This window comes from Novosphingobium sp. ES2-1, from assembly GCF_015169775.1.
GTDB lineage: Bacteria > Pseudomonadota > Alphaproteobacteria > Sphingomonadales > Sphingomonadaceae > Novosphingobium > Novosphingobium subterraneum.
The window spans coordinates 281,037-396,379 of the sequence record NZ_CP063445.1 but is presented as its reverse complement, the minus strand read 5'-3'; the positions used below and the strand labels follow the sequence as shown (position 1 = coordinate 396,379).

At 63.7% G+C, this 115,343-nt stretch carries 98 protein-coding genes and 2 tRNA genes (2 of these 100 cut by a window edge); 43 read left to right on the top strand and 57 right to left on the bottom strand.

The window, feature by feature from the left end; translation table 11 throughout:
* Positions 1-377, top strand: partial view of a protein-disulfide reductase DsbD gene (locus tag IM701_RS01840; protein WP_193828310.1) — the 3' portion only. 1,660 nt of this gene lie to the left of the window's left edge; 377 of the gene's 2,037 nt are visible here — the last part of the coding sequence; its start codon lies beyond the left edge, outside the window; its stop codon occupies positions 375-377.
* A 23-nt stretch (positions 378-400) separates the two neighbouring features.
* On the opposite strand, the gene IM701_RS01835 is transcribed toward IM701_RS01840, so the two are convergent.
* The 4 genes from IM701_RS01835 to IM701_RS01820 all read right to left on the bottom strand — a co-directional run bounded on the left by IM701_RS01835 (position 401) and on the right by IM701_RS01820 (position 6,967).
* Positions 401-1,174 (bottom strand): SDR family NAD(P)-dependent oxidoreductase, encoded by a 774-nt coding sequence (locus IM701_RS01835; RefSeq protein WP_193827609.1) that lies wholly within the window; start codon positions 1,172-1,174, stop codon positions 401-403.
* A 73-nt stretch (positions 1,175-1,247) separates the two neighbouring features.
* A complete protein-coding gene (locus IM701_RS01830) occupies positions 1,248-2,648 on the bottom strand; it encodes an efflux transporter outer membrane subunit (RefSeq protein ID WP_193827608.1) in 1,401 nt (466 codons plus the stop codon).
* Positions 2,645-5,782 (bottom strand): efflux RND transporter permease subunit, encoded by a 3,138-nt coding sequence (locus IM701_RS01825; protein WP_193827607.1) that lies wholly within the window; start codon positions 5,780-5,782, stop codon positions 2,645-2,647. The genes IM701_RS01830 and IM701_RS01825 overlap by 4 nt, the downstream gene beginning before the upstream one ends.
* A gap of 6 nt (positions 5,783-5,788) precedes the next feature.
* Entirely contained in the window at positions 5,789-6,967 is a 1,179-nt protein-coding gene (locus IM701_RS01820; protein ID WP_230487760.1) for an efflux RND transporter periplasmic adaptor subunit, read from the bottom strand.
* A 357-nt stretch (positions 6,968-7,324) separates the two neighbouring features.
* Between IM701_RS01820 and IM701_RS01815 the strand changes: the two genes are divergently transcribed.
* From IM701_RS01815 to IM701_RS01790, 6 genes are all read left to right on the top strand, one after another.
* Positions 7,325-7,600: an HU family DNA-binding protein gene (locus IM701_RS01815; protein WP_039336287.1), complete on the top strand. Its 276-nt coding sequence runs from the start codon at positions 7,325-7,327 to the stop codon at positions 7,598-7,600.
* Between the two features lie 557 nt (positions 7,601-8,157).
* Positions 8,158-8,685, top strand: a complete 528-nt coding sequence (locus IM701_RS01810; RefSeq protein ID WP_039336289.1) for a DUF4402 domain-containing protein — start codon at positions 8,158-8,160, stop codon at positions 8,683-8,685.
* 81 nt (positions 8,686-8,766) lie between these two features.
* Positions 8,767-9,201, top strand: coding sequence for a hypothetical protein (locus tag IM701_RS01805; RefSeq protein WP_193827605.1), 435 nt, complete (start codon positions 8,767-8,769; stop codon positions 9,199-9,201).
* Positions 9,202-9,214: 13 nt separating this feature from the next.
* On the top strand, positions 9,215-10,120 hold the full coding sequence (locus IM701_RS01800) for a molecular chaperone (RefSeq protein ID WP_193827604.1): 906 nt from the start codon (positions 9,215-9,217) through the stop codon (positions 10,118-10,120).
* A gap of 1 nt (position 10,121) precedes the next feature.
* Positions 10,122-12,863 (top strand): hypothetical protein, encoded by a 2,742-nt coding sequence (locus tag IM701_RS01795; protein WP_193827603.1) that lies wholly within the window; start codon positions 10,122-10,124, stop codon positions 12,861-12,863.
* Positions 12,863-13,855, top strand: coding sequence for a DUF4402 domain-containing protein (locus IM701_RS01790; RefSeq protein ID WP_193827602.1), 993 nt, complete (start codon positions 12,863-12,865; stop codon positions 13,853-13,855). The genes IM701_RS01795 and IM701_RS01790 overlap by 1 nt, the downstream gene beginning before the upstream one ends.
* A gap of 21 nt (positions 13,856-13,876) precedes the next feature.
* Here the strand turns inward: IM701_RS01790 and IM701_RS01785 are convergent, their stop codons facing one another.
* From IM701_RS01785 to IM701_RS01770, 4 genes are all read right to left on the bottom strand, one after another.
* Positions 13,877-14,713 carry an SDR family oxidoreductase gene (locus tag IM701_RS01785; protein WP_193827601.1) on the bottom strand — a complete coding sequence of 279 codons (837 nt, stop codon included), beginning with the start codon at positions 14,711-14,713 and terminating at the stop codon, positions 13,877-13,879.
* 11 nt (positions 14,714-14,724) lie between these two features.
* Complete coding sequence (locus IM701_RS01780; protein WP_039336478.1) at positions 14,725-16,194, bottom strand: aldehyde dehydrogenase; 1,470 nt, start codon at positions 16,192-16,194, stop codon at positions 14,725-14,727.
* A gap of 14 nt (positions 16,195-16,208) precedes the next feature.
* Positions 16,209-16,610, bottom strand: coding sequence for a nuclear transport factor 2 family protein (locus tag IM701_RS01775; protein ID WP_193827600.1), 402 nt, complete (start codon positions 16,608-16,610; stop codon positions 16,209-16,211).
* Positions 16,611-16,740: 130 nt separating this feature from the next.
* On the bottom strand, positions 16,741-19,083 hold the full coding sequence (locus tag IM701_RS01770; protein ID WP_193827599.1) for a TonB-dependent receptor: 2,343 nt from the start codon (positions 19,081-19,083) through the stop codon (positions 16,741-16,743).
* A gap of 174 nt (positions 19,084-19,257) precedes the next feature.
* Between IM701_RS01770 and IM701_RS01765 the strand changes: the two genes are divergently transcribed.
* A complete protein-coding gene (locus IM701_RS01765) occupies positions 19,258-19,740 on the top strand; it encodes a MarR family winged helix-turn-helix transcriptional regulator (protein ID WP_169745737.1) in 483 nt (160 codons plus the stop codon).
* A 16-nt stretch (positions 19,741-19,756) separates the two neighbouring features.
* Here IM701_RS01765 and IM701_RS01760 read toward each other — a convergent pair whose 3' ends face one another.
* Positions 19,757-20,476, bottom strand: coding sequence for a nuclear transport factor 2 family protein (locus IM701_RS01760; protein ID WP_039336472.1), 720 nt, complete (start codon positions 20,474-20,476; stop codon positions 19,757-19,759).
* A gap of 160 nt (positions 20,477-20,636) precedes the next feature.
* On the opposite strand from IM701_RS01760, the gene IM701_RS01755 reads away from it, so the two are divergent.
* Complete coding sequence (locus IM701_RS01755) at positions 20,637-21,500, top strand: dienelactone hydrolase family protein (protein ID WP_039336470.1); 864 nt, start codon at positions 20,637-20,639, stop codon at positions 21,498-21,500.
* A gap of 8 nt (positions 21,501-21,508) precedes the next feature.
* On the opposite strand, the gene IM701_RS01750 is transcribed toward IM701_RS01755, so the two are convergent.
* The 4 genes from IM701_RS01750 to IM701_RS01735 all read right to left on the bottom strand — a co-directional run bounded on the left by IM701_RS01750 (position 21,509) and on the right by IM701_RS01735 (position 26,751).
* Positions 21,509-24,394 (bottom strand): CHAT domain-containing tetratricopeptide repeat protein, encoded by a 2,886-nt coding sequence (locus tag IM701_RS01750; RefSeq protein ID WP_193827598.1) that lies wholly within the window; start codon positions 24,392-24,394, stop codon positions 21,509-21,511.
* A 365-nt stretch (positions 24,395-24,759) separates the two neighbouring features.
* The gene (locus IM701_RS01745; RefSeq protein ID WP_193827597.1) at positions 24,760-25,032 is read right to left on the bottom strand and encodes a hypothetical protein; all 273 of its coding nucleotides are present in this window, start codon (positions 25,030-25,032) and stop codon (positions 24,760-24,762) included.
* Positions 25,033-25,084: 52 nt separating this feature from the next.
* Complete coding sequence (locus IM701_RS01740; protein ID WP_370584358.1) at positions 25,085-26,494, bottom strand: DUF6538 domain-containing protein; 1,410 nt, start codon at positions 26,492-26,494, stop codon at positions 25,085-25,087.
* A 170-nt stretch (positions 26,495-26,664) separates the two neighbouring features.
* Positions 26,665-26,751: transfer RNA gene (locus IM701_RS01735), tRNA-Leu, on the bottom strand.
* A gap of 222 nt (positions 26,752-26,973) precedes the next feature.
* Here IM701_RS01735 and IM701_RS01730 point away from each other — a divergent pair.
* Positions 26,974-27,939 carry a complex I NDUFA9 subunit family protein gene (locus IM701_RS01730; RefSeq protein WP_193828309.1) on the top strand — a complete coding sequence of 322 codons (966 nt, stop codon included), beginning with the start codon at positions 26,974-26,976 and terminating at the stop codon, positions 27,937-27,939.
* Here IM701_RS01730 and IM701_RS01725 read toward each other — a convergent pair whose 3' ends face one another.
* Both IM701_RS01725 and IM701_RS01720 read right to left on the bottom strand, forming a co-directional pair.
* Positions 27,940-28,641: a YkgJ family cysteine cluster protein gene (locus tag IM701_RS01725; RefSeq protein WP_193827595.1), complete on the bottom strand. Its 702-nt coding sequence runs from the start codon at positions 28,639-28,641 to the stop codon at positions 27,940-27,942.
* Positions 28,642-28,863: 222 nt separating this feature from the next.
* Positions 28,864-31,194, bottom strand: coding sequence for a TonB-dependent receptor (locus IM701_RS01720; protein ID WP_193827594.1), 2,331 nt, complete (start codon positions 31,192-31,194; stop codon positions 28,864-28,866).
* Between the two features lie 164 nt (positions 31,195-31,358).
* Here IM701_RS01720 and IM701_RS01715 point away from each other — a divergent pair, with 164 nt between their 5' ends.
* Entirely contained in the window at positions 31,359-31,976 is a 618-nt protein-coding gene (locus IM701_RS01715; protein WP_062347544.1) for a TetR/AcrR family transcriptional regulator, read from the top strand.
* A 69-nt stretch (positions 31,977-32,045) separates the two neighbouring features.
* Here the strand turns inward: IM701_RS01715 and IM701_RS01710 are convergent, their stop codons facing one another.
* Both IM701_RS01710 and IM701_RS01705 read right to left on the bottom strand, forming a co-directional pair.
* On the bottom strand, positions 32,046-33,419 hold the full coding sequence (locus IM701_RS01710; protein ID WP_230487758.1) for an alginate export family protein: 1,374 nt from the start codon (positions 33,417-33,419) through the stop codon (positions 32,046-32,048).
* 168 nt (positions 33,420-33,587) lie between these two features.
* On the bottom strand, positions 33,588-35,000 hold the full coding sequence (locus IM701_RS01705) for a sulfatase (protein ID WP_193827593.1): 1,413 nt from the start codon (positions 34,998-35,000) through the stop codon (positions 33,588-33,590).
* Positions 35,001-35,696: 696 nt separating this feature from the next.
* Between IM701_RS01705 and IM701_RS01700 the strand changes: the two genes are divergently transcribed.
* From IM701_RS01700 to IM701_RS01665, 8 genes are all read left to right on the top strand, one after another.
* The gene (locus IM701_RS01700) at positions 35,697-38,105 is read left to right on the top strand and encodes a TonB-dependent receptor (RefSeq protein ID WP_193827592.1); all 2,409 of its coding nucleotides are present in this window, start codon (positions 35,697-35,699) and stop codon (positions 38,103-38,105) included.
* 10 nt (positions 38,106-38,115) lie between these two features.
* Positions 38,116-39,477 (top strand): MFS transporter, encoded by a 1,362-nt coding sequence (locus IM701_RS01695; protein WP_092960293.1) that lies wholly within the window; start codon positions 38,116-38,118, stop codon positions 39,475-39,477.
* Between the two features lie 36 nt (positions 39,478-39,513).
* Positions 39,514-40,473 (top strand): TauD/TfdA family dioxygenase, encoded by a 960-nt coding sequence (locus IM701_RS01690; protein WP_230487757.1) that lies wholly within the window; start codon positions 39,514-39,516, stop codon positions 40,471-40,473.
* Between the two features lie 282 nt (positions 40,474-40,755).
* Positions 40,756-42,447: a tyrosine-type recombinase/integrase gene (locus tag IM701_RS01685; RefSeq protein WP_193827591.1), complete on the top strand. Its 1,692-nt coding sequence runs from the start codon at positions 40,756-40,758 to the stop codon at positions 42,445-42,447.
* Positions 42,448-42,590: 143 nt separating this feature from the next.
* A complete protein-coding gene (locus tag IM701_RS01680) occupies positions 42,591-44,411 on the top strand; it encodes a class I SAM-dependent DNA methyltransferase (protein WP_193827590.1) in 1,821 nt (606 codons plus the stop codon).
* Positions 44,408-45,481: a restriction endonuclease subunit S gene (locus IM701_RS01675; RefSeq protein ID WP_193827589.1), complete on the top strand. Its 1,074-nt coding sequence runs from the start codon at positions 44,408-44,410 to the stop codon at positions 45,479-45,481. Before IM701_RS01680 ends, IM701_RS01675 begins: the two co-directional genes overlap by 4 nt.
* Positions 45,478-47,229 (top strand): DEAD/DEAH box helicase family protein, encoded by a 1,752-nt coding sequence (locus IM701_RS01670; RefSeq protein ID WP_230487756.1) that lies wholly within the window; start codon positions 45,478-45,480, stop codon positions 47,227-47,229. Before IM701_RS01675 ends, IM701_RS01670 begins: the two co-directional genes overlap by 4 nt.
* A gap of 283 nt (positions 47,230-47,512) precedes the next feature.
* The gene (locus IM701_RS01665; RefSeq protein WP_193827588.1) at positions 47,513-48,355 is read left to right on the top strand and encodes a hypothetical protein; all 843 of its coding nucleotides are present in this window, start codon (positions 47,513-47,515) and stop codon (positions 48,353-48,355) included.
* Between the two features lie 43 nt (positions 48,356-48,398).
* Here the strand turns inward: IM701_RS01665 and IM701_RS01660 are convergent, their stop codons facing one another.
* The 5 genes from IM701_RS01660 to IM701_RS01640 all read right to left on the bottom strand — a co-directional run bounded on the left by IM701_RS01660 (position 48,399) and on the right by IM701_RS01640 (position 52,330).
* Positions 48,399-48,686 (bottom strand): hypothetical protein, encoded by a 288-nt coding sequence (locus IM701_RS01660; RefSeq protein WP_193827587.1) that lies wholly within the window; start codon positions 48,684-48,686, stop codon positions 48,399-48,401.
* A 1,255-nt stretch (positions 48,687-49,941) separates the two neighbouring features.
* A tRNA-Lys gene (locus IM701_RS01655) sits at positions 49,942-50,017 on the bottom strand.
* A gap of 38 nt (positions 50,018-50,055) precedes the next feature.
* Positions 50,056-50,544 carry a 2-amino-4-hydroxy-6-hydroxymethyldihydropteridine diphosphokinase gene (folK, locus tag IM701_RS01650; RefSeq protein WP_230487755.1) on the bottom strand — a complete coding sequence of 163 codons (489 nt, stop codon included), beginning with the start codon at positions 50,542-50,544 and terminating at the stop codon, positions 50,056-50,058.
* Positions 50,545-50,561: 17 nt separating this feature from the next.
* Positions 50,562-51,410, bottom strand: a complete 849-nt coding sequence (gene aguB / locus IM701_RS01645; protein ID WP_193827586.1) for an N-carbamoylputrescine amidase — start codon at positions 51,408-51,410, stop codon at positions 50,562-50,564.
* A 62-nt stretch (positions 51,411-51,472) separates the two neighbouring features.
* Positions 51,473-52,330: a class I SAM-dependent methyltransferase gene (locus IM701_RS01640; RefSeq protein ID WP_062347532.1), complete on the bottom strand. Its 858-nt coding sequence runs from the start codon at positions 52,328-52,330 to the stop codon at positions 51,473-51,475.
* Between the two features lie 77 nt (positions 52,331-52,407).
* Here IM701_RS01640 and msrA point away from each other — a divergent pair, with 77 nt between their 5' ends.
* Positions 52,408-52,944, top strand: coding sequence for a peptide-methionine (S)-S-oxide reductase MsrA (msrA, locus tag IM701_RS01635; RefSeq protein WP_193827585.1), 537 nt, complete (start codon positions 52,408-52,410; stop codon positions 52,942-52,944).
* A gap of 93 nt (positions 52,945-53,037) precedes the next feature.
* Here msrA and dapE read toward each other — a convergent pair whose 3' ends face one another.
* The 7 genes from dapE to rpmH all read right to left on the bottom strand — a co-directional run bounded on the left by dapE (position 53,038) and on the right by rpmH (position 58,536).
* Positions 53,038-54,165, bottom strand: a complete 1,128-nt coding sequence (gene dapE / locus IM701_RS01630; RefSeq protein ID WP_193827584.1) for a succinyl-diaminopimelate desuccinylase — start codon at positions 54,163-54,165, stop codon at positions 53,038-53,040.
* The gene (locus IM701_RS01625) at positions 54,165-54,839 is read right to left on the bottom strand and encodes a glutathione S-transferase family protein (RefSeq protein WP_039336514.1); all 675 of its coding nucleotides are present in this window, start codon (positions 54,837-54,839) and stop codon (positions 54,165-54,167) included. Before IM701_RS01625 ends, dapE begins: the two co-directional genes overlap by 1 nt.
* Before the next feature lie 428 nt (positions 54,840-55,267).
* Entirely contained in the window at positions 55,268-55,921 is a 654-nt protein-coding gene (gene yihA, locus IM701_RS01620) for a ribosome biogenesis GTP-binding protein YihA/YsxC (RefSeq protein WP_062347524.1), read from the bottom strand.
* Positions 55,918-57,708, bottom strand: a complete 1,791-nt coding sequence (yidC, locus tag IM701_RS01615; RefSeq protein WP_193827583.1) for a membrane protein insertase YidC — start codon at positions 57,706-57,708, stop codon at positions 55,918-55,920. Before yidC ends, yihA begins: the two co-directional genes overlap by 4 nt.
* Before the next feature lie 48 nt (positions 57,709-57,756).
* Entirely contained in the window at positions 57,757-57,966 is a 210-nt protein-coding gene (gene yidD / locus IM701_RS01610) for a membrane protein insertion efficiency factor YidD (RefSeq protein WP_084278662.1), read from the bottom strand.
* Positions 57,963-58,364: a ribonuclease P protein component gene (gene rnpA / locus IM701_RS01605; protein ID WP_039336438.1), complete on the bottom strand. Its 402-nt coding sequence runs from the start codon at positions 58,362-58,364 to the stop codon at positions 57,963-57,965. The genes yidD and rnpA overlap by 4 nt, the downstream gene beginning before the upstream one ends.
* A gap of 37 nt (positions 58,365-58,401) precedes the next feature.
* The gene (rpmH, locus tag IM701_RS01600; RefSeq protein ID WP_039336437.1) at positions 58,402-58,536 is read right to left on the bottom strand and encodes a 50S ribosomal protein L34; all 135 of its coding nucleotides are present in this window, start codon (positions 58,534-58,536) and stop codon (positions 58,402-58,404) included.
* A gap of 169 nt (positions 58,537-58,705) precedes the next feature.
* Here rpmH and IM701_RS01595 point away from each other — a divergent pair, with 169 nt between their 5' ends.
* On the top strand, positions 58,706-60,028 hold the full coding sequence (locus IM701_RS01595; RefSeq protein WP_052242581.1) for a sensor histidine kinase: 1,323 nt from the start codon (positions 58,706-58,708) through the stop codon (positions 60,026-60,028).
* Positions 60,029-60,049: 21 nt separating this feature from the next.
* Here the strand turns inward: IM701_RS01595 and IM701_RS01590 are convergent, their stop codons facing one another.
* From IM701_RS01590 to IM701_RS01580, 3 genes are all read right to left on the bottom strand, one after another.
* Positions 60,050-62,368, bottom strand: coding sequence for a CDC48 family AAA ATPase (locus tag IM701_RS01590; protein WP_193827582.1), 2,319 nt, complete (start codon positions 62,366-62,368; stop codon positions 60,050-60,052).
* 394 nt (positions 62,369-62,762) lie between these two features.
* The gene (locus tag IM701_RS01585) at positions 62,763-63,242 is read right to left on the bottom strand and encodes a COG3650 family protein (RefSeq protein WP_052242580.1); all 480 of its coding nucleotides are present in this window, start codon (positions 63,240-63,242) and stop codon (positions 62,763-62,765) included.
* A gap of 50 nt (positions 63,243-63,292) precedes the next feature.
* Entirely contained in the window at positions 63,293-64,072 is a 780-nt protein-coding gene (locus tag IM701_RS01580) for a universal stress protein (protein WP_193827581.1), read from the bottom strand.
* Between the two features lie 146 nt (positions 64,073-64,218).
* Here IM701_RS01580 and IM701_RS01575 point away from each other — a divergent pair, with 146 nt between their 5' ends.
* From IM701_RS01575 to IM701_RS01565, 3 genes are read left to right on the top strand one after another with little or no spacing between them, the layout of a single operon-like run.
* Positions 64,219-64,863, top strand: a complete 645-nt coding sequence (locus IM701_RS01575; RefSeq protein ID WP_039336509.1) for an HAD-IA family hydrolase — start codon at positions 64,219-64,221, stop codon at positions 64,861-64,863.
* A gap of 25 nt (positions 64,864-64,888) precedes the next feature.
* Positions 64,889-65,425 carry an adenine phosphoribosyltransferase gene (locus IM701_RS01570; RefSeq protein WP_039336433.1) on the top strand — a complete coding sequence of 179 codons (537 nt, stop codon included), beginning with the start codon at positions 64,889-64,891 and terminating at the stop codon, positions 65,423-65,425.
* 6 nt (positions 65,426-65,431) lie between these two features.
* The gene (locus IM701_RS01565; protein WP_082734769.1) at positions 65,432-66,103 is read left to right on the top strand and encodes a phytanoyl-CoA dioxygenase family protein; all 672 of its coding nucleotides are present in this window, start codon (positions 65,432-65,434) and stop codon (positions 66,101-66,103) included.
* A 25-nt stretch (positions 66,104-66,128) separates the two neighbouring features.
* On the opposite strand, the gene IM701_RS01560 is transcribed toward IM701_RS01565, so the two are convergent.
* The 3 genes from IM701_RS01560 to IM701_RS01550 all read right to left on the bottom strand — a co-directional run bounded on the left by IM701_RS01560 (position 66,129) and on the right by IM701_RS01550 (position 70,082).
* Positions 66,129-68,249, bottom strand: coding sequence for an acetate--CoA ligase family protein (locus tag IM701_RS01560; protein ID WP_193827580.1), 2,121 nt, complete (start codon positions 68,247-68,249; stop codon positions 66,129-66,131).
* A gap of 64 nt (positions 68,250-68,313) precedes the next feature.
* Positions 68,314-69,258 carry a fumarylacetoacetate hydrolase family protein gene (locus tag IM701_RS01555; protein ID WP_193827579.1) on the bottom strand — a complete coding sequence of 315 codons (945 nt, stop codon included), beginning with the start codon at positions 69,256-69,258 and terminating at the stop codon, positions 68,314-68,316.
* Positions 69,259-69,398: 140 nt separating this feature from the next.
* The gene (locus tag IM701_RS01550; protein ID WP_193827578.1) at positions 69,399-70,082 is read right to left on the bottom strand and encodes a spermidine synthase; all 684 of its coding nucleotides are present in this window, start codon (positions 70,080-70,082) and stop codon (positions 69,399-69,401) included.
* 76 nt (positions 70,083-70,158) lie between these two features.
* On the opposite strand from IM701_RS01550, the gene IM701_RS01545 reads away from it, so the two are divergent.
* The 5 genes from IM701_RS01545 to IM701_RS01525 all read left to right on the top strand — a co-directional run bounded on the left by IM701_RS01545 (position 70,159) and on the right by IM701_RS01525 (position 75,329).
* Entirely contained in the window at positions 70,159-71,196 is a 1,038-nt protein-coding gene (locus IM701_RS01545; RefSeq protein WP_193827577.1) for a hypothetical protein, read from the top strand.
* A 30-nt stretch (positions 71,197-71,226) separates the two neighbouring features.
* Complete coding sequence (locus tag IM701_RS01540) at positions 71,227-71,787, top strand: fasciclin domain-containing protein (RefSeq protein WP_193827576.1); 561 nt, start codon at positions 71,227-71,229, stop codon at positions 71,785-71,787.
* A 158-nt stretch (positions 71,788-71,945) separates the two neighbouring features.
* Positions 71,946-73,496, top strand: a complete 1,551-nt coding sequence (locus IM701_RS01535; protein WP_193827575.1) for an acyl-CoA synthetase — start codon at positions 71,946-71,948, stop codon at positions 73,494-73,496.
* A 14-nt stretch (positions 73,497-73,510) separates the two neighbouring features.
* Positions 73,511-74,803 (top strand): cytochrome P450, encoded by a 1,293-nt coding sequence (locus IM701_RS01530; protein ID WP_039336420.1) that lies wholly within the window; start codon positions 73,511-73,513, stop codon positions 74,801-74,803.
* Between the two features lie 40 nt (positions 74,804-74,843).
* Positions 74,844-75,329: an NUDIX domain-containing protein gene (locus tag IM701_RS01525; protein WP_052242579.1), complete on the top strand. Its 486-nt coding sequence runs from the start codon at positions 74,844-74,846 to the stop codon at positions 75,327-75,329.
* Here IM701_RS01525 and dinB read toward each other — a convergent pair.
* On the bottom strand, positions 75,308-76,444 hold the full coding sequence (gene dinB / locus IM701_RS01520) for a DNA polymerase IV (RefSeq protein WP_193827574.1): 1,137 nt from the start codon (positions 76,442-76,444) through the stop codon (positions 75,308-75,310). The two genes, IM701_RS01525 and dinB, sit on opposite strands and share 22 nt — an antisense overlap.
* A gap of 86 nt (positions 76,445-76,530) precedes the next feature.
* Between dinB and IM701_RS01515 the strand changes: the two genes are divergently transcribed.
* The gene (locus IM701_RS01515; RefSeq protein ID WP_039336505.1) at positions 76,531-77,799 is read left to right on the top strand and encodes a multidrug effflux MFS transporter; all 1,269 of its coding nucleotides are present in this window, start codon (positions 76,531-76,533) and stop codon (positions 77,797-77,799) included.
* A gap of 78 nt (positions 77,800-77,877) precedes the next feature.
* On the opposite strand, the gene IM701_RS01510 is transcribed toward IM701_RS01515, so the two are convergent.
* The 3 genes from IM701_RS01510 to apaG form a co-directional block, all read right to left on the bottom strand.
* Positions 77,878-79,878 (bottom strand): bifunctional diguanylate cyclase/phosphodiesterase, encoded by a 2,001-nt coding sequence (locus IM701_RS01510; protein ID WP_193827573.1) that lies wholly within the window; start codon positions 79,876-79,878, stop codon positions 77,878-77,880.
* A gap of 90 nt (positions 79,879-79,968) precedes the next feature.
* Complete coding sequence (locus IM701_RS01505; RefSeq protein ID WP_039336417.1) at positions 79,969-80,766, bottom strand: LysR family transcriptional regulator; 798 nt, start codon at positions 80,764-80,766, stop codon at positions 79,969-79,971.
* A 12-nt stretch (positions 80,767-80,778) separates the two neighbouring features.
* Positions 80,779-81,177, bottom strand: coding sequence for a Co2+/Mg2+ efflux protein ApaG (gene apaG / locus IM701_RS01500; RefSeq protein WP_039336501.1), 399 nt, complete (start codon positions 81,175-81,177; stop codon positions 80,779-80,781).
* 112 nt (positions 81,178-81,289) lie between these two features.
* Here apaG and IM701_RS01495 point away from each other — a divergent pair, with 112 nt between their 5' ends.
* Genes IM701_RS01495 through IM701_RS01480 form a run of 4 tightly spaced genes read left to right on the top strand, consistent with a single transcriptional unit; the run spans position 81,290 to position 84,765 of the window.
* The gene (locus IM701_RS01495) at positions 81,290-81,901 is read left to right on the top strand and encodes a DNA repair protein RecO (RefSeq protein ID WP_193827572.1); all 612 of its coding nucleotides are present in this window, start codon (positions 81,290-81,292) and stop codon (positions 81,899-81,901) included.
* A gap of 34 nt (positions 81,902-81,935) precedes the next feature.
* Entirely contained in the window at positions 81,936-82,994 is a 1,059-nt protein-coding gene (leuB, locus tag IM701_RS01490) for a 3-isopropylmalate dehydrogenase (protein WP_039336413.1), read from the top strand.
* A 12-nt stretch (positions 82,995-83,006) separates the two neighbouring features.
* Positions 83,007-84,131, top strand: a complete 1,125-nt coding sequence (locus IM701_RS01485) for a glycosyltransferase family 2 protein (protein ID WP_193827571.1) — start codon at positions 83,007-83,009, stop codon at positions 84,129-84,131.
* Position 84,132: 1 nt separating this feature from the next.
* Complete coding sequence (locus IM701_RS01480; RefSeq protein ID WP_193827570.1) at positions 84,133-84,765, top strand: DUF2238 domain-containing protein; 633 nt, start codon at positions 84,133-84,135, stop codon at positions 84,763-84,765.
* Here IM701_RS01480 and IM701_RS01475 read toward each other — a convergent pair.
* Positions 84,749-86,071 carry a phospholipid carrier-dependent glycosyltransferase gene (locus tag IM701_RS01475; RefSeq protein ID WP_062347491.1) on the bottom strand — a complete coding sequence of 441 codons (1,323 nt, stop codon included), beginning with the start codon at positions 86,069-86,071 and terminating at the stop codon, positions 84,749-84,751. The two genes, IM701_RS01480 and IM701_RS01475, sit on opposite strands and share 17 nt — an antisense overlap.
* Before the next feature lie 83 nt (positions 86,072-86,154).
* Here IM701_RS01475 and IM701_RS01470 point away from each other — a divergent pair, with 83 nt between their 5' ends.
* Both IM701_RS01470 and IM701_RS01465 read left to right on the top strand, forming a co-directional pair.
* Positions 86,155-87,363: a PLP-dependent aspartate aminotransferase family protein gene (locus IM701_RS01470; RefSeq protein ID WP_039336406.1), complete on the top strand. Its 1,209-nt coding sequence runs from the start codon at positions 86,155-86,157 to the stop codon at positions 87,361-87,363.
* A 93-nt stretch (positions 87,364-87,456) separates the two neighbouring features.
* Positions 87,457-88,794: a PAS domain S-box protein gene (locus tag IM701_RS01465; protein ID WP_039336499.1), complete on the top strand. Its 1,338-nt coding sequence runs from the start codon at positions 87,457-87,459 to the stop codon at positions 88,792-88,794.
* Positions 88,795-88,797: 3 nt separating this feature from the next.
* On the opposite strand, the gene IM701_RS01460 is transcribed toward IM701_RS01465, so the two are convergent.
* From IM701_RS01460 to IM701_RS01445, 4 genes are all read right to left on the bottom strand, one after another.
* Positions 88,798-89,079 (bottom strand): hypothetical protein, encoded by a 282-nt coding sequence (locus tag IM701_RS01460; protein ID WP_039336404.1) that lies wholly within the window; start codon positions 89,077-89,079, stop codon positions 88,798-88,800.
* A 74-nt stretch (positions 89,080-89,153) separates the two neighbouring features.
* On the bottom strand, positions 89,154-89,405 hold the full coding sequence (locus tag IM701_RS01455) for an accessory factor UbiK family protein (RefSeq protein WP_039336498.1): 252 nt from the start codon (positions 89,403-89,405) through the stop codon (positions 89,154-89,156).
* Between the two features lie 75 nt (positions 89,406-89,480).
* Complete coding sequence (locus IM701_RS01450; RefSeq protein WP_039336402.1) at positions 89,481-90,035, bottom strand: TspO/MBR family protein; 555 nt, start codon at positions 90,033-90,035, stop codon at positions 89,481-89,483.
* A gap of 123 nt (positions 90,036-90,158) precedes the next feature.
* The gene (locus IM701_RS01445; protein WP_193827569.1) at positions 90,159-90,953 is read right to left on the bottom strand and encodes a TlyA family RNA methyltransferase; all 795 of its coding nucleotides are present in this window, start codon (positions 90,951-90,953) and stop codon (positions 90,159-90,161) included.
* On the opposite strand from IM701_RS01445, the gene IM701_RS01440 reads away from it, so the two are divergent.
* Together IM701_RS01440 and IM701_RS01435 are read left to right on the top strand one after the other, a co-directional pair.
* Positions 90,952-91,506 carry a hypothetical protein gene (locus IM701_RS01440; protein ID WP_193827568.1) on the top strand — a complete coding sequence of 185 codons (555 nt, stop codon included), beginning with the start codon at positions 90,952-90,954 and terminating at the stop codon, positions 91,504-91,506. The two genes, IM701_RS01445 and IM701_RS01440, sit on opposite strands and share 2 nt — an antisense overlap.
* Before the next feature lie 459 nt (positions 91,507-91,965).
* The gene (locus tag IM701_RS01435; RefSeq protein WP_193827567.1) at positions 91,966-93,066 is read left to right on the top strand and encodes a branched-chain amino acid aminotransferase; all 1,101 of its coding nucleotides are present in this window, start codon (positions 91,966-91,968) and stop codon (positions 93,064-93,066) included.
* 72 nt (positions 93,067-93,138) lie between these two features.
* Here IM701_RS01435 and IM701_RS01430 read toward each other — a convergent pair whose 3' ends face one another.
* Complete coding sequence (locus IM701_RS01430; protein WP_193827566.1) at positions 93,139-94,593, bottom strand: OprO/OprP family phosphate-selective porin; 1,455 nt, start codon at positions 94,591-94,593, stop codon at positions 93,139-93,141.
* Between the two features lie 187 nt (positions 94,594-94,780).
* Between IM701_RS01430 and IM701_RS01425 the strand changes: the two genes are divergently transcribed.
* Entirely contained in the window at positions 94,781-95,689 is a 909-nt protein-coding gene (locus IM701_RS01425) for an SDR family NAD(P)-dependent oxidoreductase (protein WP_193827565.1), read from the top strand.
* 134 nt (positions 95,690-95,823) lie between these two features.
* Here IM701_RS01425 and IM701_RS01420 read toward each other — a convergent pair whose 3' ends face one another.
* Genes IM701_RS01420 through argH form a run of 4 tightly spaced genes read right to left on the bottom strand, consistent with a single transcriptional unit; the run spans position 95,824 to position 99,512 of the window.
* Positions 95,824-96,597: a bifunctional precorrin-2 dehydrogenase/sirohydrochlorin ferrochelatase gene (locus IM701_RS01420; RefSeq protein WP_193827564.1), complete on the bottom strand. Its 774-nt coding sequence runs from the start codon at positions 96,595-96,597 to the stop codon at positions 95,824-95,826.
* 15 nt (positions 96,598-96,612) lie between these two features.
* The gene (lysA, locus tag IM701_RS01415) at positions 96,613-97,872 is read right to left on the bottom strand and encodes a diaminopimelate decarboxylase (RefSeq protein ID WP_193827563.1); all 1,260 of its coding nucleotides are present in this window, start codon (positions 97,870-97,872) and stop codon (positions 96,613-96,615) included.
* Positions 97,873-97,881: 9 nt separating this feature from the next.
* Entirely contained in the window at positions 97,882-98,133 is a 252-nt protein-coding gene (locus tag IM701_RS01410; RefSeq protein ID WP_039336391.1) for a hypothetical protein, read from the bottom strand.
* Positions 98,130-99,512 carry an argininosuccinate lyase gene (gene argH, locus IM701_RS01405; RefSeq protein WP_193828304.1) on the bottom strand — a complete coding sequence of 461 codons (1,383 nt, stop codon included), beginning with the start codon at positions 99,510-99,512 and terminating at the stop codon, positions 98,130-98,132. Before argH ends, IM701_RS01410 begins: the two co-directional genes overlap by 4 nt.
* Positions 99,513-99,537: 25 nt before the next feature.
* Between argH and IM701_RS01400 the strand changes: the two genes are divergently transcribed.
* The 4 genes from IM701_RS01400 (at position 99,538) to IM701_RS01385 (ending at position 104,390) form a co-directional block, all read left to right on the top strand.
* Positions 99,538-100,122, top strand: coding sequence for a TlpA disulfide reductase family protein (locus IM701_RS01400; RefSeq protein ID WP_193828303.1), 585 nt, complete (start codon positions 99,538-99,540; stop codon positions 100,120-100,122).
* Positions 100,123-100,284: 162 nt separating this feature from the next.
* Entirely contained in the window at positions 100,285-101,424 is a 1,140-nt protein-coding gene (locus tag IM701_RS01395) for a phosphoserine transaminase (protein WP_193827562.1), read from the top strand.
* 174 nt (positions 101,425-101,598) lie between these two features.
* Positions 101,599-103,185: a phosphoglycerate dehydrogenase gene (serA, locus tag IM701_RS01390; protein WP_039336384.1), complete on the top strand. Its 1,587-nt coding sequence runs from the start codon at positions 101,599-101,601 to the stop codon at positions 103,183-103,185.
* An 86-nt stretch (positions 103,186-103,271) separates the two neighbouring features.
* Positions 103,272-104,390, top strand: coding sequence for an ATP phosphoribosyltransferase regulatory subunit (locus IM701_RS01385; protein WP_193827561.1), 1,119 nt, complete (start codon positions 103,272-103,274; stop codon positions 104,388-104,390).
* A 722-nt stretch (positions 104,391-105,112) separates the two neighbouring features.
* On the opposite strand, the gene IM701_RS01380 is transcribed toward IM701_RS01385, so the two are convergent.
* From IM701_RS01380 to IM701_RS01345, 8 genes are all read right to left on the bottom strand, one after another.
* The gene (locus IM701_RS01380) at positions 105,113-106,057 is read right to left on the bottom strand and encodes an alpha/beta hydrolase (protein WP_193827560.1); all 945 of its coding nucleotides are present in this window, start codon (positions 106,055-106,057) and stop codon (positions 105,113-105,115) included.
* Positions 106,058-106,141: 84 nt separating this feature from the next.
* Positions 106,142-108,286 carry a TonB-dependent receptor gene (locus IM701_RS01375; protein ID WP_193827559.1) on the bottom strand — a complete coding sequence of 715 codons (2,145 nt, stop codon included), beginning with the start codon at positions 108,284-108,286 and terminating at the stop codon, positions 106,142-106,144.
* Between the two features lie 137 nt (positions 108,287-108,423).
* Positions 108,424-109,227: a class I mannose-6-phosphate isomerase gene (locus tag IM701_RS01370; protein ID WP_193827558.1), complete on the bottom strand. Its 804-nt coding sequence runs from the start codon at positions 109,225-109,227 to the stop codon at positions 108,424-108,426.
* A complete protein-coding gene (locus IM701_RS01365) occupies positions 109,224-110,264 on the bottom strand; it encodes a mannose-1-phosphate guanylyltransferase (RefSeq protein ID WP_193827557.1) in 1,041 nt (346 codons plus the stop codon). The genes IM701_RS01370 and IM701_RS01365 overlap by 4 nt, the downstream gene beginning before the upstream one ends.
* 44 nt (positions 110,265-110,308) lie before the next feature.
* Positions 110,309-111,556: a glycoside hydrolase family 130 protein gene (locus tag IM701_RS01360; protein ID WP_230487753.1), complete on the bottom strand. Its 1,248-nt coding sequence runs from the start codon at positions 111,554-111,556 to the stop codon at positions 110,309-110,311.
* A 31-nt stretch (positions 111,557-111,587) separates the two neighbouring features.
* Positions 111,588-113,948: a glycosyltransferase family 4 protein gene (locus IM701_RS01355; protein WP_193827555.1), complete on the bottom strand. Its 2,361-nt coding sequence runs from the start codon at positions 113,946-113,948 to the stop codon at positions 111,588-111,590.
* Positions 113,949-114,149: 201 nt separating this feature from the next.
* Positions 114,150-114,899: a TonB family protein gene (locus IM701_RS01350; RefSeq protein ID WP_230487752.1), complete on the bottom strand. Its 750-nt coding sequence runs from the start codon at positions 114,897-114,899 to the stop codon at positions 114,150-114,152.
* An 88-nt stretch (positions 114,900-114,987) separates the two neighbouring features.
* Positions 114,988-115,343: the 3' portion of a thioesterase family protein gene (locus IM701_RS01345; protein ID WP_193827554.1), read on the bottom strand. 40 nt of this gene lie beyond the right edge of the window; only the last 356 of its 396 coding nucleotides appear in the window; its start codon lies off the right edge, out of view; it ends in the stop codon at positions 114,988-114,990.

The window sequence follows — 115,343 nt, the reverse complement described above, 5'->3', positions numbered from 1 at the left end:
TTCCACCACCGGCACCCGTGGCAGGCGTCGAGGAAGACCTGCTCGGTTCACGGCCGTTTTCCGAGGCTGCCCTCGCCGATGCACGCCGCAACAACCTGCCGGTTTTCCTCTATTTCACCGCCGATTGGTGCCTGTCCTGCAAGGTCAACGAGAAGGTTGCGATACAGACCGACATGACCGATGCGGCCTTCCGCATGCGTGGCGTGGTGGTGATGCGCGCAGACTGGACGCGGCGGGATCCGGCAATCACGCGCTTCCTTGCAAAGCACGGCGCGGCGGGCGTGCCCCTGTATCTGTGGTATCCCAATGGGGGCGGAGAGCCGCAACAGCTGCCGCAAGTCCTCACCAAGGACCTGCTGGTCAGCCTTGTTGGCTGAGGCCGGCGGCCAGCGCCTGAGCATCAGAGCGACTGGCCGTCGTCAACCGAAATGAACGTGCCGGTGACCTGCCGCGAGGCGTCGGAAGCAAAGAACAGCATCATGTCGTCCAGCGCCGAAATGTCGGTCAGCCGCTTCCTCGGCCAGGATGCGATCTGTGCCTTGCCGCCTTCGCTATCGAACCATTCGCCATCGATCTCGGTGCGGATGTAGCCGGGCTGGATCACGTTGACGTTGATTCCCAGCCGTGCCCATTCGCGGGCAAGTTGGCGGCCAAGGTGCTGCACGGCGAGCTTCGTGGCCGCATAGGCGCTGTCGCCCTGCGCGGTCATCTGCGCGGTGATTGATCCGGTCAGGATGATGCGCCCCTTTTCGGACTGCTTCGATCCGGCCGCGATCATCCTTCGCGCCCCTTCGCGTGCTGTCAGGTAGACGCCATTGAAGTTGGTATCGACGACCCGGCGCATCGCGTCGGCAGGCAGGTCGATCGAGCGTCCCGCTTCGACGATGCCGGCGTTGGCGACAACGACATCGGGAACTCCGACACTGGCTTCGGCCGCATCGAAGGCCGCGATGATCGAGGCTTCCTCGGTCACGTCAAGAGCAACGGCCAGCGCCTTGCCGCCTTGGCCGTTGATCTCGTCGGCAAGAGCAGCCACGCGCTCAACCCTGCGCGCGCCGATGACCACCGACGCGCCGGCGGCTGCGTAAAGACGGGCAAAGCGTGCGCCGAGGCCCGATGACGCCCCGGTAATCAGCGCAACGCGGCCTGCGAGCGAATAACGTGGGGCTTCCATGGTTCTCTCCCGATGTGGCTCGAACCATTTAAGCGCGTGGTTAAAACTGGCAACCCGCTTTTCGCAGGGGCAGTCACTTCCTTGTGACTTCCACCAGTCCCCCACCCAGCGCGCGGTAAAGTTCCACCATGTTCGCCGCCTTGGTCAGCCGCGCCGATATCAGCGACTGGCGAGCGCTGTAGAGCGTCCGCTGGGCGTCAAGCGGTTCGAGGTAATTGGCGACACCAGCGTCATAGCGCGACTGGCTGATGCGATAGGCAGTCGCCGCATTGGCCTCAAGCGACGACTGGGCACGGATGCTCTCGTCAATCGTCCCGCGCCGGGCCAAGGCGTCGGCCACTTCGCGAAACGCGGTCTGGATGGTGCGTTCGTAGGTTGCAAGGGCTGCATCGCGCGAGGCCTTTGCCGCAGCAAGGTTATTGGCCGTAGCGCCCCCATCGAAGATGCGCTGCCGCAGCGAGCCGTTTACCGTCTTCTGAAATTCTCCGCTGTTGAAGATGTTGGTGAGCCCGGCACTGGCAAAGCCGAACAAGCCCGTCAGCGAGAGGGTCGGGAAGAAGGCAGCGCGGGCTGCGCCTATGTCCGCATAAGTGGCCTTGAGATCATGCTCGGCCGCAAGCACGTCGGGGCGGCGCAGCAGGACTTCCGATGAAAGCCCGACCGGCAAGGCATCGCGTATTTGATCGCCCGCCCCCAGGGTTGTCGGCAGAAGGTCATCGGTGAGCGGCTTGCCCACGATAAGGTCGAGCGCATTGCGCGCTTGGGCAAGGCTGGTGCGAAAGTCTGCTACGGCCGCCTCAGCGCTGTTTAGCGCGGTCGTCGCCGTGGCGACTTCGAGCCTGGTGCCGATGCCGTTTGCTTCACGCCGCACGTTCACGTCGAGCGTGCTGCGCCGGGAAGCGACGGTTTCCTCGGCAATGCGCAAGGCGTCGGCTGTCGCAGCGTAGGACAGCCATGCGCTCGCCGCCTCGGCGACCAGTGCGATCTGCGTCGCCTTGCGGCCTTCCTCGGTGGCGAGATAGGTCTCGAGCGAGCTGCGGCTCTGATTGCGCAAGCGTCCCCACAAGTCGATCTCGTAGGCGCTCGTCCCGGCTTGGACGAGGAAATTGTCAGTTACCCGGCCCGCTGTTCCCTGCACCGCCGATAGCGTGCCAGTGGCGTTGACAATAGGGAACAGTGCCGCACGATCCACGCGATAGAGCGCCCTCGCCCGTTCGACGTTGGCCAGAGTGGCACGCAGGTTCCGGTTCTCGGCAAGAGCCGTGGCGATGACCTGCTGCAGGCGGGGATCTACGAAGAATTCCCGCCAGCCCAGCGCGTCGGCGGCAGTCTCGGTTCCGGCCAATGCCGGATAGACCCCGCCTTGGGGCAAGGACTGCGGCACCGGCGGCGTGGGCTGCACATATCTCGGCGCGAAATTGCATGCGCCCAGCGCCAGCGCAGGCAGGGCCGCGAATGCGATCTGCCGCTTCATGCCGTTTCTCCTGCAGCAAGAGGCGGCCGCTTGTTCTTGCGACGGTCTACCCAGCCCTTCACCACGACGAAGAACACCGGCACCAGGAAGATCGCCAGCACTGTTGCCGAGATCATCCCGCCCATCACGCCAGTGCCGATCGCCTGCCGCCCGTTGGCGCCCGCACCATCTGCGAACGCCAGCGGAATGACGCCGGCGATGAAGGCCACGCTGGTCATGATGATCGGGCGCAGCCGCAGGCGCGCGCCTTCAAGCGCGGCGTCGATCGCGCTTGCCCCGCGCGCCATGGCGAACTCGGCAAACTCCACGATGAGGATCGCGTTCTTGGCGGACAGGCCGATCGTCGTCAGAAGTGCCACCTGGAAGTAGATGTCGTTGTCGAACCCGCGCAGCGTGACCGCCAGCACCGCGCCGACAATCCCGAGCGGGATCACCAGCAGAACCGCTACCGGCACCGACCAACTTTCGTACAACGCGGCAAGACACAGGAAGATGAAGAAGATCGAAGCTGCATAGAGCAGGCCCGACTGGCTAGATGCCGCGCGCTCCTGATAGGACAGGCCGCTCCATGCGGGTGTGAAGTTTCCTTCGAGCTTGCCGACGTTCTCTTCCATGATCGTCATCGCATCGCCCGAGCTCACGCCCGGCGCCCCGCTTCCCTGAAGCTGTTGCGCGGCGATGCCGTTGAAGCGGTCCAGGCGCACCGGTCCTTGCGTCCACCGGGTCGATGCAAAGGCCGAGAATGGCGCCATCTCGCCGTTGGCACTGCGCACGAACCACTGGCCAAGATCTGCCGGCTTGGCGCGATAGGGCGCATCGCCCTGCACGTAGACACGCTTGACCCTGCCGCGATCGACGAAGTCGTTCACGTAGAGGCCGCCCCAGGCGATCGACAGCGTCGAATTGGCGCTGGCAGGCGCGATCTGGAAGGCAGTGAGCGCATCGTCGTCGATGTCCACCTTCAGTTGCGGCGTGTCTTCCAGACCGCTAAACCGGACTTGCGCCATGCGCGAGTCCTCGCCAGCCAGCTTGGTCAGCTGTCGGCGTGCAGCGGTAAGCGCTTCGCGGCCCGCGCCGGACGCATCCTGCAACCACATTTCAAAGCCCGACGAGCTGCCCAGCCCGCGGATCGGTGGTGGATTGAGTATGAAGATCTGCGCTTCGCGCGATGAACGGAAATGGGCGTTCAGGCGTTCGGCTATGGCCGATGCGGACCGGTCCGCACCCTTCCGCTCGGACCAATCCTTGAGCAGGATGAAACCTTGCCCCGCATTCTGCGCCGATCCCGACTGCCCACGCCCCATCACGACAAAGACTGCCTTGATGTTGTCGGCCTCGCTCTTGCGAATGTAATCCGATATGCCCGTTGCGACTGCGCGGGTCTGTTCCGTGGTCGAACCCACCGGCAATTGGTAGCTGATCGAGATATTGCCCTGATCCTCGTCGGGCAGGAAGCTGGTTGGCAGCTGCACATAGAGCGCGACCATGGCGATGGTGATGCCGAGGAAGGCGATCATCCAGGCGCGGGGGCGCCCCACGATCCGGGCCAACCGATTGCGATAACGCTCTTCAAGACCGGAATAACCCGAATTGAACGCGCGGAAGAACCGGCCTTTGGGCTTTTCATGATCTGCCACGGGCTTCAGCAGCGTGGCGCACAGTGCAGGCGTGAACACCAGCGCGACGAGCACCGAAAGCGTCATGGCTGAAACGATCGTGACGGAGAACTGACGGTAGATGGCGCCGGTCGACCCCCCGAAGAACGCCATGGGCACGAAGACAGCCGTGAGGACCAGCGTGATCCCGATCAGCGCCGAGGTGATCTCCTCCATCGACTTGACGGTGGCCTCGAGCGGACCAAGCTTCTCCTCGTGCATCACGCGTTCGACATTCTCGACCACAACGATGGCGTCATCCACCAGCAGGCCGATGGCAAGAACTACGCCGAACATCGTCAACGTGTTGATAGTATAGCCAAACAGGAAGAGCACGCCGAAGGTGCCCAGCAGAACGACCGGAACGGCAATCGCCGGGATCAGCGTGGCGCGCCAGTTCTGCAGGAACACGAACATCACCACCACGACCAGCGCGATGGCTTCGAAGAGGGACCAGACCACTTCCTCGATCGAAAGCTTCACGAAGATCGAGCTGTCACGCGGATAGGCAACGGCATAGCCTTCGGGCAGATCGGCGGAGAGTTCCTCAACCTTGGCCTTGACCAGATCGGCCGTGCGGGTGGCATTGGCGCCCGAGGCAAGGCTGATCGACAGGCCGGTGGCCGGCATGCCGTTGAACCGGCTAAGCGCACCGTAGCTTTCCTCGCCCAGTTCCACCCGGGCGACGTCCTTGAGCTTGACCACCGAGCCATCGACATTGGTCTTCACGACCACGTTCCTGAACTGGTCAGGCGTCTCAAGGCGCGAGCGTGCAGTGACCGTGGCGTTGAGCCGCTGGCCTTCGGGCGCAGGATTGGCGCCGATCTCGCCCGCTGCAACTTGCGTGTTCTGGGCCTGCAACGCAGCCGTCACGTCCGAGGGCATCAGTTGCACCGCCGCCAGCCGCAAGGGATCAAGCCAGACCCGCATGGCAAAGGATCCGCCGAAGATGTTGGTGCTGCCAACGCCCTCCACGCGCGAGATCGGATCCTGAAAGTGCGTGGTCAGGTAGTCGGAGATGTCGGAGTTCGTCGCGCGGCCCGTCTTGTCGTAGATCGACACGACCATGAGCTGATCGGACTGCGCCTTGTTGACGTTGACGCCCTGCTGCTGGACCACGGCCGGCAGGCGGCTGACCGCACGCGAGATCGCGTTCTGGACCTGAACCTGCGCGGTATCGGGATCAGTACCCTTGTCGAACGTGACTGTGATGCTGGCAGACCCGTTCGACGAGGTCGAGCTGAAGTAGAGCATCCCGTCGAGGCCCTTGAGCTGCTGCTCGAGCACCTGGGTGACCGAGTTCTCGACCGTCGAAGCATCGGCGCCGCCATAAGTCGCGTTGATCGAGACCGTCGGCGGCGCGATATCGGGATATTGCTCCACGCCCATGGTGCGCAGCGCCAGCAGGCCGGCCGCCATGATGACGATGGCCAGTACCCACGCGAAGATCGGTCGGTATGCGAAGAAACGGGAAATCATCCGCGATCAGTTCCCGCCGCTTGCGCCAGAGCCCGCTGCCCCCTCGGGCTTCGACTTCGAACCCGCCGGAACCACCTTGACCTTCTGTCCCTCGCGCGCATTGATCAGCCCCTCGACGACTACCCTGTCGCCTGGCTTCAGTCCTGATGTGACGAGCCAGTTCTGTCCCACCGGATTGTCGGCGACCACGTCGCGCTTTTCGAGTTCGTCCTTGGCATTCGCGACAAGCACACTGGCCCGCCCACGCGGATCGCGACTGACGGCGGCCTGGGGCACGAGTATGCCGTTCGGCACCGTTCCCTGACCGACGCGGGCCCGGACGAACAGGCCGGGCAGCAGATCGCCTCTGGGATTGGGCACGACCGCGCGCACGGTGATTGTACCGGTTTCGGGATCGACGTCGATGTCGGCGGGATTGAGCTTGCCCGCAACCGGATAGGTGCTGCCGTCGGGCAGGATCACGGTCACGGGGGCCGCGCCGGCAACGAGCTTGCCGCTTTCGATCGCGCGACGCAGCGCGATGAAGTCTGCCCCCGACTGCTTGATGTTGACGTACATCGGATCGAGCCGCTGCACTTTGGCCATGGGCGCAGCCTGGGCGTTCGTCACCAGAGCCCCCTTCGTCACCATCGAAATGCCGATGCGTCCGCTGATCGGCGAGGTGACGCGGGTGAAGCCAAGATTGACCTGTGCCGACGAAAGCGCTGCCCGCGCCTGCCCCACTGCCGCGCGTGACTGATTGTAGGCTGCGCGTGCGTCTGCTGCTTCCTGCTTGCTTACGCCGCCCTGTTGGGCAAGCAATGCAAAGCGTTCGGCCTTGAGGCGGTTGGCCTCGACGGTAGCCTGCGCAGCCGCAAGCGACGCCGAGGCCTGAGCCTGGCTAGCGGCGTAGAGCCGGGAATCGATCTGGTAGAGCGGCTGGCCGGCCCGCACGAACGAGCCTTCCTGGAATAGCCGAGCGGTAACGAGCCCCGCCACCTGCGGTCGCACTTCGGCAATCTCCGATGCTTCCGTACGCCCGGATAGTTCGGTCGTGAGTTCGACCGGCTCGGCTCTTGCCACCATGACGCCGACGACCGGCGTTGGCTTTTCCTTCTGGGCATCGGCGGAGCCGCAAGCCGAGAGTGCCAGCGCCGAGGCAACAACGGTAGGCAGGGCAAATACAAAGCGATTGGTCGACGACAAGGACAGTCTCTCTCGAAATCTCGATCGTTCCATCGCACCGGCCACAGCAAAATTGCGAATCGCGCCCTGCGCGGCGCCATCCGTGCTGCAAGTGCGAGATGCGTTTCCGACCAGTGTCTAGCAGATTGCCGCCTTGGCGCACGTCCCTTGATGGGCAAGCGCAAAAGCTGCGACACAAAGTTACAACTGGCCTTGGACCTCCTCGAAATCTCCGATTCGTCGCAGTGCAAGTCCAAAATCGCCGCAAAATCACTGGTAGCGCGCGAAATTCGGTGGAAAGACGGCCGCAGGCCATGGCTTTCGCGGTTCTGCTTGCGTTAGCCGTGCCGTCCCTTTCCAGCAGAGGACATCAGGACAATGAACAACAGCGACCTCGCAGATACCATCGCAGCAAGCCACGGCCTTTCGAAGGCAGACGCCCGCAAGGTCGTCGACGGCGTGTTTGCCGCGATCGCCGACGCAGCCGCGAAGGGCGAGGAAGTCTCGCTGAACGGCTTCGGCAAGTTCAAGGTCAAGAACACCCCGGCCCGCGAAGGCCGCAACCCCTCGACCGGCGCCACCATCCAGATCGCAGCTTCCAACAAGCTGACCTTCTCGGCTGCCAAGGCCGTCAAGGACAAGCTGAACGGCTGATCCGTTCTGGACCGGCGCCCGCACTTGTGGGCGCCGGGTCCACATCATACGGTGCGCCAATCCCGCAGCACCGTGCCGGTCATCCGGCAATTTCGCCAGGATCCCGTCCAGACGGTTGAACCGGAATCCCCTTCCAGAACTGAACCCGATCCGCCCGCCCGCGCATCGATCGGTCACGCCTTCACCGGGGCCAGACATACCTGCCGTAAATTATCGAGCGCCCTTCGCGGCCGAGATGTGGGTATTAATAACTTTAGTTAACGGCTCGAGAGCGCAGCCCCCTTCCTCTAACATTAAATGATGTTAAATTTGCCCCGAATTCTCGACAGAAACGGGCATATATACATGAATATAAACGATATTTCACTATGAGCATGGTAAACGGCTGTTGACAATGACTGCGCCCCAAGCGGGCGGAAATTAACCATTACTTAGGCCCCTCTACCTAGGAAACGCCCTTGTCCGGCCAGTTCGCCGGCAAAGGTTTGTGCGACATCCGGCACGATCCTTCTCGGGACAACTCCGGTGGCTCCGGAGTGTTGGATAGGGGAATTGAGATGAAGAAGTTGCTTGCCAGCGCGGCAATTGCCGCCGGGCTTCTGGCCGGAGGATCCGCCTTCGCCCAGACTGCCGCAAATACCAGCAGTGCTACTGCGTCGGGGTCGGTCACCATTGTCCGACCGCTGACGATCACCAAGAACAGCGACCTTGCCTTTGGCCGCATCGTGCGTCCGCGCACCGGCGGAACCGGTACGGTCACGCTGGCAAACACCGGCAACTCCGTTGTCGCCGCCAGCGGTGCCGTCGCACTTGCCAGCACCACCAGCCGCGCACAGTTCACTGTCGATGGCGAGGGAGGCCAATCGGTCACCACCTCGATCCCGGCGACGGTCACCCTGACCAGCGGGACCAACACCATCCCGGTAACGTTGCTGCCCGACTTCGGCAGCACGGTGACCCTCTCTGGCGCCCTGGCAGCCGCAGGATCCGCCACGCTCAACGTCGGCGGATCGTTCAGCCTGCCTGACACACAGGCTTCGGGCGCCTACACCGGCAACTTCACGGTGACTGTCACCTATCAGTGATGGAACTTCGGGGAGCGTTGCCGCATCTGCGCGGCACCTCCCCGAGGCAGACGGCAACCGTCGGCGAGAGGGGGACAAGCCATGGACGCAGGATCGAAGGTTCGCATCGGGCAAATCGCCGGAGCGCTTTTCGCCGCTTGCGCGACCATGGCCTCGCCGGCGGTTGCCCACGCTGCACCAGCACCCGCATCGGCAGAAGCAACCGTGGTCATCCTCGAGCCGGTTGGCGCAGGGTTCTCGTTCGACATCCTGAGCGATGCCGTTTCCGCTGTGTTCCTCAATGGCGATGCGGGAGATTCGGTCTCGGTGCTGATGTCACCGCGCAAGCCAGGCAAGAAGGGCATGCCCCGTGACGCCAGCGGCGTCCTGGTCATGGCAAGCGGCGTCTACCGCATTGACCTGCTGCAACCGGCCGCGTCGGACGCACGCCTGCGCGGCGCAATGCGCGGCAGTGTTTCTAAGCGCGGCACTGTTCCAGGCGACAGCTCCATCCTGTTCCTCGCACAATTCAACTGAAGGTCATCGAGCCATGAAGCGCAACCTCGTGATGATGCCAGGCCTCCTGACCTTGCTGGCGCCTGCAATGGTGGCTGCCCAGCAGGCACCGCTCCCGATCGCCGCGCCCAAGGCGCAAGACGCCCAGGTAACCGTCCCGGTCCAGGCAGCCGCAGCCAATATCAACATTACGCCACGCCGCGTGATCTTCGATTCCACCAAGCGTACCGAAGCGGTCTACGTGTTCAACCAAGGCACCACGCCGGTGACGGTTGATGTGGCGCTGGTCGACAACGCCATGCTGCCCTCTGGCGAGATCGTGCCGGTGAGCCGCCTTGCAGAGCGTGGTGCCGAAGGTCTTGGCGCGAAAGTGCGCTCCGCCAAACCCTTCGTGCTTGCCGCACCCAGCCGCCTGATCCTGCCACCGGGCCAAGGCAAGACGGTTCGTGTTCGCGCCACCCTGGCCGACACCGCCACGACCGCGGAGTATCGCACGCACCTGACCGTCACCACGGTGCCCCCCGCCGATACGGGGCTGACTGCCGAACAGGCTGCTGTCGCCGAAAAGGGCGAGCTGGTTCTTCGCATTCAGTCCGTCTTCGGCATCTCGATCCCGCTGATCGTGCGGGGCGGCACGCCCGATGCAACCGGCGGAATTGGCGCAATAACGCCTTCCGCCACGCGCGATGGCCCTGCGCTTGCAGTAACCCTGCAGCGCAAGGGCACGACTTCGCTTTACGGCAATCTCGAACTGCGCACGGCCAAGGAAGTGGTCGGCGTGGCGCGGGGTATTGCCGTCTACCCGGAAGCTGATGAACGCCAGGCCCTCGTGCCTTTGCTCCGCCCGCTGAAACGAGGCGAAGTGATAACCGCCACATACAGCGCCGACGACGGCAAGAAGCCGGTCGAGATCGCCAGCGGAAGCTACACCGCCCCCTGACATGACTGCGACGCTGGCCATTCTGGCCCTGGCCGCTGCCAACAGCAGCGCGCCAGCGGGACCGGCTGCGCCCGTGCAGGCCCCCGATCCGGTGGTCGGGGCGTCTGCGTTCGGCACGACGCAGGCTGCAAACGAAGACCTCCTGCTGTTTTCCGTGCAGCTTGACGGCACCACCATCAGCGAGGCGCTGACGGCGTACGGCGACCCCACAGACCCGCTGCTGCCGCTCGGTGAACTCACCCGTCTGCTTGAACTTCCGCTCGATATCGACGTTACAAATGGCGTTGCATCGGGCCGCATCGGCGAAAGCCAGCGTCCCATCACTATCGATCTGCGGTCAGGTCAGGCCCTTATTGGCGGCAAGGTTGTCGCGCTGATTCCGCCCGACAGCTTGATCTCCGAAACCGATATCTACCTGCGGGCCTCGCTGGTGGCCAAGTTGCTGCCGCTGAAGATCACGTCGATTGCCGACGAGATGATCCTCACCCTCGAAGCCACGGAAAAGCTGCCCTTGCAGGCCCAGCGCGAACGCCTTGCCCGCATGGCAGGGCTTGCCGGGCAGCCGGAATCGCAGGACGATGCCATGCGCGTCGCAACGCCCTACCGCTGGATCGGTCCCCCCGCTTTCGATTTCACGACCGAGCTTGGCTACAACAGCGAAGGCATCAACGGCGGTGGCCGCTCTGTCACGCGCTTTGAAGGCCGTGTGGCGGGCGATCTGCTGAAAGCAGGCTTCAACGCCTGGATCGCCACCGACGACCACGGCGACCCGGTTTCGGCCCGCCTTGCCTTCACGCGCCGGTCCGAGGACGGACGACTGCTCGGCTCGCTCGGCGGCACGTCTGCCGCGCTGGGCGACGTCTTCACGCCCCCCCAGGTCGTCGGCGCACGCAGTCTTGGCGGGGCCGGTTTCACGTTCTCATCGTCGCGCATCGATGAGGCCAGCGTGTTCCAGCGCATCAACCTGCGCGGAGAACTGCCGCTGGGATATGATGCCGAGCTCTACGTCAACGATATCCTGCGATCCGCCCAGCGCGGTGCGGGCGTGCAGGGACGCTATGAATTCAACGACATCCCGCTGGTGCGCGGCCGAAACGCCCTGCGCGTCGTGCTCTATGGCCCGCGCGGAGAACGCATCGAACGCACCCGCGTGATCAACGTGGGAGGCGGTCAGCTTGCGGCGGGCAAGACGACGGTTGATCTCGGCATCGTTTCGCAGGACCGGACCGTGATCGACCTGTCTGATGCCAACCTCAGCGGCTTTGCCAAGGGCAAGGGCGATCTGCGCGCCACTTTCAACATCGCCCACGGCATAAGCGAACACCTGACTGTCGCGGCCGGTCTTTCGCGCTTCACCGACTTCGGCGGCACTTCACACGTCATCGGTTCGATTGGCGCGCGCCATTCGCTGCTCGGTCTTGCCGTGCAGACCGACCTTGCCAGCGACTTCGCAGGCGGGCGGGCGATGTCTCTGGGCCTTGCCGGACGCATCGCCGGCGTAAGCTTCCTTGGCCGCCATGTCGAATACGGCGGGGGCTTTGCCGATGAGGCCAACACCGCTTTCGATCCGTCGCGCCCGATGCGCCGCTACAGCGAAGTCGTCTTCGACCTGGCGGTACCGCTGCCCGGCTCGCTTGGCCTGCCGGTCTCTGGGCGGTTCGACCGTGCCGAGTTCGTCGACGGCAGCCAGACCCTCTCGGCCCGGGCACGCACCACCGCGAGCGTGGGGCAGACCCTGTTCGCCATAGGCGCCGACTACAGCCACCGCACGCAGGGCAATTTCGCCGACACCCGCATCAACGCCAATCTCGGTGCGATGCGGCTGATCGACTACAAGTGGCAACTGCGCGCCACTGCCGATTTCGGGATCAAGCCAGGCACCCGGCTGGAAACGCTGGGTTTTGCCGCGGACCGGGCAATTAGCGATCGGTACAGTTTGCGCCTTGGTGCGACACGCAATTTTTCCGGGCATGATACGGCCCTGCAGGCAGGGCTGACCGCGCGCTTGCCGATGGCGACCGCGACGCTGGGCGGCGACTGGTCCACCAGCCAGAACCGCTGGCGCGTGGGCGTACAGCTCAACTTCGGGATAGCACGCGACCCGCTCAAAGGCCGCTATCGCGTGACGCCGCCGGGCCCGGCCAACGGGGCCAGCGCAGCGCTCCTGGCTTTCATCGACGCCAATGCCAACGGCCGGCGCGATGAGGGTGAGGAAGCAGTGCCCGGCGTGGTCGTGCAGGGTGGCGGACTGAAGGCCGTGACGGATGGACAGGGCCGGGCGTTCGTGACTGGCCTCGGCGATGGCAACATGACTTCACTGCGCACCGACATCTCGGGGACCGACACCGTATTTGTTTCTCCTCCGCCACAGAACATCACGTTTGCTGCGCGTTCAGGGGGAATTGCGCGGATCGACTATCCGCTTGTGCCGACGTCCGAGTTGGTCACCCGCATCCGCTTCCGTGGCCGGGACGGGGCATTGAATGGCCTTTCGGCGGTGAAAGTGCGGCTTGTTTCGCCCAAGGGCGATGCCGCATCCGGCATGACCGAATTCGATGGCACGGTCGTGTTCGACGGGGTGAAGCCAGGCAAGTACGCAATCGAGATCGACGCTGACCAGGCTGCCCGCCTCGGCATGCGGCTGAAGGAACCGATATTTGCGACAGTGGGAGCGGATGGGAGTGTCGTTGACGTCAACGGTGAAGTCGCCTTCAGCGAACACGTGCAAATGGTGAAACGCTGATGACCCGCTTGTTGCTGACCACGCTCTGCACCCTGTTGTTGCAACTCGTGCCGATTCCAGTGGCGCATGCCCAGACCTACACGGTCGATGCGATCACCGACGCCAACTTCGGCGACGTCGTCTCCGCAGCCTCCGGGCAGACGGTGTTCCGGTCAAACGCTTCGTCCGGATCGGTCACGGTTGCCTCCGGTTCGGGGGTGCGGCTGTCGAACACGGCAGCAAACGCCGAAGTGACGATTTCGTGCAGCAACACTTTTGCCTGCAATGCGACGAATGTCCAGGTGACGCTGGCACTGGCCGGATCCCCCACAGGACGCGTCGGATACATTACCGCAATCAGCGTTGCGAATGGCACTGCAACGGTAAGCTCCGCTTACAGTGCGGGGAACTATGTCGTGATCAATCTGGCACCCATTCCTCGCAGATCTTCACGCACGTTCCTGATCGGCTTCGACCTTCCCGTCGACGGCAACGAGTCTGCCAATTCGACAGGGACCGCGACAAGTTCCTACCTGATCACCGCACAGCGCGCGACGGGCGGCGGATCGGATTCGCTTGTCGGCAACATCCTGGCCAAGGTCATCCGCCCTGTCAGCATTGCCAAGACGCAGGACCTGCAGTTCGGCGCGGTCACACGTCCAACGAGCGGTTCCGGCGCGGTCACGCTGACGCCCGATGGGGTCGTCTCGGTCAGCGGAACCAATGTCCGCCGCTTCCCTGCGCCAGCGGCGACAGCAGCCCAGTTCACCGTAAGCGGCGAGGGCGGTCAGGCGGTCACCGTATCGGTGCCGACCACGATGACGCTATCGGGTAGCGGTGGCTCGGTCACGGCTACACTGACCAATGTCGGGGGTGGCCCGCAGGTGCTGAGCGGCTCAACCGGTTCGGCCGGTACGGTGAATGTCAGTGTCGGTGGCTCCGTGCCCCTCAGTGGCTCCTCGGCGCTCGGCACGCTGACAGGGACCGTTACGGTGATGGTGCAGTACAACTGACGTGGCGAGCAACCACGCTCCTCACAGAACGAAGTGGTCTCCGGCCGCCCGGACAGTCACTTCGGCAATCGAGACGCCCCAAGGCTGGTCGATTGCATGGATCACGGCATCGGCGATGTGTTCCGGTGCAAGGCTGGCAAAGTCCATCGCCTCGGGATCGAGCCGTTCGGGTGGGAACGTCCCCGCCGCCATCTCGCCGACCATCTCCATGAAATCGGGCATGTTGTGTGCAACGATGCCGATACCGGCGGCCTGATTGACCACCGTGCCGGAGAGGCCGGTCGTCGGCACGCCGGTTGGCTTGATCGTGGTGACCTTGATCTTCCCGCGGCTTTCAACCCGCAGCGATTCAGACAGGAAATTCACTGCTGATTTCGATGCACCATAGACCGCCGCGCCGATCACCGGGAAATTGCCATAGATGGACGAGATGTTGACGATCTGTCCCCGCCCCGCCGCAATCATCTGATCATAGGCCGCGACCATGCCGTTCAGAACACCCTTGATGTTGATGTCGATGCAGCGTTCCCACGCAGGATAGGCCGCCTCATGGTCCGAGAAAAACGCCAAGGGCATGATCCCGGCGTTGTTGATCATCACGTCCACCCTGCCGAACGCATCGAGCGCCGCGGCTACCAGCGCCTTGACCTGCCCCAGATCGCGAACGTCGACAGCAACGGCCTGCGCCTTGCCGCCTGCTGCATTGATGGAATCGGCCACCCCTTGCGCTGCAGCAAGGTCGATATCGCCCAGCGTCACGCGGGCGCCCAGCGCGGCCGCCTTCTTCGCGACCAGGCTGCCAAATCCGCCACCGGCGCCCGTAATGACGATCGACTTGCCCGCAATGTGTCCGCTCATGCCCGTGTCCTTCAAAGTGCCGACGGCATTGCGTCGATCAGGATCGTCTTCATCTCGAGATAGGGGAACAGCCCCTCCGGCCCGCCTTCGCGGCCAATGCCCGATTGCTTGAACCCGCCAAAGGGCAGGCCGAAATCCATGCGCAAGCCGTTCTGCCCGAAGCCGCCGGTGCGGACGCGCCGGGCTATGCGGTAGGCTGCGTCGGCATCTGTCGTCAGCACCGAACCGTTAAGGCCATAGGCGCTGGCATTGGCGGTGCGGATCGCATCTTCCTCGTCTTCCACCGGGATCAGGCTGAGGACCGGACCGAAGATCTCCTCCTGCGCGATGCGGCTTTCGTTCTTCACGTTGGCAAACAGGGTCGGTTCGATGAAATACCCCCGGTTGAGGTGTGCCGGACGCCCGCCGCCGGTGACCAGATCGGCCGTCTGCCTGCCCTCCTCGACATACATCTCGATGCGCTCGAGCTGGCGTTTCATCGCCACCGGACCGAGCTGGGTTTCGGGGTCATCTGAATGACCGATGCGGACCTGCTTCATCTCCGCCGCGATGGCTTCGGCCAGTTCGTCGTGCCGGTGGCGCGGTACGATCACCCGGCTGAGCATTGCGCAGACCTGCCCGCTCATCATCGTGATCGTGCCGGTCAGCATCTTGGCTGCCTCATCAATAGGGAAATCGTCGCGCACGATGGCTGCGGACTTGCCACCCAGTTCCAGCGTGCACCGCGCCATGCGCGCGCCGCAGACACTGGCGATGCGCTTGCCTGCAACGGTGCTGCCGGTGAAGCTCACCTTGTCGACGCCCTCGTTGCAGACGAGATGGTCGCTCGCCTCACGGTGCCCGGTAACAAGGTTCACCACGCCCGCAGGAATGCCTGCCGCCTCTGCCGCCTCGGCAATGATGTAGGCCTCGAGCGGCGTTTCCGGCGATGGCTTCATGATCACCGTGCAACCGGTCAACAGCGCATAGGCGACCTTGTTGGCCATGATCCCGAACGGGCCGTTCCACGGCGCAATGGCCGCAACGACGCCGACCGGCTCGTAGGCGATCAGCGCTGTGTCCGCTGCCATGCTCGGGCGGCGCTCGACGAATTCGAACTGTTCGGCAAACCCGGCGATCTGGCTCAATGCCATGACGCTGCCGCCATGCATTGGCCCGGCAAACGAGGCCAGCCCGCCCATCTGGGCTGTCCAGGCTCTGGCCAGTTCGGGCACGCGCGTTTCGAGGTGGGCCACCATCCGCCGGAACATAGCGATGCGCTCGGCAGGCGGCGTGGTTGGCCAAGGCCCGTGATCGAATGCCATGCGCGCTGCGGCCACGGCAGCATCCATGTCGGCCTCGTCGGCCTCCGCCACGCGCCCCACCACTTGCTCGGTGTTGGGCGAGACCAGTTCGATCATGCGTCCGGAGTGGGCGGGCACCCACCGACCGCCGATGAAGAGCTTGTCGGGATGGGCGACGTTCACGCCTTCTGGTGTCATGGCTTGGTGTCCTCTCACGCCTGCGCCAGCGCGCATTCAACGCGCTCGATCAGGCCGTCCTTGATCGTATAGAATATGAACTGCCGCATTTCCTGCACTTCGCCCACCGCGATCGGGAAGAAGCCGTGCATCCCGCGCGCGTCGAGCGCTTCACGGGAAAGGTCCTTCACCGCTTCCACCCGAATGACAGCATCGATGGCGGTCAGGGTATCGGAACAGGCAAAGTTCAGAACGGTCACGCTTTCCTTCACATGATGGTGCAGGAATGCGTAAAAATCCTTGAGCGCCTGGCGCGAACGGATCTCGACTCCAAAGAACGTCATCAGCGGCGGATCGACATAGAAATCGGCAACCGCGTCATAGTCCTTCGCGTTGAACGCGGCGACATAGCGATCATAGGCTTCGCGCGTCAGCACGGTGGCTCTCCCACTAGCGGCCGGATTCGGCTCGCATGGAAAAGCTAACATTTGATATGGTTCACGCCAAGCTCTAAAGAATGGGGCGGCCATCGCTGACCGCCCCATTCCCTAGCGTACTCTGAAATGATCAGAAGCGCTTCTGCACAGTGACTGCCCATTCACGCGGACGACCCACCTGGCTGTAGGCCGTACCGGTGAAGGCATAGACCGATGCGAAGCGGAACGGCGTGTAGTACTCGTTGAAGACGTTCTGCACTTCGAACGAGATCGACAGGTCCTCGGCCTCGTTCCGCCAGGTCAGGCGGGCGTTGCCGATGTCATAGGCGTTGAAGAACTCAATCGGCTGGCCAGCAGCGATGCGGCCGGCGCTGGTCTTGCCCGTGTGCGCAAAGTCAAAGCGCGGGGTGATCGAACCTGCACTGCCGAGATCGGCGCGATACTGGATGCCGAAGCTGTACTTCCAGTTCGGTGTCACGATCGGGTCGGTCAGCAGGATCGCGTTTCCAACGCGTGGATCGATGTTCTTGTAGTTGCCGGTCAGGTGGCTGAGCGAGGCATCGATATCCAGACCCTCAATCGGCGAGGCCTGCATTTCGAGCTCGAAGCCCTTGATGCGGCCGTTACCCGCATTCTGGCGCGCACCGCACGGCGCGTTCGAGCCCAGCGACGCACAGGAGATCAGCGGCAGCTGGATATCGTTGTAGTCGTTGATGAACCCGGCGATGTTGATGCGCAGGCGGCGATCGAACAGATCGGTCTTGAGGCCTGCTTCATATGCGGTGACCGTTTCGGGATCGAAGCTGCCGTTGAGCGCCTGCGCGGCGTCAAACGGACGCGCGGTCACGCCGCCGCCCTTGAAGCCCGTTCCGACTGTCACGTAGGCGAGCACTTCCGGGCTGAAGCGATAGTCAGCCGAAAGGCGCCAGTCGACCTTGTCGCCCGAGTAGACGGCCTTCACGCCGTCGAGTGCGCCCAGGTAGATCGACTTGGTGACGCCGTCGAAGTTCTTGCGGACGAAGGTGTAGTCCTTGCTTTCCTTCGTGTAGCGCAGACCGCCAGTCAGCGTCAGGCCATCCATCGGGCGGGCGATGATCGTGCCGAACACGGCCTTGCTATCGGCGTTAACCGGGTCGTTGCCGAGGAACTGGAAGTTCAGGCCCGGCGCGATGTAGCGAATGTCCTGGCGGGTGAAGTAGACCGAGCGCTGGTCGGAATAGAACCCGCCGACGGTCAGGTCGATCATGTCACCAAGCTTGGCGTTGACGCGCAGTTCCTCGCTGAAGAACCAGAACTTCAGGTCGTTGTAGCCCTGACCCGCAATCGCAAGGTCGGGGGTGAAGTCGTCGTCGGTGCCCCACTTCTGGCGGTAGTTGCGGTAGGCGGTGATCGACTGAATGTTGATCGAATCGCTCAGGCCCACGGTCATGTTGGCCGAGAAGCCATAGCCATCGAACTTCAGGCGGTTGGGCATCTCGTAGCCTTGGCTGACGAAGCCGCCCGGCGGGGCGTAGAAGTTCGCGTAAGTGCAGAAGCGGCCGCAGGCATAGGCGTTGGTGATGCGCGCCGGGTTGATCAGCGAGATCACTTCTGCCGCGTTGGTGCGCTCTTCATGCGTATAGTCGCCGATGATGACGAGGTCGAAATTATCGCCCGGATTATACCGCACCGATCCGCGAAGACCGGCGTAGCCCTTCTCGCCGAGCTTATCGATCACACAGTCCTGGCCCGATCCGGGGCGCGCGCTGATACCCTGCGGGTTGCCGGGATTGGCGCAGCCATAGTCGATCTGGTCGACGTAGCCATTCTGGCGCTTGTACACGCCCGAGATGCGGGCATAGAGGTCCTGCGCGAGGATGAAGTTCGCGCTGCCACGGATGTCGACGCGGTTGCGGCTGCCGTAGACCGCCTCGACCATGCCTGAATTCTCGTCGGTCGGTTTCTTGGAGAACAGTTTGATCGCGCCGCCGATTGCGTTACGGCCGGTCAACGTGCCCTGGGGGCCGCGCAGGACTTCCACGCGCTCAAGGTCAAGCAGGTCGAAAATGCCGCCGGTCAGCGTGGCGTAATACACATCATCGACATACATGCCGACGCCCGGTTCGTAGGCGGGGTTGAAGTCGAACTGGCCGATGCCGCGGATCGAAGCGCCCAGCGACGAGCCATAGGCGCCGCCCATCGCATTCAGCGTGACGTTCGGGGCCTGTTGCGCGATCTGCGACAGGTCGGTCTGGTTGCGCGAGGCCAGCAAGGTCGCATCGACGGCAGTGATCGAAAGCGGCGTATCCTGCAAGCGCTGTTCGCGGAACTGCGCGGTCACGACGATCTCGCGCGCCGATTCCGGCGTGCTTTCCTCAGCCTGCGCCTGAGCATCCTGCGCCATGGCCGGCGCGGCAAGACCGAGCATGAGCGCGGCCAGGCTACCTGCGGCTAGCAGGCGCACATGTGACGTGGTACGATGGGCTTGAGCCATATCCCCTCTCCTGTATGGTCCTCTTCGGAACCGGTTGCTGTTTGTTAGTAAGACATACTAATTACCGCTTTGCAAGCCTAACATTTGCGCATGTTCAAGAGGGTGCAAAGTGATGCAGATCGGGCACACTTCAGCCCTTGCCGAAGGACGGGAACCCGGCAATAGATGCGCCTGATGGACACGCCACCAACCACGGCACAAGCAGACCAGAACATCGCCCTGATCGAGGGTGAGGTTGCGCTGCTGGTCGACCTGCTCAAGCTGGGCACCTTTATCGGCACGCCGATGCGCGAAGGGGTCGCCGATCCGCTTGGCCTTACCACCACCGACCTGCGCATTGTCCTGGCCCTGGGTGGCGAAGGCGAACTGGCCGGCCATGACCTGTCCGAAATCATGGGCGTCCCGCCCATGAACGTCAGCCGCGCGATCGCCGCGCTCATGCAGCGCGGCCTTGTGGAACCCGGGTCCAATCGCCGCAATCGCCGCCGCAAGCCGGTTCGGCTGACCACTGCGGGGCAAGAACTGTTCGCACAGACCATTCCAGCCTTGGCCCACGTCGGCGCAGACCTGTTCAAGGGCGTTCCGGCGCGTGACCGCGAAGCCTTCCGCCGCGTCGCCGCAGCCGTACTCGCTCGCATCGGCCGCTGGGGCGGTTAACCCGCCCCGACGCCCCTTACGGCCACTTTTTTTGCATCCTGGTGAAATCCCCCACGGCAAAGGCCTTGGCCAGCACCGGATGGGCAAAGCTCATCGCCACTTCCTGCCGATGCGGCCAGGTCTGGCGTACGTCGGTATCGGGTAGCAGGCGGTCCGGCCCGATCGGGTTCTCGGGGAAGCACACCGCGGCAGGCTGCAGGTGCGCCACGGTCTTTGACCAGCCAGTCTCGTAATCGGCCTGCCACTGCATCATGTAGTCGAGGCGCTTGATCTTCCAGACGCCGTCTTCCTTGACGTAGTCGTTTTCGTAGATCCCGCTTTCCCAGAACTGCTGCGGCATGCCCTCGGGCTTGTCCCCCAGGATGTCATCGTGCCAGCCGCCTGCAAGAATGCCCCGGAACCGTCCCTTGGCGCTCTGACCGTCGTCGGAAATCGTGATCACGTCCTGCAGCTGGAAGTGGTCGAGCAGCAGCCCATGGACCGGGCCGCGCCGCCCTCCGGTGAACAGGTTCTGGAACCACGTTCCATAAAGCCGCATCACCCCTTCGTAGCCGACGTATTCGCCCGACAGGAACACGACCGCGCCGTCCTTCGCGAACAACCCGGCCACTTCTTCCGGCCGGTTGTAGTCGATGTAGTAGCCGTAGGCCCACTGCAGGCGACGGATCGCGTTGAGATCCTCAAGCTCGGTCACGCGCGCTTCGAGCGCGGCAAGGCGGGCATTCACATCGGTCATGTCTCGACTCTCCCCAGAGTTCTTCGGCAGGGCTAATATTGTAAGCAACACTAACAAATGTCGTCGTGATTGCGAGAGGGAAAAATGAAACCGATTCAAACCTTGCGCGCGAACTGCGCTGCGCTAGGTTTCTCGACTGACGGGAGCTGGAGAACCTGCGATGTGTGATGAGATCACCGAAGCCGAAAACGCTGCATTCTTCCTCAACCGGCGCGAGTTTGCAGGCCTCGGCGCAGGCGCTGCCGCGCTCGCCACGATCCCGGGCTGCGTCACCGCCGCAGAAGCGCCGACCTCCAGCCGCATGGTGACGATCGACACGCCCGACGGCAAGGCTGATGCCTTCTTTGTCTACCCCACCCGCGGCAAGCACCCTGCCGTGATCATGTGGCCCGACATCGCGGGCCTGCGCGATGCCTACAAGACCATGGGCACCCGCCTTGCCGCTGCCGGTTATGCGGTGCTGGTCGTCAACCAGTATTACCGCTCCAGCCCCGCCCCGATCCTCGAGTCACTGATGGCGTGGCGCTCTGACGCCGGGCAGAAGAAGCTTAAGCCCATGATCGCGGCAATCACGCCTTCGGGCACCACCTCGGATGCCGCTGCATTCGTGTCATGGCTCGACATGCAGAAGGAAGTGAACGCCAGGAAGCGCATCGGCTCCGCCGGCTATTGCATGGGCGGCCCCTTCACGGTGCGGACGGCCTTTGCCAACCCCGCTCGCGTCGGCGCGGCTGCCTCGTTCCACGGCGGCGGTCTCGTCGGGCCGGAGGCCGACAGCCCGGTCAACCTGATCGGCAAGACCCGCGCCGCCTATCTCTTTGCCATCGCCCAGAACGATGACGAGCGCGCACCCAAGGAGAAGACGCAGCTTCGCGCGGCAGCCGATGCCGCCAGCCGCCCTGCCGAGATCGAAGTCTACCCTGCCCAGCACGGCTGGTGCACCCTAGACGCCCCGATCTATGACCGTACTCAGGCAGAACGGGCCTGGGGCAGGATGCTCGACCTGTTCAAGGCAAACCTCTGAACCTCCGCCTATTCAAACACGACGAACGGAGCCCAGACGTGCGGATTGGCCGCATCCGGCAGGTCCGGATCGGCCATGGCGCGCAACATGGCCGTACGTAGCGCCTGCGCCGGCTTTCGCCCCTTCGCCGCCTCCTTGAGCACTGTTGCGGCCAGTACCGCCGCCGCATCGTCGCGTACGGGCCAATGCGAAAGCATCAGCGTTCGTGCCCCCGCGTAGCGGAATGCCTGTGCGAGGCCGGAATAGGCCGGGGCTGCCTCACCGTCGCCGGCAGCAGTGTTGCAGGCGGAAAGGATCACCCAGTCGGCATCGAGCCGTAGCGCGCCAATCTCTGACGCGGTCAGCACGCCATCGCTGCTTGATCCTCGCTCCGGTCGGGCCAGCACGAGCGCGGGCTCGGTAACGCCTTCCATTTCCCCGGCGACCAATGCATGCGTGGCAAACAACAGGACGCCGTACTGGTCCAGCCTGGTCTTGGCCAGTTGCTCTTCGCTTGCCTGGTCACCGGTAAGGACGGTTGCCTTGCCAACACTGCGCGAGACGGCTTCAACTTCGGCCGAGCGCAAGGCGGGCAGCGAGGCGAGCGACTGCGCATCCGCCTGCCCCCCGCGAAAGACAGCACTTGCCAGGAGCGGCCCCTTCCTTGCCGCTTGCGCATCCGCCATGCTGATGCCGAACGGTGTTGGCGCGCCCAGCGCCAGCATGGCCGAAGCAGCCAGCGCGCGCCGCGGCTGTGCTGTCCGCGCTTGCAATGACGCACCAGCCGACAAGGCATAGCGCATGACGAGGAACGGAGCCTTGCGACCGATACTGTCGACCGGACGCTCCAGCAAGGTTGCGAACGGGATGGCTGCGGCATCACCACCAGCGACTATCCGCAAGGCCCCTGTCCTGCGCAAATCAGGTGCTATGCCTGCGAAGATCGCGCGATAGAGTTCGTGCGAGCTTGCCGCATCGAAGCTCCGCTGGTCGAGCGCGCGACGCAACCGTGCCGCGCTCGACGCAAAGCTCGCGCGGCTAGGTTGCATCCGCTGCACCACGGCCCGGTCTGGCGAGACCAGCAGGACGAAGGCCGACGTCAACGCCGGAACGACCGCCAGGACAGCCTCGTCCTTTGCCAGCGTGCTCCTGATATCGGCCAGGGGGACGCCTTGGCGAGCGGTAAGCGCGGCCCAGGCAGGATAGCTGCTGGCGATACCGGCACGCTCCTGCTCCAGCGTGGCAAGCGCCACATCGCGAGCCGTACGGGCCGATTGCACGTCGCCGCCATTTCCCAGCAGCAGCAGATAGACCGAATTGGCACGACGGTAGGCCATCTCGGCATCCTGAAGAGTGCGTATGCGCGCTGCCAGCCCGGGGTCTGAAGTCCCCGCCCGGGCCGCGGCAAGCCGTGTCGCCCGCGCAACCTTCGATCCTACCAGCACCTGCGATGCATCGGCCGCCAGTTGAACATCACCATTACGCAGTGCCAGCCGCATTGCCAGTTCCAGCGACAGGCGGTCTGCCAGCACGAGCTCGCCATCCACACTCGCATCGAGCCGGTCGGTCACCGCGCGAACAAGCGCATAGCCCGGACTTCCGCCGCATTCGGCCGCCGCAATGCCAAGCAAGGCGCCGATAGCGCATGATTGCGCCTTGCCCAGCACGGGCGCTCTTGGGCTGGAGGCGACCGCAAGATGTGCTGTCGCGGCGGCGACCGCACCAGCTTCGTCGCCACTGTCGAGACGCGCCAGCGCTACCGATGGCAGAAGGGTTTCGGCCGTCCCTGCCGCCCTGGTCTTTTCCCAGATCGCGTAGGCCGCATCCAGCGATTGGCGCGCATCGGCCACCTTGCCCTGCCCCAATTGGGCATGCCCGAGAAACGTCAAGGTGCGAAGGCGGTCCGTAGGCGCCGCAAGCGCGCCAAGCTTGTCCTGCGTCGACGTTGCCCCCGACAGGACGCTCACGGCCTCGTCATAGCGCCCGAGATCGGCCAGCAGCCCTCCCAGCGAGGTCAGGCCGGCAGCAAAGTTGACATCGCCGGTGCCAGTGGTGGCGACGCGAATATCGAGCGCATGCCGCGCCACCTCCACCGCCTCACTCCGCTTGCCTCCACCTGCCAGCACCAGCGCCAGCGTCTCGACGGCGCGGACATGCCCCAGGTCGGTCTGCGGCACATGTTGCTTGACCTGCTCGGCTGCAAGCCGCGCCATAGCTTCGGCCTCTTCGAGCCGCCCTGCCCGCGACAGGCGCAACGCCAGATTGTACCGTGCGCTGATCGTCGCCGGATGGAACTCGCCCACGGCGCGCACCCGGGCAGCCAGGCTCGCTTCCTGCGCCTTGACCGAGGCATCGTACTGCCCGAGCTGCATGTAGGCGATTGCCAGTGTGTAGCCGATGTTGGATTCGCTCATGTCGAGCGCCGCAGACGACGGCCCCTTGCCGCGCCGCTGCGCCAGATAGCCAGCCCCTTCGCCAAGCCGATCGGCCGCCTGCTGGAACAGGGCCCGGCGGATCGCCACGTCACCGGCAAGGGCAATAGACTGCACGTAAGCATCGGGCGCAAGATCGCGATAGGGCAGGATCACCTCGCGCGCACGCTCGGCATCGGCCAGGGACTTGTCGATCTCTCCTGCTTCGCGCGCATAGCTTGAACGCGATACGAGCGCGCGCGCCAGATATGGCGATGTGTCCGGCCCCATCGGCAAACCCTCCGCCGCAGCAATGACGGCTTCGGCAGCTTTCAGGCTGGCATCGAAATTGGCTTGGTTGGGATTGGCGTTTTCCCGGTTGATTGCCGCGGACAGGGCCTTGTCGAGCGCGGCGAGCGGTGCGGGGGACTTTGCTGCGGCATGGCTTGGCACTTGTCCAAGACAGGCAAGGCCCGAAACGGCGGCCAGCGCAGCCCTACGCATCCGAGAAGCCCGCATCTGTGCCCACCCCATTTCGAAATCCATCCCGCCTTGCTGGATAAGCGAGACGCACGGGACTGTCGATCATCGACAATAAATCGGAGTGAAGGGACATTTCCCTGCGCCGCAAAAGCGAACCGGACCAAGCCGGAATGCCGCACACCGCCTGTCCAGGCGAATACGCAATTCTCAAAAAGGGAGCTGAACCTGATGGCGGGTGACCGCCCGATCAAGAAATGGTGCCCAGAAGAGGACTTTGGGCAGCGAACTGCTTCGAGTCCTCGCCCAAAGCCGAGTTTTGTCCTGAGTTTTCAACGGTGGTGAGTTCGAGTCCCAGAAGAGGCTCCGCACCGCTTAGAGGATCGTCTTCAGCCACGCTTGGGGAACGGGATCACATTGGCGTTGTCGATGAAGGCCTCGATGCCTTCTTCATCAAGTGCGATTTTGAAGGCTGAGGAGGCTTCCTCATCGGTTGAGAACTCGGTGTCCCAGACGGTTGAAGTGCCTGATTGATTGACCACTTCGAGTGTCCAGCCCGGTTCGTGTTCGAGTCGGTAGATTTGGACATCGACGGTGATGCCTTTCTCGGTGACTTGGCGAGAGAGCGCTGAGTTGACGATGTTGGGGTCACGGTCGGGCAAGTCAGGGTCCTCAGCAGGTGTGGTTGCATTATAGCCAGTGATTATCCGGCAGTCAGGCCGCTTGGGCCATGCGGGTCTTGATCCGGTGGACGGTCCCGACCCCGCATTTGAGCTTCTTGGCTGTCGCGTTGATCGACATGCCCGACCTCAGGCTTCGCTCGATCCTCTGGACTTTTTCAGGATCGAGTGACGGTCTTCCCGCTTTCTTGGTCGAGCGTTTGAGACCGGCCATGATCCTTTCGCGGAGGATTGCGCGCTCAAATTCTGCAAACACGCTCAACATGGAGAACATCGCTCGACCTGCTGGAGTTGAGGTATCGAGGGCTACGGCGCGGATGCCTTTTGTGCCGGGATCGATGTCACCAAATAGCTTAGTTTCCCCAGCGTCACGCTGCTGATCTGCATACCGCAGAAGGCCGCAATCCAGCAGATTAGGATGGAGTGGGACGACACGCTCACTTGCCTCAGTCTTAAGAATCTTATCGGTGCTCCCCACCTTCGACTTCTCGCTGACCACAATGCACTGAACGCCGTCAATCGAACGAATATCCGCAACATCCAACTGACAAATCTCGTTGAGCCTCATCCCCGTGTGCAAGCCGATCAAAGGCACCCAGAAGCGAGCGTTACGAGGGCGATTAGCCCCCGGTGTCGCATATCCTCGCCCACCATCAAGGCATCCCCGGTAAAGAGGGGCGTTGAAAATCTTCCGTAACTGATCGGCTGAGAATGGAAGGCGCTTGTCCTTCTTCGCGACCTCATCGTGCAGTCGCAGCCCACGAAGGGGGTTTCGTCCAATAAGCTCCTCATTGACCGCCCAATTCAAGAAGCTCGACAGGTTTCCGAGATACACATTCACATTGGCTGCGCTGATTGCCTCGCGTCCGCCGTTCGCCTTCGACTGCTCAGAGGCTTGCCGTGGCGTCAGCTTCGGAAATCGCTTTGCAGAGTTCCGTGGAAGGAAGCGCAACACCTCGATGTAATCGCGGCACTGAGCCCGAGAGAGCGACATCAGCGGAGTATCTGCTCCAATCACGGCAACCGCCATCTTGCGGCTCGTTTCGAACGCCTCACGGGTCCGCGCCGACCACGAATGTGCCGGGTCGTTGAGATACTGTTCGTATGCCTGCCCAAGCGTCACTTCCGCGATCGCGGGACGACCTTCAATCGAAGGATCAGAGGTGGAAGCTGGCTCCCTCACTCGGATAGCAGCAAGTGCGGGCCATAAGCTAGGATCGTCCGTGAACGGTCGAAGGAGCGTTTCATCGATCGATAGACCCGCAGCCGATCGCGCACTCTCAATGTAAGCTTCGATTTGAGCCGCGACACCGGAAACGCGACGGACAGCAGCCCTCAAGCTGTCAGTCCTCAACGATCGCCAAATCTCAGTGCGCCCGATCAGCCCCTGAGCGTCCTTTGGAACATTCCGGCGATAGTAGAACTGACCACCCCGGATGCACATCCCTTTGGGGAGATTGTTGGGAGTGAAACCGTAACAGCCACGCGCGCGATTTTCCGCAGAGTTCTGCGGCTTTCGAGCCGCAACACTCGAACCAAATCGTAACAGCAAATCGTTGCAAACACGCTGAGTAGACCGTCTATTTGACGATTTACTCAGCGATTTCAATGAGTTGGTGCCCAGAAGAGGACTCGAACCTCCACGCCGTTTCCAGCGCCGCCACCTGAAGACGGTGCGTCTACCAATTCCGCCATCTGGGCACGGAGGCGAGGGGCTGAAGCGCCGTCTCGCCGGGTAGGAGCGCGCCACTAGGACAGGCGCGGCGGGGTGTCAACGGGGCAAATCCACGCGAGGGTAACTCTTTTTGCAACTGGCAGGGCAAAGGGGTGTTTCCTCATTGAAACTGCGCCCGCTGCTGTGCCAAAGGCGTCGCGTGAAACGGCCCGGATTGGCGGGCAAAGATGATTCAGGACACGCTCGATATGGCAAACGGCAGGACGCGCGATCTCGAAGGCATGCTGGTGGCACTGGTGGGCGGCAGCGGTTTCTTCGGCACGCATCTGGCGCAGGAACTGCTCTCACGCGGCGCGCGCCTGCGCGTGTGCAGCCGTCATCCCGAGCGCGCCTTCAAGTTGCGCCCGCTTGGCACGCTGGGACAGATCCAGTTCGTGGCCACCGATGTCACCAAGCCGCACACCGTCGCAGCTGCCCTGACCGGCGCAGACGCCGTGGTCAACCTGGTGGGTGCCTTTGCCGGTGATCTCGATTCGCTGCAGGGACAGGGCGTAGGCCGCGTGGCCGAAGCTGCAAAGGCTGCGGGCGCGCGCGCGTTTGTCCATGTCTCCGCGCTTGGGGCCGATGCCGGATCGGACGTGCCCTATGCCCGGACCAAGGCCGAGGGCGAGAAGGCCGCGCTGGCCGCTTTCCCTACTGCCACGATCGTGCGTCCCTCGATCCTGTTCGGCGAGGATGACAACTTCCTCAACATGTTCGGCGGTCTGGTAGCTAAGCTGCCGGTGCTGCCGGTATTCGGCCCTTCCGCGAGGTTGCAGCCGGTTTTCGTGGACGATGCTGCCGAAGCCATCGGCAATGCCCTGGCCAACCCGCACGCGCATGGCGGCAAGACTTACGAGCTGGCCGGGCCCGAAGTCATCACCATGGGCGAGCTCAACCGCCGCATCGCCAAGGCTGCGGATCGCACGCCCATGCTGGTCGAACTGCCGGACGCGGTTTCGGGCGCCTTCGCTTCGCTGACCGGATGGCTGCCGGGCGCACCGATGAGCACCGACCAGTGGAAGCTGCTGAAGGCTGGCAACGTGGCTTCGGGCGACCTGCCCGGAATCGAGGCACTCGGCGTAACCCCGCGGCCGCTCGGCCTGTTTCTCGCCCGCTGGATGACGCGCTACCGCAAGTTCGGTCGCTTCGGCGCACGCGCCAAGTCCGCCTGATCAAGCCTCGTCAGCAAAGGCCGGCAGGTAAGCGGGTCCGGCCGACACCAACCGCACCGGGCAATCGAGATCGGCCAGCATCTGCGCCGTCGATGTCCGGTTCGTGACGATTGCCCAGCCCTGCGCAACATCCCAGCGACCGGAGGACACTTCCTCGACAGCCGCCAGCAAGGCGAGCGGAGCGACTTCACAGACCGCCATGCCCTCCCCGGCAAAGGCCGTCTCGGCAAAGCCCAGTGCCGACGCCAGCCGCGCCTTGACCGGGACGTCATCGATCATGGCCTGGCGATGCGCGGCAAGCACTTCGCCCGCTGCGCTGTCGGACGGTTCACCGTCGCGCTCCAGCAGCGGCAGATCATCGTGCCAGGCTTCGGCAGGGCACTTCCGACGCACGGGCTCCACCGCTTCGAAGGGGCGGCTTTCGAGCGGATAGATGCTGCAGATGCGAGGACGGGCTTCGTAGTTGCCGCAGCGCATGTCCGGCAGCAGATGGGGGCAAGCGCCCTCGTGCCGCGCAACCAGCCTGAGATTGATCCGGAATGGAACGTCCCCGACGCGAACAGCGAAGCTGGTCGCCTTCCGCCACGCCATCCCGGCATCGGAAGAAGCGCCATCGTCGGGCCATGGCCAGGCTTCCGTCAGCAGGTCAACCTGATGGCCTCTGCCAGCCCAGGCACAGGCTTCTGCTACCGAAAGAGTCAACCTGAGATCATGGCAGCAGCGCCCGCATTGCGTGCATTCGAAGTGCAGTTCCATGCCGTCAATAGAGCGGGACGCGCTTCGTCCGCAAAGCGAAGAACCAACAGGTATGGAGCAGTCCAAACCTGCCAAAAGCCCCGGCCACGTCGGACCGGGGCTTCGGCGGCAGGGGCAGGCGATGGAGGGATTTGAGGGCGCCTGCCCCGCTCGAGGTCTTGTGTCACATCAGAAGCGGACGCCGACCGTGACGTTCCACGTGCGCGGATCGCCGTAGTAGACGGTCTGGATGTTGCCCACCGAGCTGAATTCCTGCCCATCGGTCTTGTAGAGCGTGTTGCCCACGTTCTTGACCGCGCCGCGAAGGTAGAACTTGTCGAAGTCGACCTGGGCATAGAGATTGCCGATCAGGTAACCGTCTTCGGTCAATCCTGGGCGGTTGTCGACCGAGAGGTACTGCTTGTCGACGAAGCGGACGTCACCGCCCAGCGTCAGCGAAGCATCGCCGAGCGAGACGCGGTATTCGCCGCCCGCCCGCAGCGTAAGCGGTGGCGCGAAGGCCGGCCGGCAGGTGATCTGCGTGCCTGTCGGGTTGCAGCTGAACGCGGCGCCACCGGCAGGCGGCAAGCGGCGCGGATCGTCGAAGCGCTTGTAATCGGCATCGAGGTAGCCGACCGACGCAAAAAGCGTCAGCGGCTGGACCGGGCGGACCGAGATGTCGAACTCGAAGCCCTGGATGCGCAGCTTGCCGGCGTTGAGCACGGGGAAGCTTCCGCCGAGCCCGACATTGGTGCCATTGCCGACGCGGGCCTGGAAGTTGTTGTAGTCGGTGTAGAAGGCGGCAGCCGAAACATTGACGCGGCCGTCGAGGAAGGTGCCTTTGGCACCCGCTTCATAGGACCAGACCGTTTCGGGTTCGAAGTTCGGCACCACCGTCGTCACGCCATTGCGCGTTACCGAGATATCGCCGTTCGAGTTGACGCGGCCGTTGAAGCCGCCCGCCTTGAAGCCGCGGCTGGCCGAGGCATAGAGCAGGGTGTCAGGCGTCGGCTTGTACGAGAGGCTGACCATCGGCGTCCACGCATCGTAGCTGACGTCGTTGTCGCCGGTGAAGGGCGCGGGCAGGTTGTCGGGGAAGCAGTAACGGATGTTATTGAGCAGGCCGAGCGTCGAGGCAGTAACCGTGCAGCGGTTGTAGGTCTTCTTCTCGTGCGTGTAGCGCAGGCCGGCAGTCATCGAGAGCTGCTCGGTGAAGTCGTAGGTCAGCTGGCCGAAGGCGGCATAGCTCTTGGTCACCTGCTTGTCGTCGATCGTGCGCAGGAAGGTAATGGGCGCGCCGTTGAAGGCAAACAGACCGTCGGCGTAGGCTTCCTGATGCGAGCTCACGTTCTCGTTGAGGTAGTAAAGGCCGAACACGCCCTTGAGCTTGTCGGCATCGTACTTGAGCTGCAGTTCCTGGCTGAACTGGTCCTGGCGAACGCCGACGAACACGTCGCCCAGCTCGAACTGCGTGGCGTCGATGTCGATGAAGAAGTCAGTCTTGAGCTTGCGGTAGGCAGTGATCGAGGTGAGCTGGAAGCTGTCGCTGAGATCGACGTTGATCGTGCCCGAAACGCCCCAGTGGTCAAGCTTCTGGCCCTGGTCCGGGGCAAGGCTGGTCGATGCCTTGTAGTCATAGGGACCATAAGGTTCCGCCGGAGCAAGCACGACCGCGCCGCGGGCAAAGTCGGTCTGGATCAACGGTGCCGTAAGATAGCCAAGCGTGGCCGCATTGCGCTGGCGCGTATAATCGCCCGAGATCAGCACTTCGACCGTATCGGTCGGCTTGGCACGCAGGATTCCGCGGCCGGAAAGATTGTTGCGATCGTTATACTTGCGGCCGGTGCGCGGGTCGGTGACGATCCCGTCTCGGTCGTCATAGACCCCGGCAAGCGACAGCGCGAGCTTGTCGGTGACCAGCGGGGCCGAAACATAACCCTTCGCCGTCACTTCATCGAAGCGACCATAGGTGAACGCAGCCTCGCCCTTCACGGTATCGAGGTCGGGCTTCTTCGACACGACGTTGACAGCACCGCCGATCGTGTTCTTGCCGTAGAGCGTGCCCTGCGGCCCGCGCAGCACTTCGACCCGCTCGACATCGAACAGGTTGAGCAGCGCGCCCTGGATACGGCTCAGGTACACCCCGTCCACATAGACGCCGACTGCGGGGTCGAAGGTCTGCAGCGCATCAGGCTGGCCGATGCCGCGGATGTAGAAGTTGGCGCTGCTGGCCGAACCGCGGCCCTGCACGATGTTCACGTTGGGAATGGCGCCCTGGATGCCCGAAAGGTCCTTCGCACCGGCACGTTCGAGTGCATCGGTATTCAGTGCGGATATGGCAATCGGCACGTCGAGCAGGCGTTCCTCGCGGCGGCGGGCAATCACGGTAATCTCGTTCCCGGTAGCGATATCCGAAGCATCTTCGGCAGCAGGCGTTTCCTGTGCGAAGGCGGGCATGGCGGGCACGGCGAACAGCGCAACTGTGGCGGCCAGGGCGGCGCGCGTGGAAATACGGGTCATCAGACAGGCTCCCTCTCGCGGACTGCTCCGTCCGCTCGATCACCCTGATATTGAAAGTTGAACCACCTTTCAACTTCTCGTTGTGAGATTGCCCGTTTGTCGCTACGAATCGTGGCGAAACGGCAACACGCATGTGGGGTGGGCGGTTGCGGGGAGGATCGCACATGGCGCAGACGAGCGCTGCAAGTCCGGGAAAGGTGCCGCGCACTGCGCGCGGGCGCGAAACCTTGCGCAAGTTGCTTGACGCCGCTGCCGCAGAGTTCGGCGAGCGCGGATTTCACGAAGCCTCGATCAGCGGCATCACCCGGCGCGCCGGGACGGCCCTGGGCAGCTTCTACACCTATTTTGATTCGAAGGACGCGATCTTCACCGCGCTGGTGCGTGACATGTCAGCCAGGGTGGCAACGACCGCCGCCGCCGCCGTAAGCGAAGGCGCCACCGGCTTGCAGCGTGAGCGCGAAGCCTTGGTCGGGTTCCTGCACTTTGCGCGTGAGCACAAGGAAATCTACCGGATTATCGACGAGGCCGAATTTGCCGATCCGCAAAGCTACCGCGACCACTACGAAGGCACCGCCACTCGCATCGCCGCGCGTCTGGCCGACGGCGTGGCGTCCGGCACGCTGCGCGATGGGGAACAGGACGTGCGGGCATGGGCCATCATGGGCATGAACGTCTTCCTCGGCCTGCGCTTCGGCGTCTGGGACGACAGCCGTCCAGTGGAAGAGATCGCCGAAGTGGCCGCAGACCTGCTGGGCGAAGGGCTCCGCGCGCGCCAAGGATGAGGAATGGTGAGCCCTGCTGGGCGCAAGGGACGCCCAATTGGAAATCAAGATCCCATTTGTCTTCGAACATCAGAATGAGGCCAACAGGGCTGAGCTGACATAGGTCGTGTTGTCTGAAGCCGGTGCGTTGGGAGCCCCTCGCATAAACCGTCCCTTTGCGAGCCAGAACGCATTGATCTCCCCGCGCAGGAAGCCTGGCACGATCCAGTAGCGCATCCGTCCTTCCACCTGATGGCCAGCAAAGGAGCCTGCCTTGCCGCTCGCATCTCGCACGCCGGTCGTGGCGAAGCTGTCCGTCTTTTCGGCGAGCCAAAGCGGATGGTAGGTGACGAACGCGTCGAAGCGCTTGCCGGGGGCCACTTCGGCGCGCATGCCGGGACTGTTGATGTTGCTACGGCCGATCGCGGCGAGCACGCCTGCGGGGCTGAAGTCAGCGCGTCGCATGCCGAACAGCGTGTCGAAGCGGCCATAGGAGCCGCCAGGACCGTCTCCACTGGCGTAATCGTATTCGACTGACAGCCGCATCCGCGCCGGACCGGGGAACAGGTATCCGACATCGGCATGGACAAACCAGGCATCGACATCGAGCTTGCGGGCATTGGGCCGCGTTGTCTCGCTGACATCTCCGAACTGCCATGCGCCCTCGATCTCGAAATCGGGCTTGCCAGCCTTGGGCTCGCGGATCAGGCGCGCGGCAACGGTGTGGAGGTTGCGGTCCCGCGTGGCGCGTGACGGGCTGTCGCGCTCCTGCAGGCGAAAGTAGGATGCTTCTGCCATGGCACCTACGACGGTCCTGGGATGCCAGACCAGACCACCCCAGAGCCGGAGGTCGAAACTCTCCTTGTCCAACCCATGGCGGTTGGACAACACCGATGCCTGATCATCGGGCTTGCGGATCTGCGGCAGGGTGTAAATCAATGTAGCAGCGGTGCCATCACTTGCCTTGAGGTCCGCGCGCAGGCCGGTGTAGCCGTTGGTGGTGTTGCGATAGTCGTCTGCCGCGATCAGTCGTCGCGAGCCGAGGTTAAGAACGAAACGCCCGGCTTCGAGCTTGAGCCTGGCGCCCTGTGCGGGCGCAAGATCGACGGCCACATAGCCTAGCACGATTTCGAGCGTGTTGACGTCGTTGGCGCTGACCGAACTGCCGGGCTTGCCGAGCCAGGCCCGACTGTCGAACATCTCCGCGCCGATGCGGACGTTCGGCGCGGCCTTGTATTCGATGGCCAGTGTCGTGCGAAGCGCGAGCTGCTCGTCGGCGGGCGGCAGGTTTACGCGCGGCTGTCCGGTCAGGGTCTCGTAGCGCAGACGGATCGAGCCGCTGACCGCGATATTCGGCGGCGCGCCGAGCATGGATTGGAGCCGGGGCGTGTCGGCGAGTGCGCTGCCGGACGGTAGAAAAACTGCGGTGACAGCAACTGGCAAAAGGAACGCGAACGACTTCAAGGCAGGCTCCATCGCGGCCAAGCGGCCGTCCAATGAAGCAACACTTGAGCGCGCGCTGCGCTTGACCGGGAGGTTGCGCTGACCCGGTTGGACGGCTGATGCAATGTTTCTGCTTTCAAGACAAGTGTTTCCCAGCAATGCCAAATGTTGCCGGCTGCCGGAGGCTTGTCAGAGTTCGGGGTTGAAGTGATCCGCCAGTTCGCCAGGCCCGAAACCGTGGGTGTAGGACTGCGCATCCAGCGGCAGCATTCGGGCGTTCCAGTCCTCCCACGCCTTCTTGAGCGAGGTGAAGGCTTCGGGCTGCCGGTCTTTCAGGTTGGCCCGCTCGAGAGGGTCGGCAACGACGTCGAACAGGAACTCGTTCCCGCCGATCTTCAGGTATTTGAGGTTGCCGCGACGGGCCGCGCGCTGGGCGTGGTTCTTGTAGCGCCAGAACAGCGTGCGTCCGGGCAAGGCTCGGCCCGACAGGGCTGCGGTGATGTCTTCGCCATCGCTGGGGAATGCGGGATCTGGCGCTGCACCGGCGGCGGCAAGGAATGTCGGCAGCCAGTCCATCGAGATGATCTGTGCATCGCTGATCGTCGATGCCATGGTGACGCCCGGCCAGCGTACGATGGCCGGAATGCGCAGGCCGCCTTCGAGCAGCTCGGTCTTGCGGCCGCTGAAGGGCCAGGTGTCGGAGAAGCGTTCGCCGCCGTTGTCGCTGGTGAAGACGACGATGGTGTCCTGCTCGGCGCCGTTTGCCTTGAGGGCTTCGAGTACGCGCCCGATCTGGTAATCGAGACGGCGGACCATGGCGGCGTAGATCGCCGCACTGCCGCCGTCGAAGTGGAACAGCGCCTTGGGGTCCTTCAGTCCGGCAATCCGAGCGGATTCGCTGGCGTCGTCAGGCCCTTCCCACGGCCAGTGCGGCGCAGTGAAGTGGAGCGACATGAACCACGGCGCCTTGGCTGACGACGCCTGGCGGATTTCCGCAATCGCGCGGTCGGCAAGCAGGTCGGTCAGGTAACCCGCCTTGTCGACGGGCGTGGGACCATCCCACAGGTCGGGCTGACCGTTGCTGGTGGCGTGGGTGTAATAGTCGACGCCCCCGCTGCGGATGCCCCAGAAAGACTGGTAGCCGCTCTTGATCGGGTCGAAGTCCGGGAGGCTGCCAAGATGCCACTTGCCGATCAGCGAGGTGCGATAGCCAGCCTTGGCGAGAAGTGACGGCAGCGTCGGATGCGAAGGCGGCAGGCCGATGTTGGGTCGGTAGGCCAGCGGCTCCTCGAGGCCAACGGGCAGGCGATACTGATAGCGGCCTGTGATCAGGCCGACGCGCGTGGCCGTGCAGACGGCGCTGTTGGCGTAGGCATTGGTGAAACGCAGGCCCTCCGCCGCCAGCTTGTCGAGCACCGGCGTCTCGAAATCGCGGCGACCATAGCAGGACAGATCGGCGTAACCGAGGTCATCGGCCATGATGTAGAGGATGTTCGGCTGCCGCACGCGCTTGCGGGCAATCGCGGGCACAGAGCCGACGGCCAGAGTGGCGGCGGCGCCTGCAAGGGTCGCGCGGCGGGTAAGACTGTAGGTCGAGGTCATGGTGCGGTCCGTGATTGCAGTTGCAGGTGGACCCGCGCGTGGTCGCGTAAGGCAATATGAACTTATCGCCAGCCCCATCAATGTCTATTGCATCGATAGACAATTCATCTTGTCCGTCGGGAAGTTTTCCTTTTGCGCCGAACGGGTGAGGCCCGGGTTGACCGAGAAGACTCAACCAGATAAGTAGAGATTAACCCGCAGGACATCCGACGATCAGGTCGGCCTGCACATCCAGGGTCCTGATCCGCGGCATTTGATGGGAAGCAGCTTGCTCCGCGTGAACAACCGCTAAAGCGCGCGATGCTGGGGCGACGGCGCCAGGCATCGTGTTCCCCTCCAATCAAGAGGTGATACGATGCACAAGCCCATGACGCGCGCCTAGAGCGCGCAAACCACCGGACACGATTGACGGACCTGCCGCCCCGACCGGGCGCGGTCCGCTCTCGTCCGCCTCTCTCACCATAACGCCAGTTCGGCGCGGCCCTTGCGGTCGCCGCCCGGAGGAATGCGTCATGCGACCGCTAACCAGCTCCGACCTTGCGGAACTGGCCCGGTATCCCGCGTCCCTGCAACAGTCGATCGTTGCCCTTTGCGGCGTCGCCCCCGGCGACCCCGTGCGCGAAGCCGTGCCCGTTCCCGCTGCCTTCAATCGCCGCCCCGACGCGGCAAGCCACTTGGGTTCAGGGAAGTAATGGAATGAACAGGGTTTTTCTCTTCAAGCAGCGCCAGCTTATCCTTGCAGGCGTGGCTTTGGGCTCGCTCATCGGCGCGGCTCCGGCTTTCGCCGCCGAGCAGCCTGCCGATGTCGAGGTTCCGGCAGTTGCTGCCGAAGACGCCGGCGAGGCCGGTGAAGCCATCGTTGTCACCGCCTCGCGCCGCCGCGACGAGGATGTCCAGGACGTGCCGGTCGCCATCAGCGTGATCAGCGCCGACGCGTTGGAAAGGCGTGGCGACTTCACCCTCGGCCAGATCCAGCAGCAGGTACCGAGCCTGCAGGTGTTCAGCTTCAATCCGCGCAATACCAACATCAACATCCGTGGCCTGGGCTCGAACGTCGCGCTGACCAACGATGGGCTCGAGAACGGCGTCGGCTTCTATATCGACAACGTCTACTACGGCCGCGTCGGGCTTTCACAGTTCGACCTCGTCGACCTGCAGAGCATCGAAGTGCTGCGCGGTCCGCAGGGCACGCTGTTCGGCAAGAACACCACCTCGGGCGTCATCAACATCACCTCGCGCAAGCCGAGCTTCGATCCCGAGCTTTCGGGCGAGGCGAGCATCGGCAATTACGGCTTCCGGCAAGTCCGGGCTTCGGCCTCGGCAGGTATCCTGCCCGATCTGCTCGCCGTGCGCATCTCCGGCGCGATCAGCGGGAACGACGGCTTCCTGTTCAACAAGACCACCAATACCCGCGCCCAGAACTACCGCAACGAGAGCATTCGCGGCCAGTTGCTGTTCACGCCGGACCCGGACTTCGAGGTGCGGATCATCGGCGACTACGCAAAGCAGGAGCAGGATCACGTGCTCTCGGTCTTCGCCGACCTGCACACGACCTATGCCAATGGCGCGACGATACCCAACAACTTTGCCCTGCGAGCTGCCCGGTTCCCTGGCTACACCCTCCCCGCCTTCAGGCCGTTCGACCGCATCGGCGAGGCCGATAGCCACTACCAGTCGAACATGGCGGGCTATGGCGTTTCAGGCGAGGTCTACTGGGACTTCGGCAGCGCGGCCCTGACCTCCATCACCGCCTATCGCTGGTGGGACTGGAACCCGGCCAACGATGGCGACAGCACCTCGCTGCCCATCACCACCAAGGCCCAGCAAGCCAACCGCCAGCGCCAGTTCAGCCAGGAGCTGCGGCTTGCCTCGATGGGCAACCGCACGGTCGACTACGTGATCGGCGCGTACTACTTCTGGCAGGTCGTCAAGGGCTATGGCGCCACCCGCTATGGCTCGGCTGCCGCGCTGTGGAACCTGCCTGCGGCCGACCAGACCCTCGCCAATGCGGCGCTGAACGGGTTCGAGGCAAATTCGACCTCGACGCCGGAAACGCGCACATTCGCGCTGTTCGGGCAGACCGACTGGCACATGTCCGATGCCCTGACGCTGACCACCGGCCTGCGTTGGACGCACGAGAAGAAGGCGGGCGCGTTCAGCCAGTTCTGGGTGGATGGTGCCGATCTTTCCGGCTTCACCCCGGCGCAGGTCACCGCGATCAACGCGATCCGCACCCAGTTCAACCCGGTGACAAGCTTCGCGACGAAATTCAGCGACAACAGCCTGTCAGGGCTGGTCACGCTGAACTGGAAGGTTGCGCCGGACGCGAGCGTCTATGGCAGCTATTCGCGCGGCAACAAGTCGGGCGGACTGAACCTGACGGCGCTGCCCGCCGGCATTGCGCCCGAAGTCGCCCCGGAAAAGGTTGATGCGTTCGAGCTGGGCTTCAAATCCCGGTTCCTCGATCGGCGCGCCACCTTCAATGCTGCTGCGTTCTGGACCGAGATCCGCGACTATCAGACGGCAATCACCGAGCAGGTGCCCAACACCGTCAACGTGCGCCAATACATCGCGAACATCCCCAAGGTGCGTTCGCGCGGAGTTGAGGGCGACCTTGCCTTCCAGGCCAGCGACAGTCTCTCGTTCACCGCATCGGCAAGCTACACCGACGCCAAATACGTCGAGTACGCCAACGCACCGCAGGCGGTGGAGAACCTCAACCTCGGCGGTATCCAGGACCTGTCAGGCAAACCGCTTTCGGGCGTTCCGAAGTTCGCATGGTCAGTCGGTTCCGACGGCAACACGCCGCTGGGTGAGCTCGGCGGGCGCGAACTGAGCCTTTACGCCCACGCCGACTACGCGCACCGCTCGAGTTTCAATACATCTGCAACCAACTCCGCATGGGCGCAGGTTCCGGGCTTCGGCATCGCCAATGCGCGCATCGGGCTGAAGACCGACGACGGGTTGTGGGACCTGTCGGTCTGGGCGCGCAACCTGCTCAACGAAGACTATTTCCTCAACCTCTCCGCCGCCAACACCGGCGTGGTCACTGCCCAAGTGGGCGAGCCACGCACTTATGGTGTGACGTTGCGGACGCGACTGTGAGGCTGGCCGCATGACAACAGGATCCCCCGTCAGTTCGCCTTCTGGTAGCTACCACCGCCTTGCTGCGATCTACGTGCCGGTCACCGCTGCTGCTCAGCCAGTTGCTGCCTGGCTCCCCGCCATTCTTGCGCGAGACTATGGCGTGCCACTCACGCTGGTAGGGACGCTGTATCTGGCGGGCCAGTTGCTCAACTGCGCGCTCGACCCGATAGTCGGCGCATTGAGCGACCGCACGCAGAGCCGCTTCGGCAGGCGGCGACCGTGGGTAGCGGGCGGGGGATCCTTGTTCGTCGCTGGCAGCGCGATGCTGTTCTTCCCGCCTGCAAACCTCGGCGTTGGCTGGCTGATTGCTGCACTGGCCGCCTATTACATCGGCCTTGCGCTTCTCTCCACGCCGCTGCTGGCGTGGAGCGGCGAGATCGCCACCGGCTATCACGACCGGACCCGCGCGGCATCAACCTTTACACTGTGGCAGTCGATTGCGCTGGTAGGTGCCCTTGCGCTTGCGGCACTCGCCCAGCATCTGCGACCCGGTGACGGTCAGTTGCAACTGACGCTGTTCGGTTCGCTTGTCCTCGCTGCCGCTATCCCGGCGCTGTGGCTGACGCTGTCCAATCGCGATGACAGCGCGCCTGCTGCTCTGGCACTCCCGCTGTCGCCACTGGCCGCCGCGCGCGCGGTGCTCGGCAACCCCCTGCTGCTGCGCGTCCTCGCTTCGGACGCCGCAGTCCGGGCAGGACAGGGCATCCGCACGACGCTTTTGCTGTTCTACGTGACCTTCTATCTCGGAAGGCCTGAATGGGGTGCAGGACTGTTCCTGTTCCAATACGCCTTCGGCATGCTCGCCGCGCCGATCTGGCAGCGCATCGGTGTATCCCTGGGCAAGCGCCGGGCTGCCATTCTCGCCGAAGTGCTGCAGGCACTGATCAACCTCGCGCTGGTGCTGACCACGCCCGACCGGTTCTGGCTGGTCCTTGCGCTCGCCTTTGCTCAGGGGATCACACAGGGCTCAGGCAACATCATGCTGCGCTCGATGGTCGCCGACGTTGCCGACAAGCACCGCGCCGAGACCGGCGAGGAGCGCGCCGGCCTTTACTATTCAGTCTTTGCCCTGGCCGACAAGATCGGCGGTGCGCTTGCCGCAGGCATCGCCCTGCCGCTGATCGCGTGGCTGGGCTTCGATCCGAAGTCCGCCGCAAACTCTCCTGAGGCGTTGAACGGCCTGTTGCTTGTCTTCGCGACCGGACCTGCCCTCGCCCATGCCATCTCCGCTGCCGTCATATCGGGCTTCGCGCTCGATGCCGAACAGCACAACGCCATTCGCCGCCAGTTGGACACCGCCGCCGACCCCGCGCTCCAGCCCGCCGAATAACACCCCAAATCCTTACCCCAAGCAAGAGTAACCCACATGAATGCCATCACCACCTATGCCAATGCCAATGCCAAGGACCCGAACTCCCCGCTCGACATCGTTCCGATCACCGGGACGATCGGCGCCGAAATCCGCGGGGTGACCCTTTCCGGCGATCTTGGCGCGGAGACCGTGCAGGCGATCAAGGACGCGGTCGTGCGCCACAAGGTCGTCTTCTTCCGTGGCCAGAAGGAACTGGACGACGCACGCCACGAAGGCTTCGCCTCGCTTTTCGGCGATCCGGTGGCACATCCCACCGTGCCGGTGGCCGAGGGTTCGCGCTACCTGCTCGAACTCGACAGCAAGGAAGGCTACGCCGCCTCGAGCTGGCATACCGACGTGACGTTCGTCGATGCCTATCCCAAGGGCTCGATCCTGCGCGCGATCGCCATTCCCGAAGCCGGTGGCGATACCGTCTGGGCCAATGGCGAGACAGCTTACGAAAGCCTCCCTGAAACGCTGCGCCAGCTGGTGAACAACCTTTGGGCAGTCCACACCAACCTCTACGACTACGCAGCGGTCCTCTCGAACGCGCCGAAGGGTGACGCGGTGGAGAAGGAACGGCAGCTGTTCCAGAAGAATGTCTTCGCCTCGACCGTCTACGAAACCGAGCACCCGGTGGTCCGCGTCCATCCCGTCTCGGGACAGCGCAGCCTGCTGCTGGGCCATTTCGTCAAGCAGTTCGTCGGGCTGAACCAGGCTGACTCTTCGCGCCTGTTCCAGATCCTGCAGGACCACATCACCCGTCCCGAGAACGTCGTGCGCTGGCGCTGGCAGCCCGGTGACGTGGCCTTCTGGGACAACCAGTCGACCCAGCACCGCGCCGTCGCCGACTTCGGCCTGCAACGCCGCACCCTGCGCCGCGCGACAATCGCGGGCGAAGTGCCGGTTGGCATCGACGGTCGCAACAGCCGCACCGTTCGCAAGGAAAAGGCCACGGAATACCAGCCTGCCTGAGGGCCGGCAGGGGCGGCGGCCCTCACCGTCGCCCCATTCCCGTGGCAAACGGGAGATGGAAAAGAGTCCGGCTTCGAGCGACCAGCAGGCCACTTGCGATAGCTCTGCAATTCGGCATCACTGCGGATCTGTAATGGTGAGCCCTGCTGGGTTCGAACCAGCAAGGTGTTAAACAGAGAAAATCCCTTAATCCCTTGATATTCTCACCATTCAAGTGACACAGTGTGTTACTTCTCTGTGTCACAAAGGGTATCACAGTCGGCTATCAAAATCCCTTACATCGTGGAACGGGATGGCGTTCTCTACTATCAACGGCGGGTTCCTAAAGCCGTGATTGACCAGCCAGGAGCCCTAGCGCGCTATTTCAATGGGCAGGCCATCGTTAGGCGCACGTTGGGAACCAAAGACCGCATTGCAGCAATCGGTCTAGCTGAAGAAATGACACGGCAGTTCAATGAGCTCGTCTCCAAAGCGCTCGATACTTCGGCAGCGCTCAAGCCACGGACCACTCGATCAGTTACCCCAGAGATCTTGCGTGTGTTGAGTGACGAGCGTCGCGCGAGACGAGAACGAGAGTTTGCGCAATATCGTCTGATGAAAGAGCTTGGAGGCGAAAACGCCGAGATAGTCGATGACATCGTTTATCAGTATGAGATAGACGCCGAGCATCAAAGTGGCGTGATTGCTGGCCGCGTCGATGCACGCCACCCCTCTCACGACTATGATACAATGGCCCTCGATGTAATTGAGAGTGAGGGGCTAGACGCTCCCGTTGGAAGCCTTGCTTTCGGCGCTGTGAGGCTCGCTTTGAAGGAAGCAGACGTCCAGGGGGTGAATGCCGGCTTTGAAGTCTGGCAAGGCCGCAAGTCATTCCTAGACAGCACACGTAGCAATCAGCGCAGCCCAAAACTCTCAGATGCAGTAAACGCCTATCTGTTGAATCGTCAGAAAAAACGCACAGTCGACGGAGTCCGGGAAGCTTTCAGATGCTTTGAAAAGGTTGTGGGAGATCTTCACCTGCATGCACTGACAGCGGAACACTTTCGCGCTTTTTGCCGTGCCCAAGCGACATTAGACATCGGCGGACGCAGCCGAGGCAGTGTCACCCGCCCAATGTCAGCCGAAACGATCGACAAGAAGCTGGCATTTCTGCGCGGAGCGATCAAGCATGCAATCGATCAAGGCGAATTCATCGGCCCAAACGTTGCGTCCGGCATCACCAGCAAACCTTTCGTGAGACCGTCTGACCCTCTCGTAATGCCAGAGAAGCGCCCCTTCACGTCTGCCGAGATCAGTCGGATCCTTGCTTACCCGTGGTTCACAGGGTGCGAGTCCGAAACCAGGCGGCATCGTCCGGGCAGTTATAGACTGGGAGGCATGTGGTATTGGGGACCTCTTGTCGCACTGCTTACGGGTTGCCGTGCCGCCGAAATCGGCGGGTTACTGCTGAGCGAAGTGATGCTTGACGAGAAGTATCCTCACCTTCTGATACGCACAAATGAGCACAGGACCACGAAGGGAGGCTATTCCCGAAAGGTTCCAATTCTCGATCAGCTTTTAGAACTTGGCTTCGGCGAATTCGTAGACCATCAGCGCAGGGCAGGCGCGCACCGACTTTTCGATGATTGGCCGCTGCCGAGCAACAAGTCAGGCCACAACGATAAGCCAATTTCGAACGGCCCCATGGTCCGGTCGTTCAATACAACACTGCTGCCCGCAGCGCTCAAAGGCATCATGACAGCTGAGAGGCGGAAGGAGGTTACCTTTCACTCCTTCCGCGGCGCGTTCAAAACTCTCCTGACGAAGAATGAATACCAGCTGTCAATGAACTATATCCACGAGGTCGTCGGGCACGCAAAGAGCAACCTAGACAAACGATATATCGGGGAAATCGACATCTCCGAAACTTACCCGGCGGTGCGGAAATGCCGATATGAGGACATCGCCTTCCCACCTCCTCCGCCGTTTGGATAAGTCACATTGGCGCTTTTGACGCGGGTTGGAGAGTTACTGATGCTCTAACAGCATCATGAAATCGGGCGTTTAAATGTGGTTGCGCCGTTGCTCCGCACTGCAGTGTAAGGCACATACAGTGCCAGAACACTGAGGGCTCGGTCTTGAATCATCAATCGCTTTCGAATTTCATCTGGTCCGTCGCCGATCTTCTGCGCGGCGATTACAAGCAGTCTGAGTATGGGCGGGTCATTCTGCCATTCACTGTTCTGCGTCGCCTGGACTGCGTGCTGGCACCCACGCGTGAAGCGGTGCTCAAGGAGGCCGAGGCTGGCCGTCCCGATCCTTTCCTTCTGCGCGCTGCGGGGCACAGCTTCTTCAACCGCACCAACATCGATCTCGCCAAGCTCGTCGGCGATCAGGACAACATCAGCACGAACCTGTTGAGCTATATCCAGGGCTTCTCGCCGGCGGTTCGCGACATTTTCGACCAGTTCGAGTTCGCGGCACAGATCGACCGCCTCGCGAAGAACGGCCTACTCTATCAGGTGACCGAGCGGTTCGCGGGGATCGACCTGCACCCTTCGCGCGTCGACAACAACCAGATGGGTCTCGCCTTCGAGGAGCTTATCCGCAAGTTCGCGGAAATCAGCAACGAGACTGCCGGTGAGCACTTCACACCGCGTGAGGTCATTCGCCTGATGGTCAACCTCCTGTTCGTCGAGGACGACGACGTCCTGTCGAAGCCGGGCGTGGTCCGCTCTATCTATGACCCGACGGCGGGCACCGGCGGCATGCTGTCGATCGCCGGGGAGTATCTGTTCGAGCACAACCCGCAGGCGCAGCTTACCATGTCGGGGCAGGAGCTGAACCCGGAGTCCTACGCGATCTGCAAGGCCGACATGCTGATCAAGGGGCAGGACATCTCGCGCATCGTGCAGGGCAATACCCTGTCCGACGACGGCCACCCCGGCCAGACCTTCGACTATATGCTTTCGAATCCGCCGTTCGGGGTGGAATGGAAAAAAGTCCAGAAGGCGGTGCAGGACGAGCATACCCGGCTGGGCTTTGCAGGGCGCTTCGGTCCCGGCCTGCCGCGCGTGTCGGATGGTTCGCTGCTGTTCCTGATGCACCTGCTGTCGAAGATGCGACCTTGGACCGAGGGCGGCTGCAGGTTCGGCATCGTGCTCAATGGCTCGCCGCTGTTCACCGGCGGCGCTGGCAGTGGCGAGAGCGAGATCCGCCGCTTCGTGCTCGAGAGCGACCTGCTCGAGGCGATCATCGCGCTGCCGACGGACATGTTCTACAACACCGGCATCGCAACCTATGTGTGGATCCTGTCCAACAAGAAGCCGGCCGATCGAACTGGCAAGGTCCAACTGATCGACGCAAGCGGCTTCTGGCAGAAGATGCGCAAGTCCTTAGGCAGCAAGCGCAAGCAGATGAGCGAAGCGCATATCGCCGAGGTCACGCGCCTGTTCGGTGCCTTCGTCGAGGCGGAGCTGGCCACGGTGCTGGATGCTGAGGGCAAGGAGCTTGCGCGGGAGGTCGTTGCTGCAGGTGAGGCGCCCCCGCAGGCCCCCGAAGGCGGCAAGGTGAAGCTGGCGCCGCTGTCCCGCATCTTCGACAACAAGAGCTTCGGCTATCGCACGATCACCGTCGAGCGACCGTTGGTGGACGAGAATGGCAAGCCGGTGCTGGGCCAGAAGGGCAAGGCCAAGGGCAAGCCGCAGGCCGACAGCGCTCTGCGCGATACCGAGAACGTGCCTCTGACCGAGGACGTGGAAGCCTACTTCGCCCGCGAGGTGAAGCCCCACGCCCCCGATGCCTGGATCGATCACGACAAGACCAAGATTGGCTACGAGATCCCGTTCAACCGACATTTCTATGTGTTCGAGCCGCCGCGCCCGCTCACCGAGATTGATGCCGATCTGGCCGGGGTGACGGCTCGCATTCAGGCGATGCTGACGGAGCTGGCGGCGTGAGCTTTCCCGCATACCCCGAATACAAGGACAGCCGCGTAGATTGGCTGGGTGAGGTTCCAAGCCATTGGAAAGTCACTCGCCTGAAGAATTCTATTGATGATTGCCGTAACGGCATCTGGGGCGACGAAGCGTTGGGTGACGAAAATGATGTTATATGCATCCGGGTTGCGGACTTTCAGCGCGAAAAAGCACTGGTGGACATCACGGCTGCAACCTTTCGCAATGTGCGAGAGCAAGATCGGCAAAGCAGGTTGGTAACGAATGGTGACCTGCTTTTAGAAAAGTCAGGCGGAGGTGAAAAGCAACTTGTTGGAGCGGTGGTTCGATATACCCACAATGAGCCGGCAATCTGCTCAAACTTTGTTGCGAAGGTTAAAATCGCTCCAGAAATGTCGGGAACGTTTTGGGCCTATGTTCATGCAGCTGCATACGCCGTGCGGCTAAACTACCGCTCCATCAAACAAACTTCGGGAATTCAGAACCTCGACCAATCTCAATATTTTGACGAGCTCGCGGCCTTTCCTCCGTTGATTGAGCAAACTGCCATCGCCACCTTCCTTGACCGCGAGACCGCGAAGATCGATGCGTTGGTGGCAGAGCAGGAGCGGTTGATCGCGCTGCTGAAGGAAAAGCGGCAGGCGGTGATCTCCCACGCCGTCACCAGGGGCCTCAACCCCAACGCCCCCATGAAGGACAGCGGCATCGAATGGCTGGGCGAAATCCCGGCGCATTGGGTGGTCGCGCCTCTCAAACGCATTGCGATCGTGCTGGCCGGCTATGCGTTTTCTGCGGCAGAATTTTCGGCTGACAGCGAAAACTGGCGGCTATTGCGCGGTATCAACCTCTCAGCCAGCGGCATCCGCTGGAATGAGGACACTGTTTTTTGGCAGCGTGAAGCTGATGACGGCCTCGAGAATTGGGAGTTGGGGGCAGGAGACATCGTGCTAGGGATGGATCGTCCTTGGATCGGTGACGGGCTGCGCGTTGCGGAAGTCACAGAGAGTGATCTGCCCTGCCTATTGCTGCAGCGGGTCAGCTCGACGCCACGCGGAAGCTGCGTTCGCAGGTGAAGGCGGAGGGCGCGGGAGGGCGCTTCCTGATCCAGCACAGCGCGGGGTCGGGCAAGACCAACTCGATCGCCTGGTCAGCGCACTTTCTTGCCGATCTCCACGATGATGCCGACGTCAAGATCTTCTCGAGCGTCATCGTCGTGTCCGACCGCAACGTCATCGACGCACAGCTCCAGGAGGCGCTGTTCGAGTTCGAGCGGACCAAGGGTGTCGTCGCGACCATCACAAGCGAAGGCGGCAGCAAGAGCACCGCACTCGCCGAGGCGCTGGACGCTGGCAAGAAGATCATCGTCTGCACCATGCAGACCTTCCCGTTTGCGCTCGAAGCCGTCCGTGAGCGCGCGGCAACCCAGCACAAGCGCTTCGCGGTGATCGCCGATGAAGCCCACAGCTCGCAGGCTGGTGAGACAGCATCAAAGCTCAAGGCTGTGCTCTCGCCCGAGGAGCTGGCTGAGCTTGGTGATGGCGGTGAGTATGCGGCTGAGGACATCCTTGCGGCGCAGATGAGCACGCTGGTGGCATTCTCCGGCGAGGTGAACGATCCCAAAGGGACGGGCGAGCCACTCACTGAAACCAGCGCCAAGCTCAACCCGACACTGAAGGGCCGCGACATCCGCGATGCGTTCACCGACGAGGACTGCAAGATCCTGCTGGTAGCGAACAAGTTCCAGACCGGCTTTGACCAGCCGCTGCTGTGCGGAATGTATGTCGACCGCCGCCTTGCTGGCATTCAAGCCGTGCAGACCCTGTCGCGCCTCAACCGTGCGCACCCCGGCAAGGACACGACCTACATTCTCGACTTCGTGAACAGTTCCGAAGAGGTGCTGCACGCCTTCAGGCAATACCACGAGACCGCCGAGATCGAGGCCGAGACCAATCCCGATCAGATCTTCGACATCCGCGCCAAGCTTGATGCTTCCGGGCATTACGACACTTATGAAGTTGAACGGCTGGTCGCAGTCGAACTCGATCCCGCGGCCACGCAGGGGCAGCTGGTGGCGGCGCTGGAGCCGGTCGCGCAGAGGTTGCTCCACCAGTTCAAGAGCGCTCAGGAACGCCTCAGGGCTGCTCTGGAGGCCAAGGAAAAGACGGCCGAACAAGACGCCAGGGACGAAATGAACGCCCTGACGTTGTTCAAGAACGACATGGGAGGCTATGTCCGGCTCTACACGTTCCTGTCGCAGATCATCGACTACGGCAGCACCGACATCGAAAAGCGGTTCCTCTTCTACAAGCGCCTTATCCCGTTGCTGCAGTTCGGCCGGGAGCGCGATGGCGTCGACCTGTCAAGCGTCAAGCTTACCCACCACAACCTCAAGGACCAAGGTCAGCGCAACCTATCGATTGGCGGTGACGAGAAGCCAAAGCTGCCTCCCATCACCGGGGTCGGCTCGGGCATGATACACGACAAGGAGAAGACGCTCCTGGCGGAGATCATCGCGAAGGTTAACGACCTGTTTGAAGGTGACCTCTCCGACGGTGACCAGCTTGTCTATGTCAACAACGTTATCAAAGGAAAGCTTCTCGAGTCTGAAACGCTCCGGGTGCAGGCTCGAAACAACACCAAAGCTCAGTTTGCAGCCTCACCGACGCTTGACGATGAATTCGTTAATGCACTGATGGACGCTCTTTCCGCCCACGAGGCGATGAGCTCCCAAGCCCTCAACAGCGCCAAAGTGCGGGCGGGGCTTAAGGAGATCCTGCTCGGCCCAGGTCGTTTGTATGAAGCTTTGCGTGTGCAAGCCTAGTGCTGGGGCCACCCCATGTGTGGACCAGCGGTCTAACGCTACTACTCCAAATCCTCGGTGTAACTGGCGGATTTCCACCCCGGCGTATAGGCAGCACCCGGGAGACAGGGTGGCGTCTCAGTTAGGACTTCTCAATTTTAGTGATGGCCGCAGTCCATTCGATTTGGCTGCAATTCTGGTTGCTATGCATTGACGCTCGTGATGAACTCTATTAAAAATCGCGCAAATTGAATTTATGGCAAATATTAATTCAATATCAATATGGATATTTCGGAGACATATTTTGAGGAAGTCTCTTTTTACGCTCATATATGCTATGCCTCTGCTTTGCACGGCCTGCGCCGATAAGACGTTGTCGACCAATGTCGCCAGTGAAATCTCAGAACTCGAAGCTCTACGCAGTCAGCATGTGGAGACATGCAGCAACGGGACAAACGCTGAACCATACTACCGCAAGCTTTCTGAACGGGAACGGGCACTAGCGGAGTGGGATGCAATTGCAGGCGAAGATCTTGATTCAATCTCGGCCGATCAAGAATGGGAGATTAGACGTTCGATCGGGGACCAGATGGGATTGGCACCTAGTCAGGTTAATGGTTGGAAGTCCATCTATAAAGCGCGACAAGAACAAGCGAAGCGTTTGCTCGCAGAAGCCACTCCACCGTCGGACGCCGAGATTAAAAAATATCGTGATGAAATAAGATCTGCGTCCTGCAAAACGGTTAAAGATATTGATGTTAAAATGGTTATATTAAATGACCGGCTATCTCGTTCAATAGAGGATGAAAACAAGGCCTGGTGGATGTCCTTTGGAAAATCGATAGCTATTTTCTTCGGTATCATCGGCTCATTATTCATAGTTTTTAGGCGGTCTGACACTAAGATCGGTGCCCAGAAGGATCTACAATCTGAGAATCTTGTGGTCACAAACCCTGACATTCTGGTGAATTCAGTTAACTTGTCTGCTCAGGACCAAGAGAAATTGAATGGACTCATCGAAAGGTTTGAGCGGTTGAAGGAAAAGATTCCAGCAGATGGCTACGAAAAATGCCAAGAACTTTCGGCGCGGAAAGAGGTCCACCGACTACAGTCGTTGGTTACGGCACTTGAAAAATTTTATGCCTGATAAAGCTGGTTAGGACATCACGCCTAACCAGCCAGACGTCAAGTCACTTGATGATCTCTCGCACGTCGAGCTCAAAAGGCTCCTTGAACTCCCATTGACCTTGACCTTCCCAAAGCCAGCCTTTTTGCTGACTATCAAGGATTTCACACAACCCCTTGTGCTGATCAATATCCTTCGGGTTCCACCTTGTAACGGCATACTCAATCACCGGAACGTGCCCGAAGCCGCGATTGAGGCAGGCGATGAAGTAATCCGCAGCGCGATCTCGCGATTCAGCGAGAACGGTGAAGGATTCAATCAGGTTGATGTCGGAAATCTTGAAAAGTTTCATGGTTTTACTCGCTTAACTGATGTTGCGAGTTTCATGACAGATGTGCGCGTTAAAAGCGGGTGGGAAATCAATGAGAGCAATTTCCCCAAGCTTTAGGGACAGGGTTCTGCGTCCGAGAGGGACACCGCCTTGCCCCTAACCAAAACATACATTGCCCCTTCCAAACGAACTCCCAACCTTCCCTCGGTCAAATATGCTTTGTTGTTAACTTCGTCCACGTAGGCGCTGGCCTGCCACAACGGAAGCATAGTGGACGCTACATGATGCGCGAAATTTTTGCGCCTAGAGTGGCTTCTCTTGCAACATGAGCCAGAATTCGCGCGCGACCTGCGTCATGGACCTGCTCATGTAGACTCTACTACCCTTAATCCGAGAATCGTAACGCTGAATGTTCTTAGAGGTGTAACTCAGCCACCGCCCCCAACCACGGCCATCGCCGGTATCAAGATCATATGCGAGACTCTGATGCCACGCTGCACTGGTTAGCTGCCGTTCGCCCCTCGCCTTATGCCAAGCGTTCTCGGCAGCGACCTTAAAGCGAGTCATATCGAGAGGGGTGTCAGGGATAGTGGTGCCATGGACATGAATATTTGTCTTAGATTTGCCTGACCTCGTTCGACCCTCGAACATGAATGCTACCGGCAGGTCTTCCATCCCTGCCTTTCTCAATTCCTCCTTCAACCGCTCGACTGTCCGATCTTTCACCACCCCTCGAGCGATCCAATGGTCAAGGTGGACCGGATGAATGTGAGAGGTGAATGCATATCCCCCCAGCGAGCTTGCTGCCATAAAGGCAACTTGGTGCTTCATATACTCGGTGAGTTCATCCCAATCCGGAAGGTTATCGGGGTTCGTCTCTGTGAAGTAGTGAGTTTGGTCGAAATCGTTCCATACTAGCAGCGGATCTACCGGAAGGTTGAGTTGCCTAAGATATGTAGAGCGCGAAACCTCGTCATTCCGGAGGTTTTGGACAAGTTTATGCTCACGTTCGATGGCAGCCTTTAGCCACCGCGATTGCGCTCGAACCGGGGGTTTTTTCCGCCGAGGCCCCGGCAGATGTGAAAGTCGCCTTGGTGATATCTTCTTAGACATGCCTCCCATAGCCTGGCAATTATCAAGCTCGTCAAGTGTCAACGATCGAGGGCCAAGCCGGCAACAGACCTTATAGCACGCCGCGATAAGAGTAGAAAACTGTGTCACACGACTGTGCTACATAGCCCCACCTAGACCGCAAAAACCCAGCATTTCTGTAATTTGGTGAGCCCTGCTGGGTTCGAACCAGCGACCTACTGATTAAAAGTCAGTTGCTCTACCGACTGAGCTAAGGGCCCGCCTGCATTGACGCGGATCGCGCGTCAGGCGTGGCGCGTCACCTAGGGGGCGTGGGCGAGCGGGTCAAGCCTTTGGCGAGCCGGTGATGCAACTGCTGCACTGTCACTCCGGTAATCGGATCGCGCCAGCCAGCGGCAACGCGCGCCGCCGGACCCAGCACGAAATCGCGCTTGCGGAATTCGGGGTGCGGGATGATCAGGCTCTCGTCCGCCCAGCACCCGCCGGACCACAAGACAATGTCGAGATCGAGCGTGCGCGAGCGCCAGCGCTGCCCTTGTCGGCGACGTCCGAACAGGGCTTCCACAGCCTGCAGTTCGTCCAGCAGCTCGTGGGGTTCGAGACCGGTCGAAACCACAGCGATGCCGTTGCAATACACGCGCTGCGACGGACCTATCGGCCTGCTGCGGATCGTCGGGGACACCGCATCGATCCTGCAGTTGCGCCGCCCGATCTCATCCAGCGCCGCCCACAGGATCGCCGAAGGATCGCCATGGCGCGGATGGCGCTGGTTCGAGCCGAGCGCCACGATGTAGCGGTGCAGGCTCAGATGTCCTCGGCAAGCCGGCCGTAAAGCTGCGGGCGGCGATCGCGGAAGAAGCCCATGCCAGCACGGTGCGTGGAAGCGCGCTTGAGGTCGATCGTCCCGTGCAGCACACCGGTTTCGCTGGCGCCGAACTCGGCAAGGTAATCGCCCCATTCGTCAGAAATGAAGCTGTGCCCGTAAAAACGCTGGCCATCTTCGGTCCCGATGCGATTGGCGGCGATGACCGGCATGCAGTTGGAGACGGAATGGCCGATCATCGCGCGGCGCCACATGCGGCTGGTGTCGAGATCGGCGTCATAGGGTTCGCTGCCGATTGCGGTGGGGTAGAACAGCAGCTCTGCCCCCATCAGCGCCATGGCGCGGGCGCATTCGGGATACCACTGGTCCCAGCACACGCCCACGCCGATGCGCGTGCCGAACACGTCCCACACCTTGAAGCCAGTGTTGCCGGGGCGGAAGTAGTACTTCTCCTCATAGCCGGGGCCATCGGGAATGTGGCTCTTGCGATAGATGCCCATGACTTCGCCATCCGGGCCAATCATCGCCAGCGTGTTGTAGTAGTGGTGCCCGTCGCGCTCGAAGAAGCTGGTGGGGATGGCAATGCCGTGCGCCTTGGCGAGCTTGCGCATCTCGCGCACCGACGGGTCCGCATCGAGCGGATAGGCCATCGAGAACAGGGCCTCGTCCTCGACCTTGCAGAAATAGGGCCCGGCGAAGAGTTCGGGCGGCAGCACGATCTGCGCGCCGCCACGCGCGGCGTCTTCCACCAGCGCGGCAGTGGCGGCGATATTCTCGGCCTCGTCCCCGGGAAGGGCGAGTTGCAGGGCGGCGACGGAGATCGTGGTCATGGGTGGGACCTAAGGCCCCTGCCCCGGCAATTCAACCGCCGCCGTTTGCGATCAACGCAAGATCAGGGACGCTTGCGGAACAGCAGGGTCATGCGGTCGCTCTCGCCGATGGCCTGCAGCTTGGCCTTGGTGGCCTCGTCCGGATTGCCGCCCAGCTGCGGTGGCAGGGTCCAGACGCCGTTTGGCCAGTTCGCCGGGTCCTTGGGGTTGGCGTTGGCCTCGCTCTTGCCGACAAAGGTGAAGCCGTTGATCTCCATGAACTTGATCACGTCGGCTTCGCGCAGGTAGCCCTTCGAACCGTCGGTGAAGGAGTAGGGCGCATCAGGCTTGGCGCGGTGCTGCTCGATGCCGATCATGCCATCGGGCTTCAGCAGCTCGCGCATCTGCTTGATCTCGTGCGCGGCAAGGTTCCAGCGCAGCAGGTTGTGCATCATGCGCATGACGAGGATGCGGTCGAACGTGCCCTTTTCGCTGTCGGGAAGGACATCGAGGGTGAAGGCCGAGAAGCGCTCAGCCGGTTGACCCGACCATTCCGCAACCTCCGCCGGATACTTGGTCGCGCCTTCGCGGATGCCCGCCTTCATCTTGTCGCCGAACGCACTCGACGTGGGGTCGAAGTACAGACCGACCAGCTTGCCCTTCGGGCCGAGATAGAGCCCGAGCAGACGCGAATACCAGCCGCCGCCCGGCGCATATTCGCCCACCTTCATCGTCGGCGAAACCTGAAAGAAGCTCAGCGTCTCCGCAGGCTTGCGATAGACGTCACGGGCACGGTCCTTTTCGCGCAAGGGGTCAGCGACTGCGGCGGCAAGGGCCGGGTCGATCATGGCCGATGCCGTCTTCGCAGTCTCTGCCATTACGGGATTGGCAAGGCTGCTGCCAGCAACGGCAGCAAGCAAGGCAAGGCTCAATGAACGCATGGGGAGATTCTCCTTCGGGCCGGTGACAAGCGGGGGAGGCGTGCTTATCTCTCACTCAATTCAGGAGAATATAGCGCATGAGCGAACAAGCAACGGCCATCCTCGCAGGGGGATGCTTCTGGTGCACCGAGGCAGTGTTCCGCGACGTCATCGGCGTGAGCAATGTCGAGAGCGGCTACATCGGCGGTACGGTCGAGAACCCGACCTACAAGCAGGTCTGTTCCGGCACCACCGGCCATGCGGAAGCTATCCGCGTGACGTTCAACCCCGAAACGATCAGCCTCGACCAGATCCTCGATATCTTCCTGGCGACACATGACCCGACGCAGCTGAACCGCCAGGGCAACGACGTCGGCACGCAGTATCGCTCGGCCATGTTCCCGGCGGACGAGGCGCAGAAGGCGGCAATGGAGGCGGCGATCGAACGCGCCCAGCCCGATTGGCCGGGGCCCATCGTCACCACGATCGAACCGATGGCAACCTGGTATCCGGCCGAGGACTATCACCAGGAATATTGGGAAGGCGAAGGCCAGCGGAACCCCTACTGCCTCGCCGTAATCCCGCCCAAGCTGATGAAGCTGCGCAAGAGCTTCGCGTCGAAAGTCAAAGGCTGAGGCCTTTGATCGGCACCGGCCCGCTCCCCCACCCGGCCACCCATTCAGGGTACTCTCGCGGGTGGCCGGGTGGGGGAGCGGGCCGGTGCCGCCTCACGCGCGCAGCGCAGATAACGTGATACGCCGGTAGATGCGCTGGAGGACGGACAGGTCTTCCAGCGCCACCGCCTCGTCCTTCTTGTGCATCGTCGCGTTGCACAGACCGAATTCCACCACCGGGCAGAGGCTGCGCAGGAAGCGCGCGTCCGACGTGCCGCCGCTGGTCGAGAGTTCGGGGTCGAGGCCGGTCTCGGCCTTCACCGCCTCGGCGATCAGCGTCGAGTAGTCACCCGGCAGGGTGATGAAGCTCTCGCCGGAAATGACAGCACGAACCTCACCCTTGTGCCGCCGCGCCACGTCCTCGACCATCGCGACCAGCCCCGCCCCGGTGTGACGATCGTTGAAGCGGATCGAGATGCGCGCGCGCGCCTCGGCGGGGATCACGTTGGTCGCCTTGTTGCCCACTTCAAGGTCGGTGATCTCTAAGTTCGACGGCTGGAACCACTCCGTGCCCTCGTCCAGCACCAGCGCGTCAAGGTCAGCCAGCAGCGCGATCAGGCGCGGGATCGGATTGTCGGCGAGGTGCGGATAGGCAACGTGGCCCTGCGCGCCCTTGCAGGTGATCCACATGTTGACCGAACCGCGACGGCCGATCTTCACCATATCGCCCAGACGGTGGACCGAGGTCGGCTCGCCTACCAGGCACAGGTCCGGCTCTGTCTTCATTTCGCGGATCAGTTCGATCAGCGGCACCGTGCCGTAGCGCGCCGGGCCTTCCTCGTCGCCAGTGATGATGAAGCTTAGCGTTCCGGCCTCGGCCGGAACCTCGGCCGCAGCGGCAACCATCGCGGCGATCGAGCCCTTCATGTCGACCGCGCCGCGCCCGTAGAGCAGCTCGCCCCGGCGCTCGGCCTTGAACGGACCAGTCGTCCAGCCCTCACCCGGCGGGACGACATCGAGGTGCCCGGCAAAAGCGAAGTGCCGCGAGCCTTCAGGACCACGCCGGATCGCGAACATGTTCTCGACCGGGCCGTCGGGTGCTTCGCCCGCCACGAAGCGATGGATTGCGAACCCTAGCGGTTCGAGCATTCCTTGCAGGCAGTCGAATACCGCGCCGGTTGCGGGCGTCACGCTTTCGCAATCGATCAGCTGCTCGGCCAGGATTACAGGATCAAGAGACATCAGCGCGCGGGCTCCTCGAACTGCTCGATGGTCCAGCCCTCGCTCTCGGCGGCTTCGATCCACTGTTGCATCCAGTCGTGCGTCCAGACCGCTTCCATGTAGGTCATGGCGAAGCCGGGCACAGGCACGCCGTAGGTCATGAAGCGGGAGACGACGGGGGCATAGATGATGTCAGCGGCGCAGAAGGTGCCGAACAGGAAGGGCCCGCCCTTGCCGAACCGCGCCCGCGCCTCGGCCCAGAGCGAGAGGATGCGCACGATGTCGGCGCGAACCTCGGCGCTGATCTCAACGCCCTCGACACGCTTGCGGATGTTCATCGGCAGGCTGCGGCGCAGCGGCAGGTAGCTCGAATGCATCTCGGCCACCATCGAGCGGGCCATGGCGCGCGCGGTTTCGTCCTTGGGCCAGAAGCGGTCGCGCCCGACCTTGTCGGCAAGGTAATCGATGATCGCGAGGCTGTCCCAAACCACGGGTGCGTCCTCGCCATCGCCGTCCCACAGGATCGGCACTTTTCCCGAAGATGGTGCAAGTTCGTCGGTCCGGCGCGCTTCGTCCCAGTCCTCGCCGTAGAGCGGGACGGTGATTTCCTCGAAGTGCAGGCCGGACTGCTTGCACGCCAGCCAGCCCCGCAGCGACCAGCTGGAGTAGTTCTTGTTGCCGATGATCAGCTTCATCGTGTTCGCCCTGTTACGCCTGCGAGCCGCGTAGCCGTTCAGGTTCGCTGTGTCGACCGTGAACGGGTTTACACGGTTTACACAGTTCAAGGAGTGTATCGTCTCGATCCCTCGTAGAGCTTCGTGGAGGCGATATCCGTTCAGCAGAGCGGGCGCCGTCACGGCCTCACGCAAGGTTTGGCCGAAGGAATTGCGGGCGGGGAGGAGAGGATCGCGGTAGGGCATGGCGCGAAGGCTGCGTCATGCGTGCGGCTGTAGGACAGCGTTTATCGTTCCGGAATGGCGGAGTGTTGGAAATGGTCGGCGGTTTTCGCCGCTTGCCCACCCCCGACCCCTCCCGCTTGCGGGAGGGGAGATTGCGTTAGGCCCCTCCCACCTGCGGCCGGGGAGGAATAACTGACGCGCTCGTCATTCAGAAAAGAGAGATGTTAGATTAACGAATCCTGCAGCACGGCGGCGCGCAGTTCCTCGATGCCCATCTTCTTTTCGGAAGAGGTGACGAGCACTTCGGGATAGGCGGCCGTGCGCTTGCGCGCTGCAGCGATGGTCTCGGCCGTGACGGCTTCGAGTTCGCTGGCCTTGATCTTGTCTGCCTTGGTCAGCACGACGCGATAGCCGACGCCCGCTTCATCGAGCATCTGCATCATGTCCTCGTCCACCGGCTTCACGCCGTGGCGGCTGTCGATCAGCAGCAGCGTGCGCTTCAGGACGACACGTCCGCGCAGGAAATCGCGGACCAGCCGGCGCCACTGCTCGACCACCTTGGGCGGGGCCTTGGCGAAGCCATAGCCCGGCATGTCGACCAGGCGCAGGCGCGTCGGCTCGCCCACTTCGAAGTAGTTCAGTTCCTGCGTGCGCCCCGGCGTGACCGAGGTGCGCGCAATCGACTTGCGCCCGGTCAGCGCGTTGAGCAGCGACGACTTGCCGACGTTCGATCGGCCGGCAAAGGCGATCTCGGGCACGTCAGGATCGGGCAGGTGCTTGAGCGCAGGGGCCGACTTGAGGAACTCGACGCGCCCCGCAAAGAGGAGGCGCGCCTGTTCGATCAGTTCGGCGCGGGCAGCTTGTTCTTCAGGTGTCACCGCGTTTTCGGCTTCCGGTTGGCAGCAGGCTTCTGCTCACGCGCGACCGAGCGGTCGACATCGAGCTGGTCCTTGTCGGCCTGCGCCTTCAACTGCGGGTGCTTGCTGTAGAGGTACTTCTGCTGCGCGATGGTCAGGATGTTCGAGGTGATCCAGTAGATCAGCAGGCCTGCCGCGAAGGGCGCCATCACGAACATCATCATCCACGGCATGATCGCGAAGACCTGCTGCTGCGCCGGGTCCATCGCCGCCGGTTGCAGCTTGAACTGCAGCCACATCGTGATGCCGAGCAGGATCGCCAGCACGCCGATGGCGAGGAAGCTGGGCGGGGTGAACGGCAGCAGGCCGAAGAGGTTCAGCACGTGCAGCGGATCGGGCGCGGACAAGTCCTTGATCCACAGCGCGAACGGCTGGTGCCGCATTTCGATGGCCAGCGTCAGCACCTTGTAGAGCGCGAAGAACACCGGGATCTGCAGGAACATGGGAAGGCAGCCGGCCAGCGGATTGACCTTCTCTGTCTTGTACAGCTCCATGATCTTCTGCTGCTGGGTCTGCTTGTCGTCCTTGTAGCGTTCCTGCAGCGCCTTCATCTTGGGCTGCAGCGCGCGCATCGCCGCCATCGAGGCGAACTGGCGCTGGGCGATCGGGAACATCACACCGCGCACGATCAGCGTCAGCAGGATGATCGCCACGCCGAAGTTCTTGACCAGCTTGAACAGCGAATCGAGCAGCCAGAAGATCGGCTTTTCGAACCAGCGGAACCATCCCCAGTCGATCGCGAGGCTGAAATTGGTGACGCCAGTGGCTTCGTACTTCTCGAGAACCGAATTTTCCTTGGCACCGGCAAACAGACGGACCGTCTGGCTCTGCGCCTTGCCCGGGGCGATGGACACGCCGGGATAGATCAGGTCGGCGCGGAACACGTTGTTGCCAAGCGAACGCAGCGAACCTTCGGCCTTGGCCCCGGCATCCGGGATCAGCGCCGAGAGCCAGTAGATATCGGTAAACCCGATCCAGTTGGTTGCACCCTTGAGCGCGACGGCTTGGCCGGGGGCTTCGGTCACGGTGGAATAGTTGTTGTCGAAGTTCACCGAGCCATCGAGCGCGGCAATCGGCCCCGAATGGAGCTGCCAGGTATCCACGCTTGCCGTCTTGTCGGTGCGATTGACCAGCGCGAAGGGCTTTACCACGACCGGTGCGGCGCCGGTGTTGGCGACGCTCTGCGTTGCGGTGATCATGTAATCGCTGTCGATCGCGTATTTGATCGCGAAAGTCTGGCCGGTGGGATTGGTCCAGCGTAGCGTGACCGGGGTCTGCGGTGTCAGCCTTGCGCTATCGGCCTGCCAGACGGTGTTGGTGTCGGGCGTCGCTACGCCCTCGCCCACCCAGCCGATCTGGGCATAGTGCTGCGCTGGCGTGCCCGCAGGCGAGAACAGGCGCACGGGCGGGCTGTTCTTGTCGACGTTCTCGCGGTGACGGACCAGCGTCACGTCATCGACGAGCGCGCCCTTGAGGTTGATCGAACCCTTGAGGCCCGGCGCGTCGATAGCGACACGGTTGCCGGCGGCGAGTTCGGCGCGCAAGTCCTTCTTCTCGAGCGCGATGTCAGCCGCGTTCTGCAGTCCGCCTTCGCGCGTGGGCTTTGCGGCATCGGTGCTGGCAGCGGTCGCTGCCGCCTGTGGCTTTGCCGGCGGCGCGGGGTAGAACCAGCGCATGGCCGCTTCCCAGCCGATCAGCAGCAGACCCGTCAGGATCACTGCCATTATGACGTTGCGCTGATTCTGCACCGTGTTCGCGTCCTAAATCTTGAAGTCGTCTTGGTCAGGGCACCCGGCCTAAGGTACGGGATCATAGCCGTGCCCGCCCCAGGGATGGCAGCGCAATAGCCGCTTCGCTGCGAGCCAGCCACCCTTAATCGCGCCGTGCTTTTCGAGCGCTTCGATCGCATATTGCGAGCACGAAGGGCTGTAGCGGCAGGATGGCGGAAGCACGCGCGAAGGGCCGAGCTGCCAGCCTCGGGCAATGAGGATGAGCAGGCGCTTCACTTGCCCCTGCCGTGGCTGGAACGCTGACCGCCACGCTTTCTCGGCGGGTCGCCCTTGCCTGCAGCGGCGCGGGACAGGGCGACGGCCAATTCCTCGCGCAGCAGGGCAAAGTCGCGCTCGACGCCGCCTTCACGGCCGATCATCACGTGGTCTGCGCCGGCAATGCCGGCATCAGGCAGGGCTTCGCGCAGCAGGGCGCGGAAGCGGCGCTTCATGCGGTTGCGGACGACCGCGTTGCCGATCTTCTTGGTGACGGTAACGCCGAAGCGAAGGTCGGCCTCTTCGGCAGGCACGACGTCACGGTTCACCAACAGCACGAATCCGGGCCTTGCGACCCGGATTCCGCGATTGGCAGCAACGAAGTCTGCCCGTTTCCGGATGGTGGCGATTCGGGTCATCCCCGCCTTCGCCGGAACCGGATCTATGCTGAAAGGCTTAGGCCGACAGCTTCTTGCGGCCACGCGCACGGCGGGCGGCGAGAACCTTACGACCACCGACAGTGGCGGTGCGGGCGCGGAAGCCGTGGCGGCGGGCACGCACGAGGTTGCTGGGCTGGAAAGTGCGCTTCATGGCTTTTCTCTTCTATATCGAATCTGTGGACTGGCACTTGCCGCGGGACAAAGCGCCGGAATCAGGGGGTGGCCGATAGGCGACAAGGCGATTTGCGTCAACCCTGCAGGCAAAGGCACAAGCGCTTCAATACATTGCCGATGCAAGCCATAGGGTCTAGGCCCCCCGGATGAACAGGGAAAACGAATCCCTCCTCAAGGAGATGAGGCTGCACTGGTGGCAACGCGCGCCGCGGATCCCCACGCTTGCGTTGTTCGCAGTCGTCGCCCTGGCGCTGATCGGCACCTTCTCGTTGATCATTGCCACGGTCGAGGTCGAACGCACCCAGCGCCAGCAGGCCGCCCGCACCAGCGGCATCATCGCTTCGCTCGACGAGATCGTGCGCGCCACGATGAGCGGCGAGACCGGCCAGCGCGGCTACTTCATCACCAGCGACACCCGCTACCTCGAACCCTACCGCGAAGGCCAGGGCCGCTATGCCGCCGGCATGCGCGCATTGCGTGACCGCATGGGGCCGGACCTGCCGGCAGAGCAGGCGAATCTCGTTGCCGAGATTGCGCGGCTGGGCGACGCCAAGTGGGCCGAGATGGCCGGCGTGGTCGACCTTGTCGAACAACGCCGCATTCCCGACGCCCACGCCCGGCTGCTGTCCGACGAAGGCCAGCTCGCCATGAACGGCTTGCGCAAGGCCGTCGCCCGGCTGGAAGACATCGAGCGCGTGCGTCTGGATCAGGCGGCGCAGCGCGCGGCCAATGCCGAGGCGCGCATCCTGCCTTCGCTGGCCGCGCTGTTCGTGGTGATCGTCTGCGCCTTGGCGCTGGGGCTGTGGCAGGCGATCCGCAAGGCCGAGGCCGAGGCTCTGGCAGAGGGCGCCGCCGCCATTGCCGAAGCGCGCGACCGGGCCGATCTGCTGGCCAAGGAGCTCAACCACCGCGTCAAGAACCTGTTCGCGGTGATCCTCGCCATCGTCAAGATGAGCGCGCGGGGCGATGCCGCTGCCGCCCCCGCGGTGGATCGCATCGCCAAGCGCATCCACGCGCTCGTCACCGCGCACGAGGTCACGCAAGGGTCGGGCAAGGACCAGACGGTCGACCTGGCCGAGCTGATCGGCAAGGTCATCGCGCCGTACCGTTCTTCCAGCGAGCGGTGCGAACTCGATGGCGGCACGGTGAACCTGCCGGGTCGGCACGCGGTGCCGCTGGGCCTCGTCCTGCATGAACTGGCGACCAACGCCGTGAAGTACGGCGCCTGGTCCGCTCCCGGCGGCCTGCTGCGCATCCGCTGGGAGAGCGAGGACTCGCGCGCCAAGGTGATCTGGGAAGAGATTGCCGCCGGGGAAGCGGCTGGACCGACAGAGCAAGGCCGCGAAGGCTTCGGCTCAGCCCTGATCCGCTCGTCCGAGCGTCAGCTGGGCGGCACGATCGTCCGCCGCTTCGAAGCACGCGGCATCGTCGTGGAAATGGACTTCACGCTTGAAGGCGGAGAGGCCTGAACCTCTCCGCCCGCGTTGCCGTCAGCCGTGCTTGGATTCGCGCAAGGGCGTGACCATTCCCGGCGTGATGAAGCCAAGCGGTCCCGGATTCATGGCGCGCTTCTTCAGCTCGCCCTTCATCCGGCCGTACTCTTCCTCCATCTGTTCGGTCACCGTCGCGCGTGACGCCTCCAGTGCACCGGCGAAGTCCTCCGCGGTGACCTGATCGACATTGCCGCCCGCACGGCGAATGGCGTTAAGGCCAGCGCGACGCACCACGTCTTCGAGATCGGCACCGGTGAAGCGCTCGGTCTCGCGCGCGATACGACCAAGGTCCACATCGCCAGCCAGCGGCATGTTGCGGGTGTGGATGCCAAGGATGTGCTCGCGGCCCTCGACGCTCGGCGTGCCGACATAGATCAGCTCGTCGAAGCGGCCCGGACGCAGGAGCGCCGGATCGACCAGATTCGGGCGGTTGGTCGCGCCGATCAGCACCACCGACTGCAGTTCCTCCAGCCCGTCCATCTCGGCAAGGATGGTGTTGACCACCCGCGCCGTGACATTCGGCTCGCCCTGCCCGCTGCCGCGCGCGGGAACGAGGCTGTCGATCTCGTCGATGAACACCACGCAAGGTGCGACCTGGCGCGCGCGCGCAAAGAGCCGGGCAATCTGCTGCTCGCTCTCGCCGTACCACTTGGACAGCAGGTCGGACGACTTGATCGCGATGAAGTTGGCCTCTGCTTCCTTGGCCACGGCCTTGGCCAGCAGCGTCTTGCCGGTGCCGGGCGGACCATAGAGCAGGAAGCCCTTGGCCGGATGAATGCCGAGGCGGTGGAAGGCCTCGGGATTCTTGAGCGGCAGTTCGACGCCCTCGCGCAGCTTGTCCTGCGCATCGTCGAGGCCGCCGATGTCGGCCCAACCGATGGTTGGCGCCTGCACCATGACTTCGCGCATCGCCGATGGCTGCACGCGCTTCAATGCCTGCAGGAAGTCGTCGCGCTCCACGCGCAGGTTGTCGAGCACGTCCTGCGGGATCGTCTGCTGCTCGAAATCGAGCTGCGGCATGATCCGGCGCACTGCCTCGATCGCCGCTTCGCGGGCCAGCGCCGCAAGGTCGGCACCGACGAAGCCATGCGTGGTGCGGGCCAGTTCCTGCAGATCGACGTCCTCGGCCAGCGGCATGCCGCGGGTGTGAATGCCGATGATCTCGCGGCGACCGGATTCGTCCGGCACGCCGACGACGATCTCGCGGTCGAACCGGCCGGGCCGGCGCAGCGCTTCGTCGATCGCATCGGGGCGATTGGTCGCCGCGATCACGACAAGGTTGGACCGGCTGTGCAGTCCGTCCATCAGCGTCAGCAACTGCGCAACCAGCCGCTTCTCCGCCTCGCCGTGAACCTCGCTGCGCTTGGGCGCGATCGAATCGATTTCGTCGATGAACACGATCGAGGGCGCGTTGCGGGTCGCTTCCTCGAACACCTCGCGCAGACGTTTCTCGCTCTCGCCATAGGCCGATCCCATGATTTCGGGGCCGTTGATGGTGAAGAACGAGGCATCGCTTTCATTGGCCACGGCACGCGCCAGACGCGTCTTGCCGGTCCCCGGCGGGCCGTGCAGCAACACGCCCTTGGGCGGATCGACGCCCAGGCGCGTGAACAGTTCGGGATAGCGCAGCGGCAGTTCGACCATCTCGCGCAGTTGCCGGATGGTATCGCCCATGCCGCCGACGTCGTCATAATTGACGTCGGCACGGCTCGAGCGTGGCTCCTCGTATTCGGGCCGCAGTTCCACCTCGGTGTTCTCGTCGATGTGGACCACGCCCTTCGGGCTGGTCGAGACCACGGTCAGGCGGATCTGGGTCAGCGCGAAGGCAGGCGCATTGAGCATCTGGCGCAGCTGTGGCGGCATGTCGGTGCGGTTGACCTGCTGCTGCCCGGCGGTCGCCACGAGATCGCCCGTCACCAGCGGACGCCCGGCAAAGTTGCGCTTCAGCGCCACGGCCGGTCCTTGCAGGCGCAGTTCCTTTTGCGCGGGCGCGAAGACGACGCGCTGCGCAGGCCGCGAATCGATCTTGCGCACTTCCACGTGCTCACCCGAACCGACATCGGCGTTGGCGCGCTGGAGGCCATCGAGGCGGATCAGTTCCAGCCCCTCGTCCTCGGGATAGGGCTGGATCACCCGCGCCGCCGTGGCGCGCTTGCCGACGATCTCGATGACGTCGCCTTCGGTCACGCCCAGCTGCGACATCACGTGCCGACTGATGCGGGCAATGCCGTGGCCGCTTTCTTCCTGACGAGCACCCGCAACCTGAAGGCGCACGGTGCGCGCATCGGTCCGGGCTTCGGTTGCCGCATCTGCCATGAGCTTTAAGAAATCCCCTTGAGCTATCGACGGGTTCCGATGTGGGAACCGGCAATCAGGATTTCAAACGCGGGAGGCCTGCGAAGGTTGCGAAGAGCTTCGCTCCGCCCGGAACGCAGGCAAAAAAAGACCCGGCAGTTGCCCGCCGGGTCGGAAAGTTTTGGGAGAGGATGCCTGAAAGGCAGGTTCTGTATGCACTGCACACATATATTGTGCAATTGCGAAATGATCGGGATTGATTGCAGTTTTTGCAATTTATCGCATAAACCGCTGTTTTACAGGGATTTTGCAGTTGTTTCAGGCGTAACGATACCAGGTCGTTCCGTTCGCAATTGTTTGCAGGCATGTCGTGCGACTCGTCGTTGTGCAGCGCACAAGCGTGATTTGGATACCATCAGCGCGCGCAGCCACGCTGGGTGTCGTTGCCGAGACGCCGTGTCACGGTGAAGGGATAGACCGTGTCCGACATGCCGTCCGAACAGGACCCTGCACTGACTTCAAGCACCAGCGCCCTCCCCTCGACCTGGCCGGAGAGAATCGCCTTCCCTTCGACATCCTGCCGTTTCACCGGAACGACCAGTCCATCGGGCTGCTCGGGCGTGGACCACGAGAGCTTGTCCACGTCCACCCGCGCAGACCAGAACGGCTCGGTGCCGATGGCGCGAAAAGATGGCGGCACCGGCGCTGGCATCACTGCGGCCGCTTCGGTTGCTACCAGCGCAGGCGGCTCGGCAGGCGGCATGGAATCGGCTTCGACTGCGGCTGCACTTTCCCCCGCCACGCCGGTCGGTCCGGTTGCCGGCTCCGGAGAGCAGGCCGCAAGCGAGACAGTGACCATCAGGGCGAGCGCGGGAAGCGAGCGGATCGTTGTCATTGCCGCATTCTGGCTCGCACCCGGGCTGCGTCGCAACCGGGCCCCAGGCGTCAATGCGCCAGCAGCAGCGGAATCTGCGACCGGTCGAGCATTTCGCGCGACACGCCGCCCATCAGCAGTTCCCGCAGGCGGCTGTGCCCGAACAGGCCCATGACGACGAGGCCGGCGCCGAGACTGCGGGCGCATTCCTCGATCGTGAAGGCGATCGAACCGTTGCGCTCCTTTTCATGCACTTCGGCATGGATTCCGTGGCGCGAGAGATAGCAGGCCGCATCGACCGCCGGGAAGGTATCGTCCTTCTCGCGCACGGTCAGGATATGCACCGACTTCGCCATCGCCAGGAACGGCAAGGCAGCGCGCAGGGCGTTGGCGGATTCATGCCCGCCGTCCCAAGCGATCAGCACCGGTGCCGCGAAATCGAGCATCGGCGCGCCGCGTGGCACCGCCAGCACAGGGCTGCGCACGCCAAGAACCAGTTCCTCGACGCTGGGATCGTCCAGCGTGGCCACGATCAGGTCGGCAAAGCGCGCGGCGGCCGCTGCAGCTTCGACCCGGCCGTTGTCGTCTATCGCGACGTCGAAAGCGACGTCCTGCGGAGCCAGCCGGGCATCGAGCTCGCGCGCAAACGCCTCGTCGGCCTCACGCGCTTCGTTGATTGCGGCAGCGGAAATGGCGGCACCGCCGAACGGCTCCCACGCCGCCATTTGCGCGAACGGAGTCGCGATCACGAAGGTGACATGCCCTCCGGTCTTGCGGGCCAGCGCCAGCGCAGTTTCCACGCGGTCGTTCAGGGTTTCGGACTTTTCGACGGGGCAAAGAATGGAGCGCATCGGGATCCTCCTGTCCTTCAATGGGAAAAGTCTGCCTTCGCCGCCGTCAACATACGATGATCCACATCAAAACGGAGGAAAAATCCGATGGCCTTGTCCGATTTCACCGATCGGTTAAGGCTGCGCGCCACACAAAGGGAGGCACGATGGCGTACGCAGCGGTGATTTTCGATTTTGGCGGAGTGATCACCTCCTCCCCGTTCGAGGCGTTCAACCGGCTCGAGGCGGAACGGGGCCTGCCGCAGGACTTCGTCCGTTCCGTCAATGCCCGCAACGGCGATACCAACGCCTGGGCGCTGTTCGAACGCGCCGAGATCGACAGCGCCGAATTCGACCGCCGCTTTGCGCAAGAGGCCCGGGCGCTTGGCCACGAGCTTGATGGCGCGTCGGTCCTGGCCGTCCTTGCCGGCGCGGTGCGTCCGGCGATGGTGTCGGCGCTCGATCGGCTGAAGGCAGAAGGCTACCGGCTTGGCTGCATCACCAACAACGTGCCCGCCGGCCACGGTGCCGGCATGGCCCGCAGCGCCGACGCGCACGACGAGCTCGAACAGATCTTCGCCCGCTTCGAACACGTCATCGAAAGCAGCAAGGCGGGCGTGCGCAAGCCCGATCCGCGCATCTACCTGATGATGTGCGAGACGCTGGGCCTCGCCCCGGCGCAATGCGTCTACCTCGATGACCTCGGCATCAACTGCAAACCGGCCGCCGCGCTGGGGATGCAGGCGATCAAGGTGACCAGCGGCGAACAGGCCCTGGCCGACCTCGGGCAGGTTCTCGGCCTTTCCTTTTGACCTGCATGGCGGCTAGGCTGGAGGCATGACACCCGAAGAGCTCAAGGCCCTTGTCCGCACCGTGCCGGACTTTCCCGCACCCGGCATCCTGTTCCGCGATATCACCACGCTGATCTCGCACGGGACCGGGCTTGCCGCCAGCATCGGCCACCTGGCGCGGATGGCGCAGGACGCCGGTGCCGAGGCGATCGCCGGGATGGAGGCACGCGGATTCATTTTCGGTGCTGCGGTAGCGGCGCATATGGGCCTCGGTTTCGTGCCGGTACGCAAGCCCGGCAAGCTGCCGGTCAAGACCATCGGCATCGACTATGCGCTCGAATACGGGCGCGACCGGCTGGAGATCGATCCTACGGCCATTCCCGCAGGCCAGCGCGTGGTCATCATCGATGACCTGATCGCCACGGGCGGTACTGCCCTTGCGGCAACGGAACTCCTGCGCACGGCAGGCGCGGACGTCACTCACGCGCTGTTCGTGATAGACCTCCCCGACCTCCACGGCGCCGCCCGCCTGCGCGACGCCGGGCTGACGGTAGAGGCGCTGATGGATTTTCCGGGGCACTGAACTGCCGTGTTTGATCTGGAAGAACTGCAGCGCACAGGCGCGGTAAGACTGCCACAATTGGCTTTGCCGCTGCTGTCAGCGATTGATGCTGTTAACTGCGGTCTACCGGCCGAGCGCGCAGGGCTGAGATTGAAGGGACAACCGGGCCTGCGGCCACTACTCGATCATCGGAGTTTGATAGGACAAGCGGCATGTCACGCGCTTGGAGCGCATGCCCAACCTGTCCGCGCACTCCTCTTCGACAAGAGCGAACGGACGAACTGGGCCTTGGGCTGGCATCAGGACCGAACGATTTGTGTGGCCGAGAGAATCGAGACGCCCGGCTTCGGTCCTTGGACCAACAAGCAGGGCATGGTTCACGTCGCCCCGCCTGAAAGCATCTTGCGGGACATGGTCACGCTGCGCATTCATCTGGATGCCGTGCCGGAAACCAATGCGCCGTTGCTGGTTGCTTCCGGATCACATCGGCTTGGTCGAATCCCGGAACGGCAAGTGGCTGCAATCATCGAGCAAAGCCAAATCCTGACGTGCCTCGCCGAGAGGGGAGACGTCTGGCTTTATTCGACACTCATTCTTCACGCGTCAGACGCTGCCACCCAGCCGATGCATCGCCGGGTGCTGCAAGTCGATTACTCGGCCTTGGCTTTACCCAACGGCCTTGAGTGGGCCGGAGTCTGAAACTCCGGCGACCACATCGCGCCACTCATTCCACCAGCATCAGCGCGTCGAGTGCTACCACGCCCTCACCCTTGGGGTGCAGGATCACCGGGTTGAGGTCGATCTCGCGGATCGAGGGTTCGGCGCGCAGGACCTGGCCAACCTTTACGATCAGGGCCGCGAGCGCCGGAACGTCCAGCGCGGGTGAACCGCGATAGCCGCTGAGCAGCGCTGAGCTCTTGAGCTTCATCAGTTCGGCCTCGACCGCAGCCTGCGTCAGGTCTGCAGTCAGCAGGCGCACGTCCTGCAGGATCTCCGCGGTCACGCCGCCGAAACCTGCGAGCACGACCGGACCCCATTCGGGATCGTTCTTGGCACCGACGATCATCTCCATGCCGCGCTTGCCCATCGCTTCGATCAACACGCCATCCAAGCGGATCGACGCGGAGTAGGCTGCGACGTTGGCATGGATGCGGTCCCACGCCTCGCGCACGGCAGCGGCATCGACAAGGTTGAGAATCACGCCGCCGGCATCGCTCTTGTGCCCAAGCGCTGCGGCCTGCGCCTTCATCGCCACCGGATAGCCGACGGCATCGGCAGCCGCTACCGCGGCATCGGCGCTGTCGGCAAAGCCGCCCTTGGGGAAGCTCACGCCCAGCGGGCCGAGCAGTTCCTTCGACTTGTATTCCGGGATCACGCCGTGGACATCGGCAAGGCCGGGCAGCGGTGTTGCCGGAAGGTCGTTGGCGGAAAGGTCCTGAGCGGACCAGTGCGTCAGCCGGGTCACGGCACGCAGTGCGCGTTCGGTGGTGGGGAACCACGGAATGCCGGCCGCCCGCAGCGCGGCGATGCGCTCGGCCGGAACCTCGGCGCCTTCGTCGAGCCCGGCGAAGATCACCGGCTTGGTGAGCGTCTTGCCTTCCACAGCGGCGAGGATCGGCGGGAACTTGATCTTGCAGGTGATCGGTTCGGCCTGGATGATCCCGGCGAAGACCGTGCCGACGCGGTCGTCTTCCAGCAGGGCCTCGACGCAGCGGGTGTAGATAGCCGGCTCGGACAGACCCTGCGCGGTGATGTCGAGCGGATTGGACACCGGCACGAACGGCGGCAGCGCCGCGCGCAGCAGTGGCGAATCCTCGTCGTGCAGATCGGCCAGCGGCAGGTCGAGCTCTTCAGCGAGGTCGAGCGTCAGCGCCTTGAAGGCCCCGGATTCGCCCAGCACCGCGGTCTTGCCCGAAGGCAGCGCCGGACAACGCACCGCGATCTCGGCAATGTCGCCCAGCTCCTCCAGCGTTTCGGCAAAGATCACGCCGGCACGTGCCACCATGGCCCGCATCAGCTTGTAGTCGCCCGCCATCGCGCCGGTGTGCGTTGCCGCCGATTCGCGCGCCGCGCTCGATTTGCCGGGGTGCAGCAGGACCACCGGCTTGCCAGCCGCCTTCGCCCGCCGCGCCGCAGCGAGGAACGCCTGCGGCTTGCGGAACTGTTCGACGATCATCGCGATCACGTGCGTATCGTCCTGGTCGACCAGCCAATCGACATAGTCCTCGACCCCGCTGGCTGCCTCGTTCCCGGTCGAGACCGAGTAGGAGACACCGGCATCGCGGGCGAGCAGCATCGTGCCGAGCACCGCCGCCATCGCGCCCGATTGCGAAACGATGCCGATCGCCCGCTTGCCAGCTGGCGGGACGGCATTGGTTTCCACGAAGGTCAGCGGAATGCGATCGACATAGTTGACCAGGCCAAGGCAGTTCGGCCCTTCGACCACCATGCCCGCTTCATGCGCGATGCGCGCGATCTCGCGCTGTTCGGCCAGGCCTTCCTCGCCGCCTTCGGCAAAGCCGGCCGAGAAGATCACCACGCCGCCGCACTTGCGCTCCGCCAGGCCCTTCACGGCATCCAGCACGCCGGCGCGCGGGATCGCCAGCACGGCCACATCCACACCTTCGGGAAGCGCGTCGACCGAGGCGAAGCAGCGCTTGCCCATGATCTCGTCACGCTTCGGGTTCACCGGATAGACGGCACCAGCATAGCCGTTGCGATCGAGATTGGTCAGCAGCGTTGCACCAAGCGCGCCGGGCTTGTCCGATGCGCCGACGACGGCGACGGACTTCGGGCGCAGGAAACGATCAAGCGCAGCGTGGGACAGACTCGCAACAACGGCCATGGCATCCTCCGATTTCGCTATGCGCTATAACAATTATCGGAAGGACGGCAAGTGGGCGTTGTGGTCAGGCCTGCACGACCCTTTGGTGCAGGACACCGAACGGTGCGCGGCCCGAAGCATCGACCGCTTCCATCCGCACCGTATCGCCAAAGGCCATGAATGCGGTCCTGGGTTCGCCTTCGTCCAGCACTTCGATTCCGCGCCGCTCGGCAATGCAGGACGAGCCGATCTCGCGGAAGTTTTCGTTGGAGACCGTACCCGATCCGATCACCGTGCCCGCCACCAGATCGCGCGTGCGCGCGGCGTGGGCGACGAGTTCGTGGAAGCCAAAGCCCATCGCATGGCCATTGGCGGCACCGAAGCGCTTCCCGTTCCAGTCGACCAGCAGGTCGAGGCAGACGCGTCCATCCCTCCATGCATCGCCGAGTTCATCGGGCGTCACGGCGAAGGGCGCCATTGCGCAGGCTGGCTTGGCACCGACCCAGCCGAAGCCGGTCTTCATTTCCGGCCCCGCGAGCGTGCGCAGCGACCAGTCGTTGATCTGAACGACAAGCCGGATGTGCTGCATCGCCTCGGCAGCGCCTGTCCCCATCGGCACGGCATCGACAATTACCCCGAACTCGCCCTCGAAATCGATGCCGAGGTCGGTCGAAGGGAAGCGCGCTTCGGTCCCCGTCGCCATGAAGGTATCGGACATGCCCTGGTACATCAGCGGCACGTCGGTCTTGGGCTTGGTGATCCCCAGCACCGCGTCCATCAGGTCCCCATGGCTCTGGAAGGCTGAACCATCGAGCCACTGCCAGGCACGGGGCAACGGTGCGAGCAGCCTTGCCCCATCAAGCGTTTCGGGAAACGCGGCGATGGCCTGCAATGCCGGCGAGAACGCCTCCCAGCCCTCGACCAGTTCCTGCAAGGTCGCGGCCGGAGCATAGGCGAAGCCATCGCCTTGCGGCGAGACCACGATCAGCCGCCCGTCGCGAGTACCGTTGTCGATTGTGGCGAGGCGCATGTCATTCTCCCGATGCTGTCTTGCCCCGACGCCTAGTCCGCGCCGGGCGAGACAGCAAAGGAATGGTATTTATTGCCCGGCATAAACGCTGTGAATGAAACGTCAGCCTTCGCGTGCGCAGTCTCGCCCCGTGCTACCCCTTAAACGCTGGCAAACCAGATCACGTGCTTTGCACCCTTGCCATTGGTGCGGGCGCGCACTTCCACTTCATCGACGTTGAAACCTGCTGCCTTGAGGCGCTGGGTAAAATTGGCATCCCTTGCCGCAGACCAGATCGCCAGCACGCCGCCGGGGCGCAGTGCATCCATCGCCGTGCGCAGCCCGCGCATCGTGTAAAGCCGGTTGTTGCCCGCCCGCACCAGCCCATCGGGTCCGTTGTCGACATCGAGCAGGATGGCATCGTACCCGGTCCCGCCCACCGACAGCGCATTGGCCGAGATCACGTCGGCCACGTCGGTCATCACCAGCCGCACGCGCGGATCGCCGAGGCAGCCTGCTTCCAGTTCCGCCATCGGCCCCTTGGCCCACTGGATGATTTCGGGCACCAGTTCGGCCACGGTCACGTGCGCGTCGGCCGGAAGCTTCTCCAGCGCGGCGCGAAGGGTGAAGCCCATGCCATAGCCGCCGATCAGCATCGCCGGCCGCTGCGCCCTGGCAATCCGGGCGATGCTTTGCGTGGCGAGTGCAATCTCCGAACCGTTCTGCCGCGTGCTCATCAATTCGTTGTGGCCGAGCACGATCATGAAATCGCGGTCGTGCCTGTAGAGCTTCAGCTCTTCGCCATCGGGCACTCGTGCCGTGCCGAGAAGTTCGCGTGCTATCATCTCTGAAGCCCTAGTCTGCGGGAACCGCAGCCACAAGGCGCACGTTGCCTCAACCGACGGATTCGGAGACAAGACGATGCGCAAGATGATGCTCATGGCCGGTATCGCCGCTTTCGCGGCCAGTGCCCCGGCCCTCGCCCAAGGCAATGGGAACGGCAACGGAAACGGCCACAGCAAGGGCGGCGGCGGCCCGGCCAAGGCCGAGAAAATGGATCGCGGGGGCCAGAAAGGCCCCGAGAAGGCCAAGGGTCCTGACAGGGCAAAGGGCCCTGACAAGCGCGCCGAAATGCGCCCGGAAAAGTCCCGCGGCAACGACGCGCGGCAAATGCCCCAGCAGGCCATGCGCGGCAACAATGACGAGGACCCCGGGAAGGACTGGGACCGCGACAACGGTGCGAAGGCTTTCGATAAGGTCGAACGCCAAGCCAACCGTGGCGGCGACGGCCGCGTTGACCGAGGGGACGACCGCAACGTCATCCGCGTGGCAAGCCGCCAATGGCAGGACGGCCGCTATCGTTACGACGACCGCCGCTTCCTGATTCCGGTCGCGAGCGATTGCCCTCCCGGCCTTGCCAAGAAGAACAACGGCTGCCTGCCGCCGGGCCAGGCCCGCCAGATCCGGGACTCGCGCAGTTGGGGTGACTGGTACCCGGTGCGTTACCTCGGCAACAACTATGACTGGCGCTACGGCAACGGCTACATGTACCGCGTCGGCAATGGCGGGCTGGTCTCGGGTATCGTGCCCCTGCTTGGCGGTGCGCTGTTCGGCGGGCAGGTCTGGCCGACGCAGTATAGCGACTACGCCGTACCCAGCTATTACGACCGCTATTATGGCTTCCGCGATGGCTATGACTATCGCTACGCACAGAACGCCATCTTCGAGGTCAATCCGCAGTCCAACGTGATCGAGGGCATTGCCGCGCTGCTGACGGGTGATCCGTGGGTAGTGGGCCAGCCGATGCCGGCCGGCTACGGCTTCTACAACGTACCCCCTGACTGGCGCGGCCGCTACGCCGACACGCCCGACAGCTGGTACCGCTATAGCGACGGCTACGTCTACGAAGTCGACCCGACCACCCAGCTGGTCCGCGCCGTGATCGAACTGATCGCCTGACCTGCACTCGAAGACACGAAGGGGATTTCCATGGTGCGCCATAAGATGATGGGGACTGTGCTGGTCGCAGCGCTCGCCCTTGCCGGCTGCGGAAAGAGCGATGTGCCAGATGCCAAGAGCAGCGGCGCAGTCGCCGAGGCGTCGAGCAAGGACCTGTTCGATGCTCTCGACGACAGCAGCGATCTTTCGGAATCGGCCCGGCTGATCAAGGCAGCAGGGCTCGAGAAGACATTCGAGGGCGTCGGCAGCTACACCCTGTTCGCGCCGACCAACGAAGCGATCAAGGCCTTGCCCGAAGCCGATCGCAAGGCGCTGGAAAGCGAGGACGGCAAGGTGCAACTCCTCGCTCTCGTCAGCCAGCACCTCTCGCCGGGCTATGTCGCGCGGGCCGATCTGGAGCAGGGCATCGAGCGCGCCAACGGCACGGTGCGCCTCGCCAGTCTCGGCGGGCAGCCTCTCACGCTCACCCGCAGCGGCGACACCATTCGCCTCGGCAGCGGAGACGACGCGCCGAGACTGGTTGGCGAACCGATCGTCGCCCGCAACGGCGTGATCTATCCGATCGACCGCGTCCTGCCCGCGCCACAGTAACGGCCTTGGCCGATGATTCCGCTGTGAAAGGATCGGGCAAGAATTGCAGCAAGGCGGTGCAACCGGACTCGCAAATCCCGGTTGCACCCCTTAACTGATCGGTTAAGCTTCCTCGCAAATGGCGGCCTGAGTCCGCCAGTTGCGAGAGGACAAGGCCGGTGCATTTCCACCCCAAGTATCATGCCGCCCGCAATCCCGATCGCGCCGCTGTGATCATGGGCGGCAGCGGCGAGGTGGTCACCTATGCGCAGCTCGAGGCCAAATCGAACCAGTTCGCGCAGCTGCTGCGCTCGCACGGGCTCCAGATCGGCGATACGATCGCACTGTGCCTTGAAAATCGGGCCGATTTCTTCGCTCTGGCCTGGGGCGCGCAGCGGGCTGGCCTCGTCTACGTCGCCGTCTCGTGCCGCCTAGCCGCGCCTGAGATCGCCTATATCGCGCAGGACAGTGGCAGCCGCCTGCTGATCGGTTCGGCATACACCGCCCCGGTGCTCGACGAAGTGGCAAAGCTGGCCCCTGAGGTGCCGCAATTGCGCTTCGATACCGAAGGCCCCCTTTCACTCGACGCCGCGCTGGCGGCGCAGCCTGCCACGCCCATCGCGGACGAGCGCGCCGGCTGCGACATGCTCTATTCCTCGGGCACCACGGGCAAGCCCAAGGGCGTGCGCATTCCGCTTCCCGAAGACCCCGAGATCGGCGCGGTCAATTCGCTGATCGGCATTGCGAACCAGGCCTTCGGCATCACCGGCGATGCGGTCTATCTCTCGCCCGCTCCGCTCTACCACGCCGCGCCATTGCGCTGGTCGATGACCATTCACCGCATGGGCGGCACCGTGGTCGCGATGGAGAAGTTCGATCCCGAGTATGCCCTCGAACTGATCGAGAAGTACAAGGTCACCGACAGCCAGTGGGTGCCGACTCACTTCGTTCGCATGCTCAAGCTGCCCGATGACGTCCGCACGAAGTACGATATCTCCAGCCTCAAGTGCGCGATCCATGCCGCTGCGCCCTGCCCGGTGCCGGTAAAGCAGGCGATGATCGCGTGGTGGGGGCCGGCCTTGCGCGAATACTACGCCGGCACCGAAGGCAACGGCTTCACCTTCATCGCCAGCGAGGACTGGCTGCAGCGTCCCGGCTCGGTCGGTCGCGCGATTCTTGGCACGATCCGCATCTGCAACGAGGAGGGCGAGGAGGTTCCGCCGCGCACCGAAGGCCAGGTGTTCTTCGAAGGCGGCAATGCCTTTACCTACCACAACGACCCCGACAAGACGCGCGACGCCACCAACAAGCACGGCTGGACCAGCCTTGGCGATGTGGGCTGGGTCGACGAGGACGGCTACCTCTTCCTGACCGACCGCAAGAGCTTCATGATCATTTCGGGTGGAGTGAACATCTACCCGCAGGAGATCGAGAACCTGCTCGTCACCCATCCCAAGGTGGCCGACGTCGCCGTGATCGGCGCGCCCGATCCCGACATGGGCGAGAAAGTCGTTGCGGTCGTCCAGCCGCGCGACATGGCCGAGGCTGGTCCGGCACTTGCAGCCGAGCTGACCGAGTGGCTGAACCCGCAGCTTTCGCGCGTGAAGATGCCGCGCCAGATCGACTTCCGCGAGGAGCTGCCCCGCGAACCCACCGGCAAGCTGTTCAAGCGCCTGCTCCGCGACGAATACAAGCAGGCCTACGAAGCCGCGCAAGCGGCCACGGTCTGAGGGAGGACAGGACAATGGCAAGCGTTCCAGTGGTTCCGGCTGAGGTGGGCCGCGCCGTCATCGACCCCAAGTCCTACGGCACGTGGGACCCGTTGCTCGACCAGTTCGATGCCCTTCGCGCCAAGGCGCCCGTGGCCCGGGTCGTCGCGCCCCAAGACGAGCACGAGCCGTTCTGGCTAGTTTCGGGCTTCGACGAAGTGATGAAGGTCAGCAAGGACAATGCGACTTTCCTCAACCGGCCCAAGTCGGCCGTCTTCACCCTGCGCGTCGGAGACATGCTGGCCCGCTCGATCACCGGCGGGAGCCCGCATCTGGTGGATTCGCTCGTCGCCATGGACGCGCCCAAGCACCCGAAGCTGCGCCGCCTGACGCAGGACTGGTTCATGCCCAAGAACCTGTCGAAGCTTGATGGCGAGATCCGCAAGATCGCCAACGAATCGATCGACCGGATGCTGGCGGCGGGCGAGGAAGGCGATTTCATCCCGCTGGTCGCTGCGCCCTATCCGCTCCACGTTGTCATGCAGATCCTCGGCGTGCCGCCGGAGGACGAGCCGAAGATGCTGTTCCTGACCCAGCAGATGTTCGGCGGGCAGGACGAGGACATGAACAAGTCCGGCATCAAGGACCTGCCGCCCGAACAGATTTCGCAGATCGTCGCCGGCGCCGTGGCCGAGTTCGAGCGCTACTTTGCCGGGCTTGCTGCCGAGCGCCGCCGGAACCCCGGGGAGGACGTTGCCACCGTGATCGCCAATGCCGTGATCGATGGCGAACCGATGAGCGATCGCGATACGGCGGGCTATTACATCATCGTCGCCAGCGCCGGGCACGACACCACCTCGGCCTCCTCTGCAGGAGCCGTGCTTGCCCTTGCCCGCGACCCTGACCTGTTTGCCCGCGCCAAGGCCGACCGCAGCCTGCTGCCGGGCATCGTGGAAGAGGCGATCCGCTGGACTACGCCAGTGCAGCACTTCATGCGCACCGCCGCACGCGACACCGAACTTGGCGGCCAGCAGATCGCCGAAGGTGACTGGCTGATGCTGAACTACGTCGCGGCCAATCACGACCCCGCCCAGTTCCCGGAACCGCGCAAGTTCGACGCGACGCGCCCGGCCAACCGGCACGCTGCGTTCGGTGCGGGGTCCCACCAGTGCCTCGGCCTGCACCTCGCCCGCCTGGAAATGCGCATCCTGCTCGATGTGCTGCTCGACCGGGTGGAGAGCCTCGAACTGGCGGGAAGCCCGCGCCGCGTGAATTCAACCTTCGTCGGCGGGTTCAAGGCGCTGCCGCTGCGCTGGAAGGCGGCGTAACCGGGGTGACAACCGGCAGCACCGGCCTCACAATGGGCTGGTGCTGCACTTCCTTCCCGGCCCGCTCCACCGCACCCTGCTGCGCACTGCCCATGCCGCGCGGCTGTGGTACTGGCGCATCACGCGCAAGCGCGTGCGCGGCTGCAACGTGATCGCCGTCAATGCCGCAGGCGAAGTGCTGCTCGTCCGGCACAGCTACCACGCGCGCGACACGTGGATGCTGCCAGGCGGAGGGCTGGGCCGTGACGAGCGCCCGGAAGTGACAGCCTCACGCGAACTGTTGGAGGAGACCGGCTGCATCCTTGATGCGCCGCGTCACCTTGGCACGGTGGTGCTGGACCGCAAGGGCTGGACCAATGCGATCGAACTCGTCGTCGGGACGACAGGGGACCTGCCCGCCGCCGATGGCCGCGAGATCGAGGAAGCACGCTTCTTTGCGGCCGAGGCGCTCCCGGCAAACACCAGCGGCCCGGTGCGAGAGATGGTTGCGCGCTGGCTGGCCGATCAGAACGGCAGTTCGGCCTGAAGCACCGGCGCTGCGGCGCCCTCGTCGCCGTCCTCGGCCTCTTCGCCTTCCAGCGCCGAGAGCGTCAGCCCCATCAGCCGGATCGGCTTGGGCAGCGGCAATTGCGCATCGAGCAGGTCGCGGGCGAGTGCGGCAAACTCCTCCTTCCCTGCGATCGGGCGCGGCAGGGACCTGGCGCGCGTGCAGGGGATGAAATCGTTGAACTTCATCTTGAGCGTTATCGTTCGCCCGGTTGCCCCGCTGCGCGCGATCCGCTCCCACACGATCTCGATGATCCGCTCCAGTGTCTCGCGCAGCGCGGGGCCGGAGGAGATGTCCCGCTCGAACGTCCGCTCGCCGCCGACCGACTTGCGCGGCCGGTCTGCCTTGACCTGCCTGAGGTCGATCCCCCGTGCCGCGCGATAGAGATAGTCTGCCGAACTCCCGAAGTTGGCGCGCAGGAAAGCCAGGTCCTTGGCCCTCAAGTCAGCGCCGGTCTCTATGCCCAGCCTGGCCATCTTCTCAGCGCCGCGCGGCCCGATGCCATGGAAGCGCCGCACCGGAAGCGAGCCGACGAACTGCGCCCCTTCGCCCGGACGGATCACGCAGAGGCCATCCGGCTTGTTCTGGTCGCTGGCGAGCTTGGCGAGGAACTTGTTGTAGGACACCCCGGCGCTTGCCGTAAGGCCGGTCTCGGCCCTGATGCGCTGGCGGATCAGCTCGGCGATACGCGTGGCCGAACCGATCCCGCGCACATCATCGGTCACGTCGAGGTAGGCCTCGTCAAGGGAGAGCGGCTCGACATGCGGCGTGAAGTCCAGGAAAACGCTGCGGATCTGCTGCGACACTGCCTTGTAGACATCGAAGCGCGGCTTTCTGAAGATCAGGTCCGGGCACAATTGCACCGCACGCGCCGAGGGCATGGCCGAACGCACCCCGAACTTCCGCGCCTCGTAGCTTGCCGCTGCCACCACGCCGCGCCCGGACGATCCGCCGACGGCCACGGGCAGGCCCCGGATCGAGGGATCGTCGCGCTGCTCGACGCTGGCGAAGAAGGCGTCCATGTCGACATGGATGATCTTGCGCAAGGCAATCGCCTGACGGTCAGGCTCGTCCTGGTCTCGCGCAAATTCCATGTGCCCACGATACTCCGTTTCGCATTGCAACATAAACCCGGTTTTGGGGGATGGGATTTGAAGCCATTCTCGTTCAAAGGGTGATTATGCCCGCTAACGATTCCAACACCCTGCGCGCGCCGCGCACGATGGGCGAGCGCGAGACCATCGCGATGATGGCGCTCGTCATGGCGATGCAGGCGCTCGCCGTCGATGCCATGCTGCCCGCGCTTGGCGACATTGCGACGGATCTTGGCGTTGCCGATCCCAACCGCCGCCAGCTGGTGGTCGGCACGTTCCTGCTCGCCTCGGGCTTTGCCTCACTGCTCCCGGGTTCGCTGGCGGATCGCTATGGCCGCCGCCCGGTCCTGCTGACCTGCATGGCGATCTACATCCTGTTTTCGCTGGCCTGCGCGCTCGTCACTTCGTTCGACGGCATGCTGGCGATGCGCGTGGGGCAAGCGATCGGCTGCGGCGGGCTTGCCGTTCTGCCAGGTGCCATCATCCGTGATCGCTTCTCGGGCGATCAGATGGCCAAGCAGATGTCGATCATCTCGGTGATCTTCATGGTCGTGCCGATGCTTGCGCCGAGCATTGGGCAGGTCGTGCTGCTGTTTGCCGGGTGGCGCTGGATCTTCGTGCTGCTGGCCGTTCTGGCCACGGGCATGGCGGCATGGCTATATATCCGCCTGCCTGAGACGCTGCACCCCGAATATCGCCAGGCGATCCGCCCGATGACGATCGCGAAGAACATGGGGCACGCTGCCACCAACCGCTCGGCCATCGGCTACGTGCTGGGCGGTTCGCTCACTTTCGGGGCGATGATCGGCTATGTGAACTCCTCGCAGCAGCTCGTCGGCGAACACTTCGGCGCGGGCAAGATGTTCCCCGTGCTGTTCGGCTTTTCGGCGCTGATGATGGCCTGCGCCAGCTTCTCCAACTCGCGCATCGTCGAGCGCTTCGGCGCGCGCCGCGTCTCGCACACGGCGGTAATCGCGTTCATCCTCGTCAGCGCGCTGCAGACCTTCTCCTCGAGTCTGGAAGGGCAGACGCTGTGGCAGTTCATGCCGCTGATGATCACGAACATGATCCTGATCGGCTTCATCGGCGCGAACTTCGGCTCGATCGCGCTGCAGCCGTTCGAACGCACGGCAGGGAGCGCCAATTCGATGCACGCCTTCCTGCGCATGGTGATCGGCTCGGTCATCGGGATCTTCGTCGGCCAGGCCTACGACGGCACGGCGCATCCGCTGGCGCTCGCGCTGCTGTCAGCAGGCGTGCTCAGCCTGCTGCTGGTGCTGTTCAGCGAAAAGGGGAAACTGTTCCGCCGTCTGCACCCGCCGGGCACACCGCGCCCGATCGTGCTGGAGCATTGATCTGAACCTCGCCACCGGCGAGGTTCGGGCGGCACCGGCCCGCAAGATCCGAAACGCCAGTTTCGGATCAAAGAACTCTCAGGCGCGCAGGCTCAAGGCATTATCCGCGATCAGCGCCAAGGCCTCTGCTGCGGGTTGCGGCCGCCCCAGATGATACCCCTGCATGAGCCGGATGCCCAGAGCGCGCGCCGTGCTGGCCTGCGCTTCGTCCTCGACGCCCTCGATCGTGCAGTCGATGCCAAGCTGCCAGGCAAGTGAAACGATCGTGCCGACGAGGGAACGCGCACCCGGGTCGGTGGCGAGGGCGCGGGACAGTTCCTGATCGATCTTGATCATGTCGAGCGGCAGGCTGTGCACCTGATTGAGACTTGACCAGCCCGCGCCAAAATCGTCCAGCGCGATGCGGAAACCGCGCGCCCGGAATGCCAGCAATTGTGCTTCGGCGCGCTTGGGATCTTCGAGCAGGGCCCGTTCGGTAACCTCCAGGATGATCGAATGCGGCGGCGCCCCATGGTCTTCCACCAGGCGCGCTAGAGCTTCGGCCGTGCCAGTCCGCATCACGTCGCGGGGGCTGAGGTTGATCGCCAGCCAACGTCCGTACTTCCACGCCGGGCATTCGGCCAGGGCGCGCGCCATGACCGTGCGGGTCATTTCGCCGGTCCGCCCCGTCGCTTCGGCAAGCGACATGAATTGCCCCGGTGCCAGCCAGCGCTCGCCATCGGGGCTCCAGCGCACAAACGCTTCGAGGCCGATCACGCCGCCGCTCTCGGCATCGAGGATTGGCTGGTAGACGAGCTTGAGCCGGTCGGCGAGATTGCTTTCGTTGAACAGGCGGGTGATTGCAGCGCGATCCTGCAGCTCGGCCTCGTCGTCCGGGCTGAAGACGACGACGGCGCCATCGGAAAGCTCCTTGGCCTTGTAGAGCGCGGCGTCGGCCCGTTCGAGGCAATCGCTGACGCTGCGCCCGTCCATGCGATGGACGCCAATGGAGCCGGAAAAGCGCAGCACTGCACCACCGTGCAGCACCGGGGCGCGCAGTGAATCCGAAAGCGCCGTACCGATCGCGAAGGCGGCTGCGTGATCAAGCGAGGGGTCGAGCACCACGGCGAATTCATCGCCTCCAAGCCGACCGAAGCAGCGCACACGCTCCATTCCGCCAAGCCGATTCGCCACGGCCTGGAGCACGGCATCGCCTGCCGCGTGGCCATAGGTATCGTTGATGTGCTTGAACCCGTCGAGGTCGATCAAGGCAAGCCATGCCCGTTGCACGCCCCTGCCGCTGCGTTCGATATCCTCGGCCAGCCGATCGAGGATGGCGCGACGGTTGAGACCCCCGGTCAGCGGATCGATGGTTGCCTGGAGCAGGTTCTCCTGCGCCAGCCGCGCCGCTTCGCGCTCTCGCCGGGTCAATTGCTGACGCGACAGTTCAAGCCGCACGAAATCGCGGTGGTGGCCGTTGGTGATCAGCAGCAGCAAGGTCGTCACCACCACTTGCACCAGCACGACCATGACCGCATTCGGATGCCCGCTGAAGAGGATCTGGCCAGTGGTCGGGATCGTTGTCGCAATCGCGATGCGCAATGCCGTCATGGGCGAATGGCCGAGGCCGAGAATCCCGGAAAACAGCGTAACGGCAAAGATATAGTGGATGAAGGATTGCGCTTCCCAATCACCATGGACGTAGAGCGCCATGCCCCACAGGGCGAACAGGAAACTGGCGAATGCTCCCAGCCAGCTCATCGAGGCGAGATCACGCCGGAGAACCGCCGTTGCACGCCGCTCGACCGCGGCCGGTCGCCAGTAATATGCCCGCCACAGCGCAAAGCCGCCGAGGAATATCGGTCCCGGCGCGATCAGCCAGCCAGGCGCGATATGGCGAAACCGGAATGCCACAAGCAGCATGTCGAAGACGACGACGAGATAGAGAAGCGGCAGGCGATGCGACAGGCTTCGCGCATAGGCGAGCGTGAAGTTGTCGCCCTCGCGCTGCTGCCAGCTGGAAGAGAAGGGACGAGCATTGCGCAGCGGACGGCCGAAGCGCCGTCCGCGAGCGACAAGACTGCGCAACCCGGTAAACATGGCTGCGCGGATAGCACCAAGGCAGTTAACAGCGCGTAAGGGTCAATTCCGAATCGGGTCTATCTGGCGTGGCAAATCATCGCCTTAGCTTTACGCGGAAAGCGCCGCGACCAGCTCCTTGACCTTCTTTTGCCGCCACTGCGGCAGGGGTGCGACGAGCCAGTAACCCTTGCGTGATGTCACGGGTTCGCCCTGCACGACCACGCGGCCCATGCCGATCGCATTGTCGACCAGTTGATAGGGCACGTGCGCCCGGCCCAGCCCGGCGCTTGCTGCGCTGATCGCGGTTCCGGCGTCGCCGACCGAGAAGCCGACATCGCCGCCGCCCGGTGCAGGATCGCCGGGCCAGCCGATCCACGGGCAATCGGGCGCGGCATCGGGCGCGGCCACCGTCACCATCAGCGGCTGGCCCAATGCGATGCCTTCCAGTTCACCCGGCCCCTCGGCCCAACGCACCGCAAGGTCGAGATTGGCTTCGGTGAAGTCGATATCGGCATCGCCTCCCACGAGCGAGAAGCGCATCTGCGGATTGCCGGCGCGAAACGCCGCAAGGCGGGGTGACAGCCACGCGGCGAAGAAGTCGCGCGGGCAGGCGATCGTGTAGACATGGCTCGATTGCCCGGCCTGCATCGCCTGCACACCTTCTTCAAAGCGCAGGAAGCCTTCGCGGATCGCATCGAGACCGGCAATCGCCTCGTCGGTGAGTTCAAGGCCCTTCGAAGTGCGGCGGAACAGCACGACACCGAGCAGGTCTTCCAGCGCGCGGATCTGCTGCCCGACCGCCGCCGGCGTCACCGCCAGTTCGTCGGCGGCGCGCGTGAACGAGAGGTGCCGGGCCGCAGCGTCAAGCACGCGCAGGCCATTGAGAGGGAGATGGGTCCGCTTCATTGCGAACCGGATTTAGTTCGCCGGAGCCGGTGCCGCCAGAGGAAAGAACGGAATCGCCACATCGAACAACGAGCCATCGGCACGCTGCATCGTGTAATGGCCCTCCATGCTGCCATGGTGGGTGCCAAGCGGGCAGCCGGAGACGTAGTCGTGGCTCTGCCCCGGCTGCAGGACGGGCTGTTCGCCGACGACGCCATCGCCATCGACGAAGTTGATCATGCCCCGCCCGTCGGTGATCCGCCAATGGCGCGACAGCAGTTGCACCGGCTGGTCGCCGTCGTTCTCGAGACGGATATGATAGACCCAGAACCATTTGCCTGCTTCCACCCGCGACTGTTCGGGGAGGAAGTTCACGGCGACTCGCACCGTGACGCCTTCGGTGATGGCGGCATGCTGGAAGAGCTGCTTCATGCCCATCAAACTATCGCAAACCGCCAGATGTTCCAACGCCGATGTGCAACTTTGTGCCGCCTGCCCATGAAGGCATTGCCCAAAAAGGGTGGCAGGCGCAGAGGATGACGCAATGCTGATCCGCGCCCCTGCCATTCTCTGCTCGGTCCTGCCCAACGGCGAACACGGCGCGATCATCCGCGTGCTGACCGCCGACCACGGCCTTGCCGCCGCCTATGTCGCCGGGGCGCGGGGGCGCGAACTGCGGCCCGTGCTGATCCCTGGGAACCTGATCGAGGTTGAAGTGCGCTCACGCACGGTTTCGCAACTGCCATCTGCCCGCGTCGAGCTCGTGGCAAGTCGGGGGCCGTGGCTGTCGGAACCACTGCCCAGCGCGGGGATCGGCTGGGCCTGCGCGCTGACCGCCGCGACACTGCCCGAAGGCCACCCTTACCCGGTGCTCTACGAGTCGCTCGTCGCCTTGCTCGATGCGATCTGCCATGCCCCCTCGGCCCGAGGATGGGCACGGGTCCTGGCTGGCTACGAAGTGCTGCTGCTGCGCGAGGTCGGATATGGCACGGCCCCAGCCCCTCCGCCAGACGAGCAATGGCCCGATCTGCTGGCCCGTCTGGAGCGTCAGGGCAAGGCCATCGCCAACCGCCTGCTTGCCGATCGCACGCGCGATGTTATGGGGGCGCGCGCGATTCTGCTCGGCCGCCTGAGAAGGATTGGCTTCGACGCATAAGCGGCGAGCGAGTGCAGGGACGAAGGGGTATTTCATGAAGATTGCGGTTCTGCCCGGTGATGGCATCGGTCCCGAGGTGACGCGTGAAGCGGTCCGCGTGATCGAAGCGCTCGGCCTGCCCGGCATCGAGATGAAGGAAGCCCCGGTCGGCGGCGCGGCCTACAAGGCCTATGGCCATCCCCTCCCGGCCGAGACTCTGGAGATCGCGCGCCTTTCCGATGGCATCCTGTTCGGTGCGGTAGGCGATCCCGATTGCGATTCGCTCGAACGCCACCTGCGCCCGGAACAGGCGATCCTTGGCCTGCGCAAGGAACTGACGCTGTTCGCCAACCTGCGTCCGGCCAAGGTCTTTGCCGGCCTCGAAGGACATTCCGCCCTGCGCCCCGAGGTGGCCGGCGCGATCGACATGGTCATCGTGCGTGAGCTGAATGGCGACGTCTATTTCGGCGAAAAGGGCTTCCGCACTGCCGCCAACGGTGACCGCGAGGGCTACGACGTCATGTCGTACAACGAATCCGAAGTGCGCCGGATCGCCCATGTCGGCTTCCGCACCGCGATGGGCCGCGCCAAGCGCCTGTGCTCGGTCGACAAGGCCAACGTGCTCGAAACCAGCCAACTGTGGCGCGACGTGGTGATCGAGGTGGCCAGGGAATATCCCGAGGTCACGCTCGAGCACATGTACGTCGACAACGCCGCGATGCAGCTCGTCCGCGCGCCGGGCAAGTTCGACGTCGTGCTGACCGGCAACCTGTTCGGCGACATTCTCTCGGACCAGGCCTCGATGTGCGTAGGCTCGATCGGCCTGCTTGCCTCGGCTTCGCTCGGCGAGCGCCAGACCGCGCACGGCACCTTCGGCCTTTACGAGCCGATCCACGGTTCGGCCCCCGACATCGCTGGCCAGGGTCTTGCCAATCCGATGGCAACGATCCTTTCGGCGGCGATGCTGCTGCGCCACTCGCTGGGGCTGGCAGCAGCGGCAGACCGGGTGGAGGCCGCCGTGGCCAGGACTCTGGCCGATGGCGTGCTGGGCCGCGATCTTGGCGGTAGCGCCGGGACGACGGAAGTAGGTGACGCGGTGCTCGCAAGGCTCTAAAGGCCCCGTCCGATGCTCCAGCTAGCCGTTATCCTTCCGACCTATCGTGAACGCGCGAACATCGCGCCGATGGTCGCGCGTCTCGACGCTGCGCTGCAGGGCGTGGCGTGGGAAGCGATCTTCGTTGACGACAACAGCCCCGATGGCACCGCCGACGAGGCGCGCCGCATTTCGCTTACCGATCCGCGCGTCCGCGTGATCGAGCGGATCGGTCGCCGCGGCCTTGCCTCGGCTGCGATCGAGGGCATGTGCGCCACGGCTGCCCCGATCGTCGCGGTGATGGACGCTGACCAGCAGCATGATCCCGAACTGCTGCCCAAGATGCTCGCTGCGGTCGAAAGCGGCGAGTATGACCTCGCTTATGCCTCGCGCTTTGCGGAAGGTGCGAGTACCGAGGAATGGGGCCGTCCCGACCGCGTCAAGGCGTCGGGCCTGGCCAACCGCATCGCCAACAAGGTGACCGGCGTCGAACTGTCGGACCCGATGAGCGGCTATTTCATGCTTCGCACCGAAACGCTGCGCGCGGACGCGCACCGTCTGTCCGGCGTCGGCTTCAAGATCCTGCTCGATATCCTTGCGACGGTCGACCGCCCGCTCAAGGTCAAGGAATTCCCTCTCAACTTCGTCGCCCGCATCGAGGGCGAGAGCAAGCTGGACCAGACCGTAGTGTTCGAATTCCTCGTAGGCCTGTACGACAAGTGGCTCGGCCGCATCATCCCGACACGCTTCGCGCTGTTCGGCACCGTTGGCGCCATGGGCGTCGCGGTGCAACTGGGCGCGCTGTGGGTGCTGCTCAAGGTCATTGCCGGCGAACGCTTCGTCTATGGCAACTGGTCGGAAAGCGCGACCTTCAACACCGCCAACACGCTGGCGGCGATCATCGCCATGACCTTCAACTTCGTGCTCAACAACGAGCTGACCTATTCCGACAAGCGCCTGCGCGGCTTCGGCCCGCTGCTGCGCGGCTGGGCGCAGTTCGGCCTTACCTGCTCACTGGGCCTGCTGACCAACGTCGGTTCGGCTGCCGTGCTCAAGACCATCGGCTTCCACAGCGTGGTTGCGGTGATCGTCGGCATCGTGCTCGGCTCGGTGTGGAACTTCGCGCTGTCCTCGCGCTTCGTCTGGGGCAAGTACTGATTTGCGCGCGGTCGCGGGGCTTCCGGGACCGCAAGCGCTTCTGCTCGGGTTGACCGGCGCAGGGGCTCTGTTCAGCCTGATCGATACGCCTTACCCGGCACTCGCGCCGCTCCAGAACCTGCCGACGCTGTTCATCGTTGCCATGCTCTGGCTCGCGCTGCGTCGTTGGCCCATGCCGACAAGCGCGATCATGTGCATCGCGGCATTCATGGCGCTGCACACCATCGGCGGGCGCTACATCTACTCGTACGTGCCCTACGAGCAGTGGCTCGGCGCACTTGGCCTGCCCTCGATCGACCATGCTTTCGGCTTGGGTCGCAATTCATGGGACCGGCTCGTTCATTTCAGCTTCGGCGCCTTGTGGGCCTGGCCCATCGCCTGCTGGCTTGCGCGCCATCGCGGGCTTTCGCCTGCGCTGGCCACCTACATCGCGGTGGAGTTCGTGCTGGCAGGCAGCGCGCTTTACGAAATCTTCGAGTGGCAGCTTACCGTGGTCACGGCCGGGCCGGATGCAGATGCGTATAACGGGCAGCAGGGCGATGTGTGGGACCCGCAGAAGGACATGGCGATTGCGGGGCTTGGCGCTCTGACCACCGCAGTCTGGCTACGGCTGCGCGCTATTTCCAGCTATTGAGCCAGGTATAGTCCCGGTAGGAATCCTTGCGCGGCAGTTCGCCTGCCGAGAGGATCGGGTAGAATCCGATAAACAGACCGAACGACAGCACCAGCGTCACCTTGGTCGGCCAGCGCAGGCCCAGATCCCACCACTCGCCCAGGACCAGCGCAAGGGCGGCCAGCAGGAAGCAGCTGGCCAGCATGTAATGGTAGTAGAACTGCACCGGCTTGCCGTTGATCGCCCAGAAGCCGACGAGCAGGACATAGGCGGCGAAGACCAGCAGGTGGAGCCGCTTTGCCCCACCCTTCATGCCTTTGAACCCGTCCCACGCACAGAACAGCAGCGCGGGCAGCCCGGCGAGCATCGTGAACGGATTGCCGATCATCAGCACACCACGCTGCGCACCATCGACCTCTTCATAAAGGAACCAGATCGCCCGGATGTTGGCCACCCACTGCCACCACACGCTCATGTAGGTGTGCGGCTTCTTCACGCTGTCCTGCAGTTCCAGCATGTATTGCTGCCAATGCCACAGCCCGCCTACGGTCATCGGCTGCTTTTCATAGAAGAAGGCGGGCAGGAAGGTGGCAAGATAGACCACCACCGGGACCACCCCCAGCCATAACGCCGCCTCGACCAGCGAGACACCTGGCACCGGTCCGGCCTCGCGCGAGGCCCACAGGAGGCCACTCCTCCTGCCCTTCAGCGCCTCCCAGCGGTTCAGTGCAAAGACCAGTCCGGGCAGCGGCAGCAGAAGCGCGCCATTCCACTTTGCGCCCAGCGAAAGCCCCATGAACACGCCCGCCAGCAGCAGGTGAGACCGCGCCAGCAAGGCCTTGCCGGAAGGATTGCGCCAAGCGAGCGCCCATTGCCACATGGCCAGCGCCATGAACCCGGCCATCGCCATGTCGAGCAGGGCAATCCGCGACATCATGAACCAGATGAAGTCCGTTGCCAGCAGCAGGCCGAACAAGACCGTGGCCGAACGGGAAAAGCTCGCCCACCACAGCGCCCGCATCATTGCCCAGAGCCCGAGCCCGCCAAGCACGGCCGAGGGGAAGCGCCAGCCGAACGGGGTATCGCCGATCAGCTGCATCGACCAGGCGATCAGCTGCTTGGCCAGCAGGGGATGCTCAGGGTTCAGCCGCGACGTCAGGTCGATCAGCCGTCTTGCCGCCGGCAAGTAATGCACCTCGTCGAACATAGGCTTTGACGGAATGCCAAGCCGGTGCAGCACGAGTAGGAAGAACGCGGACGCGATGACCGCGCACCAGAATGCAGGGTCTTTCTCGCGCGGGGCTGCGGTCTGGAACTGTTGCGTCATGCGTCCTGACCGATAGGGCGCGCAGGGCCGCTTCGCAATCCCGCCGCTTGCGCGCAGCCGTCCGGAAAACTAAGGCGGCTGGCATGAAGAGAACTGCTGGCCAGGACCGTTCGATCACGCAGAAGTGGCGTCCCGCAACGCAAGCCGTGCGCGGAGGCACGTGGCGTTCGGAAATGGGCGAAACGTCCGAAGCGCTGTTCCTCACCTCCGGCTTTACCTACGACGATGCCGCGACGGTTGCCGCGCGCTTCGCCGGTGAGGCGGAAGGCATGACCTATTCGCGCCTGCAGAACCCCACGGTGCAGATGCTGGAAGAGCGCATCGCCCTGATGGAAGGAGCCGAGGCGTGCCGCACGCAGGCCACCGGCATGGCGGCGATGACCACCGCCCTGCTCTGCCAGCTTTCGGCCGGGGACCACATCGTCGCCGCCAAGGCCGCCTTCGGTTCGTGCCGCTGGCTGGTCGACAACCTGCTGCCGCGCTTCGGCATTACCGGCACCACGATCGACGCTTCGGACAACGCTGCGTGGGAAGCCGCGATCAGGCCGAATACCAAGGTGTTCTTCTTCGAAAGCCCGGCGAACCCGACGATGGACATTGTCGATCTCGAGTTCGTCTGCGCGCTCGCCAAACGCCACGGCATCACCACCGTGGTCGACAACGCCTTTGCCACCGCTGCTCTGCAGCGCCCGATGGACTTCGGCGCGGATGTCGTCGCCTATTCAGCCACGAAGATGATGGATGGCCAAGGCCGCGTCATGGCTGGCGCAGTGTGCGGTTCGGCCGAGTGGATCAACAACGTCCTGCTGCCGTTCCAACGCAACACCGGCCCGAACATCGCCGCGTTCAACGCCTGGGTCGTCCACAAGGGCCTCGAAACGCTTGACCTGCGCATCCACCGCCAGAGCGAGAACGCGCTCAAGGTGGCGAGCTTTGTCGAAGCCCGCGTGCCCCGTCTGCTCTATCCGTTCCTGCCCAGCCATCCGCAGTACGAACTGGCACGCAAGCAGATGAAGGCGGGCGGCACCATCTTCTCGTTCCACCTCGATGGTGGGCTGAAGCAGGCTCACGCCGTTCTAGATGCGCTGCAATTGATCGACATCTCGAACAACATCGGCGATTCGCGCTCGCTGATGTGCCATCCGGCCTCGACCACGCATTACGGCGTCGGCCCGGAAACCCGCGCCGACATGGGCGTGGGCGAAGGCATGCTGCGCCTCAATGTCGGCCTTGAGGACCCCGATGACCTGATCGAGGATCTCGACCAGGCCCTGCGGGCCGCGGGTTTGTGAAACCATCTGCCTGAAATTGCGCCAATTCGGTTGCATCGCGCCACCCTTGCCGTAAAAAGGCAGCCGGGTGGGGTCGCAACGGAGCAAGCTGCTTTGCTGGCCGAGGCCCATCTATCTGCCATAATCCAGTCTTCCGATGATGCGATCATCAGCAAGGACCTGCAAGGGACAGTCCTGAGCTGGAACCCGGCGGCCACGCGCATCTTCGGATTTGCGGAAGCGGACATGATCGGCCAGTCGATCCGGCGCCTGATCCCGGAAGATCGGCAGGCCGAAGAAGACGATATCCTTGCTCGCATAGCGCGTGGGGAGCGGGTGAAGAGCTTCGACACCGTCCGCCAGCGCCAGGACGGAGCCCTCATCTCCGTCTCGCTCACGGTCTCACCGATCTACGACCAGGCAGGAAAGATCGTCGGCGCAAGCAAGATCGCCCGCGACATCACCGCTCGCGAGGAAGGCCAGCGCGCCTTGCGCGAAAGCGAGATGCGCTTCCGCATGCTGGCCGACAACATCACCCAACTGGCATGGGTTGCCGACCGGTCCGGTTGGATAGGTTGGTACAACAAGCGCTGGTATGACTACACCGGCCTTGCAGAAGGCGATTGCGACGGCTGGGGCTGGGATCAGGTCCATCACCCGGACCACCTCGAAAGGGTCCTTGCACACTTCAAGACCACCATAGAATCCGGGGTGGAGTGGGAGGACACCTTCCCTTTGCGATCGGGCGACGGGGAATACCGCTGGTTCCTGTCGCGCGCGCTACCCATTCGCGACGCTTCGGGCGCGATCCTCTACTGGTTCGGCACCAATACCGATGTGACCGACATGCTCGAGAAGGAAGAGCAGATTCGCGTTCTCCTGATGGAGGTGAACCACCGCTCGAAGAACCTGCTTGCCGTCGTTCAGGCCCTTGCCCGCCGTTCGGGCTGCAAGGACCCGGATTTCCTGCACCGCTTCGAACGCCGCCTCGCCAGCCTCTCGGCCAATCAGGACTTGCTGGTCCGACGCGGCTGGTCGACCATCCTGATGGATGAGCTGGCCGAGGCCCAGTTGGCGATACTGGGGCGCGAGGCGCGGGCGCAGATCGAATTGCGTGGAGCCTCGATTCCCCTCAGCCCCCGCAGCGCCGAGATCATCGGCATGGCGTTGCACGAGCTTGCCACCAATGCGCTCAAGTACGGCGCCCTGGCCGCGCCGGCAGGCAAAGTCGTGCTGTGCTGGGAGGAAACCGCAGATCGCTTCGTCATCGACTGGCGTGAGAGCGGCGTGCCCCTGATGTGCGTGCCGACGCATCACGGGTTTGGTACCACGCTGATGCGGCATATCCCGGCCCGAAGCCTCGATGCCGAAGTGACCATCGATTACGCGCCGACCGGGTTGCACTGGCGGCTGGATTGCTCGCTCGCCACGGCAAGGATGCTGGAAAGCTGAACCTCAGGCGGCGCGCCGGCCTTCACAGTGTTCTGCTTCTACCTCGGCCTTGGAAGTTGCCTCTTGCTTGTCCTGCGTGATCAGGCGGTTTTCCGCCCGCCCCATTGTCCAGTTCTTGCCGAGACGGACCTTGCTGTTGGGCGCACACCAGATCTCGCCCGACTCATCGAGCGCCGTGACCCAGATGAGATTGTGCTCCTGGCCATAGTCGATCATCCCGATCGCATAGCCATCGCCCTTGCCCAGCACGTGCAAGGGAATTGTCGGATTGAGTTGCGTAAACACGGTTGTCTTCCTGCAGTGCGCCGTCGGGCGCCAACTTGATGCAGGTTAAATCCGCGAAACGGGAAACGGGTTCCTCACTCGCCCTTTGAGGCAGCCTCAAGCGCGGCGATGCGGGCCTTGAGCGCTTCCACTTCCTCACGCGCGGAAGCAGCCAGTTCCTTGACCGCGTCGAATTCCTCGCGGCTGACGAAATCGAGGCCGCCGAAGATTTCCTTGGCCTTCTCGCGCGCGTTTTCGCCCGCCTCGCGGCCCATGCCCGCAATCGTTCCCGCCGCGCTGTTCAGCAGCTTGACGAAGTCGGCGATCATCGGGTTTTCACTCTGCATGGGCTTGGGTCCTGGCTGGCATTCGGTCCCCGCTATGTGGGCCGCCATCATGCCTTGCGCAAGTGGCCGGACAGGTCAGATTTCGACGCGCTCGGTCGTCACGGTGCCGAATGCGCCATCGGCATCGGGGTTCAACCGGCCGAACTCGAACGTCAGCACCGAAGCGAAGCAGACCCACGCGAGATATGGCAGCAGCAGCATGCCCGCGACCGGGCGTACGCGCCAGAACAGCACCACCGTCAAGACGATCGCCACGGCCATGGCAACGGTGATCCAGAACGCCACCGTGATCTGGTGCAACGCGAAGAACGTAGGCGACCAGGCGAGGTTGATGAGAAGCTGCACCACGAACATCGCGACGGCAATGCCACGCCCCGCCGCGCCGCGTGCCGAGAGAACCATCGCCAGCGCCAGCCCCATCAGAACATAAAGGACGGTCCAGACGATTCCGAAGGCGGCCGGCGGTGGATAGATCGACGGCTTGACCAGCGCATCGAACCACGGGTTGCCAGGGCCGCTGCCCGCAGCTTGTCCGGACAGAAACCCGAGAGCGACGACAAGGGGAATGGTGAACAGCGACCAGCGCAGAAGACTGGCGCGAAGCTGTCCCGAAGAGGCAAGATAGTTCATGGCACCCGCAAGCAACTGCGCAAAACGCGCGATTCGCCGGGGATATTGGCGAGGGGTTGCCTGCTCTGCAATCGGAAGTCGTCCCGCATTGCATCCCGCGCGGAGACACAATCCGGGGAAAACTCAGCAACGCAGCGCGGAAATCAGAAATTCGACGTTGCCTTCGGGCCCGGTGATCGGGCTCGGGACGATGCCCTGAACCTCCCAGCCTTCGCCTTCCAGCCAATCGCGCACCTCGCCGCAGACGCGTTCGTGAAGCGCGGGATCACGCACCACGCCGCCCTTGCCGACTTCGGCCTTGCCCACTTCGAATTGCGGCTTGATCAGCGCGACGAGGCGGGTCGGTCTCGTCGCCAGGGAGAGCGGCACTTCCAGCACCTTGCGCAAGGCAATGAAGCTGGCATCACAGACCACCCAGGTCGCTGGTCGATCGATGTGTCCCGGCGTGAGGATGCGCGCGCTGGTCTGTTCCAGTACGGTGACGCGCGGATCCTGGCGCAGCTTCCAGGCGAGCTGGTTGGTGCCCGAGTCCACGGCAAAGACGTGCTCCGCGCCGCCTTGCAGCAGCACGTCGGTGAAGCCGCCGGTCGAACTGCCGATGTCCATTGCGGTGACGCCGGATGGATCGAGGCCGAAATGCTCGATGGCGTGGGCGAGCTTGATGCCGCCGCGCGAGACCCAAGGGTGATCGCGTCCACGCACATCCAACGCGGCATCGAGAGCGAGCGCCTGCCCGGCCTTGGCGATCCTGGTCTCGCCCGAGTAGACCAGCCCGGCAAGGATCAGGGCCTGCGCGCGCGCGCGGCTTTCGACCAAGCCCCGTTCGACGAGCAACTGGTCCACGCGAAGCTTGGATGCGCCGGGCTGTTTGGGGGGGCGGGTTGAGGTCACGGCGCGTTCCTTCCATAACTGCACCATGAAGATCAACCATGCACACCGCCCCCGCCTCGTTTTATCCGGTGCGCTGGCTTTCGTCCTGCCATTGGCCCTTTCCGCCTGCGCCGCGCCGACGGTGGTCCCGCAAGCCGCGCCGCCGCCGGCCCCCAGGCCAACCCAGGCACCGCCCCCGCCGCCACCTGCGCAGACTTTCAAGGACTGGCGCGATGCGCCACAGACCGTGGGCAACTGGCGCTATGAGCCGGGGGTCGCCCGTTTCGGCCCGGGCGACGCCACACTGTTCGCCCTGGCCTGCAACCGCGCCGCAGGAACGATGAGCCTGATCCGCACCGGCACTTCCACCGTGCCGCTGCCGATGACGGTGGCAACCACCAGCGATATCCGCCCGCTTTCGGCCGATCCGGCGCCGCAGGGCCAGCCGCAACTGGTGGCAACGCTGCCCTCGCGCGATCCGCTGCTGGATTCCATGGCGTTCAGCCGCGGTCGCTTTGCCATCGAGGTGAACGGCTTGCCGACGCTCTACCTGCCAGCCTGGGCCGAAGTGGGGCGGGTGATCGAGGATTGCCGGAAATAACGCGATCCGCCTGCATGGCCGCCTGCATGGCCAGTTGCCTATCCGGTTGCAGGGGTGACCATACTGCAGGCGCGAAGCGGAGATTGTGACGACAATTTTTTTTCGATCAAGTCTTGTTGTTTTGCCATGGATGAATCACATTCAGAACAAGGCCGGTGAGAATACAAACTCCCGGTCCAGCAGGCCCAACAGCCTGTGACTTTGGCTCAACAGCGCGAAAGGAGGTGATCCGATGTCTCATGGTTCAGCAGAGAGGTCGGTACAGTCCCGCGCGAGGCATTATCGCTGAGTTTCGATTAAGCGATAAAGGCTTCGTGGGCGGCACTTCCGGCCGCTGACCATGCGAAGGGCCGCTCGGATTGACCGACGCGGCCCTTCACATTTATTACATTCCCCTTGCCTTTCGCGCAATAATAGTTCACGGCGCTGCTTCCTCGATTCTAGCGCAAGGACTGCCCCATGGCGACGCTCGCCGACAACAGCCTCACTTTCACCAAGCATCCGCACCCGGCTCCGGTTGCTGCGGACGTGCGGGCGCAAGTGCTGGCGAACCCCGGCTTCGGCACCGCCTTCACCGATCACATGGTCGAGATCGACTACGCCGAGGGGACCGGCTGGCACGACGCTCGCGTCGTTCCCTATGGCCCCATCGCGCTCGATCCTGCGGCTGCAGTGCTGCATTATGCGCAGGAAATCTTCGAAGGGCTGAAGGCCTATCGCCTGGCCGACGGCGGCATCGCCCTGTTCCGTCCGGAAGCCAATGCGCAGCGCTTCAATGCGTCTGCGCGCCGCCTCGCCATGCCCGAACTGCCGGAAGAGCTGTTCGTCGATGCCGTGCGCCAGCAGGTGCTGGCCGACAAGGACTGGTTCCCTACTGTGGAGGGCGGCTCGATGTACCTGCGCCCGTTCATGTTCGCCAGCGAGGCGTTCCTGGGCGTGCGGCCTGCGAAGCAGTACAAGTTCATGGTGATCGCCAGCCCGGCCGGCAACTACTTCAAGTCGGGCGCGCCGGCGGTTTCGATCTGGGTTTCGGACTATACGCGTGCTGCGCCCGGCGGCACCGGCGCGGCCAAGTGCGGCGGCAACTATGCCGCCAGCCTCGTGCCCACCGCCGAAGCCTTCTCGCGCGGGCACGATCAGGTCCTGTTCCTCGATGCAGCTGAACACAAGTGGGTTGAGGAACTGGGCGGCATGAACCTGTTCTTCGTGTTCGATGACGGTTCGATCCTGACGCCTGAACTGACCGGCACGATCCTGCCCGGCATCACCCGTTCGAGCCTGCTCAAGCTTGCCGCCGAAGAGGGCCTGACCGTGCGCGAGGGCCGCTACAGCCTTGACCAGTGGAAGGCAGACGCGGCTTCGGGCAAGCTGATCGAGACGTTCGCCTGCGGCACCGCGGCGGTTGTCACGCCGGTCGGCAAGGTCGCCAGCCACGAGGGCGAGTTCACGATCGGTTCGGGCGGTCCCGGCCAGCTGACGCAGAAGCTGCGCGCCAAGCTCGTCGGCATCCAGCGCGGGGAGATTGCCGATACCCATGGCTGGGTGACGCGGATCGCTTGATAGCGAGACCTGAGAAAACGAAAAGGCCCGCCAATCCATGTAGAACGGCGGGCCTTTTTCATTGCGTCTGCCTCAGAAGTCGAACTGCGCCCGCATGCCGATGACGTCGGCGTTGTAATTGCGATCCGCACCTGCAGCGACCGCGGCATCCTTGAGCCAGAGATGGCCGTAGTCGACAATGAAGCGCACGTAGTCCGTCGGCACCCACAGCAAGGAGGCACCGACGAGCTGCTGGCGGCCGCCCAGCACGCCCCCACCAGCACCATCGACGTCGTTGAGGTCGAGCCAGTCATAGCGGGCGTTGACCTGCACCGCGCCAATGCCGCCCTTGTCTACACCGTTCTTCGGCTTGATCCGGGTCCAGGTGCCCTCGCTTGCCTTGTAGGGCAGCGTATCCCCCTTGGTCAGGAACACGCCCGCTTCGACATAGCCGCCGTTGAAGGTGGGGTCGGCAATCCCTGCCGGACGGTTGACCTTCATCCACTGCGATTCAGCAGTGAAATGCACCGGACCGCCGGTCCAGCCCAGTTCCACGCCGTAATTCGTTTCCGACAGCGCGCTGATCGCCTTGGTATCGACGAAGCGGATGTCGGTGGTGTGGGTGAACGGGCGGGCGCGATAACGCACGGTGGCGCTGCTGTCGTTGAGGTCGTGGTAGTGCGCCGAGCCGCCGATGTGCGCCTGGCCGCCGAACAGCCTGGGCTGCAAGGCAAAGCGGCTGTCGATGGAATAGCTGTTGTCGGTATCGGCGTTGAGGTCGGTGACGTTGTCGGAGAACACGCCGACTTGCGCCAGGACCATGCCCTTCTGGTACTGTGCAGAAAGGCCGAGGCGGCGCTCGAAACCGAAGGCGGTGTTGAACGCGGCGCGCTCCATGAAGCTGGTGAACAGGTCGGACTCGGTGTCCTCCATCGATTCGAACGGTTTGTGCTGGCCGATCGTGAGCGTAAGGTTCCTGATACCGTTATAGGTGAGGTAGACGTCGGTCGGATCGACACTGCTGTTGGCGATGTCCGCCTCGATACGGTAGCCGAAGTTGCCGGGAATGGTGCCGTCGAAGCCCAGGTAGGCGCGGCGGAATTCGGTGGCGAGGCCAAGGCTCTTGCTGCCTATGGACGACGGCGCGGAGACCGAGGCGGTGTCAATCTGCAGGCGGCCGCGCGGCTTGAAGCTCCACTTGCCGGCCTTGGGGTTCTTCGGGTCGACCGGGGCTTCAATCTTCGGCCCACCATCCCAGCTGATCGCGACTGGCGGCTTGCCCGAAGCGGTCGGCGAAGGGATTGCGGCGACGGCAGTGGCGGTCGCGTCGCTCTTGGCCCTGGCTTCGGCGAGCTGGCCCTGCAAGGTCTGGATCTGCGCCTGCATCGCGGCCATTGCATCCATCTGGCTCTGCATCTGCGCCTGCATCTGCTGAAGCTGGGCCTGCATGGCGGCAATATCCGCGTTCGAGGACGCGGCCTCAGCCGGGACAGCCCAGCCAGCGGCGCAGGCAAGAGCGGTGATCGAGACGCGCGTTGCAAACTTCATGACGAATCCTTGAGCCTACCGGTTTGCGGCCAAATATGTCTGTAGTGTTACATTTTGTTGACGGTGGTTTTGCCGATTTGTCGCAAATGCTGCGGCAACGCCTCGCCCGTTGCGTTCCGGCCCTCGCCGTGGCATCGCTGATGCCTGCGTTAATCGCCCGGTTAGGGCGCTCCGGAGAGACCCAAGCATGAGCATTTCGTTCGAAGGCCGCGTCGCGATCGTTACCGGAGCAGGCGGTGGCCTTGGCCGCGCCTATGCCCTCGAACTCGCCCGACGCGGGGCGAAGGTTGTGGTCAACGACCTTGGCGGATCGCGCGATGGCACGGGCCATTCGGACGCAGCGCTCAAGGTCGTCGAGGAAATCGAGGCCATGGGCGGCGAGGCCATGTCGAACGGCGGCTCGGTCAGCGAATACGAGCAGATGGTCGAGATGGTCGCCAAGGCCAAGGAACGCTGGGGCGGCGTGCACGTGCTGATCAACAACGCCGGCATCCTGCGCGACAAGAGCTTCACCAAGATGGACCCGGCCGATTTCGAGATGGTCGTGCGCGTCCACCTGATCGGCTCGGCCTTCGCCACCAAGGCCTGCTGGGACCTGATGCGCGAACAGAACTACGGCCGCATCCTGATGACGGCATCGTCCACCGGACTGTTCGGCAACTTCGGGCAGGCCAACTATGGCGCGGCCAAGCTCGGCCTCGCCGGGCTGACCAAGACGCTCTATCTTGAAGGCGCGAAGAACAACATCAAGGTCAACACGCTGGCCCCGGTTGCCGCCACGCGCATGACCGAGGATATTTTCCCCGAGGAAGCCTTTAAGCTGTTCGGCCCCGAAAACGTCGTCCCCGCCGCGCTCTTCCTCGTCTCGGAAGACGCCCCCACCAACGCCATCGTCGGCGCAGGCGGCGGCGCGTACCACGGCGCATGGGTCACCATGAACAAGGGCGTCCTGCTGGCACCGAACGAACGAACCGTCGAAGGCTTCGCCGCCAACTGGGACAAGATCAGCGACCGCACCGGCGACTTCGCCCCGCAATCAGGCGCGGAGCAGAGCCAGGTGATCATTGGCCAGTTGCAGGCGGCGATGAAGGGGTAACTGTCCGCTTTAAAACCACGTCGTCCCGGACTTGATCCGGGACCCCGCTGCCTTTTGCGGCCTCGGTGAAAACGCAGCTTGCGGCAAGAAAAGTGGGGTCCCGGATCAGGTCCGGGACGGCCAGGAGTGATCAGTCAAACTACTCGCAGCACCACGACGATCCCGCCCTGCGGAACCTCACACCCGGCGAGCACACGCACCGCATCAGCCCGTGCGCGTGACAGGACTTCCGGCGCAACGCCTGCATCATGCACCACCACGTCCGCCTGCCCCAGCAGCCGCGCGGTGCGAAGGGTAAGGTCTTCGGGGTCGTTCGAGGTCAGGGTGATTTCGAAGCGCCCGGACTGCCCTTCCGCGCCAGAAGCCAGCCAGTCAGCCACCTTCGCCTCGCTCCCGGCCCGGAACAGATCGAGTTCCCCGCCCTCGTCCAGCGCCGCATCGAGGGCACGGCGGCGGTCGGCGACCGAGGACCAGCGCTTGCGCATCCCCTCGCGCGCCTCTTCCAGCGCGCGGGCCAAGGCGCCCAGCCCTTGCGGCAGCAGACGCTCCAGCCGCAGGCGCAGGATCTTGGCGAGGCCTGCCGAGGCCCCGCCCGTGCCCACGGCGATCAGCACCGGGTCACGGTCGAGGATCGAGGGCGTGGTGAAATCGCACAGTTCGGGCCTGTCGACCACGTTGACCAGCAGGCCGGCACAGCGCAGCCGGATCGCGTCGCCCTGCGCCATGTCGGGATTGTCGTGCGCGATGAAGGCGAGGCGCGCGCCGTCGTCGATCCCGGCGTTGATATCGCGGTAGATCACCCCGCCCGCGCGCTCGATCAGGCGCTGCTTGGCCGCGGCGGCCTCCCCCTCGCCCAGCAGGATCACCGGCTGGCCCGCGATGCGGTGGAAGAGGGGGAGCGCCTTCATTCCCTCAGGCTCATCTTACTTGAGGAAGTCCGGCACGCGCTCTGCCGCCAGGATCGTCGCAGGATCGATGCGGTCAGCCACCACGGCCCACTTGTCGCCATCGACCATGACTTCGGGCACCAAGGGCCGCGAATTGTAGGTGTTGGCCATCGTCGCGCCATAGGCCCCGGCGGTGCGGAACACGGCGAGATCGCCGCGCCCAACCTTGTCGATGGAGCGAGCCATGGCGAAGGTGTCCGAGCTTTCGCAGATCGGGCCGACGATGTTGGCGGTGAAGGTCTCGCCCTTCGGCTCCACCGCGGCGAAATCGTGCCAGGCATCGTAGAGCGCGGGACGGGCAAGGTCGTTCATCGCGGCATCGACCACGACCCACGGATTGCTCGCCCCTTCCTTCACGCGGATCACCTCGGTCACCAGCACGCCGGTGTTGCCGGTGATGACGCGGCCCGGTTCGAACATCAGGGTCACGCCCCAGTTGCCGGTCACCCGCGCGACCATCGCCGCATATTCGGCGGGCTGCGGGAACACCTCGCCCGACTTGTATGGCACACCGATGCCGCCGCCCAAGTCCATGTGCGTGACGCTATGGCCAGCAGCGCGGATCTCTTCCATCAGCGCGCCGACCTTGTTGAAGGCGGCTTCCAGCGGCTCGAGCCTGGAAAGCTGGCTGCCGATGTGCAGCGTGAGGCCGCGCATGTTCAGGCCCGGCGTCGTGGCAAGACGGCCATAGATTGCCGCCGCACGATCGAACGGCACGCCGAACTTGTTCTCGGCCTTGCCGGTGGAAATCTTGCCGTGCGTCCCGGCGTCAACGTCAGGATTCACGCGCAGCGCGGCCGAGGCAACCTTGCCCATGGACGCGGCGATTTCCGCCAGTTCCAGCCCCTCTTCCTCGCTTTCGAGGTTGAACTGGCCGATCCCGGCTTCGATGCCACGGCGCATTTCGGCCGCAGTCTTGCCCACGCCCGAGAACACGATGCCATCGGGCGCCATGCCTGCCGCCAGCGCGCGTTCCATCTCGCCTCCCGAGACGACATCGGCGCCGTAGCCTTCGGCAGCCAGGACCTTGAGCACGGCGAGGTTGGGGTTGGACTTGACCGCGAAGGCGATCTTCACGTCGCGCAGCACGCCAAGGGCATCGCGGAACACGCGGGCGTGGCGGGTCAGCGTCGCGCGCGAATAAACATAGACGGGCGTGCCGACCTCCGCCGCGATCACCGGCAGGGGCACGTTCTCGGCGCAGAGCACGCCGTTGTTCAGTTCAAAATGGTCCATCGGAAATTCTCAGTCTTCGGGAGGCAGGTCGAAAGGATCGTCTTCGCGATCCTGCGAGCGGCGACGCGGCTCGACGTTGCGCGCAGGGGCTGCCTGCGCGGGGGTTTTGAGCAGATCGTCCGCGCCCGGCTGGACCTCGCGGCCATAGGGGATCGGCGGCGGCGTCTGGTCTGGCGCCAGCTTCAGCTCGGCCTTGTTGCCGCAGCCCGCCAGAGCGAGGGCGCCAAGGGTGCCGAGCAAAATGGTGCGCGAAAGCTTCAAGCCTGTTCCTCCAGCCCCAGCGCGACGCACGCCTGGGCCACGCGCTTCCTTACCTCGTCCGGCGCAGTTCCGCCATGGCTGCAACGCGCCGCCACGCTCGCCTCGACCGAAAGCGCGGCGTAGACGCGATCGTCGATGCGCTGGTCAATGGCCTTGAGGTCCTCGATCGAGAGCTGATCGAGCGCGATACCGCGCGATTCGGCCAGTTTCACGGCGCTGCCGGTGATGTGATGCGCCTCGCGGAACGGGATGTTCGCCTGCCGCACCAGCCAGTCGGCAAGGTCGGTCGCCGTGGCATAGCCGAGTTCGGCGGCGGCGCGCATCCGGTCGGTGCGGAACTTCGCTTCGGCGACCATGCCGGTCATCGCGGCGATGGACAGGGCGAGCAGGCTGGCAGCTTCAAACACCGGCGGCTTGTCGTCCTGCATGTCCTTCGAATAGGCCAGCGGCAGGCCCTTCATCGTGATCATCAGGGCGGTCAGGCAACCGACGATCCGTCCGGAATGCCCGCGCACCAGTTCGGCGGCATCGGGGTTCTTCTTCTGCGGCATGATCGAGCTGCCGGTCGACAGGCTGTCGGGCAGCGTCACGAAGCCGAAGGGCTGGCTTGCCCAAATGATGAACTCCTCGGCCAGCCGCGAAAGGTGCAGCGAGCACTGCGCCGCCGCCATCAGGTAATCGAGCGCGAAATCGCGGTCTGACACCGAATCGAGGCTGTTGTCGGTTGGCCCGTCAAAGCCCAGCGCCTCGGCGGTGCGGAAGCGGTCGATCGGAAAGCCGGTTCCGGCCAGCGCCGCCGAACCCAGCGGGCTGCGGTTCATGCGGCTGCGCGCATCGGCAAAGCGCGAACGATCCCGCCCGATCATCTCGTAGTAGGCCATCAGGTGATGGCCAAGCGTGACGGGCTGCGCGGTCTGCAGGTGGGTGAAGCCGGGCATGATCGACGCGGTGTGTTCGCCTGCGCGCGAAACCAGCGCGACCTGCAGCTGCTTGAGGCCCAGCTCTGCCTGATCCATCGCATCGCGCACCCACAGGCGGAAGTCGGTCGCCACCTGATCGTTACGGCTGCGCGCGGTGTGGAGGCGACCTGCCGCCGGGCCGATCAGTTCGGCAAGTCGGCTCTCGGTGGTCATGTGGATGTCTTCGAGGTCCCAGTTTTCGGGCACCCCGTTGGCCTCATACTCCGCCGCGACCTGATCCAGCCCTTGCGCGATCAGCGCCGCATCCTCGGCCGTGACGATGCCTTGCGCGCCGAGCATGTCCACATGGGCCTTTGACGCGGCGATGTCTTGCCGCCACAGCGCCTTGTCGAAGGGAATCGAGGCGTTAATCTCGCGCATGATCGCCGAGGGACCGCCTGCGAAGCGCCCGCCCCACATCTGGTTGGAGCCTGATTTGTCGCCCATGTCCGTCTATTCGCCCAAAGTGCTGTTGCTCGTGGCGGCCCTTGCCGTTGCGGGGTGCGATAGGCAAGCGCCGAGCGACTCGCAACCGCAGAGCAGCGCGGCACCTACGGAATCTGTCGCCAAGGGCGAATTCAATGGCACGCTCGACATCGCCAATCGCGGCAAGGACATGCCCGACTTCACCGTGACCGATCCGTCGGGCAAGACGCTCAAGTTGCGCGATCTCAAGGGCACGCCGGTCCTCGTCAATCTCTGGGCCACCTGGTGCGGACCCTGCGTCCTCGAGATGCCGATGCTCGACAAGCTGGCAGCGGACAACGCGGGCAAGCTCCGCGTCCTCACGGTATCGCAGGACATCGAAGGAGGGGCGAAGGTCGCGCCGTTCTATGCCGAGAAGAAGTTCGCCAAACTGGAACCCTGGCTCGACACCGAGAACAACCTCGGCTTCTTCTACGAGACGGGAATGCTGCCGACGACGGTGCTTTACGATGCACAAGGCAAGGAAGTCTGGCGCATGATCGGCGCGCATGACTGGTCGGGTCCACGCACCGCCGCGATGCTTGCCGAAACCCTCGGACAGTAGGCCTTCTGAACCCGAGAATTGTGGGTGAGTTGGGGGAAACTTGCCCCAGAGTTCAGGAGAGTTGGAAACGGAATGGTTTGACATTCGCTCACGCGCCACTAGAGCGGCCGGCGGGCCACGCGGTCCCAACGCCGCGCGTGCTCTCTGCAAGGAGAGACTACAATGTCTGCTACGATTCCGGCTCGCAAGCCTGCGCGCCCCTTCTTCTCGTCCGGTCCCTGCGCAAAGCCGCCCGGATACTCCCCCGAAAAGCTCAGCACCGAATCGCTCGGCCGGTCACACCGCGCCAAGATCGGCAAGACGCGCCTGCAGTATTGCATCGACCTGATGCGCGAAGTGCTGCAGCTGCCCGATACGCACCGCATCGGCATCGTTCCGGGGTCTGACACCGGCGCTTTCGAAATGGCGATGTGGACGATGCTGGGCGCCCGCCCCGTCACCACGCTGGCATGGGAATCATTCGGTGAAGGTTGGGTCACCGATGCCGCCAAGCAGCTCAAGCTCGATCCCACGATCCTGCGCGCCGACTATGGCCAGATCCCCGATCTGAACGCGATCGACTGGTCGAACGACGTGCTGTTCACCTGGAACGGCACCACCTCGGGCGTGCGCGTGCCGAACGCCGATTTCATCCCGGAAACCCGCGAAGGCCTCTCGTTCGCCGACGCGACTTCGGCTGTCTTCGCCTACGACATCGACTGGTCGAAGATCGACGTTGCCACCTTCTCCTGGCAGAAGGTCCTTGGCGGCGAAGGCGGCCACGGCGTGCTGATCCTGGGGCCCCGCGCGGTCGAACGGCTCGAAACCTACACCCCTGCATGGCCGCTGCCGAAGGTGTTCCGCCTTGTTTCAAAGGGCAAGCTGGCCGAGGGCGTGTTCAAGGGCGAGACGATCAACACCCCCTCGATGCTCGCCGTCGAAGACGCGATCTTCGCGCTCGAGTGGGCCAAGGGTCTGGGTGGGCTGAAGGGCCTCCAGGCGCGCAGCGATGCCAATGCGGCAGCGCTCAACAAGATCGTTGAAGAGCGTTCGTGGCTCTCGCATCTGGCCGCTGACGAAACGACGCGGTCGAAGACCTCGGTCTGCCTCTCGGTCGAAGGCGCTGACGCAGATTTCATCAAGAAGTTTGCAGCCCTCCTCGAAAAGCAGGGCGCGGCCTATGACATCGCCGGTTACCGCGATGCCCCGGCGGGCCTTCGCATCTGGTGCGGCGCGACCGTCAATGCCGAGGACATCGCCGATCTCGGCCCGTGGCTCGACTGGGCCTACGAGACGACCAAGGCCGAACTGGCTGCGGCCTGATCAAGGCTTGGCGCTGCTGCAGGGTAGCGCCAAGACCTTCCCGTTCTTCCAGTCGTCACCCTGAACTTGGTTCAGGGTCCATTTCTCCCCCTCAACCGACTTCTCTGGCCGAGGGATGGATGCTGAAACGAGTTCAGCATGACGGTGTCTCATTCTGATGGATTGGATCGAAACATGACCAAGCCCAAGGTTCTCATTTCCGACAAGATGGATCCCAACGCCGCCCGCATCTTCACCGAGATGGGCTGCGACGTTGACGTGATCACCGGCGAAACCCCGGAACAGCTGATCGCCCGCATCGGCGAATACGATGGCCTCGCCATCCGTTCCTCGACCAAGGTGACCAAGGCGATCCTCGATGCCGCCACCAACCTCAAGGTCATCGGCCGCGCCGGCATCGGCGTCGACAACGTCGACATCCCCTACGCCTCGTCCAAGGGCGTGGTGGTGATGAACACCCCGTTCGGCAACTCGATCACCACCGCCGAACACGCCATCGCCATGATGTTTGCGCTCGCCCGCCAGATCCCGGAAGCCAACGCCCAGACCCAGGCGGGCCTGTGGCCGAAGAACGGCTTCATGGGCGTTGAAGTCACCGGCAAGACATTGGGCCTGATCGGCGCTGGCAACATCGGCTCGATCGTTGCCAGCCGCGCGCTTGGCCTCAAGATGAAGGTTGTCGCCTTCGACCCCTTCCTGACGCCCGAGCGCGCCGTGGAAATGGGCGTCGAAAAGGCCGACCTCGACACGCTGCTGGCCAAGGCGGACTTCATCACGCTGCACACGCCGCTGACCGACCAGACCCGCAACATCCTCAGCCGCGAGAACCTCGCCAAGTGCAAGAAGGGCGTGCGCATCATCAACTGCGCGCGTGGCGGCCTGATCGATGAAGCCGCACTCAAGGATGCTCTGGATTCGGGCCAGGTCGCAGGCGCCGCGCTCGACGTGTTCGAAACCGAACCCGCCAAGGAATCGCCGCTGTTCGGCACCCCGAACTTCATCTGCACCCCGCACCTCGGCGCGAGCACGACCGAAGCGCAGGTCAACGTCGCCCTTCAGGTGGCCGAGCAGATGGCCGATTTCCTCGTGACGGGCGGCGTCACCAACGCGCTCAACATGCCCTCGCTCTCGGCCGAGGAAGCGCCGAAGCTCAAGCCCTACATGGCGCTGGCGGAAAAGCTCGGCAAGCTGGTGGGCCAGCTCGCGCACGACAACCTGACCAAGATCGCCATCGAGGTTGAAGGTGCTGCCGCGCAGCTCAACCAGAAGCCGATCACGGCGGCGGTCCTTGCCGGCCTGATGAGCCAGTATTCGCAGAGCGTGAACATGGTCAACGCGCCGTTCCTCGCCAAGGAGCGCGGGCTCGACGTGCGCGAAGTGCGCCACGATCGCGAAGGCGAATACCGCACGCTGGTTCGCGTCACCGTCAGCACCAGCCAGGGCGAGCGGTCGGTTGCGGGCACGCTGTTCGGCAACGGCCAGCCGCGCCTCGTCGAGATCTTCGGCATCGGCATCGAGGCCGATCTCGACGGCGACATGCTCTACATCGTCAATTCCGACGCGCCCGGCTTCATCGGCCGCATCGGCACGCTTCTCGGCCAGTCGGACATCAACATCGGCACCTTCCACCTCGGCCGTCGCGAAGCCGGCGGTGAAGCCGTGCTGCTGCTCTCGCTCGACAGCCCGGTCCCGCAGGACGTGCTCAAGCAGGCCTGCGACATCGAAGGCGTACGCGTGGTCAAGGCGCTGAACTTCGTCTGATCCAGCGTCAGCGTGAAATCGAGGGGCGGGTGCAGCGATGCGCCCGCCCTTTGCTTTTGGCTACCTAGCCGCTAAGCGCCGCAACCATGACCGACGTCGATTCCAGCTTGCTGCCCGAGGGGCTTGAGGACCGCCTGCCTGCCGAGGCGGCGACCACCACGCGCGTGATGCGCAGCATTCAGGATGTGATGCACGGCCACGGCTATGACCGCGTGCTGCCACCGATGATCGAGTTCGAAAAAAGCCTCGCCGCCCGGATGGCGGGCATTCAATCACGCCGCATGTTCCGCTTCACCGATCCGTCGAGCCTGCGGATGATGGGTTTGCGTTCGGACCACACCCCGCAGATCGGTCGCATCGCGCAGACGCGGCTGGCCGAAGCGGCGCGCCCCCTGCGGCTGATGTATGCAGGCCAGGTGCTGACCATCAAGAGCGACGGCCTGAACCCGGCGCGCGAGAAGCTGCAGTGCGGTGCCGAGCTTGTCGGCGCGGACAATCTGGCGGCGGCGACCGAGATCGTCTCCATCGCCGTCGAGGCGCTGCAGGCAGCAGGCGCGCGCGGCGTCAGCGTCGATTTCACCCTGCCCGATCTGGTCGATACGCTCGCCGCCAAGGCCTTCCCGCTTGCGCCCGAACAGATCGAGGCGGTGCGGCGCGAACTCGACACCAAGGATGCAGGCGGCCTGCGCGATGTGGGCGGCGAGGCCTATGTGCCGCTGCTCTACGCCACCGGCGAGTTCGACAGCGCCATCGAGAAGCTGTGCGAGATTGATGCTGGCGGCGCGCTCGCCTCACGCATCGCCTCGCTCAGGCAGATCGCTGCCAGCCTGAACGGCGCGGCGCGGCTGACGCTCGACCCCAGCGAGCGCCACGGCTTCGAATACCAGACCTGGTTCGGCTTCACCCTCTACGCCGAAGGCGCGCGCGGGCCGGTGGGACGCGGCGGCACCTACCGCATCGCGGGCAATGGCAAGGACGAAGCCGCCACGGGGTTTTCGCTCTACCCGGATGCGTTGATCGACCTGCTCTCGGCAAGCGAACCCGCCGAAGACCGCGTGTTCCTGCCGCTGGGCCACAACCGCGACGAGGCCGCACGGTTGCGCGCGATAGGCTGGCGCACGGTTGCGGCTTTGACGGAGGCGGACAGCGCGGAGGCGTTGGGCTGCACGCATGTGTTGGGGGTTAGTGGGCCGGAGAAGGTTTGAGCCAATCAAGGTGGCTGCATCGCTCAATTGAAAAACTGCGACTTGTTAATGGTCGTTGGTTAGATCAGCACAATGAAGTTTGGATTCGCGTCAATTAAAAACGAGGAGCTGTGGCTCCCAAAGAAATTTTGCGAGCGTGCCCGCCTGAGGGTGAGCGTGATGCAGCAGCGACCGAAAGGTTGGCCCCGGAACATCATTTTTCATCATATCGAGATACCGGATGACTTCTCTAAAGGGGATGCGCGCCGGGCAATCTGGCAAATCAAGAATTCAAAGGCATTTGGACTGCGTCGGTTTCGCAGAGGCCTGCTACAATTGTTATTGGCACGCGCTGGCCAAAAGGTCCCGCGCCATCGTCCCCGCGTCCAAAGACCGATCAAGCGCCCGCGCTGACATTTCTGCTGTGCGGACAATTTTGCTGATGTAGGTAGCCTCGAATCTACCTGTCCTGCTTTCCAAGCAACAACGTCACATAACCAAAACCCGTCGTCACGGACTTGATCCGGGACTTGGCTTTTCTTCTTCAGCGCTCGGCTGCAAGGAAAAGCCAAGCCCCGTGTCGAGCACGGGGCGACGACCCAATCCTCCCTGTTTTTCCGAAGGACATACGGGGAGGTGGCATTCGCGGCAGCGAATGGCGGAGGGGTTTTTCCCCTCCACCACCAGCTTCGCTGGCGGTCCCCCTCCCCATTTGTGCTTCGCAAAAACGGGGAGGATTTTGACTACCGTGCAAACACCCCCTTCAACCACGCATCCATCACCGGCGTTGCGGGATAGTCCGGTTCGCCCAGCTTGCGGTTGATTTCGGCGTGGCCTTGCAGGCCGGTGCCGGGGAAGCTGCCGTATTCGACGGTCACGCCCGCCTTCTTCAGCGCCGCGCCGAGCTCCTGCGCCTGCGCCACGCCGTCCTTGCGCTGAACGTGGAGGAGGAGGAAGCGCGGGGCGTTGGGGGCGGCGGCGTGGTAGGTGGGGGATAGCGCCTTCTGGCGCGCCGGGTCGGTGCCGAAGGCCTGTTTGTAGGTATCGGCCATCATGCGGCCGGCCTGCGCCATCTGCTGGGGCACGTCATAGGCCGCGCCATCGTTGGGCATCACGCCGTCTATGTCGGCGAAGGACAGGCCCGCCTTGCGCAAGTATTGCTCGTCCGTGCCGACCAGCGCGACGAGGTGTGCGCCCGCGCTGTGGCCGGTGATGACGACCTTGCTGCGATCGATGTTCAGCTTGTCGGCGCGGGCCAGCAAATAGGCCAGCGCCTGCGCCACGTCGCTCGCCTGCTGCTCGACCGTGGCATCGGGCACGAGGCGGTAGTTGATCGAGGCAAAGGCATAGCCCTGATCGCGCAAGTGGCCGGGCAGGGCATTGCCCATCGCGGTGTCCTTGCTCCCGCGCTTCCACCCGCCGCCGTGGACGTAGAGCACCAGCGGGACCTTGGGCTTGGGCCTGATGTCGATGGTCACCGGAGCCCAGAAGTCCATGACCTGCAAGGGATCGGAGCCGTAGGCGAAAGTCTGCGCGCCCGGCGCACGATCACGCTTGGCAGAGCCTTCCGCACGCTGCTCCATGCGCTTGGCGATGCGTTCGCGCAAACGCTCGCCGGGGCGCGCTTCCGCCAGCCCTGCGCCGAGAATGACCAGCGCCGCCGCGCCGGCGATCCATGTCCGCTTCATGCCGTGACCTCACCGTTTTCCCTTGCTGAGAAAACTGATGGGCCACGGCTTTATCTGCGATGAACCGCCAGATTCAGCAGGTGATCAGAAGCTGAAGCGGGCGCTCAAGCGAATGTCGCGCCCGAACAGCGGGGCAACATCCTTGAGGAAGCTGGTGTGGCGGCGCGCTTCCACATCGAAGATGTTGTTGGCCTGCAGCATCAGCGTGGTCTGCGATTGCGCGCCAAACGGCTTCCACGAAACGCTCGCGTTGACCATGGTCCAGGCCGGCGTTTCGGTTTCGAACGCGGCAATGCGGCGCTGCGCCGTGGCATGCTCCACCTCCAAGCGCCCGCCGATCACGCTGCCGCTGGCTTCCAGTCCGCCAATCAGGCGCAGCGGGGGAATGCGTGGCACGGCCCCGCCCTGTTGACCATTGGCGCCCAGCACATCGGCGCGGGTGTAATCGACAAGGCCGGTCAGTTCGAAGCGGGTATCGCCCGCCTGAGCCACGGTAACCGCGCCTTCGGCCTCGAAGCCATAGAAGCGGGCGTCGGCCTGGGCATACTGGAACACCGGCAGTTCGTCCTCTTCCTCGCCCGTGGGGTTGAGGAAGATGTAGTTGTCGAAGCGGTTGATGAAGGCGGAAAGCTCGACGCGCCAGCCCTCGCCGCGCCCGCGCAGCACCGCTTCGCCGCCGATCTGCCGTTCCTTGCGGAAATCGGGATTGCCGATCTCGAAGGCGCGGGTGGCGGCGTGGGCACCGTTGGCGAACAGTTCTTCGGCGGAAGGCGCACGTTCGCTGCGGGCCCCGCTCAGGGCAAGGCGGAAGCCACTGCCGAGATCGACCGAACCGCCCAGCGAGAGCGAGACCGATTCGAACGTCCTCTCCCGCCCGATTGCAGCGGACCTGACGGTCGCATGCTCGTAGCGCGCCCCCGCTTCCAGCTTCGCGACGCCGAGGTCGAACTCCTGAAGGGTGAACAGGCCGATCTGCCGTGTCTCGTTGGCGGGAATATAGGCCTCTTCGCCCACGGCATTGAAATTGCGGCTGAAGTACTGGAGGCCACTGGCACCCTGCCAGCCGTTGCGCTGTGCCTGCACCAGTTCGGCGCGCGCTTCCCAGCTCCTGTTGAAGAAGCTGGTGCCGATTTCCCCGGTCGATTCAATCTCGTCGTGGCGATAGTCAGCCCACCCGCCGCGCACCTTCAGCTCCTTGAACGCGCCGCCCAGCGGCACTGCGCCGCGCACGTCGACGCGGGTCTGCCGCATGTCGAGGGTGATGTCCTCATGGCCGTGGCCCTCGTGGTCGTCTTCGGCCAGCGCCGTGACACCCCCTTCTTCGCCGTGATCGTCGTGGTGGATTTCAAGGCTGTTGGGAATGCCGTAGCGATTTTCGAGATGGCTGACGGCAAAGCCGAAGTTCGCACCATTGCTGCCGACCCATCCGAGACCACCGGCCACGTCCCAGGTGCGCGCGGACGTGTTCTCGAGCCGCCCCCGCGCCTGCGCCTCATCGGCCACCTCGCCACCCTCTTCCGCCGCTTCCTCACGCAGATCCTTGCTGAACACGAAGCCACCGGTGCGGTAATTGCCCGATTCAAAGAAGCTGCCGTCCAGATGCGCCACAAACCCGCCACCCAGCGGCGCGTTTACCGAGGCTGCGACATTGCGCTCTTCGGCTGCCGAGGCGAGGCCGGCCACGGCGTCGACGTGCGGTCCTGACTGGGGCACCTCGCGCGGGATGCGCAGATCGCGCATGTTGACCACGCCACCGATCGCGCCCGATCCATAGAGCAGCGCAGCCGGGCCGCGCAGGATCTCGATGCGGTCGGCCAAGAGGGGATTGACCGCCACGGCATGGTCGACCGATGTGTTCGACACGTCGAAGCTGCCGATCCCGTCGGTCAGCACGCGCACCCGCTCGGAATCCAGCCCGCGCAGGATCGGGCGCGAAGCATTGGGGCCAAAGAAGGTGGAGGACACACCCGGCTGGCGGGCCAGCGTCTCCCCGATGGTCGAGCGCTGCTGCAACTGCAGATCGTCACCCTGAAGGACGGTTACTGCCGACGCCACATCGTCGCGCTTGCGTTCGAACGGGGCGCTGACGACGATCTGGATCGACGGCTGAGTGTGCCCGTCTGCCCGGTCATCAGCTGCAGGAGCAGAAGCCTGCTGCGCCACGGCGGGGACGGCGAATGCAACAGCGCAAATCGGTGAAGCGCTGAGGAAGAGAGCAGAAAGACGCATGGAATGTCCTTGCTGAATGCGACTGGCCACCCGCCCTTCGGGCTGCGGCGTTGGCGGCTCCATACAGGCGCCGCGCGCATGTTACAACATAACATTACATGAATCCGCCACCCTTTTTTCAGGGAAGAACCAGAACGCTAGGCCGGTCGGACGAGCAGGCAGGTGCCGGATACAGAGAACGCCACGTCGGCGGCAGCAGCGGCAAGGGCGCAATGGCCCACGTCCACTGCTTCGCCCGCTACCGCAACGGCGGCATCGACCGGGATGACAAGGCATGGACCGTCATACGCCGATTGCACATCGGCCGCAGGCTCGCCAATCACGCAATCGGCAAGGAAATACTTGCCGCTGGCCAGCTTGCCCGGTTTCGACAGAACATCGTGGCGCCGTAGCGAGGGGTCGTGCGGCTCGCCCCGTGCAACCGCAACGCTCTGCTCAAGGTGCAATTCGCGAGGTCGGCCATAGTCGTAGAAACGATAGGTGATGTCGCTGTTCTGCTGGATTTCGATCAGGCTGATACCCGCCCCGATCGCGTGCACTGTGCCGGCGGGAATATAGAAGAAGTCCCCGCGCTGAACCGGATACCAGTCCATCAGCCCCTCGATGCTGCCATCGAGCGCTGCTGTGCGCAGCGCTTCGCCATCCAGATGCTGGCCAAAGCCGATGCCCAGCTTCGCGCCCGGCTCGGCATCAAGGATCAGCCAGCATTCCTCCTTGCCGCGATCCTGCTCGCCCAGCGCCCTCGCCTGCGCGTCGCTGGGATGCACCTGCACCGAAAGCTTGTCGCTGGTGAAGATGTACTTGATCAGGACCGATGGCAGTTCGGGCGGCGGCTCGAACCAGATTTCGCCAATGCTCTTGCCCGAGTAGGATTCGAAAGGCGGGGGCAGATCGTTCTTTCCCCAAGGTTTTTCGACTATCCGCCTCGGCAGCAATTTCACTGGTTCGCAGCTCCGGAAAGTTTGCCCACGCCTTGCGCACCTTCGGGCGTGCAGACGAGGACTTCGTCGCCATCGACGACGATCATGAGGTTCGACGCGCCCACCACCGAAACGCGGGGGCCATCACTCATAACGAGTACGTTGCTGCAATCCTTCAGTTCCGCCCGACCGCGGACGGCATTGCCCGCTTCATCGCGATCCTGCGCTTCGTGCAGGGCCTGCCAGTTGCCGATGTCGGACCATGCCATCTCAGCCGGGACCATCGCTGCGCGCGAAGTGTTTTCCATGACGGCATAGTCGACGGATTCGCTGGGCACCTTGGCAAAGGCTTCGTGATCGGGATGAAAGCGCATGCCATCTTCCCACCCTTTGGCCACGGCCTCGCGCACGGCCGACAGAATGTCGGGCCGATGTCGGCCGAGTTCCTCGAGGAAGGTGCCGACCCTGAATGCGAATATGCCCCCGTTCCAGGCATAGTCGCCGCTGCCGAGGAACTCGATCGCGCGGGCCAGATCGGGCTTTTCGACGAAGCGCTCGACGCGGCGACCGCCGGTGCCGTCGATCGCTTCCCCCTGCTTGAGATAACCGAAACCGGTCTCGGGCGCAGTGGGCACGATGCCGAAGGAAACGAGCCAGCCATCCTGCGCCAGTGCCGCCGCCTTGTGCGCGGAGGCCCGGAAGGCATCGCAATCACCGATATGATGGTCGCTGGGGCAGACCAGCATGATCGCGTCTTCCGGCAGGGTCAGCGCGGCAAGCGCGATCGCCGCCGCAGTGTTGCGCGCCTCCGGCTCGACAATGATGCGGGTATTGGCAGGATCAGGCAACTGCTGCTCGACATGATCGAGATGGGCGGCACCGGTCACGACGACAGGATTGCCAAAGCCTTCCCCCACCGGGCAGCGCAGGACGGTTGCGCGAAACAGCGTCTCGTCGCCTACTAGCGGAAGGAATGGCTTTGGCCGCGCCTTGCGCGAGCGCGGCCAAAGACGGGTGCCGCTACCGCCGCACAGGATCACGGGAACTGTATTGGTCATGTGTTGCCTTGATCTGACTTGCTGCAGCGCAGCGAAGCACTGTTCTAGCGAGTTGCATCCATTCTTGCCAGCATCTCGCCAACCGAAGTCGTGGCGAACCCCACGGCGCTATCGGATATGCCATATGGCACCAGCAACTGATCCTCCACCAGCAGCGCACCGCAAGTATAGACAACGTTGGGAACATACCCGAAGCGATCGGCATCAATGGCTGTCAGCAATGGCTTGCTTGAGCGCGCGATCACTTTCGAAGGGTCATCACGATCGAGCAGGGCGCAGCCCAACGCGTACTTGCGCATCGCGCCCACGCCGTGCGTCAGCAACAGCCAGCCGTGGTCGGTCAGTATCGGGCTGCCGCAGTTGCCGATCTGCACGAATTCCCAAGGGAATTCCGGCTCCATCAGCAGCACGCCATCATCGTCCCAGCGCTCGAGACTGTCCGAGCGGAGCAGGAACAGGTTCTTGCCGTCCTGCCGGCCGACCATGCAATACTGCCCGCCCACCTTCTGCGGAAACAGCGCCATGCCCTTGTTCCGACCGGCGCGCCCGACGATGGGTTCAAGCAGGAAGGACCGGAAATCCCGCGTGCGCAGCAATTCGGACCTGATATCTGCTCCGGAATAGGCAGTGTAAGTGCCGATCCACTCGTAATCCCCACCGCCATGGTCAAAGCGGACAAGGCGGAGGTCTTCCAGGCCGCCACGTTGCTGCTCGGTAACAGGAAAGATCACGCTGTTGGAAAGCGTGCTTTCTGAGTGCCGATGCAACGTGACGGCGCAATCGGCCCCTTGGCACACCGTCAGGCTGTCGTCCGGCAGCATGGCTGTTGCAAAATGGCTCTGCGGCCAGAGTTCGAAAGCGCCGTCGGGAAGGGCAATGCCTTCCCGGAAGACGATCGAACTGATGTGCCCCTCGCCCACGGCACGCAGGCTCATCACGAACCGGACTGCGCCGTCGGTCATGCCCGACTGGTCGGGATGCGGCACGATGCTCGGGTTCATCAGCGCCGCAGCGGCATAAGTGTATTCGTGGCAGAAGTAGGCACCGATGAGCCGCTTGCGGCGGATCGACAGTTCCGAACCATCGAAGTTGAGCACCGCCTCCATCTGGCGATAGCGCTCCTCGAAAAGCTGTTCGGTCTGCCAGTGTCGCTCCTCGAAATCGTGGAGCACGCGCGCGTACTCCTTATCTGCCTCCTTGTGGCCGAGCGAAAGGACATCGGCGACGAGCTTACGCGCGCGCGCGCCAGAGCCGCCGGGCCCCTGCCAGCCAAGATGAAATGGACGAAGCACGACCCTGGAGGGATCGGCATGAAGTCGTTGTTCAAGCACCCGCAAGCTGTTGCGTACCCTTGCTGTTGATCTTCATGGCAATGGCATGGGGCGGAATAGGTTCCTGACGGATCGTTCCGGAACCCGGGCGCCGCGCAATATCGACCATGGCGTAATGCGCAAGTTGGAACGCGAGGATGGACTCCGCACCGCAGTTGAGGTTGACCCCTTGCGGGGTCACGCCATCGCGGCAGCGGCCTGACACGATATCGCCAAGCACCTCGCCGCGGTCATTACCGCCCAGGAACCAGCGATAGGCGGTTTCCGCATGACGCAGCCATGTAATATCACCGGTTGCGGCATAGGCGGTCGCCGCCGCATCGACCGCAGCCCAGGCTTCCAGTGGCTGCTGGTCGAACGGCATGTTCTCATAAGGCCGCCCGAAGGTTTCCGAACCCACCGGGCGGAAGTGCCCCTGCGCCGAAACCTGCTGCCGCGCAATGAAACGCAGCGAGGACAGGCCGGATTCCACCCAGTCAGCTCGCTCCAGAACCTGCCCGGCCCCGATCAGCGCCTGGGAAAGGCGCGGATTGTCATAGCTGAGCACGGCTTCGAACCAAGCCCAATCGGGGCGACGCGCTTCGTTGAGAAGGTTGGCAAGCAACTCGGCGCCGTGGCGAAGGCTGGTCAGCGCCTCGCCATGTGCAGGGTTGGCGCGCAAAGCCTCGATGCAGCCGAGCATCACGAACGCAACCGTGCGAGGGGCATCCATCGTGCAAACCGGAGCAAGCGCGATGTCGAACCACTGTGCTGCCCAGTGCCGAAGCCCGGCGTCCGGCGCATCGTTCATGGCCCGGCCCAGTGCCCAGACCGTTCGGCCATTGCTGTCGGCCGATCCGATCGGTTCACACCAGGTCCGGTCAAAGTTCATGAAGTTGCGAAAGGCGCGCGCGTCGGGATTCCAGGCGTGCTGGATGAACGAGGCATAGACCATGGCCCAGCGCTGCCGCTCTGCCAGGGGCACGGTGTCGGCCACACCCATCAGCATCAGTGCCCGCACGTTGTCATCCAGGCAGTAGCCATGACGGCGGTCGGGCACTGTCAGGATGGAGTGTTGCAGCATGCCGGTGGCATCGCTCATCGCAGTCACGCCAGAGAAGCCCGGAGTCGCCAGCAGCGGGGTCGTGCGATCAGGTCGGACCACCACGCTTTCGACCAGTTCGCGGGCGGCGCCGGCAAAGCGGGGCCAGATCGTCTCGCGGCCCTTGTCCCAGGCGCGCTTCTGCACGGTATGCAGTTCGTCGGGATCATCAAGCAGGCGATTCACAGCGGCTGCAATCACATCGGCCCGGCGCGGATCGACCAGCACCCCCACCCCATCGGCAAGGAGTTCTCGGGCGTGGACATATGGGGTCGAAACCACCGCCTTGCCCAATGCCACGGCATAGCTGAGGGTCCCCGAGGTGGACTGTTGCATGTTGGGGTATGGCGTCAGGTAGATGTCGCAGGCCTCGAGCTGGTCGAGCAGTTCGTCCAGATCGAGGAAGCGGTTGTCCCACTCGATGTTGGCGGCAACACCCAGATCCTGAGCGAGGGCCTCAAGGCTCTCGCGATAGCGCTCGCCTTCGCTGGCAACGAGGTTGGGGTGGGTGGCACCAACGATGCGATAGACGACATCGGGATGGTTCTGCACGATGGCCGGCAGCGCCTCGATGACCGTTTCAAGCCCCTTGCCTGGGCCGAGCAGGCCGAACGTCATCATAACGCGCCGTCCCTCATGGCCGATGCGCGCCTTGTAGGCCTCGCCACGGCCGAACGGACGGTCTGGCGCGCCATGCGGAATCACCATGATGCGTTCGGGAGCAACGCGGTAGAGGTCCTGCAGCAGCCCCATCGAGTGCTGCGACATGACCATGACCCGCGAGGCGCGGCGGAGGATGTGTTCAAGCACCTCGCGCTGATGCGCGGATGGCTGGGCAAGAACCGTATGCAGGGTGACGATCAGCGGCGCCGCAACCCGGTCGACGAGTTCGAGCACCATATCGCCATCGGCACCCCCGAAGATGCCGTATTCGTGCTGGAGCCAGACCGCATCGACCGCGTCCTCGTTCATGCGGCGCGCCGCGGCACGATAGTCCTCGACCTGATCTGAACGGATGAGCCCGCGCACATCGTCGTATTCAAGCGGCGAACGCGCATCGTCGATGACGTGAAGATCGACCGAGATGTCCGAATGATGTGCCCGGAGCTGCTCGTAGATATCGGTGGTAAAGGTGGCGATGCCGCACTTGCGCGGCGTGTAGCCCCCAATCAACGCAACGCGGCAGGGCGCTTTCTGGCCGCGACGGAGGAAGGAGAGGACTCCGGGAGCGGAAGCGTCGCCGGTGCCGAAGGCATTTTCGATGAGAGTCATGGCGTGCAGGTTTCCGAAGGCTCGTCGCAAACCGCATGGCGCGGATGCTGTACTGTCGATGAACCAACGCAGGGAGAGCAATCCGGTTGCATTGCGATGCAACAAAAATAGCGCGGAAATAACGCAGGTTACCGCAAAAGTTCTTCTATCCAACCATTTGTATAACTTAAGATATAAGAACTGCTATGTTGCAGTGCAGTATTATGGTTCGAACCAGCGCTGTTCCCAGCCGTAGCTGGAGGTGACCGGATTGCCTTCCGCATCAAGCGCAGGCCGAAAGCGGAAGCGCTCGGTGGCAAGACGGCAAGTTGTCGCATCGGCCTCGGGCACGCCACTCGCGCGGTAGACACGGCAGGACGATACGCGTCCGTCCGTGCCGACCGTCAGCAGGATAACCACGCGCTTGCCGATGCGTTCCTGCTGGCTGCTGACCGGGTAGTCACGGGTCGAGCGGATATCTCCGGCGATCTTTTCTGCCTTCCGGGCAAGACCACCACCCGAACCATTGCCGCTGGCGCCGCTGCCGGTGCCCGTGCCCTCACCACCGCCGCCGGTCCTCTGCCCTTGCGCGGCTGCGCCCGAACGCGCGTCTTGGCCGGTCGAGGCGACCGGTGGCGCATTCTCCTTGCGCGAAGGGACGCGAGCCTTGGCGATCACCGGTTTGGGCTTGGCCTTCTTCCCCTCCTCCCCCGAAGCGCCAGCGGGTTCGGGCGTGGTCGGACTGGGCGTGGGCTTGGGCTCGTCCAGCGGCACATCGAAAGTGCTGGTGGTGAAAGCCTCCTTGGCCAGATCGGTCATGGCCGGGACCCCGCCGAAACCGTGGATCACACCCCACAGCACAACGATATGCAACAATGCGGCGAGCACGGTGGGCGCAAGCCGCTCGCGCCCGCTGCGCTGGCGGTCGCGATAGCGCCCTGACGGCGTGACTGCGCCACTCGTCCTATCCACGTACTGCCCTTGCATCTGCGGCCAAACGCATTCGGGTCATCTATGGTTGCAACCATTCAGGCGGAATGGAAAGCCTCAGGACGAAACCCTATGGCAGGAACGGCGCGGCAACATCCTTCGGTACGCGCAGGATGCGGCCTGATCCGCGGTCGATAATCGCCCAGGTGGTCTTCGCGCTGACGATGACCTTGCCGCCTGCGTTGCGGAAATCCACGCGCCGGTCGAACCTCGCGCCGGTGGGCGGTTCCGGAATGAAGGTCTCGGCCGTGACGCTCTCGCCCGAAACGATGTTTCCGCGATAATCGATCTCGTGCCGCGTCACGACCCAGACGTAGGCCTGTTGGTGCTCGGGCGAGGCGACTGCGGACCAGTGCGCGGTGGCGATATCCTGAATCCAGTTCACCCACACCGCATTGTTGACATGGCCAAGCTCGTCGATGTGCT

Bases quoted from the DNA above. Each gene is read 5' to 3' on its own strand.
- IM701_RS01810 (WP_039336289.1), top strand. From the start codon at position 8,158: ATGAAGAAGTTGCTTGCCAGCGCGGCAATTGCCGCCGGGCTTCTGGCC.
- rnpA (WP_039336438.1), bottom strand. From the start codon at position 58,364: ATGACCCGAATCGCCACCATCCGGAAACGGGCAGACTTCGTTGCTGCC.
- IM701_RS01510 (WP_193827573.1), bottom strand. From the start codon at position 79,878: ATGTTTACCGGGTTGCGCAGTCTTGTCGCTCGCGGACGGCGCTTCGGC.
- msrA (WP_193827585.1), top strand. From the start codon at position 52,408: ATGAGCGAACAAGCAACGGCCATCCTCGCAGGGGGATGCTTCTGGTGC.
- IM701_RS01790 (WP_193827602.1), top strand. From the start codon at position 12,863: ATGACCCGCTTGTTGCTGACCACGCTCTGCACCCTGTTGTTGCAACTC.
- IM701_RS01750 (WP_193827598.1), bottom strand. From the start codon at position 24,394: ATGCGTAGGGCTGCGCTGGCCGCCGTTTCGGGCCTTGCCTGTCTTGGA.
- IM701_RS01495 (WP_193827572.1), top strand. From the start codon at position 81,290: ATGCTGATCCGCGCCCCTGCCATTCTCTGCTCGGTCCTGCCCAACGGC.
- rpmH (WP_039336437.1), bottom strand. From the start codon at position 58,536: ATGAAGCGCACTTTCCAGCCCAGCAACCTCGTGCGTGCCCGCCGCCAC.
- IM701_RS01570 (WP_039336433.1), top strand. From the start codon at position 64,889: ATGACACCCGAAGAGCTCAAGGCCCTTGTCCGCACCGTGCCGGACTTT.
- IM701_RS01355 (WP_193827555.1), bottom strand. From the start codon at position 113,948: ATGACTCTCATCGAAAATGCCTTCGGCACCGGCGACGCTTCCGCTCCC.
- IM701_RS01720 (WP_193827594.1), bottom strand. From the start codon at position 31,194: ATGACCCGTATTTCCACGCGCGCCGCCCTGGCCGCCACAGTTGCGCTG.
- IM701_RS01805 (WP_193827605.1), top strand. From the start codon at position 8,767: ATGGACGCAGGATCGAAGGTTCGCATCGGGCAAATCGCCGGAGCGCTT.
- IM701_RS01400 (WP_193828303.1), top strand. From the start codon at position 99,538: ATGTCCGTCTATTCGCCCAAAGTGCTGTTGCTCGTGGCGGCCCTTGCC.
- IM701_RS01700 (WP_193827592.1), top strand. From the start codon at position 35,697: ATGAACAGGGTTTTTCTCTTCAAGCAGCGCCAGCTTATCCTTGCAGGC.
- IM701_RS01560 (WP_193827580.1), bottom strand. From the start codon at position 68,249: ATGGCCGTTGTTGCGAGTCTGTCCCACGCTGCGCTTGATCGTTTCCTG.
- IM701_RS01515 (WP_039336505.1), top strand. From the start codon at position 76,531: ATGCCCGCTAACGATTCCAACACCCTGCGCGCGCCGCGCACGATGGGC.
- IM701_RS01385 (WP_193827561.1), top strand. From the start codon at position 103,272: ATGACCGACGTCGATTCCAGCTTGCTGCCCGAGGGGCTTGAGGACCGC.
- IM701_RS01555 (WP_193827579.1), bottom strand. From the start codon at position 69,258: ATGCGCCTCGCCACAATCGACAACGGTACTCGCGACGGGCGGCTGATC.
- IM701_RS01755 (WP_039336470.1), top strand. From the start codon at position 20,637: ATGTGTGATGAGATCACCGAAGCCGAAAACGCTGCATTCTTCCTCAAC.
- IM701_RS01380 (WP_193827560.1), bottom strand. From the start codon at position 106,057: ATGAAGCGGACATGGATCGCCGGCGCGGCGGCGCTGGTCATTCTCGGC.
- IM701_RS01455 (WP_039336498.1), bottom strand. From the start codon at position 89,405: ATGCAGAGTGAAAACCCGATGATCGCCGACTTCGTCAAGCTGCTGAAC.
- IM701_RS01585 (WP_052242580.1), bottom strand. From the start codon at position 63,242: ATGACAACGATCCGCTCGCTTCCCGCGCTCGCCCTGATGGTCACTGTC.
- IM701_RS01730 (WP_193828309.1), top strand. From the start codon at position 26,974: ATGGCAAACGGCAGGACGCGCGATCTCGAAGGCATGCTGGTGGCACTG.
- IM701_RS01375 (WP_193827559.1), bottom strand. From the start codon at position 108,286: ATGCGTCTTTCTGCTCTCTTCCTCAGCGCTTCACCGATTTGCGCTGTT.
- IM701_RS01420 (WP_193827564.1), bottom strand. From the start codon at position 96,597: ATGAAGGCGCTCCCCCTCTTCCACCGCATCGCGGGCCAGCCGGTGATC.
- IM701_RS01690 (WP_230487757.1), top strand. From the start codon at position 39,514: ATGAATGCCATCACCACCTATGCCAATGCCAATGCCAAGGACCCGAAC.
- dapE (WP_193827584.1), bottom strand. From the start codon at position 54,165: ATGTCTCTTGATCCTGTAATCCTGGCCGAGCAGCTGATCGATTGCGAA.
- IM701_RS01470 (WP_039336406.1), top strand. From the start codon at position 86,155: ATGAAGAGAACTGCTGGCCAGGACCGTTCGATCACGCAGAAGTGGCGT.
- IM701_RS01430 (WP_193827566.1), bottom strand. From the start codon at position 94,593: ATGAAGTTTGCAACGCGCGTCTCGATCACCGCTCTTGCCTGCGCCGCT.
- IM701_RS01445 (WP_193827569.1), bottom strand. From the start codon at position 90,953: ATGGTGCAGTTATGGAAGGAACGCGCCGTGACCTCAACCCGCCCCCCC.
- serA (WP_039336384.1), top strand. From the start codon at position 101,599: ATGACCAAGCCCAAGGTTCTCATTTCCGACAAGATGGATCCCAACGCC.
- IM701_RS01765 (WP_169745737.1), top strand. From the start codon at position 19,258: ATGGACACGCCACCAACCACGGCACAAGCAGACCAGAACATCGCCCTG.
- IM701_RS01450 (WP_039336402.1), bottom strand. From the start codon at position 90,035: ATGAACTATCTTGCCTCTTCGGGACAGCTTCGCGCCAGTCTTCTGCGC.
- IM701_RS01395 (WP_193827562.1), top strand. From the start codon at position 100,285: ATGTCTGCTACGATTCCGGCTCGCAAGCCTGCGCGCCCCTTCTTCTCG.
- argH (WP_193828304.1), bottom strand. From the start codon at position 99,512: ATGTGGGGCGGGCGCTTCGCAGGCGGTCCCTCGGCGATCATGCGCGAG.
- IM701_RS01695 (WP_092960293.1), top strand. From the start codon at position 38,116: ATGACAACAGGATCCCCCGTCAGTTCGCCTTCTGGTAGCTACCACCGC.
- dinB (WP_193827574.1), bottom strand. From the start codon at position 76,444: ATGGAATTTGCGCGAGACCAGGACGAGCCTGACCGTCAGGCGATTGCC.
- IM701_RS01580 (WP_193827581.1), bottom strand. From the start codon at position 64,072: ATGCGCTCCATTCTTTGCCCCGTCGAAAAGTCCGAAACCCTGAACGAC.
- IM701_RS01540 (WP_193827576.1), top strand. From the start codon at position 71,227: ATGGTGCGCCATAAGATGATGGGGACTGTGCTGGTCGCAGCGCTCGCC.
- IM701_RS01770 (WP_193827599.1), bottom strand. From the start codon at position 19,083: ATGGCTCAAGCCCATCGTACCACGTCACATGTGCGCCTGCTAGCCGCA.
- IM701_RS01800 (WP_193827604.1), top strand. From the start codon at position 9,215: ATGAAGCGCAACCTCGTGATGATGCCAGGCCTCCTGACCTTGCTGGCG.
- IM701_RS01815 (WP_039336287.1), top strand. From the start codon at position 7,325: ATGAACAACAGCGACCTCGCAGATACCATCGCAGCAAGCCACGGCCTT.
- IM701_RS01595 (WP_052242581.1), top strand. From the start codon at position 58,706: ATGAACAGGGAAAACGAATCCCTCCTCAAGGAGATGAGGCTGCACTGG.
- IM701_RS01785 (WP_193827601.1), bottom strand. From the start codon at position 14,713: ATGAGCGGACACATTGCGGGCAAGTCGATCGTCATTACGGGCGCCGGT.
- IM701_RS01575 (WP_039336509.1), top strand. From the start codon at position 64,219: ATGGCGTACGCAGCGGTGATTTTCGATTTTGGCGGAGTGATCACCTCC.
- IM701_RS01425 (WP_193827565.1), top strand. From the start codon at position 94,781: ATGAGCATTTCGTTCGAAGGCCGCGTCGCGATCGTTACCGGAGCAGGC.
- IM701_RS01740 (WP_370584358.1), bottom strand. From the start codon at position 26,494: ATGTGCATCCGGGGTGGTCAGTTCTACTATCGCCGGAATGTTCCAAAG.
- IM701_RS01485 (WP_193827571.1), top strand. From the start codon at position 83,007: ATGCTCCAGCTAGCCGTTATCCTTCCGACCTATCGTGAACGCGCGAAC.
- IM701_RS01530 (WP_039336420.1), top strand. From the start codon at position 73,511: ATGGCAAGCGTTCCAGTGGTTCCGGCTGAGGTGGGCCGCGCCGTCATC.
- IM701_RS01705 (WP_193827593.1), bottom strand. From the start codon at position 35,000: ATGACCTCGACCTACAGTCTTACCCGCCGCGCGACCCTTGCAGGCGCC.
- IM701_RS01625 (WP_039336514.1), bottom strand. From the start codon at position 54,839: ATGAAGCTGATCATCGGCAACAAGAACTACTCCAGCTGGTCGCTGCGG.
- IM701_RS01795 (WP_193827603.1), top strand. From the start codon at position 10,122: ATGACTGCGACGCTGGCCATTCTGGCCCTGGCCGCTGCCAACAGCAGC.
- leuB (WP_039336413.1), top strand. From the start codon at position 81,936: ATGAAGATTGCGGTTCTGCCCGGTGATGGCATCGGTCCCGAGGTGACG.
- IM701_RS01715 (WP_062347544.1), top strand. From the start codon at position 31,359: ATGGCGCAGACGAGCGCTGCAAGTCCGGGAAAGGTGCCGCGCACTGCG.
- IM701_RS01760 (WP_039336472.1), bottom strand. From the start codon at position 20,476: ATGACCGATGTGAATGCCCGCCTTGCCGCGCTCGAAGCGCGCGTGACC.
- IM701_RS01660 (WP_193827587.1), bottom strand. From the start codon at position 48,686: ATGAAACTTTTCAAGATTTCCGACATCAACCTGATTGAATCCTTCACC.
- IM701_RS01545 (WP_193827577.1), top strand. From the start codon at position 70,159: ATGCGCAAGATGATGCTCATGGCCGGTATCGCCGCTTTCGCGGCCAGT.
- IM701_RS01780 (WP_039336478.1), bottom strand. From the start codon at position 16,194: ATGACACCAGAAGGCGTGAACGTCGCCCATCCCGACAAGCTCTTCATC.
- IM701_RS01435 (WP_193827567.1), top strand. From the start codon at position 91,966: ATGGCGACGCTCGCCGACAACAGCCTCACTTTCACCAAGCATCCGCAC.
- IM701_RS01550 (WP_193827578.1), bottom strand. From the start codon at position 70,082: ATGATAGCACGCGAACTTCTCGGCACGGCACGAGTGCCCGATGGCGAA.
- IM701_RS01825 (WP_193827607.1), bottom strand. From the start codon at position 5,782: ATGATTTCCCGTTTCTTCGCATACCGACCGATCTTCGCGTGGGTACTG.
- IM701_RS01365 (WP_193827557.1), bottom strand. From the start codon at position 110,264: ATGACCAATACAGTTCCCGTGATCCTGTGCGGCGGTAGCGGCACCCGT.
- IM701_RS01475 (WP_062347491.1), bottom strand. From the start codon at position 86,071: ATGACGCAACAGTTCCAGACCGCAGCCCCGCGCGAGAAAGACCCTGCA.
- IM701_RS01835 (WP_193827609.1), bottom strand. From the start codon at position 1,174: ATGGAAGCCCCACGTTATTCGCTCGCAGGCCGCGTTGCGCTGATTACC.
- IM701_RS01640 (WP_062347532.1), bottom strand. From the start codon at position 52,330: ATGCGTTCATTGAGCCTTGCCTTGCTTGCTGCCGTTGCTGGCAGCAGC.
- apaG (WP_039336501.1), bottom strand. From the start codon at position 81,177: ATGAAGCAGCTCTTCCAGCATGCCGCCATCACCGAAGGCGTCACGGTG.
- IM701_RS01505 (WP_039336417.1), bottom strand. From the start codon at position 80,766: ATGAAGCGGACCCATCTCCCTCTCAATGGCCTGCGCGTGCTTGACGCT.
- lysA (WP_193827563.1), bottom strand. From the start codon at position 97,872: ATGGACCATTTTGAACTGAACAACGGCGTGCTCTGCGCCGAGAACGTG.
- aguB (WP_193827586.1), bottom strand. From the start codon at position 51,410: ATGACCACGATCTCCGTCGCCGCCCTGCAACTCGCCCTTCCCGGGGAC.
- IM701_RS01590 (WP_193827582.1), bottom strand. From the start codon at position 62,368: ATGGCAGATGCGGCAACCGAAGCCCGGACCGATGCGCGCACCGTGCGC.
- IM701_RS01440 (WP_193827568.1), top strand. From the start codon at position 90,952: ATGAAGATCAACCATGCACACCGCCCCCGCCTCGTTTTATCCGGTGCG.
- IM701_RS01830 (WP_193827608.1), bottom strand. From the start codon at position 2,648: ATGAAGCGGCAGATCGCATTCGCGGCCCTGCCTGCGCTGGCGCTGGGC.